100 protein-coding genes, 1 other RNA gene and 5 pseudogenes (2 of these 106 running past the window's edge) are annotated in these 115,343 nt (G+C 46.7%); 47 read left to right on the forward strand and 59 right to left on the reverse strand.

Annotated elements, in window-relative coordinates; translation table 11 throughout:
- The 16 genes from mobC to E7747_RS12430 all read right to left on the reverse strand — a co-directional run.
- A protein-coding gene (gene mobC, locus E7747_RS12355; RefSeq protein WP_136416266.1) for a plasmid mobilization relaxosome protein MobC crosses the window boundary here: on the reverse strand, positions 1-302 show its 5' portion. The gene continues 76 nt to the left of window position 1, outside the view; the window shows 302 of its 378 coding nt (coding positions 1-302); it begins with the start codon at positions 300-302; its stop codon lies beyond the left edge, outside the window.
- Between the two features lie 357 nt (positions 303-659).
- Entirely contained in the window at positions 660-1,925 is a 1,266-nt protein-coding gene (locus tag E7747_RS12360; protein WP_168185337.1) for a DUF3987 domain-containing protein, read from the reverse strand.
- Positions 1,926-2,053: 128 nt separating this feature from the next.
- Entirely contained in the window at positions 2,054-2,416 is a 363-nt protein-coding gene (locus tag E7747_RS12365) for a helix-turn-helix domain-containing protein (RefSeq protein WP_136416270.1), read from the reverse strand.
- A 100-nt stretch (positions 2,417-2,516) separates the two neighbouring features.
- The gene (locus tag E7747_RS12370) at positions 2,517-3,206 is read right to left on the reverse strand and encodes a hypothetical protein (RefSeq protein WP_136416271.1); all 690 of its coding nucleotides are present in this window, start codon (positions 3,204-3,206) and stop codon (positions 2,517-2,519) included.
- Between the two features lie 244 nt (positions 3,207-3,450).
- Entirely contained in the window at positions 3,451-4,560 is a 1,110-nt protein-coding gene (locus E7747_RS12375; RefSeq protein WP_123407290.1) for a site-specific integrase, read from the reverse strand.
- 100 nt (positions 4,561-4,660) lie between these two features.
- Positions 4,661-5,563 (reverse strand): helix-turn-helix domain-containing protein, encoded by a 903-nt coding sequence (locus E7747_RS12380; protein ID WP_136416273.1) that lies wholly within the window; start codon positions 5,561-5,563, stop codon positions 4,661-4,663.
- Between the two features lie 249 nt (positions 5,564-5,812).
- A complete protein-coding gene (mnmE, locus tag E7747_RS12385; RefSeq protein ID WP_136416275.1) occupies positions 5,813-7,351 on the reverse strand; it encodes a tRNA uridine-5-carboxymethylaminomethyl(34) synthesis GTPase MnmE in 1,539 nt (512 codons plus the stop codon).
- 126 nt (positions 7,352-7,477) lie between these two features.
- Positions 7,478-7,831 carry a GNAT family N-acetyltransferase gene (locus E7747_RS12390; protein ID WP_228449152.1) on the reverse strand — a complete coding sequence of 118 codons (354 nt, stop codon included), beginning with the start codon at positions 7,829-7,831 and terminating at the stop codon, positions 7,478-7,480.
- A 154-nt stretch (positions 7,832-7,985) separates the two neighbouring features.
- Positions 7,986-8,462: a DUF6194 family protein gene (locus tag E7747_RS12395; RefSeq protein WP_228449153.1), complete on the reverse strand. Its 477-nt coding sequence runs from the start codon at positions 8,460-8,462 to the stop codon at positions 7,986-7,988.
- A gap of 7 nt (positions 8,463-8,469) precedes the next feature.
- Positions 8,470-9,069: a uracil-DNA glycosylase family protein gene (locus tag E7747_RS12400; protein WP_136416278.1), complete on the reverse strand. Its 600-nt coding sequence runs from the start codon at positions 9,067-9,069 to the stop codon at positions 8,470-8,472.
- A gap of 3 nt (positions 9,070-9,072) precedes the next feature.
- Entirely contained in the window at positions 9,073-10,056 is a 984-nt protein-coding gene (locus E7747_RS12405; RefSeq protein WP_136416280.1) for a GNAT family N-acetyltransferase, read from the reverse strand.
- Positions 10,022-10,252, reverse strand: a complete 231-nt coding sequence (gene dmpI, locus E7747_RS12410; protein WP_123614619.1) for a 4-oxalocrotonate tautomerase DmpI — start codon at positions 10,250-10,252, stop codon at positions 10,022-10,024. Before dmpI ends, E7747_RS12405 begins: the two co-directional genes overlap by 35 nt.
- The gene (locus E7747_RS12415; protein WP_136416282.1) at positions 10,212-10,775 is read right to left on the reverse strand and encodes a GNAT family N-acetyltransferase; all 564 of its coding nucleotides are present in this window, start codon (positions 10,773-10,775) and stop codon (positions 10,212-10,214) included. Before E7747_RS12415 ends, dmpI begins: the two co-directional genes overlap by 41 nt.
- Positions 10,775-11,065: a YciI family protein gene (locus tag E7747_RS12420; RefSeq protein WP_136416284.1), complete on the reverse strand. Its 291-nt coding sequence runs from the start codon at positions 11,063-11,065 to the stop codon at positions 10,775-10,777. Before E7747_RS12420 ends, E7747_RS12415 begins: the two co-directional genes overlap by 1 nt.
- A gap of 6 nt (positions 11,066-11,071) precedes the next feature.
- On the reverse strand, positions 11,072-11,341 hold the full coding sequence (locus E7747_RS12425; RefSeq protein WP_136416286.1) for a zinc ribbon domain-containing protein: 270 nt from the start codon (positions 11,339-11,341) through the stop codon (positions 11,072-11,074).
- A gap of 4 nt (positions 11,342-11,345) precedes the next feature.
- Positions 11,346-11,696: a winged helix-turn-helix transcriptional regulator gene (locus tag E7747_RS12430; protein ID WP_136416288.1), complete on the reverse strand. Its 351-nt coding sequence runs from the start codon at positions 11,694-11,696 to the stop codon at positions 11,346-11,348.
- 135 nt (positions 11,697-11,831) lie between these two features.
- Here E7747_RS12430 and E7747_RS12435 point away from each other — a divergent pair, with 135 nt between their 5' ends.
- Positions 11,832-12,725 carry a radical SAM protein gene (locus E7747_RS12435; RefSeq protein ID WP_136416290.1) on the forward strand — a complete coding sequence of 298 codons (894 nt, stop codon included), beginning with the start codon at positions 11,832-11,834 and terminating at the stop codon, positions 12,723-12,725.
- 352 nt (positions 12,726-13,077) lie between these two features.
- Positions 13,078-13,623, forward strand: coding sequence for an NAD(+) diphosphatase (locus E7747_RS12440; RefSeq protein ID WP_136416292.1), 546 nt, complete (start codon positions 13,078-13,080; stop codon positions 13,621-13,623).
- On the opposite strand, the gene E7747_RS12445 is transcribed toward E7747_RS12440, so the two are convergent.
- Both E7747_RS12445 and E7747_RS17280 read right to left on the reverse strand, forming a co-directional pair.
- Positions 13,610-13,873 (reverse strand): VOC family protein, encoded by a 264-nt coding sequence (locus tag E7747_RS12445; protein WP_228449154.1) that lies wholly within the window; start codon positions 13,871-13,873, stop codon positions 13,610-13,612. The two genes, E7747_RS12440 and E7747_RS12445, sit on opposite strands and share 14 nt — an antisense overlap.
- 129 nt (positions 13,874-14,002) lie before the next feature.
- Positions 14,003-14,131: a hypothetical protein gene (locus E7747_RS17280; protein WP_262710043.1), complete on the reverse strand. Its 129-nt coding sequence runs from the start codon at positions 14,129-14,131 to the stop codon at positions 14,003-14,005.
- Between the two features lie 370 nt (positions 14,132-14,501).
- Between E7747_RS17280 and E7747_RS17035 the strand changes: the two genes are divergently transcribed.
- From E7747_RS17035 to E7747_RS12460, 4 genes are all read left to right on the forward strand, one after another.
- Complete coding sequence (locus tag E7747_RS17035; RefSeq protein ID WP_228449155.1) at positions 14,502-14,888, forward strand: hypothetical protein; 387 nt, start codon at positions 14,502-14,504, stop codon at positions 14,886-14,888.
- A complete protein-coding gene (locus tag E7747_RS12450) occupies positions 14,855-16,294 on the forward strand; it encodes a thrombospondin type 3 repeat-containing protein (protein ID WP_228449156.1) in 1,440 nt (479 codons plus the stop codon). The genes E7747_RS17035 and E7747_RS12450 overlap by 34 nt, the downstream gene beginning before the upstream one ends.
- Positions 16,295-16,447: 153 nt before the next feature.
- Positions 16,448-18,730, forward strand: a complete 2,283-nt coding sequence (locus E7747_RS12455; protein WP_136416293.1) for a glycosyl hydrolase family 28 protein — start codon at positions 16,448-16,450, stop codon at positions 18,728-18,730.
- A 313-nt stretch (positions 18,731-19,043) separates the two neighbouring features.
- Positions 19,044-20,300 (forward strand): phosphoglycerate kinase, encoded by a 1,257-nt coding sequence (locus E7747_RS12460; protein WP_136416295.1) that lies wholly within the window; start codon positions 19,044-19,046, stop codon positions 20,298-20,300.
- Positions 20,301-20,384: 84 nt separating this feature from the next.
- Here the strand turns inward: E7747_RS12460 and E7747_RS12465 are convergent, their stop codons facing one another.
- Both E7747_RS12465 and E7747_RS12470 read right to left on the reverse strand, forming a co-directional pair.
- The gene (locus tag E7747_RS12465) at positions 20,385-20,951 is read right to left on the reverse strand and encodes a hypothetical protein (protein WP_136416297.1); all 567 of its coding nucleotides are present in this window, start codon (positions 20,949-20,951) and stop codon (positions 20,385-20,387) included.
- Between the two features lie 14 nt (positions 20,952-20,965).
- Complete coding sequence (locus tag E7747_RS12470; protein ID WP_123614630.1) at positions 20,966-21,766, reverse strand: M48 family metallopeptidase; 801 nt, start codon at positions 21,764-21,766, stop codon at positions 20,966-20,968.
- Between the two features lie 504 nt (positions 21,767-22,270).
- Here E7747_RS12470 and nusG point away from each other — a divergent pair.
- From nusG to E7747_RS12540, 14 genes are all read left to right on the forward strand, one after another.
- On the forward strand, positions 22,271-23,293 hold the full coding sequence (gene nusG, locus E7747_RS12475) for a transcription termination/antitermination protein NusG (protein ID WP_136416299.1): 1,023 nt from the start codon (positions 22,271-22,273) through the stop codon (positions 23,291-23,293).
- A gap of 20 nt (positions 23,294-23,313) precedes the next feature.
- Positions 23,314-24,090 carry a hypothetical protein gene (locus E7747_RS12480; RefSeq protein ID WP_136416301.1) on the forward strand — a complete coding sequence of 259 codons (777 nt, stop codon included), beginning with the start codon at positions 23,314-23,316 and terminating at the stop codon, positions 24,088-24,090.
- A 55-nt stretch (positions 24,091-24,145) separates the two neighbouring features.
- Positions 24,146-25,549, forward strand: a complete 1,404-nt coding sequence (locus E7747_RS12485) for a nucleotide sugar dehydrogenase (protein WP_136416303.1) — start codon at positions 24,146-24,148, stop codon at positions 25,547-25,549.
- A gap of 6 nt (positions 25,550-25,555) precedes the next feature.
- A complete protein-coding gene (locus tag E7747_RS12490; RefSeq protein WP_136416305.1) occupies positions 25,556-27,007 on the forward strand; it encodes a lipopolysaccharide biosynthesis protein in 1,452 nt (483 codons plus the stop codon).
- A 218-nt stretch (positions 27,008-27,225) separates the two neighbouring features.
- Positions 27,226-27,714, forward strand: a complete 489-nt coding sequence (locus E7747_RS12495; protein WP_168185338.1) for an acyltransferase — start codon at positions 27,226-27,228, stop codon at positions 27,712-27,714.
- A gap of 6 nt (positions 27,715-27,720) precedes the next feature.
- Positions 27,721-28,848: a glycosyltransferase family 4 protein gene (locus E7747_RS12500; RefSeq protein ID WP_136416307.1), complete on the forward strand. Its 1,128-nt coding sequence runs from the start codon at positions 27,721-27,723 to the stop codon at positions 28,846-28,848.
- Positions 28,849-28,911: 63 nt separating this feature from the next.
- Positions 28,912-30,108, forward strand: a complete 1,197-nt coding sequence (locus tag E7747_RS12505) for a hypothetical protein (protein WP_136416308.1) — start codon at positions 28,912-28,914, stop codon at positions 30,106-30,108.
- Positions 30,109-30,192: 84 nt separating this feature from the next.
- Positions 30,193-31,263: a glycosyltransferase gene (locus E7747_RS12510; RefSeq protein ID WP_168185340.1), complete on the forward strand. Its 1,071-nt coding sequence runs from the start codon at positions 30,193-30,195 to the stop codon at positions 31,261-31,263.
- A gap of 133 nt (positions 31,264-31,396) precedes the next feature.
- A complete protein-coding gene (locus E7747_RS12515; RefSeq protein WP_136416312.1) occupies positions 31,397-31,801 on the forward strand; it encodes an LbetaH domain-containing protein in 405 nt (134 codons plus the stop codon).
- 5 nt (positions 31,802-31,806) lie between these two features.
- The gene (locus E7747_RS12520) at positions 31,807-33,003 is read left to right on the forward strand and encodes a glycosyltransferase (RefSeq protein WP_136416314.1); all 1,197 of its coding nucleotides are present in this window, start codon (positions 31,807-31,809) and stop codon (positions 33,001-33,003) included.
- A 148-nt stretch (positions 33,004-33,151) separates the two neighbouring features.
- The gene (locus E7747_RS17360) at positions 33,152-33,550 is read left to right on the forward strand and encodes an acyltransferase (protein ID WP_168185341.1); all 399 of its coding nucleotides are present in this window, start codon (positions 33,152-33,154) and stop codon (positions 33,548-33,550) included.
- Between the two features lie 17 nt (positions 33,551-33,567).
- Entirely contained in the window at positions 33,568-34,344 is a 777-nt protein-coding gene (locus E7747_RS12530; protein ID WP_136416316.1) for a glycosyltransferase family 2 protein, read from the forward strand.
- A 12-nt stretch (positions 34,345-34,356) separates the two neighbouring features.
- Positions 34,357-35,448 carry a GDP-mannose 4,6-dehydratase gene (gene gmd / locus E7747_RS12535; protein WP_136416317.1) on the forward strand — a complete coding sequence of 364 codons (1,092 nt, stop codon included), beginning with the start codon at positions 34,357-34,359 and terminating at the stop codon, positions 35,446-35,448.
- A gap of 186 nt (positions 35,449-35,634) precedes the next feature.
- Complete coding sequence (locus E7747_RS12540) at positions 35,635-36,576, forward strand: GDP-L-fucose synthase family protein (protein WP_136416319.1); 942 nt, start codon at positions 35,635-35,637, stop codon at positions 36,574-36,576.
- Positions 36,577-36,799: 223 nt separating this feature from the next.
- On the opposite strand, the gene E7747_RS12545 is transcribed toward E7747_RS12540, so the two are convergent.
- From E7747_RS12545 to E7747_RS12560, 4 genes are all read right to left on the reverse strand, one after another.
- The gene (locus E7747_RS12545; RefSeq protein ID WP_136416321.1) at positions 36,800-38,569 is read right to left on the reverse strand and encodes a RagB/SusD family nutrient uptake outer membrane protein; all 1,770 of its coding nucleotides are present in this window, start codon (positions 38,567-38,569) and stop codon (positions 36,800-36,802) included.
- Between the two features lie 24 nt (positions 38,570-38,593).
- On the reverse strand, positions 38,594-41,428 hold the full coding sequence (locus tag E7747_RS12550) for a SusC/RagA family TonB-linked outer membrane protein (protein ID WP_228449157.1): 2,835 nt from the start codon (positions 41,426-41,428) through the stop codon (positions 38,594-38,596).
- A 62-nt stretch (positions 41,429-41,490) separates the two neighbouring features.
- A complete protein-coding gene (locus E7747_RS12555) occupies positions 41,491-41,781 on the reverse strand; it encodes a carboxypeptidase-like regulatory domain-containing protein (protein WP_136416325.1) in 291 nt (96 codons plus the stop codon).
- Between the two features lie 266 nt (positions 41,782-42,047).
- A complete protein-coding gene (locus E7747_RS12560; protein ID WP_136416327.1) occupies positions 42,048-44,780 on the reverse strand; it encodes a hybrid sensor histidine kinase/response regulator transcription factor in 2,733 nt (910 codons plus the stop codon).
- Between the two features lie 207 nt (positions 44,781-44,987).
- On the opposite strand from E7747_RS12560, the gene E7747_RS12565 reads away from it, so the two are divergent.
- Genes E7747_RS12565 through E7747_RS12575 form a run of 3 tightly spaced genes read left to right on the forward strand, consistent with a single transcriptional unit; the run spans position 44,988 to position 48,947 of the window.
- Positions 44,988-46,829, forward strand: a complete 1,842-nt coding sequence (locus tag E7747_RS12565; RefSeq protein ID WP_228449158.1) for a DUF4980 domain-containing protein — start codon at positions 44,988-44,990, stop codon at positions 46,827-46,829.
- Between the two features lie 40 nt (positions 46,830-46,869).
- Positions 46,870-48,057, forward strand: a complete 1,188-nt coding sequence (locus tag E7747_RS12570) for an MFS transporter (protein WP_228449159.1) — start codon at positions 46,870-46,872, stop codon at positions 48,055-48,057.
- Positions 48,058-48,068: 11 nt separating this feature from the next.
- On the forward strand, positions 48,069-48,947 hold the full coding sequence (locus tag E7747_RS12575; RefSeq protein ID WP_136416329.1) for a carbohydrate kinase family protein: 879 nt from the start codon (positions 48,069-48,071) through the stop codon (positions 48,945-48,947).
- A 398-nt stretch (positions 48,948-49,345) separates the two neighbouring features.
- On the opposite strand, the gene E7747_RS12580 is transcribed toward E7747_RS12575, so the two are convergent.
- The 5 genes and pseudogenes from E7747_RS12580 to asnA all read right to left on the reverse strand — a co-directional run bounded on the left by E7747_RS12580 (position 49,346) and on the right by asnA (position 53,761).
- Entirely contained in the window at positions 49,346-49,807 is a 462-nt protein-coding gene (locus tag E7747_RS12580; protein WP_317130198.1) for an AAA family ATPase, read from the reverse strand.
- Positions 49,785-49,949: a zeta toxin family protein gene (locus E7747_RS17365; RefSeq protein ID WP_290396254.1), complete on the reverse strand. Its 165-nt coding sequence runs from the start codon at positions 49,947-49,949 to the stop codon at positions 49,785-49,787. The genes E7747_RS12580 and E7747_RS17365 overlap by 23 nt, the downstream gene beginning before the upstream one ends.
- Positions 49,936-50,136 carry a hypothetical protein gene (locus E7747_RS16655; protein ID WP_228449160.1) on the reverse strand — a complete coding sequence of 67 codons (201 nt, stop codon included), beginning with the start codon at positions 50,134-50,136 and terminating at the stop codon, positions 49,936-49,938. Before E7747_RS16655 ends, E7747_RS17365 begins: the two co-directional genes overlap by 14 nt.
- A gap of 282 nt (positions 50,137-50,418) precedes the next feature.
- Positions 50,419-52,319, reverse strand: a pseudogene (gene dnaK, locus E7747_RS12590) (molecular chaperone DnaK).
- 407 nt (positions 52,320-52,726) lie between these two features.
- Positions 52,727-53,761 carry an aspartate--ammonia ligase gene (gene asnA / locus E7747_RS12595; RefSeq protein ID WP_136416333.1) on the reverse strand — a complete coding sequence of 345 codons (1,035 nt, stop codon included), beginning with the start codon at positions 53,759-53,761 and terminating at the stop codon, positions 52,727-52,729.
- 258 nt (positions 53,762-54,019) lie between these two features.
- Between asnA and E7747_RS12600 the strand changes: the two genes are divergently transcribed.
- From E7747_RS12600 to E7747_RS12610, 3 genes are read left to right on the forward strand one after another with little or no spacing between them, the layout of a single operon-like run.
- A complete protein-coding gene (locus tag E7747_RS12600) occupies positions 54,020-54,589 on the forward strand; it encodes an L-threonylcarbamoyladenylate synthase (protein ID WP_136416335.1) in 570 nt (189 codons plus the stop codon).
- 15 nt (positions 54,590-54,604) lie between these two features.
- Positions 54,605-55,999 carry a sugar transferase gene (locus tag E7747_RS12605; protein WP_136416337.1) on the forward strand — a complete coding sequence of 465 codons (1,395 nt, stop codon included), beginning with the start codon at positions 54,605-54,607 and terminating at the stop codon, positions 55,997-55,999.
- A 26-nt stretch (positions 56,000-56,025) separates the two neighbouring features.
- On the forward strand, positions 56,026-57,828 hold the full coding sequence (locus tag E7747_RS12610) for a chloride channel protein (protein WP_123614805.1): 1,803 nt from the start codon (positions 56,026-56,028) through the stop codon (positions 57,826-57,828).
- A 272-nt stretch (positions 57,829-58,100) separates the two neighbouring features.
- Here the strand turns inward: E7747_RS12610 and E7747_RS12615 are convergent.
- Positions 58,101-60,118: pseudogene (locus E7747_RS12615) on the reverse strand (fructose-1,6-bisphosphatase).
- A gap of 274 nt (positions 60,119-60,392) precedes the next feature.
- Between E7747_RS12615 and E7747_RS12620 the strand changes: the two are divergent.
- The 4 genes from E7747_RS12620 to E7747_RS12635 all read left to right on the forward strand — a co-directional run bounded on the left by E7747_RS12620 (position 60,393) and on the right by E7747_RS12635 (position 64,728).
- Positions 60,393-61,187, forward strand: coding sequence for a gluconate 5-dehydrogenase (locus tag E7747_RS12620; protein WP_136416339.1), 795 nt, complete (start codon positions 60,393-60,395; stop codon positions 61,185-61,187).
- Between the two features lie 136 nt (positions 61,188-61,323).
- Complete coding sequence (locus E7747_RS12625) at positions 61,324-62,745, forward strand: PTS galactitol transporter subunit IIC (protein WP_136416342.1); 1,422 nt, start codon at positions 61,324-61,326, stop codon at positions 62,743-62,745.
- 8 nt (positions 62,746-62,753) lie between these two features.
- Positions 62,754-63,674 (forward strand): 5-dehydro-4-deoxy-D-glucuronate isomerase, encoded by a 921-nt coding sequence (gene kduI, locus E7747_RS12630; RefSeq protein WP_136416344.1) that lies wholly within the window; start codon positions 62,754-62,756, stop codon positions 63,672-63,674.
- Between the two features lie 34 nt (positions 63,675-63,708).
- Positions 63,709-64,728 (forward strand): PfkB family carbohydrate kinase, encoded by a 1,020-nt coding sequence (locus E7747_RS12635; protein ID WP_370275902.1) that lies wholly within the window; start codon positions 63,709-63,711, stop codon positions 64,726-64,728.
- Positions 64,729-64,813: 85 nt separating this feature from the next.
- Here E7747_RS12635 and E7747_RS12640 read toward each other — a convergent pair whose 3' ends face one another.
- Positions 64,814-65,851: a galactofuranosyltransferase gene (locus E7747_RS12640; RefSeq protein ID WP_136416346.1), complete on the reverse strand. Its 1,038-nt coding sequence runs from the start codon at positions 65,849-65,851 to the stop codon at positions 64,814-64,816.
- A gap of 270 nt (positions 65,852-66,121) precedes the next feature.
- Entirely contained in the window at positions 66,122-67,387 is a 1,266-nt protein-coding gene (locus E7747_RS12645; RefSeq protein WP_136416348.1) for a histidine-type phosphatase, read from the reverse strand.
- Between the two features lie 67 nt (positions 67,388-67,454).
- Here E7747_RS12645 and E7747_RS12650 point away from each other — a divergent pair, with 67 nt between their 5' ends.
- A complete protein-coding gene (locus tag E7747_RS12650) occupies positions 67,455-67,727 on the forward strand; it encodes a hypothetical protein (protein WP_136416350.1) in 273 nt (90 codons plus the stop codon).
- A 149-nt stretch (positions 67,728-67,876) separates the two neighbouring features.
- Here E7747_RS12650 and E7747_RS12655 read toward each other — a convergent pair.
- The 8 genes and pseudogenes from E7747_RS12655 to E7747_RS12690 form a co-directional block, all read right to left on the reverse strand.
- A pseudogene (locus E7747_RS12655) lies at positions 67,877-69,674 on the reverse strand (ABC-F family ATP-binding cassette domain-containing protein).
- Positions 69,675-69,697: 23 nt separating this feature from the next.
- Positions 69,698-71,002: a GTP-binding protein gene (locus E7747_RS12660; protein WP_136416352.1), complete on the reverse strand. Its 1,305-nt coding sequence runs from the start codon at positions 71,000-71,002 to the stop codon at positions 69,698-69,700.
- 91 nt (positions 71,003-71,093) lie between these two features.
- Complete coding sequence (gene folB, locus E7747_RS12665) at positions 71,094-71,447, reverse strand: dihydroneopterin aldolase (protein WP_123614806.1); 354 nt, start codon at positions 71,445-71,447, stop codon at positions 71,094-71,096.
- 14 nt (positions 71,448-71,461) lie between these two features.
- The gene (locus tag E7747_RS12670) at positions 71,462-72,640 is read right to left on the reverse strand and encodes a glycosyltransferase (RefSeq protein ID WP_136416354.1); all 1,179 of its coding nucleotides are present in this window, start codon (positions 72,638-72,640) and stop codon (positions 71,462-71,464) included.
- A gap of 154 nt (positions 72,641-72,794) precedes the next feature.
- On the reverse strand, positions 72,795-73,448 hold the full coding sequence (locus E7747_RS12675; RefSeq protein WP_136416356.1) for a DKNYY domain-containing protein: 654 nt from the start codon (positions 73,446-73,448) through the stop codon (positions 72,795-72,797).
- Between the two features lie 128 nt (positions 73,449-73,576).
- A complete protein-coding gene (locus tag E7747_RS12680) occupies positions 73,577-74,263 on the reverse strand; it encodes a M16 family metallopeptidase (RefSeq protein ID WP_136416358.1) in 687 nt (228 codons plus the stop codon).
- Positions 74,236-74,856 (reverse strand): M16 family metallopeptidase, encoded by a 621-nt coding sequence (locus tag E7747_RS12685; RefSeq protein ID WP_168185342.1) that lies wholly within the window; start codon positions 74,854-74,856, stop codon positions 74,236-74,238. The genes E7747_RS12680 and E7747_RS12685 overlap by 28 nt, the downstream gene beginning before the upstream one ends.
- Positions 74,857-74,897: 41 nt before the next feature.
- On the reverse strand, positions 74,898-75,917 hold the full coding sequence (locus E7747_RS12690; RefSeq protein ID WP_136416362.1) for a C40 family peptidase: 1,020 nt from the start codon (positions 75,915-75,917) through the stop codon (positions 74,898-74,900).
- A gap of 272 nt (positions 75,918-76,189) precedes the next feature.
- Between E7747_RS12690 and E7747_RS12695 the strand changes: the two genes are divergently transcribed.
- Positions 76,190-77,743, forward strand: coding sequence for a Do family serine endopeptidase (locus E7747_RS12695; RefSeq protein ID WP_136416364.1), 1,554 nt, complete (start codon positions 76,190-76,192; stop codon positions 77,741-77,743).
- A gap of 236 nt (positions 77,744-77,979) precedes the next feature.
- Here the strand turns inward: E7747_RS12695 and E7747_RS12700 are convergent, their stop codons facing one another.
- From E7747_RS12700 to murB, 6 genes are all read right to left on the reverse strand, one after another.
- The gene (locus E7747_RS12700; RefSeq protein ID WP_123614681.1) at positions 77,980-78,357 is read right to left on the reverse strand and encodes a RidA family protein; all 378 of its coding nucleotides are present in this window, start codon (positions 78,355-78,357) and stop codon (positions 77,980-77,982) included.
- Between the two features lie 78 nt (positions 78,358-78,435).
- Complete coding sequence (locus tag E7747_RS12705) at positions 78,436-79,833, reverse strand: YihY/virulence factor BrkB family protein (protein ID WP_136416365.1); 1,398 nt, start codon at positions 79,831-79,833, stop codon at positions 78,436-78,438.
- A gap of 18 nt (positions 79,834-79,851) precedes the next feature.
- Positions 79,852-80,706, reverse strand: coding sequence for an outer membrane protein assembly factor BamD (locus E7747_RS12710; protein WP_123614683.1), 855 nt, complete (start codon positions 80,704-80,706; stop codon positions 79,852-79,854).
- Positions 80,687-82,894, reverse strand: a complete 2,208-nt coding sequence (locus tag E7747_RS12715; RefSeq protein WP_136416367.1) for a RelA/SpoT family protein — start codon at positions 82,892-82,894, stop codon at positions 80,687-80,689. Before E7747_RS12715 ends, E7747_RS12710 begins: the two co-directional genes overlap by 20 nt.
- Before the next feature lie 105 nt (positions 82,895-82,999).
- Entirely contained in the window at positions 83,000-84,310 is a 1,311-nt protein-coding gene (gene murA, locus E7747_RS12720) for a UDP-N-acetylglucosamine 1-carboxyvinyltransferase (protein ID WP_123614685.1), read from the reverse strand.
- 80 nt (positions 84,311-84,390) lie between these two features.
- The gene (gene murB, locus E7747_RS12725; RefSeq protein WP_168185343.1) at positions 84,391-85,416 is read right to left on the reverse strand and encodes a UDP-N-acetylmuramate dehydrogenase; all 1,026 of its coding nucleotides are present in this window, start codon (positions 85,414-85,416) and stop codon (positions 84,391-84,393) included.
- Positions 85,417-85,610: 194 nt separating this feature from the next.
- On the opposite strand from murB, the gene E7747_RS12730 reads away from it, so the two are divergent.
- From E7747_RS12730 to nrdG, 4 genes are all read left to right on the forward strand, one after another.
- Positions 85,611-85,907, forward strand: coding sequence for a Dabb family protein (locus E7747_RS12730; RefSeq protein ID WP_123614687.1), 297 nt, complete (start codon positions 85,611-85,613; stop codon positions 85,905-85,907).
- A gap of 18 nt (positions 85,908-85,925) precedes the next feature.
- A complete protein-coding gene (locus E7747_RS12735; RefSeq protein WP_136416371.1) occupies positions 85,926-86,564 on the forward strand; it encodes an HAD family hydrolase in 639 nt (212 codons plus the stop codon).
- Between the two features lie 244 nt (positions 86,565-86,808).
- Positions 86,809-89,016, forward strand: a complete 2,208-nt coding sequence (locus tag E7747_RS12740) for an anaerobic ribonucleoside triphosphate reductase (protein ID WP_123614689.1) — start codon at positions 86,809-86,811, stop codon at positions 89,014-89,016.
- A gap of 71 nt (positions 89,017-89,087) precedes the next feature.
- Complete coding sequence (gene nrdG, locus E7747_RS12745) at positions 89,088-89,564, forward strand: anaerobic ribonucleoside-triphosphate reductase activating protein (protein ID WP_136416373.1); 477 nt, start codon at positions 89,088-89,090, stop codon at positions 89,562-89,564.
- 22 nt (positions 89,565-89,586) lie between these two features.
- Here nrdG and E7747_RS12750 read toward each other — a convergent pair whose 3' ends face one another.
- The 3 genes from E7747_RS12750 to hisS form a co-directional block, all read right to left on the reverse strand.
- Positions 89,587-90,366: an ABC transporter ATP-binding protein gene (locus E7747_RS12750; RefSeq protein WP_123614691.1), complete on the reverse strand. Its 780-nt coding sequence runs from the start codon at positions 90,364-90,366 to the stop codon at positions 89,587-89,589.
- Positions 90,363-91,112 carry an MlaE family ABC transporter permease gene (locus E7747_RS12755; protein WP_123614692.1) on the reverse strand — a complete coding sequence of 250 codons (750 nt, stop codon included), beginning with the start codon at positions 91,110-91,112 and terminating at the stop codon, positions 90,363-90,365. The genes E7747_RS12750 and E7747_RS12755 overlap by 4 nt, the downstream gene beginning before the upstream one ends.
- A 136-nt stretch (positions 91,113-91,248) precedes the next feature.
- Positions 91,249-92,610: a histidine--tRNA ligase gene (gene hisS / locus E7747_RS12760; RefSeq protein WP_136416375.1), complete on the reverse strand. Its 1,362-nt coding sequence runs from the start codon at positions 92,608-92,610 to the stop codon at positions 91,249-91,251.
- 107 nt (positions 92,611-92,717) lie between these two features.
- Here hisS and nfo point away from each other — a divergent pair, with 107 nt between their 5' ends.
- Together nfo and E7747_RS12770 are read left to right on the forward strand one after the other, a co-directional pair.
- Positions 92,718-93,563 carry a deoxyribonuclease IV gene (gene nfo / locus E7747_RS12765; protein ID WP_136416377.1) on the forward strand — a complete coding sequence of 282 codons (846 nt, stop codon included), beginning with the start codon at positions 92,718-92,720 and terminating at the stop codon, positions 93,561-93,563.
- Between the two features lie 88 nt (positions 93,564-93,651).
- Positions 93,652-94,983: an SLC45 family MFS transporter gene (locus tag E7747_RS12770; protein WP_136417120.1), complete on the forward strand. Its 1,332-nt coding sequence runs from the start codon at positions 93,652-93,654 to the stop codon at positions 94,981-94,983.
- An 85-nt stretch (positions 94,984-95,068) separates the two neighbouring features.
- On the opposite strand, the gene E7747_RS12775 is transcribed toward E7747_RS12770, so the two are convergent.
- The 6 genes from E7747_RS12775 to E7747_RS12800 form a co-directional block, all read right to left on the reverse strand.
- The gene (locus E7747_RS12775; protein ID WP_168185344.1) at positions 95,069-95,644 is read right to left on the reverse strand and encodes an MATE family efflux transporter; all 576 of its coding nucleotides are present in this window, start codon (positions 95,642-95,644) and stop codon (positions 95,069-95,071) included.
- 41 nt (positions 95,645-95,685) lie between these two features.
- Positions 95,686-96,363, reverse strand: a complete 678-nt coding sequence (locus E7747_RS12780; RefSeq protein WP_136416381.1) for an MATE family efflux transporter — start codon at positions 96,361-96,363, stop codon at positions 95,686-95,688.
- 16 nt (positions 96,364-96,379) lie between these two features.
- Positions 96,380-98,374 (reverse strand): OPT family oligopeptide transporter, encoded by a 1,995-nt coding sequence (locus tag E7747_RS12785; RefSeq protein WP_228449162.1) that lies wholly within the window; start codon positions 98,372-98,374, stop codon positions 96,380-96,382.
- 30 nt (positions 98,375-98,404) lie between these two features.
- Complete coding sequence (lysA, locus tag E7747_RS12790) at positions 98,405-99,556, reverse strand: diaminopimelate decarboxylase (RefSeq protein WP_136416383.1); 1,152 nt, start codon at positions 99,554-99,556, stop codon at positions 98,405-98,407.
- Positions 99,553-100,875, reverse strand: a complete 1,323-nt coding sequence (locus E7747_RS12795) for an aspartate kinase (protein WP_123614698.1) — start codon at positions 100,873-100,875, stop codon at positions 99,553-99,555. The genes lysA and E7747_RS12795 overlap by 4 nt, the downstream gene beginning before the upstream one ends.
- A gap of 247 nt (positions 100,876-101,122) precedes the next feature.
- Positions 101,123-103,159 carry a tetratricopeptide repeat protein gene (locus E7747_RS12800; RefSeq protein WP_136416385.1) on the reverse strand — a complete coding sequence of 679 codons (2,037 nt, stop codon included), beginning with the start codon at positions 103,157-103,159 and terminating at the stop codon, positions 101,123-101,125.
- A 288-nt stretch (positions 103,160-103,447) separates the two neighbouring features.
- Here E7747_RS12800 and E7747_RS12805 point away from each other — a divergent pair, with 288 nt between their 5' ends.
- From E7747_RS12805 to E7747_RS12825, 5 genes and pseudogenes are all read left to right on the forward strand, one after another.
- Entirely contained in the window at positions 103,448-104,077 is a 630-nt protein-coding gene (locus E7747_RS12805; protein WP_228449163.1) for a M15 family metallopeptidase, read from the forward strand.
- A gap of 147 nt (positions 104,078-104,224) precedes the next feature.
- Positions 104,225-105,801 (forward strand): annotated as a pseudogene (locus E7747_RS12810) (peptide chain release factor 3).
- A gap of 309 nt (positions 105,802-106,110) precedes the next feature.
- The gene (locus E7747_RS12815; protein WP_228449164.1) at positions 106,111-107,625 is read left to right on the forward strand and encodes a glutamine synthetase family protein; all 1,515 of its coding nucleotides are present in this window, start codon (positions 106,111-106,113) and stop codon (positions 107,623-107,625) included.
- Between the two features lie 56 nt (positions 107,626-107,681).
- Positions 107,682-109,700 carry an NAD-dependent DNA ligase LigA gene (ligA, locus tag E7747_RS12820; RefSeq protein ID WP_136416391.1) on the forward strand — a complete coding sequence of 673 codons (2,019 nt, stop codon included), beginning with the start codon at positions 107,682-107,684 and terminating at the stop codon, positions 109,698-109,700.
- 80 nt (positions 109,701-109,780) lie between these two features.
- Positions 109,781-110,560 carry a YaaA family protein gene (locus E7747_RS12825; protein WP_228449321.1) on the forward strand — a complete coding sequence of 260 codons (780 nt, stop codon included), beginning with the start codon at positions 109,781-109,783 and terminating at the stop codon, positions 110,558-110,560.
- Here the strand turns inward: E7747_RS12825 and E7747_RS12830 are convergent, their stop codons facing one another.
- Complete coding sequence (locus tag E7747_RS12830; protein ID WP_228449165.1) at positions 110,561-111,412, reverse strand: SGNH/GDSL hydrolase family protein; 852 nt, start codon at positions 111,410-111,412, stop codon at positions 110,561-110,563.
- Positions 111,413-111,448: 36 nt separating this feature from the next.
- Positions 111,449-111,903, reverse strand: an RNA gene (gene rnpB / locus E7747_RS12835) — RNase P RNA component class A.
- A gap of 398 nt (positions 111,904-112,301) precedes the next feature.
- On the opposite strand from rnpB, the pseudogene E7747_RS12840 reads away from it, so the two are divergent.
- Both E7747_RS12840 and E7747_RS12845 read left to right on the forward strand, forming a co-directional pair.
- Positions 112,302-113,536 (forward strand): annotated as a pseudogene (locus tag E7747_RS12840) (site-specific integrase).
- A gap of 12 nt (positions 113,537-113,548) precedes the next feature.
- Positions 113,549-113,911, forward strand: a complete 363-nt coding sequence (locus tag E7747_RS12845; protein WP_120467382.1) for a RhuM protein — start codon at positions 113,549-113,551, stop codon at positions 113,909-113,911.
- A gap of 80 nt (positions 113,912-113,991) precedes the next feature.
- Here the strand turns inward: E7747_RS12845 and E7747_RS12850 are convergent, their stop codons facing one another.
- On the reverse strand, positions 113,992-114,297 hold the full coding sequence (locus E7747_RS12850) for a helix-turn-helix domain-containing protein (RefSeq protein WP_120467380.1): 306 nt from the start codon (positions 114,295-114,297) through the stop codon (positions 113,992-113,994).
- Positions 114,298-114,336: 39 nt separating this feature from the next.
- Positions 114,337-114,630, reverse strand: coding sequence for a helix-turn-helix domain-containing protein (locus E7747_RS12855; RefSeq protein ID WP_120467378.1), 294 nt, complete (start codon positions 114,628-114,630; stop codon positions 114,337-114,339).
- 208 nt (positions 114,631-114,838) lie between these two features.
- On the opposite strand from E7747_RS12855, the gene E7747_RS12860 reads away from it, so the two are divergent.
- Both E7747_RS12860 and E7747_RS12865 read left to right on the forward strand, forming a co-directional pair.
- The gene (locus E7747_RS12860; protein ID WP_417010937.1) at positions 114,839-115,198 is read left to right on the forward strand and encodes a helix-turn-helix domain-containing protein; all 360 of its coding nucleotides are present in this window, start codon (positions 114,839-114,841) and stop codon (positions 115,196-115,198) included.
- 3 nt (positions 115,199-115,201) lie between these two features.
- Positions 115,202-115,343 carry the start of a helix-turn-helix domain-containing protein gene (locus E7747_RS12865; RefSeq protein WP_121737173.1) on the forward strand. 209 nt of this gene lie beyond the right edge of the window, so the window shows 142 of its 351 coding nt (coding positions 1-142); the start codon lies at positions 115,202-115,204; its stop codon lies off the right edge, out of view.

Raw genomic sequence — 115,343 nt, forward strand, 5'->3', positions numbered from 1 at the left:
GGTTGGATATCCGAGGCGGACAATCCGTAGGGCGACACCTTCATGCGCTCGTTAATCTGATGGGTGGTCTGATTGACATTCGTCCCGATTTTCTTCAACTGACGCAGAATAGCGGTAAGTAACGCTGGTATCTCGGAATTGGCTGATGATGGCGTAGCCTCTCCGTCATATTGCAGAGTGGCGCAACGGATACAGGCACTGATGTTGCCGTTGAAATGGCTGTTGGCTTTGGTGCGGATTGCTTTGGCGGTTGCTTCATCAACGCGAAGACGTATTATTATGGTCTTATTATTTGATGACATGATGTTACTATGCTTTGATGCTCTGATGCTTTAATGTTATGATGATATTATGCTTTGAGGCTCTGATACTCTGATATTTTGATGTCATGATGATATGCTTGGAAGTCATAATGCCATAAAGACTATGTGTCTTGATGATTGTATCTCTTGATTTCATGGTCACATGATATTTTATCCTTACAAAAGACTGCGAGTTTCGAGCGGGATTGACCCAACTCTGCGAGGTGGCAGGATTGCCGTTGTGGGAACAATCGGCATATCTTGCACAGCAAGATTTATACACCTAAGAAGTCTGACAGACTCGTTCTCACACCCCACTTGAATGGCCTCGTGAAAAATGTCAAAGTGTCGAAAATTTCAAGGGTCACATGACATTTTCGTGTAGCGTCCATGCTCCTCTTTTCTGAAAAGGGCTGAGTTTTTCAGGAACCGTTTTACCGTGGATTCAGACATCCCGAGTGACCGTCCGAGGTCGATGGCATCCGATGTCCGGAAGTCGTAAGGCAAAGCGTCCAACAATTCTAATTGCCGTTTGTCAAGATTGCCGGATAATGACACGCGGATTACACGGTTTTCCATCTCACGGAAATACTCGACCAACTCAATAGCCGCCTCCGCGCTTTCGGTATCTATCATTGTTGCCGACTCTCCGGCGCAGATATTCTTCATTATCCGGATTATTAGACAGAAGCGTATGAGATAGGTCTCGAGTTTTCCGCACACGGCTTTCTCCGCTTCCGATTCGGTGGCAGAGTATATCGCGTTGTTAACATTATCTTTCCATTCGCACAGTCTCCTATGGGCTTCATGGGAGAAAGTCAATTCTGTTGGCTGTTCTTTTCCCTTGAAGTCAAAAGTAACGACTTTGCGGATTATCTGCTCCCATTTCTCCATGATTCCATCAGGCATACGGTCAGTGCCCCATGTAGGCATATCGATAATGTCGGGATAGACTTTCAGAAAGCGGGATGAAAAGCCATTGACAACACGCTCACCGCCGAATTGCTTTGCGAGACGTCCCGGTTGGGTACTGCCGATTATGGAGCAATACGGGTTCGGCAGAAATATATGCTCATCAGCAGATTTTCGGATATACTTGAATGGTGTGCCGCTGAACGCGCTGAGAAAATAGCTCTCATCCGAACTGTTGTAACGGTTGAAGTTGGCGAACAGGCTTTCAAGTTCATCGCTGTAAAGGATCACGCCCTGCGGATTGTCGCGCATGGCACCGATCAACGCCTCGATGGTCGCATCGACAACCACATGACACCTGCGCCTCGGTCGCTCCATATCCTCCGGCAAAGACAGTGCTGTACGTTCTTTCTGAGATTTGGACTCCCATTTCTTGTAGGCTTTGAGTTTAACGCAATACTCCCGGTCATACTCATGGTCGAGGTTGAGCAGAGGCGACAGGGCAAGCCTGAGCGGAGGAGTCTTGCCGCAACTCGGATAACCGACAAGTGCCACATACATAATAGGTCGCTCAACCCATGTCGCCGAAAAGCGCACCGTCCAGCGGTTACCCATTGCAGCAGCGAAAGTAGTGAACATGGACGCAGATATGAAATTGACATTGAAATGCTCATACTCAACCAATGCCTCCACGATATTACGTATAGCCATAGGAAATACACTTAGAGGGAAAGAGGGCACCTCCTTTTGCGGCTTACGTTGAGGTTCTATCGGATCATCCTCATGCAACCCACAAGCCGGACGCAGTGGCATCCTGCGGTTTTGATAATAAGAAGCCATCACCATCCGGATTTGGGTTTGCGGCGCATGGTTGATTTCATCTCGGCAAGAATCTCGCCTGATGATTTGGAACCATCGCAGGCGTGCTGTTCCTGCCAAGCGATAAGTTCCGAAGGGCGGAATTCCAGCATCTTGCCTACTTTGTAGTGAGGCAGTATGCCATCGCGCACCATGTGATACACCGTCGATTTCTTACGTCGGAGAATCTTGCAAGCCTCGTCGATGCCAACAAGACGGTTGTCATGCTCGGACGGTTTCATGCCGATTGCCTCTTTCACGAGGGATTTCAGTCCCTCGATCTCATTAATCAGACTGCCTACCAGATGCGGGAGCGAGTCAAATGAAGGATTTGTATTTTCCATATTTTACGTTTTAGAATTTGTCGCAAAATTATGGGTATCGGCAATGGTGAACCGGTGAGGGAAACGGTTATTTTGCTGATTGGCAGAGTTTCACCGAAATTTAACAGATACTGAGTTTCTTGGCGAGAGGAAAAGGTGCCAGAGGCAGACGTGGCTCGACTTTAGGGAGAGTGAATGCACCCTCATCCGAAGAAAGTTTTTTGGCGATGGTACTTATCTCGACATCAGCGAGTTGCCACGGAAATTGTGATTTCAGAAATTCGGCCATCATGGTATTGGGTATTTTAAGCCGTTTGGCGATATTCCATCCGAAATGATACACGTCATGTGTGCGAAATTTTGAGATGCGGCGATTTACTGAGATTTGCGTTGTCGGCTCTCCGAGAATAAAGGCTTTCAGATTATTGTCAAGAGACATCAGTTCCTCATTGGTCAATACTCCGGCAAATGTTCCCAGAGTATAGGCTATCACTTCCTGCGCTTTGGGAGTGTCGAGCGGTGACACTCCCTCGGCTAAATTAATTACCGTTCCTTCTAATTGTTCGACTGCTTTATCCTTTCTGCGCTTGAATGATATAACACCCAATGGCTCACGTACAAGAGGGATGATAAAGAATTGTATGCCATACTCTACGGAAAGATAACATAGTGTGAACATAAGAAAAGTGGTGATTGAGGCGTTTACGGAAGTCGCCAGGGATGCTTCCTCCGATGAGAAACCTACAGATACAGCCTTACCCGCGATGCAGACAAGGGCTATTGTACGGATTGAATTCAAATGTGTATTCATGTGGATAAAATCTATTGTTTTATCCTGCAAAAGTATAATATGCCGATTGCTAAATACGAAATTTTGGACACAAATTTTATCCTGTAATGTCCTTTTTTAACAGTCGTATTGCTAACATGAACTAAAATGGAATAATATGGAAACCAATGGTTTATTATCGGGTAACTGTGTCACCGGATATAAGTCACAAGATGAGGAAACAGCAACCGTGGTCCACACTGAACCACGGTTGCCATTGATGATTTTATGTAAGTTTTATGCGACCAACTGTGTCGCGTTTGGTGGAGTCAACCAATCGGGCGTAAATTTGCGTCGTGGTCACGTTGGCATGATCGAGCATCTTGCTTACCGTATATATGTCAGTCCCGGCAGCGAGTTGGAGAGTGGCGAACGTATCTCGGAAACGGTGGAATGTTATACGTTTTGTGATACCCGCCGCTTTCAGCCATTTCTTCAGCGGTTCCTGCGTCATAGAGCGGTTGAATCCCTTGAAGACAATCCCCTTGTCCCGTTCGCCGCACAATGCCAGCATCTCCGGACTGAGAGGGTGGATTGATTCTTTCTGCGTCTTCTGAATACGGATGAACATAGCCATCTCTCCATCGGCATCCGGACGTATATCCTCCCACCGCAATTTGAGTATGTCGCTTATTCGCAATCCTGTCAGTATAGAGAACAGTGAGGCCGCTTTCAGTATAGGCTTCTCGCAGGGTGTGGCGGCAAGCAACTTCACTTCATCAGCCGTGAGAAAATTTTTCTTGACCTCCTCATATTCGATATCCTCAATGAAGTCGTTGAGATTTTCTTTAAGCAACCGTTCTTTGTATGCCTCTTTCAGCAGAGCGCGGAATGTTGACCAATATCCGGCGGCAGAATTGCGTGTGATGGTCAGTTTAGGGTGACGGAGCTGTTTGGCTGTCAGCAGATATTCACGGAATTTGTTGCACAACTCTATGGTGACATCGCCGAATGAGCATTTACCGTTGACAAATCTCTCGAAGTGGCGATAGACGATGATCCACTTGTCATAATGTTTTTTCGCTTTCTCCTCAAAATACAGCAGAAAGTCGGCTTTCGGCTGTTCGCGGTCGAGGAAACCGAACTCATTGTTAATGACCGCCTCCTGACGGCGGCAGCGTATTATCTCGGCACGCATCAGTATCGAGTCGTTGTATTCACGCTGATATTTGTTGCGCGGATTTGCGAATATGTAGAATCCCAGGTACTCACGACGCGACATCTTCATTGTTCTTGGATTGCGTATCGCCGGGTAGTAGTCGAGGTACAGCGACAGGCGGTCGTTCTTTATCGGACGCTGGCGCAGGCTGACTTTGGAACAGGTTGATGGTAACATGGTTGTATTTCTTGTTTGTTGATTAATCGTTATACAAAACTATATAAAAGACTGATGGTGAAATGGTGATGATAGAATCACCTGTACCGCTCACCGATTTTTAACCAATCTTCGGCGGGGCGAACAGAGCATCAAGAGCCTTGCGGTCGATTCTCACATATCTGCCCTCATAACTTCTTGGAATGTCATGTGTCCGGACGTAATGAGAAATCTGGTCACGGGTCATGTTATACCGTGCCATAGCTTCCGGCATGGTGTAGTATTCCGGCTTCAACTCAGACTCAATACCCATAGCCTTGTCAAACTGACGGCGCGAGTAAAACACCTTGCACTTGTCCTTACGCTTGCCAATCTTCCGCTCCGACACAAAACGATAGACAGCCTCCTTCGACATGTTGAACTTGGCACATACCTCCTCGACGGAATACCATTCTCCGGCTACCGTCTCAGTAGGCTGCTTATCGGCAAGATTATTGTCGATATGTTTACGGCTCCATAGAGTCTTTCCACGGACAACGGTTTTCGGAATATTTCGCTCCTTTGCCATCTTAAAAAGCCACGAATTGCTGATACCGAACTTTTCAAGAATCTGCTTGGTCGTGTAAAACTCCTCGATAGGCTCAGCCACCTTCTTCTCCCTCTTGATATATTCCGGTGGATTCTCAAACATCTTGTCAATGCTTGCTCGGCTGATAAGCGTCTTACCTTTCAGGCGTATGCATGGTATAAGACCATCAGCGAGACAGCGGTACACGGAGGACTTACCAATCCCCAATAAAACGGCACATTGTCGTGGTGAAAAGTAGTTACCAGCTGGAATACATCTTTGTTTTTTGCTCTCGGAAGTCGCATGGTTCTCCTGCTCAACATGGGCTTGCCTGCGCAAAGCCTTGTAAGAATGTTCGCTACATCGCTTTGAACAGAAGCGGGTAGAGCATTTGTGAGCGATAAATTCCTTACCGCACCACTCGCAGATTTTGTTGATGTCGATTGTACTGCTCATCGGTTATTTCTGTTAAAATCCATTCAAAAGTGTCCTAGCGCGTCCCACTGTGTCCCAGAGTGTCCCAACACTCCACAACCTCGGAAGAGGCGCAACTGAAACCACGGAAACGGTACAATCGCGGTACAGGAAATCGCTAAAATCGACCAAAATGTGCAAAAATCGGATATTTTGACCAATAAAAAACGCCCCTGAAAAGAGGCGTTTCGTATTATTTATTAGCTAATTATGTGATTATCAAGTGTATACCTATTTACCGATGCAAAACCGTTCAAATATAGTTTTAAGCAGATCGTCGGTGGTTATTGTGCCGGTGATGGATGAAAGGTGGTGGATTGTTTCGCGGAGGTCTTGGGCTATGAAGTCGCCGGAGAGACCTGTGTTAATGCCATCGATTACGCGGATTAATGATAATTTGGCGTGGGTAAGGGCTTCATAATGGCGGGCATTTGTTACTATTAAATCAGCATTACCGCTTTCATCCGCGCCGGAATATCTGTGGAGCTGTTTTAACAATGAAGAGATGTTCAGTCCTGTCGAGGCGGATATATAGAGTAGGGGAGTATCGGTGGTACTGGTTGATTCGGTAAACAGAGCGAATGATGGATTCATGCTACTTACGCCAAACGTTTTGGTGGTGAAATTTTCATTGACATGTTTTTCATCTTTCATCGCATCATCTGTAGAATCGATGCCTACGGAATCGCCATTCACTAAATTGATAGGCCTATTGCAGACAGAGGAATGCAATGTGTCTATCTTGTTGACAGCGACAATCAGATTTGAACCTTCCGGCAGATGTGCTGCTATCGACTTGCGGAATGTCTGAAATCGTTCTTGTGGCATGTCGGGTGTAACGAGCCAGATGACTATGCGTGCTTTGGAGATAGCTGTGTAAGAACGCTCGATTCCGAGATTTTCAACAGCATCAGCGGTTTCACGGATACCGGCAGTGTCAATAAACCTATAAAGCACGCCGTCAATCTCCATCGTATCTTCGATTGTGTCACGTGTTGTTCCCGGAATATCACTTACGATGGCACGATTGTCATTCAGTAACAGATTGAGCAGAGTGGATTTTCCGGCGTTTGGCTCGCCAATGATTGCCACCGGAACCCCCTCTTTAAGCGCCGATCCGGTAGAAAACGACGATACGAGGGAGGATATTCTTGTCAGGAGTTGTTCGGCAAGATTTTTTAAATGCTGGCGTGAGGCGAATTCAACATCTTCTTCCGAGAAATCGAGTTCGAGTTCAAGCAGCGATGCAATCTCAATCAGCTGATCACGCAACTCTGAAATATGTTTTGAGAAATCGCCTCTCATCTGTGAGGCGGCAAGGCGGTGGGCGCTGCGCGACGAAGCTGCGATTACGTCGGCAACGGCTTCGGCCTGTGCAAGATCAAGACGGCCGTTGGCAAATGCACGTCTGGTAAATTCTCCTGCTTCCGCCATGCGACATCCGCGACGAATCAGAAGATTGAGCAATTCACGTTGAATCCATTTTGAGCCGTGGACAGAGATTTCAACGACGTTTTCTCCTGTAAAAGAGCGTGGGGCTCGGAATACCGTAGCGACGGCTGTGTCGAGTGGTTCCTCCTCGTTTTCAGGGTCGATTATGTCTCCGAGGTGTGCTGTGTGGCTCGTGACCTCTGATAATTTGCGGCCACGCCAGATGGTGTCTACGATGTTGAATGCTTCCGGTCCGCTCACGCGAATTATGGCAATGCCTCCCACTCCTGAAGGAGTGGAAATGGCGCAGATGGTGTCTGAATCAAGTTGCTGGTACATGTTCGCAAATTTACAACAAAAAATGCGAGATACCTACTTCGCCGTGATAAAAATGTCGGGATTGTGATAGTTTGTATGCTGTTTACATTGTTTATTCGTCGGTTTGTGCCATTGTTCAAAAATTAGTCATAAATTCCTATGGGCTAATACCACGGTGTAGCTTCCGGCGTTATATGTAATCCCGGTTTCCTGAAAGCCGTTCTTATGCCAGAAATGCTCAGCGTGTAAGTTGCCTTTAGCCCAGCCGAGTCGAAGGCCGGTAATTCCTGATTTTTTCATATATTGGCATAGCTCATCAATAATACAGCTCCCGATTCCTGTATTCTGAATTAACAGAGATGTCATAAAGAAACCGATAAAAGCATTTTGCTCTTTCGGATACGACATTATTAAGTCCATCACAGCTATTAATTCTTTTCCGTTATAGTAGCCTATATAGTATTTGTCGGATATGTCTTTTCCGTCAGGCAAAGCTTTCATATCATTAAGAATACTATGTTTCGTGACAAATGGCGGACAATATCTGTAATAAGACTCGTTTCTAATACACAACGAGTATATGTCTTGAACATCTGCGATATTCAACCGGCGGACATTGTAATTGGAGGAAAGCAAAGCAATGTTCATTGTGATTTTATATTTTTATCTCCGCAGCCCTTGTCTTTCTTTTACCGAATTTCTCTTTCGCGTATTCGTAAGATTCAAGGATGTAAGGCTTCAATGATTCAAATGTCGTTTCAGATGGAGTCAAAGCGCAAATCCACCCCATCCACGCATAGACCGGATGTGGCATAATGACATCCTTTGCAGTAAAGTCATACGGCATATCCACAATACAGCCCTTGTTCGGGCGTTGTGGCAATTCTGCGAATAAAGTGCGGAATGTCTGTTTTCTGACTCCAATATTCACACGCCACACACCATCGCGGTCAAGGCGGGAAGCCCGGTCATTGTCGCCATCCTTTTCTTTGATTGTCAATACATACACGCCACGTTTCAACACACCGCCGGGATTGTAGAAGACCCCACGCTCGCCCCAGCTGTTTACCTCGACAAGCCCGTCAAAGTTGTCAAGGCAATATTTCATAATGTCATCAGGTGTAATAGCCATATTTCAATCAAGATTCGTTTATCAACCGATACATCAAGGCAATATCCTCCGATGCCATTTGGAATTTTGATTTCTCAATCAGAATGTTCTGTCCGGTCATAATGTAAGAGGGTATAATGCGTATTCCTTTATGGAAAATCTCAGTGTTACGCAATTTGTAGGTAGATATACTTGGAACTGCATTTTTCCCGGTTGCCTTTTTGATTATCATATTAAAGGCTTTTTTCGCCACATCACCCATCAGCATGACAACCTGAAGATTAGGCAACAGATCAAGCTCCTTTTCAAGATACGGCAGACTTTCTTCAATACTATCCTTTGAAACTGTGTATTCCGATTTGGGTGTCTTGACGGCATTGGTGATGTAGATGTTGAGGTTCAATATATCCTGAATACCACTTACCTCTATCCCCGCCTTTCGGAACAGCGGGATTGTAGTCGACATATATGCGGAGTCAGACTTTCCATAGAAATCATCGTCAGAATCAACCGGGACAACTTCGTTTATCAAGATAGCCCGTATCTTTTCCGGCTCAATATTTACGTCATTAAGCCGCAGAAATTCTGTATCACCACAGAGTTGTTGCAGTTGCGATTTTATATTCATGATTCATCTACGATTCAAATGGTTGACCATTAAATAATCATGCTCTCGCTCTACGATAGTCTCAAACCCGAATTTGCGGTATATACTTACGGCATAATTGGTCTTATCGACTGACAGTGAAACCTTTTTATATCCATTCTCGCAAAGCGTGTTCAATAAGGATTCCAATAGTCGGCTGCCTATACCTCTTCCACGATATTCCGGATATAGCGAAATTGCCAATTCCGGAATGGAGGCATCGACTTTGCCGTATGAACACCCAAGTCTTGACCATGCCGCACCGACAATGGCACCGCCGATTATTGCCACACGGCAGAAATCGCCGGTGCGCGATCCGAATCCATTCACATAAGCCCATATCATCGGTTCCTGAAGAACTATTCTCGAAACTTTCGGTGCGTCCTGCGGTTGGAATATCGCCTCATAAAGAAACTCGGTAAGCAGAGGTATCTCGTCTGACTTAATATCGCGAATTATGGCATCTGCATATTGTCCCATTTCAATGCAGTTCCACGTTTCACCAAGACATGGGTAGCTCTCAGTGTCCTGCCGTGAAACACGATGAAATCCAGCCGCCTCATAGCAATGGATGGCTGCGGGGTTATTGTCAAATACCCCAAGTGACACTCTCGTGGCTCCAAGCGTTTCAAAAGCATATTTTACAGCCATTGAGACAAGAGCTTTCCCTAAACCGATGCCGCGCTTTGAATCATCGACAATGACAAAGCCCAATCGTTGTTCAGTCGTATCTTCGGCAGGAGTGCGCAATGTGATGTATCCTACAATCTCATCGTCATCTGTCATTGTCAGGGCATGCGAGCGTTGGCCGTCAATATACCGCTCGTGATATGAATTCATATCTTCGGGCGTTACGGGATAATGCTCATACCTGTCGGCGCACCATTGGCGCATAAGGTATTCGCTTTTCAGCCATGATGTGATTATCACAGCATCAGCAGGCTGATATGGGCGTAATGTGAGGTTCATGGCTGTAGTCACGTTTTATCTCGCCGATTGATTTGCCTCCGATGCCAAAGTTTTCGTCGGGCAGTTCTTTGATGGTAACGGTGAAGAACTGCTCCGGGATATGGGTTATCTCGGAGGCCGTGGCAGTAAGCCTCTCAATCAACTGTTTCTTCTGTTCAGCGGTCAACCGTCCGCTTTCTATTGATATGTAGGGCATTGTAGTCTTCTTTTGTCATGCGATAAAAGTGTTCGGTGCGCTTGTCTCCAAGAGGTGAAACGGTTTCGTGATTGGTATGATGGTACTTGAATCCGCATTTCTCAATGACGCGTTTCGATTTGACGTTGCCATCGTAGTGACCACACCACACAGCGTCAAGACCAAGTTCATTGAAGCATCGTGAAAGCAATGCTTCAACTGCTTCGGGAATAAGACCTTGCCCCCAATAAGGCTTGCCAATCCAGTAGCCGATCTCCGCTTCATCCTGCGTCATGTCTGCTGAGTGAAGGCCGTTGGAAAACATTATTCCACAACTGCCAACTGGCTCATTGGTGTTTTTTAATACAACCGCATAGACTTCAGGAGCGGCAAAAACGGTGCGTATGATTTCAAGGCTATTACCGACACTGGTGTGCGGAGGCCATCCGGCAATTGGTCCGATGTCAGGGTCACTCGCATATCTGTAAAGTGATTCGGCATCGGATTCCTGCCAGGGTCTCAATATCAATCTGTCAGTCTGCATTATTCGAGGATATTTTTCAAGTTGTCATTTAGAAACATTGTCGGTGTAAACTCTACAATCTGATAGTCGGCAATGCCATTGATGTTGAACGGATCTTGAACAATGATGGAATCCACGGCCTCACGATTGTCGGCCTTTATCATTATCACACCGCCAATGCGTGGAGTCTGCGGTCCTGAGACAATAAAATCGCCTGCGGCATAATGCTCGGCAAGATAGTCGCAATGTGTCTGAAGGAAGCGGTCAACTTCTTCAATCGGTTTCTTGTATGTAAGGATTGCGATAAACATGGCTGTTCAATTTTTCCAGCGTTTGAGATGCGGGAAAAACTGACGCATCTGCTCCTTCATCTGTTCGACCGTGAGATTCTGACCTGAGTTCTTGTTTATCTCATCGGTGAACTGAGCGCAGTGGTCAATCATCTGCTCCATTGTCATATCCTGCGTGAACTTGCCGTCTTTGTAGCAGTAAATGCAGAAATCCTCGTTTGGTGTGCCGTCGGCATTCGTGCCGAGTACTTCATTTGTGAGCGGCATTTCGCAGCTCTGACAGAATTTCATTTCCATATCGTTAGTAATGTTTTTGTCGGTTTTTTATTATCTGTTCAAAATTCTCGCGCCCCCAGTTGAGCAGAGCCTCGACATGTGGCAGCAATGTCTTGCCGAACTCCGTCACCGAGTATTCCGTGCGCGGAGGGACATCCGGGAAAAGTTCGCGGCGGATTATGCCGTCGGTGGTTAACTGCCTTAAGACCTGCGACAGCACCTTCTCCGATACCGACGGGATGGTGCGGTACAGCTCGTTAAAGCGCACCGGCCCGTTCTCGGAAATCTTCATGAGAACCACCAGAGCCCACTTGTTGCCGAGCCATTCAAGCATCGGAGCCGCTTTGCAATATTCGTAGTCAAGTTTTTTAGCCATAACCGGGGTTGCAAAAAAGACTGATTATGAGCAACACAAACTTTCCGGTAAGGGTCAAACCCGTAGGTAAGTTATTGCTCCCGCTCTGATAATCATCTAATTTTGCACCACGAAGTTACAAAAAATAATCGAGATATGATGTATCCGCAACTACATTTCACCAGGCAGGTGTGGCGTCCGCCATACGAGGCCGGTTCCCAGCTTCTTCAGATTACATCCGGCTGCACATGGCACAAGTGCAAATTCTGTAGTCTTTATCATGGAACTCCGTTCCGTATGTCACCGCTGTCGGAGGTGGAGGAAGACCTTAAAGTCATCCGTCAATGGCAACCGCGAGCCCGACGTGTCTATCTCACCGGAGCAAATCCTTTTGCATTGAGTTACAACCGACTGATGGATGTGGCTCTTCTACTAAGGAAATACCTTCCTAACATAGCATCGTTCGGAATGTTCGCACGTGTGACAGACATTGCACCAAAATCGGTGGAGGAACTGAAAAATCTCCGTCACATGAAGCTCGACAGTATCAATATCGGTATCGAGACAGCTCACGACGAGACACTCGAAAGAATGAACAAGGGTTATCACGCATCGGACATTCTTGAGCAATTGTCGAAACTCGACGAGGCCGGTATCCGTTACAACGTGTTCTATCTTAACGGGCTCGGAGGAAAAGGAAAAGGAGTGGAAAGTGCCGTGGCAACAGCCGACATCCTCAATCAGCTCCATCCCTGCATCATCAACATCGTATCGCTCACGATATTTCCTGAATCACAGCTGTATCAGGAAGTGCTCAACGGCACTTATGAGGAAGAACCTGAAATCGAGAGGCTCATGGAGATGCGCACACTGATTGACCGACTGAAAATAAAGGTCAATCTGCTTGGCCATCACGTTTCCAATACGGTGCCGGTAACCGGAGCTTTACCTTACGATAGACTCGCGTTGCTCCGTGAATTTGACAAAGCGATAGCCGAATTTCCTGAAAAGGAGCTAAAGGCATATCGCAATCGGATATGGCATCTTTGAAACTTCTGTTTTCATTATTTTAGACTTACCTTCTAAAGAATGACAATTTATGATGGAGAGGATATCAATTAAAATATGTAAATTTGCAGTCTGACACAAATCATATTACACAAATGAAATTCAGTGCTACAGTAAAGAAAACACTTTCAGCATTTTTGATCTTATTGCTGATGGCTGGAGTGTATGGAGCGGTTATATCTCTCTGCAATCAGTATCTTCGTAAACATGAAATGCTCGCAAAACCAAGTCAATTTATTCTTGGCGCATTTATGTTTATCGGATTCTATCTAATTTACAGATGGTTCTCAAAGCGAATAGATTCAATATCCAAGCTTGATAATAAGAACTGACGATGAGATATAAATATTGTCCTGAATGTGGTTTTTGTCTTTTTGACAAAGAGGCCGGTGATGATGGCGCTGTCCCGTATTGCGATAGATGTAAGCGATATTGGTTCGACTCTTTTTCTTGTTGTGTGATTGTCATGGTTGTCAATGAATTCAATGAAATCGCATTATTGCGTCAGTCATATATTTCTGATGAATATCAGACTTTTGTAGCCGGATTCATGACTCCCGGAGAGACAGCAGAGCAAGCTGCTGTCAGGGAGGTCAAGGAAGAGCTTGGTCTTGATGTCGGGAAACTGGTATATGCCGGTACCCATTGGTTTGCAAAACGAGAGCAGCTTATGCACGCTTTTATCGGTCATGTCAGGCGATCTGATTTCCGTCTCTCGACTGAGGTAGACAGTGCTTCATGGGTAAGTCTGGAAGATGCTCCGTCAAAAATGTTCCCGGACCGACCCGGCAATACACAGCACATCATCTATAGGCAGTATCTTGATTCGCTATCAGATCGGAAATTCAGAGGTACACGCATTGGATTTAGCCTTTGGTGAAAGAGTGGATTTCAATCAGATTTCCCTCGGGATCTGAAATGTAGCAGGTGCGTTGTCCCCAAGGCATGGTTTGAGGGGCAAATATCGATCTCGCTCCAAGAGCGGTCACCCTCGCATACTCTTCATCAACATCGTTAAATGTCGGTACGTGAAAAGCCAGTTCGACCGTACCGTTCAGCCCTTTCGGATAAGAATATTCATGTCCTGTCATTTGCTCAAAGGCTATGCGCGGAAACAAAATTAGCCACATGCTCCCAAGACGCATCGTGACATTTGGCTCTTCACCGTTCCAATCGGTTTCAAACCCATAATGTCGCGATAAAATGCCACCATGCGGGCATTGTCTGTCGTAAACAGTCCGATGGTATTGAAATTAAATTTAGTCGCCATAGATATCTGCTTTCTTTTTACGGTTTTCCATTATCTGTTCAAAATCCTCGCGCCCCAGTTGAGCAGAGCCTCGACATGAGGCAGCCTTGCAATATTCATAGTCAAGTCTTTTAGCCATAACCGGGGGGAAGAGTGATTATCGTCTGATTTTGAATCACAAAGTTACAAAAAATAATCAAGATATGATGTGTCCATAACTACATTTCACATGACATATGTGGCATCCGTAGGTCAACGTCGCAAATGTGGTCCGCGAATATTATCCGTTGCTGTCCATTGCTCTGCTAAAATGCTCTCTGACCGACATTTTAGGCTGTAGAGCAAAATTTCTTATAAATCGGATTTTTCGGTCTTTCCACCAAAGAAAACCGATTTTTTTAATTCCGGCTATGTTGAAATCATGATTTTTTTCATAATTTTGCCACCATTATACCATGATATATCAATAAAATATAAATACTCTTTTCAATTCACCTAATCATTAATCAATGAAAAAACTGTTAATTTCAGTCTCATCACTGTTGCTTGCATTCGGGCTTTCGGCTTCTGAATCCGCTCCTGCTTTTCCCGGGGCGGAAGGACATGGCCGTTACGTGACCGGCGGACGTGGCGGAGAGGTACGCCATGTGACAAATCTTAACGATAGCGGACCCGGATCACTCCGTCAGGCACTGTCAGGAACGACCCCGAAAATTATTGTTTTTGATGTGAGTGGCTACATTGATCTGCGTTCGCAGTTGAATGTGACTTCCAATACCACCATTGCAGGACAGACCGCTCCAGATGGAGGCATAACGCTGCGTTACTATACCCTTTATTTTGCAACTGTGACAATGTCATTGTGCGTTTTATCCGTTCACGTCGTTCTCAGGTGAAGGATGTCAATGACGGTGCCGATGCGACATGGGGGCGTAAGCGCAAAAATATCATAATAGACCATTGTTCATTCTCATGGAGTATTGATGAAGTGGCGTCGTTCTATGACAACCGAAACTTTACTCTGCAATGGTCAACCATTGCAGAGGGTCTTGCCAATCCGGGGCATACCAAAGGCGCACACAGCTATGGTGGCATATGGGGTGGAAAAAACGCGTCATTTCACCACAATTTTGTAGCCCATATCCAGAATCGTGCCCCTCGTTTCAATGGCGCACGGTATGCTTGGGACGGCTATGACAAGACTGTCTATTCTTCCACGGTGGATGCTGAGCGAGTGGATTTCCGCAACTGTCTGATGTATAACTGGGGAAACGGCAACGGTTGTTACGGTGGCCCGGGCGGAGGATATGTAAATATGGTAAATAACTACTATAAGGCTGGTCCCGGTACTAGAAACAAGACCCGTGTCACTCAGGTGAGTGTCGCTTCCGATGGAAATGCGGAGGGATCAAGTCTTAAAGGATATGCTTCCAGATATTATATAAACGGTAACTATGTGACAGCTGCTTCAAACCCCGAGGATTACGATTGGTCTGGTGTGATTTATGACGGAGGTCTGTTGACTCTGAACGGAGAACGATATATAGCCGATGCAGCCCATTTATACGGTGAAAATGTATCATATGTCAATATAAACGATACAGACTGTGTGTCTCTCAAACTTGACGAGCAAATCGATCCCGGAGAAGTCACGACACATTCGGCTACTGATGTGTATGATAAGATTCTTGACTATTGCGGGGCATCGCTTTATAGAGATGATGCAGACATCCGTTATATGGAGGAAACCCGTACAGGGACTACCACATATAAAGGAAATGTGGCATATGTCGATGCGAATGGCAAATCGTATCCAACATCAAACACTTCAGGAATACTTGATTTTATAAATGCTCCCGATGGAGAGCAGAATCCTAAAACAGCCAGCTTCCCTGAGCTTCCATCCAATACGCGTCAGGATGATTATGACAGTGACGGCGACGGAATACCCGATGTCTGGGAGGTTGCTCAGGGGTTAAATCCAAATGACGGGACTGACGGTAAACTTTATACGCTTGACCCTCGCGGATGGTATACTAATGTGGAGGTTTACATAAATTCGCTTGTCGAACCTATAATGAAAGCCGGTAATATGGATGCAATCAGCGCGGTTGATGAATATTATCCAAAAATCAATCTCGTTGAGTCCGGAATCAAGGATACGTTTGTGTCCGGACAGATTGAACGCATAGAATATTATAACCTTCAGGGTATGCGCCTTGCAGAACCCGCTCAGGGTGTCAGCATACGTCGTACGGTCTATACCGACGGAAAGATTGTGACTGATAAGGTCGTTAAATAATATCTCACGATAATTCATGGAGTGTGTGGAAATTTCAAGATGTCCGCACACTCTATGTTATATAATTGAGGATGTTGAAAATACTATATATGCCAATTGGTGTCAACGACGGTATATAAAACAGCCTTTAACCAATTTATCAACCGATTAACCATGAAAATACATGTAATGTCAGCCCTTGTGGCCATAATGTGCTGCTTTATGGCTGATGCCGCCATACCGGCAGTCCCTCGTGACACATCGTTTACCGTATGGTCTACAGATAAAAAAATTAGAAAAAATCACCCCGAAGCTGTGGTTGCCAAGCCCTCTCTGCCAGATGGCGTGAGAGCATATAATGATGTAGTTTATACTACGATTAAAAAGACCCGTTTCGGAGACAGGGATCTTCATGTCGATATTTTTCGCCCTGACGATAACAAGACCTACCCGGCGCTCATCATGATTCACGGCGGTGGGTGGAATTCCGGTGACAAGTCATTGCAAATACCGATGGCGCAGCAGATAGCTTTGCGAGGATATGTCACCATCCCGGTTGAATACCGCCTGATACCCGAGGCGCTCTATCCGGCCGGCCTTCATGACATAAAAACTGCCGTGCGATGGGTTCGCGCGAACGCAGCTCAATATGGCATCGATCCTGAACGCATCGCGGTTTCCGGATGTTCGGCCGGTGCTCAGCTTGCCACACTCGTCGGTGTGACAAACGGCTCGAAGACACATGAAGGCAAAGGTGACTGGAGAAAAGTTTCGAGTGATGTGCAGGCTGTTATTAATATGGACGGGATAGCGACTTTTGTGTCGGAGTCAAATATTGCTGATGCACGCGATCGATTCAATAAAAAAGGAGTGTTGCCGGTCAATGCCCAATGGCTGGGAGGGCTTTATGAAGACTCTCCTAATAACTGGAAAGAAGCCTCGTCACTTTTATGGATTACACCGAAGTCAGCGCCGGTATGCTTTATCAGTAGTGGGCTGCCTCGCTATAGCGACGGTCGTGACTCGCTCGTGGCAATCTATGATTCTCTGGGAATCTACAGCGAGCGTCACAGAATCCCGGTCGATGTCCATCCGTTCTGGTTCTTTCATCCTTGGGTTGATACGACCGTCGACTATGCCACTTCATTCCTTGACAGGATGTTTAAACCGGATTCAGCCAAACTGCCTAAACGTTACCGCTTGACGGATTACGGAGTCATTAATGACAGTACGCTTCTTCAGACATCTGCCATTCAGTCGGTTATTGACCGTGCTGAGGCAGAGGGCGGGGGAGAAGTGGTAGTTCCTGCCGGAACATATCTGACAGGTGCTTTATTTTTCAAGCCGGGAACGTCATTGACGCTCTATGAGGGAGCGGTTATAAAAGGTTCGGATGATATAAACGATTATCCGTTGATTCCCTCGCGCATGGAGGGGCGTAGCATCTACTATCATGCCGCGCTTATAAATGTCTACCATGTCGACAGTTTTGAGATATCAGGACCGGGAACGATTAATGGGAACGGATATAAGTTCTGGGTTGAGTTCTGGGATAACGTTGAGCGGGCAAATAAATCCGGCCGGCCTTGGACCAATCTTGAGGTGCGTCGTCCTCGTCTCGTTTTTCTGTGGGGATGTGATAATGCCTGTCTGAGTGGAGTCCGTCTGATCAATTCTGCATTCTGGACTTCACATTTCTATCGTTGTAATGACCTTGTGATTGAAAACTGCGAGGTTCAGGCTCCGCGTGAGCCGGTACGAGCCCCAAGCAGTGATGCAATAGATCTCGACGGCTGTCATAGAGTGATCGTGCGTGGATGCTATCTGAACTGTGATGATGATGGAGTATGTCTGAAGGGTGGTAAAGGTGTATATGCCGACCGTTCGTATGAAAACGACAGTGTGACCGATATTCTTGTCGATGGCTGTGTGTTTGGCCCGAACCTGCATGGCACACTGACTCTTGGCAGTGAGTGTATTCATGCGGATAATGTGGTTATGCGTAACTGTCGCGTTGATAATGATTGTTCGGTGCTTAGATTGAAAATGCGACCGGACACATATCAGACCTATGAGAATATACGGGTCGAGAACATAACCGGTCGTTTCGGCACTCTTGTCGAAATTTTGCCTTGGAAGCAATTTTTCACTCTTGAAGGAAGTAATGAACATCCTGTCGGTCTAATCCGCAACGTCTGCATCAGCAATGTCAGCGGAAGTTGTGAGAGTCTGGGCGTTATAGCTGCCAACGCTGACGATACGGTAATTGATTTTACCATATCGGATATTGATGTCAGGGCCAAGACTTGCATATTCCGTTGTAACTATCCTGAAGTCCGGCTTGATAATGTGAAGGTGAACGGAAAATCTCCTGACATTCTGCCTGCGGATGATGAAATGAAAGATTCGCTTAACTTTGATGCCGTAGATCTTCAGCAAGGAAAAAATAAAATGTAGTTGATTGGTTGACTGATAAACGAAACGATGCGCTCCGTAGATTGCTTTTGCATTTCGGAGCTCATCGTTTTAGATGTGTGTATAATACCAGTATATATTATTCAGTATATATTATAGGTGTTATATTTGTTGAATGACTTTTAATAACACCATCTCAATGGGATTGTCAAGCTCATTAGCCGGATTGTCAGTATTCAGTAATTCATCCAAGAATAAGATTGAAAAATTATTGGTATTAATGAAATATTTCCTTAAATTTGCAACGTTGAAAAGATTTAGGAAAAACAACACTTCTATAAAATACATATTAGAAATGACTATCGATCAGTACAATTTCAACGGCAAAAAAGCCATCGTCCGCGTAGACTTTAACGTACCTTTGGACGAAAACGGTAAGATAACCGACGATACCCGTATTCGCGGCGCTCTCCCGACCCTCAAGAAAATCCTTGCAGACGGAGGCAGTCTCATCATCATGAGCCACATGGGCAAGCCCAAAGGAAAGGTTAATCCCAAGATGTCTCTTTCTCAGATTAAAGATACAGTGGCAAAATATCTTGGCACAGAAGTTGAATTCGCTGAAGATTGCGCCAAGGCAGCCCAGCAGGCCGCTGAACTTAAGCCCGGTCAGGTTCTTCTCCTTGAAAACCTCCGTTTCCACCCTGAAGAAGAAGGCAAGCCTGTAGGTATTGACAAGGAAGATCCCGCTTATGATGCAGCCAAGAAAGAAATGAAGGAGCGTCAGAAGGAATTTGCAAAGACTCTCGCTTCATATGCTGATGTCTATGTGAATGATGCGTTTGGTACTGCTCACCGTCGCCATGCTTCGACTGCTGTCATCGCTGATTACTTTGACAAGGATTCAAAGATGCTCGGCTATCTTATGGAGAAAGAGGTCAACGCTGTCGATGCTATCCTGAAGGATATCAAGCGTCCTTTTACCGCGATCATGGGTGGCTCGAAGGTTTCTACCAAGATTGGCATCATCGAAAATCTTATGGACAAGGTGGACAATCTTATCCTCTGCGGTGGTATGACCTATACATTCGCTGCAGCCAAGGGCGGAAAGGTCGGAAAGTCGATCTGTGAGACAGATAAGTTTGATCTTGCACTCGATATCATCAAGAAGGCAGAGGAAAAGGGTGTAAATCTCGTGCTTGGCACAGACTGTATCGCCGCCGATGATTTCAGCAACGATGCCAATACAATGGTAGTTTCATGTATGGATGTTCCTGCCGAATGGGAAGGCGTTGATGCTGGCCCTGTTACCCGTGAAATGTTTGCCGATGCAATCAGAGATGCCAAGACTATCCTTTGGAACGGTCCTGCCGGAGTATTCGAGTTCGATAATTTCGCAGGCGGTTCACGTGCGATTGCCGATGCGATTGTAGAAGCTACTGAAAAGGGTGCGTTCTCTCTCGTAGGTGGCGGTGATTCTGTGGCTTGTATCAACAAGTTCGGTCTCGCAGACAAAGTTAGCTATGTGTCTACCGGTGGTGGTGCGCTCCTAGAAGCTATCGAAGGTAAGGAGCTCCCGGGTATCGCTGCAATCCGTGGTTCTGAAAAATAAGATAGTATCTTATATCTGAGATAATAATAAAAATATCGTCCGGATCTGCCTTAAGATTCCGGACGATATTTTTTACTACGTCTGTTAGTTCCACGAATGTCTGACGATTGTCATGCCCAGTGCACCGGGTGTCATCTTTAGTATGGTCGTTCTCGTTTTCTGAGCTTTTAGTCTATTGTAGCTTTGCAATGAAATCTGGAGGTTCTTTAACGTGTCGTCCGGTAGTCTGACTTCCATGAAATAGACTTTGTAGGGTTCGCCACGAGTGTAAACCTTGCGTGAAATACGTTTACGGTGATAACGTGTTTCAGTGTAAATGCGTTCGACAGGAGCGGTTTCACTGCGCGTAAGTTCCTCGTTGCGCAGAAAGTAATTGGTACTTAGGATGATAGCTGCGGACATGGCAGTTGCTGCAACCACGTGGCATAGAAAATTTATCGCTTTGTAACGACAGAGTGTAAGCCTGTGCCATTTAGAGGACATAGGAATGCCTGTTGCGAAAGCTATCACTATGGATATGGATGCGATTTTCCCAAGGCCAACCATAGTCATTGAAAACAGAGCCATTGCCAGACCATAAAGCATAACCACGGTCAGTGCGACCGTGATTATGCCGATAATTCGCCAAGTGTCGGATTTAGTGCCAGTCATGGCGTGTCGAATTGTTATTTTGTTGTGGAAGGACGCTCGAATCCGTCAGCTTTTGCACGTTCAGACATGCGTTTTATGCGATCAACCGTCTCAGGATGCGACGAGAACATCTTTGTAATGTAGCTGGATTTGGCATTGTTTTGGCCTTCCATTTCAAGAAATTTCTCGAAAGCCATCACCATGCCCCACGGATTGCGCCCGTTTGCCTTTAGGAAATCATAGCCGCAATCGTCAGCTTCTTTTTCCTGTTTCTGTGAGAATTTCGCGTCGATGAGTGAAGAACCGAGAGCTCCGAGTTGCGACTCGGTGAGTGCGGCTGCCTTGCTGCCGGTAGATGCTATGGCATCTTTCATTGCATCTGATAGAAGTTGTGTTCGGAACGCTTTTTTTGAATGATGTTTCATCACGTGTCCGATTTCATGGCCGATGATTCCGAGAAGTTCGTCATCGTTCATTATGTCCATCAGAGATGAGAATACGCGTACGCTTCCGTCCGGGCATGCGAAAGCATTGACATCAATTACTTCGTAGACCTTGAAATTCAATGGTATGCCATCGGCATCATTGAGATTTTCAGTCAATTTTTTAAGTCGGATTGTATACGGACTGTCATCTGCGCTGACAGGATTGTTCTTGTCCATCCATTCAACTGATTCTTTGACGTATTCCGCCATTTGCTGATCAGTAAGAGTGACGGCCTGTAGGGTTTTGGTAGCAGATCCGGCTACTTTCTTTAAATTAAACTGGGCATATACCGGGGTGGAAAAACAAAGGACTCCGAGTATTGCCAATGCTTTGATAGATGATTTCAGCATACTTCTAAGAATTAATGTGATTTATGTATATTTACAAGACCCCATATGACGATAATCACATAGCGGTCCATTGCGACAGCTTCGTGATGTCGGATGTAAAATTATATAAAAGTTAAGAAATATGCAAGTATATTATTAAATGTAAATCCGCATTGACGTTCTTCAAAATCTCTATGCAAGAGATTTGTATTGGAATGAAAAACGGTGAATATGAGTGCGTTAATTTAACGCAAGCAACAATTTAACTTGATATTTGCTTTTGAAATTGGAATATATTCTGCAAAAAGTTGCAGAAAACGCACAGTGATTGAGGAAAATTCCGTATCTTTGCACTCATAATATTATCTCTTGCATAGAGATGTATGGCTTCCGCGATACGAAAAACGCGGATAGTTTTCGGAAGTGCTATGGTTGGCTGATTTTATGCATTTGAAAATCAGTGCAATACGAATTGTAGCGCTAAGTAAAAGAATTGCCTGAACTTTTTCTGTTGCATATATCCTGATGGATGATAACAATCGCTTCTGGTTTGTGCTGAATTATATTTCACCCTCGTTTAATCGGAGAGAAAGAGTCGAGAGAGTGATTGAAAAATTCAATACATCTGTAAAAAGCGATCTTGACGTTTTTGCTCCCACCTTTGTAGAGATGTCGCAGGATGCGGAAAATGGTAAACCCGTAGAGCGTCCGTTGCTGTATCACTACGTATTTGTGCGTGGTTGCCTCGACGATGTAAGAATGCTTTGCCGGACAGTTACGGGATTTTCGTTCGTGCTAAACTATGCCGGTGAAAATCGTTATATGACAGTGACGCCAGCAAGTCTGGAGGCTTTCCGCATAATAGCAAGACTTTATGAATATAAACTGCCATGTTTCTCGGTTGATAATGTCACATTGGAACAAGGTGATGAGGTAGAGGTTATGGTAGGTCCGTTTGCAGGTCTTACAGGGACATATATCTCTCGTAAAGGTGCATCGCAAGGAAATATTCTTATATCTGTCACTCAAAGTCTTGCGGCTGTGGCCTATGACATCAGGGCGGATTATGTGCGCGTCATCCGTTTTGCGAAGGATTCAAAAAGAGCATACGACCAGATTGAAGCGTTCATCCCGCGTCTGTTGATGGCTCTAAGGTGTTATCACGATGGGACAAAGATGGATTCATTGTTGATTTCGCATCTTGTTGTCTTTTGCCGGCGCATGGAGGATGTGAGACTCAACAATGACAAGGTCGATTCAAAGTTGCAGCTTCTCTTGATGACAGCCAACATGATTCTTGGAAACATGGATGATTATTTTAAGGCTAAAACGAGGTTCGACCGACTGGCGCGGCAGATTACAAACCAGCTTACGCAGGCGCTCGTCATCTTGCTCACGTCGGTTGTTTCTCATGATTATTCCGGTCTTGAAAATGGCTTGTCGCTGATTGAAAGCAAAGAAGGAAAACCGTCCAAGTTCCAGTCTATGCTGGCTTCTGAATACAAATATTATCTCTCTGTCGATTCTTCATGCCTGCTCAAAGCTTAGAAAATTTTAGCGGTGCTGTGATGCCCGTCACGGACTCTACCGATCTGACGGCTACGATGGCCTATGGCTACTATCTGCTGGCGCGTTATCAATGTGGAGTGGCTGATAGCTTGGCTGTTGGGCTTGATACGCATGGCGATGTGAGGGAACTTCGCCGCTTTGTACGACTGCTTGACCGTAGGCTCGACTCAGCCGTCCCGGCTGAGTTGTGTAGTCTTGTCCCGCTCTATGAGCTGATTTATAGGGTAGGGCATGGGTGTGCGCCATCTACTAAAATCAGAATGGGAAGCCGTCAGAAATGCTTTCATGCGTGGCTTCATGGTGATATGGCTATCACCGAGACGCAGTTGGCAGGAATGATTCGGACTGATCTCAGGCGGAATCCGGCCGACGTTGATGCGAGACATCTGTCATGGTATGCCGGTGTAATCGACGGATGGTGTAGGGCGCTGAGGCGCACTCCTCGTTTTGCACAATTGTCCTTCGCCGAAAATTTTGCCCGGCTATCGATACTTCTTAAAGAAAATCTTCGTGCATTTTATCCTGCAAGTGAAACCCGCGTGAAACAAGGCTGGGTTAAAGCCAACCTGATTGACAATCTCACAGATTGCGACACATTGTCGCTCAAGGAATACCGCTCATTTCTCAGCAGCGCTGTCTCTCACGGTATTACTACCTCGGAATATATAGCGCATGATACCGCTGCCCTTTCAGAGCTCGGCAGCCGGACTGACATTCATCCCTTTGAACGTGAGGCATACCGTCTGCTCAGGAATAGTCGGCAGTTTACCGCGTGACCTCTATTCATCACATATAAGCAAAACCAACTCCCAAATAATCACTATAACAACGATGGAAAAATTTAATATAGCCGTGGCCGGGACTGGCTACGTCGGGCTTAGCATTGCCACTCTTCTTGCTCAGCACAACCATGTTACAGCTGTCGATGTCATCCCTGCGAAGGTCGATCTCATTAATGACCGCCGTTCACCGATTCAGGACGAGTATATCGAGAAATACCTTGCCGAAAAGCCTCTCGACCTCACTGCCACGCTCGACGGTGCTGCAGCCTACAGCAATGCAGATTTCGTTGTCATCGCAGCCCCGACAAACTACGACCCGGTCAAGAACTATTTCGACACCACCCATGTCGAGGAAGTCATCGACCTCGTGCTTGAAGTGAATCCCGAAGCTGTCATGGTGATCAAATCGACAATTCCTGTGGGCTACTGCCGTTCGTTGTACATGAAATACGCAGCCAAAGGTGTCAAGCGTTTCAACCTTCTTTTCTCGCCTGAGTTCCTACGCGAGTCAAAGGCGCTCTACGACAATCTCTATCCCTCGCGTATCATTGTCGGCATACCAAAAATCATCGCTGACGAGCGTTTTGCCGACGAAAACGCTGCAATCCTCGCGGTTGCCGACCTCGAAAAACTCGACCGTGCGGCCCGCACATTCGCATCGCTTCTTCAGCAGGGCGCGATCAAGCAGGACATCCCCACGCTGTTCATGGGCATGAAGGAGGCCGAAGCCGTGAAGCTCTTCGCCAACACCTACCTCGCCTTGCGCGTCAGCTATTTCAACGAGCTCGACACCTACGCCGAGGTCAAGGGACTCGACTCGCAGGCAATAATCGAGGGAATCGGTCTCGATCCGCGAATCGGTACTCACTACAATAACCCGTCGTTCGGCTACGGCGGCTACTGTCTGCCCAAGGATACCAAACAGCTGCTTGCCAACTACGCGGATGTGCCTCAGAACATGATGACGGCCATTGTCGAGTCAAACCGTACCCGTAAGGATTTCATAGCCGACCAAGTGTTGAAAATGGCCGGATGGTATGACTACTACGACAATAACACCTTCCGTCCGGCATCTAAAGACTCACAGCTTAATCCCCCAAGTGAATCTGAAGGAAAAGAACTTAATACTTCATCCTTAAACCTTGATACTTCACGCAATTCCGAAGGAAATTGCGTGATTGGCGTCTACCGCCTGACGATGAAATCGAACTCCGACAACTTCCGCCAGTCGTCGATCCAAGGTGTGATGAAGCGTATCAAGGCCAAGGGCGCGACCGTCATCATCTACGAACCGACCCTTGAAGACGGCTCAACCTTCTTCGGATCGCGCGTGGTCAACGACCTTGCCGAATTCAAACGCCTCTCCCACGCCATCCTTGCCAACCGCACCTCCCCCGACCTCACCGACGTCGAGGAGAGAGTCTATACACGTGATTTGTTTTCAAGAGATTAATAAATAATGGCTGAATCTCTAAAAAACCGCACTGTAAATGGTGTAGTTTGGAGTGCGATAGACAGGTTCTCTGCCTTAGGTATTCAGATAGTATGTTCTCTAATTATTGCTCATCTGTTAACTCCCGAGGATTTCGGTATTCTTGGAATGATTACTGTGTTTTCTGCAATCGGACTGGTAATTATAGACAGTGGTTTTGGATTAGCCCTTATTCGACGTAATGATGTGACAGAATTGGATTACTCATCTGTCTTCTATTTAAATTTATTTCTTGCGATAATATGTTACTCGGTTCTTTATTGCTTATCTCCCTTAATAGCTGATTTCTACAATCTTGAACCTTTGACTCAGATATGTAGAGTTACTTTTTGGGTACTGCCTATCAATGCCTTCGGCCTTATTCAAAATACAATACTTCTAAAAAAAATTGATTTCAAAACAATTGCGATTGCTTCACTTGCTTCCTCATTGTTTTCTGGTATTATAGGTATTATCCTTGCCTATAACATACGAAATGTCTGGGCATTGGTTATCCAAAATATATCTATGTATGGTCTTCGTTCCATTATTCTATGGTGTGTAGGCCATTGGAAACCAATGCTGCGCTTTTCCATAACTTCTATTAAATCAATGTGGAGCTACTCCATGAATTTATTGGGTTTTGGCTTAATATCCAGCCTTACTCAAAATATATATCCGTTAGTAATAGGAAAGTTTTACAATGCTACGCAGTTGGGATTTTATTCCCAAGCAGATCGATTGCAAAAGTTACCGGCAACAAGCATTACAGAAGTTATACAACGTGTTTGTTTTCCAGTATTATCAGAGGTCAAGGAAGATATTCCTCGAATGCGCGAAGCTTATCGGAAAATCATAATGACAACTTTCTTCATCGTTTTTCCAATGATGATACTCCTGATAGGGATTGCGAATGAACTTATAATGCTTTTACTTGGCCCTCAATGGAGCGAATCGATTTTATACTTTCAGATTCTATGTATTGTCGGTGCTCTCTACCCACTACATTCCATTAATCTCAACATTCTTAATGTCGTCGGTAAAAGCCGGCTCTCACTTGTATTAGAAGTAGCAAGAAAGGTCATCCTTATTTTATTAATAATTATCGCTATCAAGTATGATATGATTATACTTGTTCTTGCACAAGTAGTTTACAGCATAATAGTCCTGTTTCTAAATATGTATTATAGTGGCAGAGAAATTGATTATGGAATTATACAACAATTTAGAGATATTTCTCCAACAATTCTCTTGTCTCTTATTTCATTGGGGCTGATTTCATTATTCATATATATCCCATATCAGCATGAATTTGTCTTACTTGTAATAAAGTGTTTGACTTTCATTATATCATTTTTTATGCTTAATCGAATATTCAAAACTCAATCATATTCATTTGCTATACCTATATTGGCCAATCTGATAAAACAAATACGATGAATCGATTCAGTAATATCATAACGTTTCTAAAGACAACCTCTATTATAAAAACTTTATATTTCAACTTTAAATCATTCAAATTCACTAAGGCATTACATCTTCCTGTATTAGTCGGAAAGAAAGTATCCTTAAAATCTATCGGGAATGTAGTTCTGAACTATGATGGCCCTAAAAAAATTCATATAGGGTCTGCGAATCTATTCAACACCACAACCTCTATGCCAACAATTTGGAATAATTTAGGCAATGTGGCTTTTAATGGACCGGTAACATTCTATCCCGGCACAACGATATATGTCACGTCTAATGCCACAATTGAATTTGGAGGAAATAACAGGTTTGGGAAAAACACATCATTATTATGTACGAAATACATTAAGATAGGACATACGACAGGATTTTCATGGGATTGTCAGATTGCAGATTCTGATTTTCATTTTATTGAAAATATGGAATCCGGAGACATTAAACCACGTTCTGCTTCGATACTCATCGGAAACAATGTTTGGTGTGGAAATAGAGTTGTAATCGGAAAAGGAGTTACTATCGCTGACAATTGTATTTGTGGAATGAATACACTTGTTAATAAATCATGTGAGATACCATACTCACTACTTCTCGGAATCCCTGCAAAGATACGTTCTGGCAAATTTAGGCGTGTCTTTGATTTGGATAAGGAAAACTATCTTATTTCTAAATTTGGATAACATCAAATGGCGACTCTTATATTTGACAATACCCTTTCAGGCCATCATTTGGAATATCTCAATCACATCTACAAGGGTGCAATTCAACGCACCGACGAAAAATTTGTGTTTGCAGTTCCAAGACAAGAATGGAATAATGTCAGAGAAAAATGTGAATGGCCACAAGCCGACAATATTCGCTGGGTGATGCTTGACGACTATGAATGTCAGGACGTGTCCAAAGGCTCGATGTTAGTCCGATGCTTTAAACTCTCAAGATTGGTTAAACGGGTGGCGTTAAATGAGAACGTCAGTAAGATTAAATTGATATCCCTTGCCGGAGTCATACCATTTCTTCCTTTAATGCTCCCGAGCGAGGTCAAACTGTCTGGAATTATATATAAAATTTATCTCCGTGCGCCTAAAAAGGGATTTCGTGGTTTAATCGACAAGTTTAGATATACGATAATGGCAAGGAGCAGGTTAATGGATAAAGTTTTTATTCTAAACGATCCGCGCAGTGCCGAAAGACTTAATAAGATTTATGACTCACGACGTTTCATATCTCTTGCAGATCCCGTCCCCCAACCAGATATGAATGAGGTGAGAAATCTTCGGCCTATATTGAATATACCATCTTCAGCCACTGTATTTCTTCATTTCGGGTCAATGGATAAGCGTAAAGGGACGCTTGAAATACTCCGAGCACTGAATGTCATGCCAAAACAAGAGCATTTTAATCGTTATTTCATATTTGCCGGACGTGTGGGTGATAATCTAAAAGATCAATTTTATTCTTTGGCAAAAGACGCTGAGTCGAAAGGTGCTCACATAATAATAAGAGACGAATTCTGCTCTTATGAATTACTTCATTCATTGTGTCATACATCTGATGTCATATTGATTCCTTATCTATTGACTGATTTGTCAAGTGGTGCTTTGGGATATGCGGCGCTGCATCATAAACCGGTTATAGGACCGGCGAGCGGACTTATTGGAGAACTGATAAATGATAATAATTTGGGGCTTACGCTTTCATGTATAAATCAGGAAATGCTTGCAAAGTCCTTTTCGGTAGATATACCGTATGAAGAATCCATGTATGCAGAAAAGAACTCCATTTATTTATTTACAAAAACAATTCTTGATTCATAAATGAATTTAAGGTTTAACATTCCGTCATATTCAGAGATTCGGCATGAGTCCCGTCCTTTAGCTATGGGGTTAATAATTGTTGGGGCTGCTTTAGGAATGTATATGAATTTCTATTTTGGCAACATCGGATGGAATAATGTCCTTATGTTAGGCTCTTTGATGCTTTTACCCAATTGGAGAAATTTATCTTGTTTCCGATTGCCGTTTGTAAATCGAACGTTTAAAACCATATTACTTTTCCAAGTGATATGTATAGTCTACATGGTTATTGGAGGATTAATTGACATTTCACTTATGACATATCTTCTTTTCACCATATTTATGATGATAGGTATTATGTCTCAGACACCATCGGATATGTCAATTCCAAAAGTTGCGTTTTATTCATGGCTATTTGGGTGGATTTGCATTGCGTTTTGCACAACAACGATGGCTACGGGAGCATTCTTTATCGAATATGCTCGTCTTCATGACGGATCTGGTTATCAAAGCATCTTGATTGATTTAACAATGGCAGGTAACATTTACACGTTTATTGTATGTTGTCTGTATTATCTCAAGAGTTCGAAGACAAAATCAAATCTTTCAATATTGGGTATTATTATAGGATTGATTTTAATGGTTATTCTTGGAAAGAGGACCCCGCTTCTTATTTCAATTATTTCGATATGTTTTTATCTATCCCGTTTTCATCCGATATCAAGAACTGTCAATAAAAAAGCGATTGGTTACAGCTTGCTGTTTTTAGGATTGATTGTATTGTTATTAAAAATATCAGATTTTGGTGAGATATTTATAACTGTAATAAAACGTTCCATTGATGGTGTTTTTGATATGATACATGGAACCTCAAGTACAGGTGCCGCTGCGATGGAACGTTATCGGCTACGCGATTGGGCTTTTACATATATTGAAAATAAATTTACGCCGTTTAATTATCTTTTTGGAGCCGGATTTATGACAAAATGGCTCGATGCTCCCTTGCTTCAAGCTTATCTTGACATGGGAATAATCGGGTTTTCAGTATATTTTTACTACGTTATTGTAAAGCCACTTAAATTGACATTTTCAAGGTTATCACGCAATCGAATCGTATTTTGGGGTTGCGCACTAAATTTTTATAATATTTTCTCCGCATTGAATTCTGGTGTTCCATATACTCATCTTCGCTGGATACCACTAATTGTTTTGATTCTTACAATTAACAGTTTAAGAGATGGAAGCAACAGAACTGAAATCAAGCTATGTTACGAGTCGTAAATATCCCATATTTTATCATTATAAATTATAACTGCCATTAATCAATCATTGTACGATATGTCAAAACTCTGTGTAATTTATAATATGGCTGCCAAATATCGCGCCCCTATTTTCCAGTTGATGGATAAAGAAATGGACGTTGACTGGTACTTCGGCAATCCTATTGGTGATATAAAGGGATTAGAACCTGAATTATTGAAAAATGCAACTATCGTAAACCGTAAGATTTGGAAGGGACTTACGTGGCAAAAAGGTATCTTGAAGCATCTTGTTAATAAAAATTATGACAGATATCTAATGCTTGGCGAACCATTCACGCTGTCGACTTGGGCTTTTATGCTATTAAAAAAAATAGTTGTCCCAGAGAAAAAAGTTTATTTATGGAGTCATGGTTGGTATGGTCGTGAGAATTTTACAAAGAAATGGATTAAACGTGCTTTCTTCGGGCTTGCTGATGGGAATTTTCTATATGGTAATTATGCACGCAAAGTAGCAATTGAACAGGGAAACAATCCTGATAAATTATGGGTAATACATAACTCTCTTAATTATTCGAAGCACATAGAGTTACGCAGATTGATTAAACCGTCAGCCATCTATAAGGAATATTTTGGGGATGACAATCCGGTCTTGATATTCATCGGGCGTTTGACAAAAATAAAAAAACTTAATCAGATATTTGAAGCAGTTGCTTTTTTGAAAAAACAAGGCTCGAATTATAATGTGGTTTTAGTTGGCGACGGTGAAGAACGGTCTATGCTTGAAATAGAAGCTATAAAATTAAAAATTCCAGTATGGTTTTATGGAAGTTGCTATGATGAAATCAAGAATGCTGAGCTGATATACAACGCAGATTTATGTGTATCACCCGGTAACGTCGGTCTGACAGCAATACATGCAATGACATTTGGGACTCCTGTCATAACGCATTCTAATTTTTCCAATCAAATGCCAGAATTTGAGGCTATAATTCCCAATAAAACAGGTAATTTCTTTACGGAGAATTCTATTCAAAATCTTGTTGAATCAATCTCAAAGTGGTTTTCAGATAAAAATTATTCACGAGAACGGATTCGACAATATTGTTATAAAGAAATTGATAATTTCTGGACGCCTAAATATCAACTCGATATAATAAAAAAACATCTTTCATGAAATCTGTAGATGCATTTCAAGATATTCGTAAGAATTATAATAATGTAAACCTGTTTTCTCATATATATCGATGTTTAAATTCTCCATCATATCGTATCATCTGGTTATTTAGAGTTTTAGGGGGGGTAATAGCTTGATTAGCAAGTTGCTCTCCTTATATTACCATAGATATTCACGTAAATATCTTATTGAACTTGAACCTGAGACAAGAATTGGTGCTGGCATACATTTCCCACACAATGGGCCAATTGTAATTAATCCTAAAACTAAAATAGGAGAAAATTGCATAATACATCCATGTGTATTATTAGGTGGAGATCGTAAAACTGGAGCCCCTGTAATCGGTAATAATGTTTTTATAGGACATGGCTGTAAGCTTATAGGAAAGGTTGTAATTGGGGACTACGTTTTCATTGCTCCTGGGGCAATTGTTACAAAAGATGTATATTCGGACTATATAATAGGTGCTGGCATAAATAATATAATCAGGACTACGGGTGGACGACAAGAAGTCGAACGCTATTCAATAAAATTATAAATATCATGCCTATCCTTCTTCAAATCAACGTCACAGCCAACTGGGGTTCTACCGGCAAAATAGCCGAGGATATAGGAAAACTGGCAATCGAGGCCGGATGGGAGAGCTGGATTGCATATGGACGTGGAAATCCTACAAGCGCTTCCAACCTTATCCGTATTGGCAACGATTTTGATATGAAATTCCATGCGCTTCAAACACGGCTTTTTGACAATCATGCTCTTGCATCAAGTAAGGTGACAGAGGGATTTATCAGGAAAATAAAGGAAATAAAGCCTGACATCATCCATCTTCACAATATACATGGCTATTATCTTAACTATCAGATTCTCTTCAGATTCCTAAAAGAGTATGATGCACCGATAATCTGGACGCTCCATGATTGCTGGCCGTTTACAGGCCATTGCGCCTACTACGATTTTGCAAAATGCTCACGGTGGCAGACTGAATGTCATGACTGTCCGCAACTTAAAAGCTATCCAGCCTCATTATGGCATGACCGCAGCACAAAGAATTTCTTTACAAAGAAGGAATCGTTTCTCGGATGTCGGAATCTGACTTTTGTCCCTGTCTCCGACTGGCTGAACGGGGAGCTTAAAAAATCATTTCTGTCGGGCTATCCGGCCGTCACAATTCACAACGGCATAGATCTTTCGGTCTTCACCCCGGCTGAGACGGTTAAAGAAGACTCGACTCAAAAAATAATCCTTGGGGTTGCAAGCGTATGGGACAAGCGTAAAGGACTGGATGAGTTTGTAAAACTGCGTAAATTATTACCTGAAAACTATCATATTACTCTTGTCGGTCTCTCGAATGACCAGATAGCAACCCTTCCTGATGGAATAACAGGCATAAGAAGAACCGAGAATGTCCGTCAGCTCGCCGATTTGTATTCGATGGCGGATGTATTTGTAAATCCAACCCTTGAAGACAATTTCCCGACAACCAACCTTGAGGCGCTTGCTTGCGGTACACCGGTGATAACATATCGGACCGGAGGATCGCCCGAAGCTATTGATGACGCTACGGGCTTCATCGTAGACTATCAGGATGTAGAAGCCTTGGCAAGACAGATTGTGACTGTTTGCGAGACCAATGCGATTTCTGCAAATGTATGCCGTAAACGGGCTGAAAATTTTTACAACAAAAAAATAGTATTCCAACAATACATCACTCTCTACAATAATTGTCTAAAACAATGATCCGTTCTTTAGCTTTCCATCTGATTTATTGGAAAAACAAACTTTTTATGCGCAATGTCAGGATGAAAGGCTATTGCGTAATATTCTCATTTCCAGGGAGTAATATTAAATTAGGGGGGGTAATATAAACTCCTCATTCACAAGTAATATGCTTGGGCTATGGCAACGTACCATCATGGTGGCACGCTATGGCGGAAGTATTGAAATCGGGGATGGCTTCGGCATTTCCGGAACGACAATCTATTCTACATCATCCATTGTAATCGGCAAGAATGCGACAATAGGTGCTAACTGTAAAATCATCGACAATGATTTCCATCCTCTTGACCCGGAGCAGCGCCGACTGAATCTTAACGAGGAGCATACAGCCCGTAAGCCTATCAGAATAGGAGACAACTGTTTCATTGGCATGAACAGTATCATACTCAAAGGAACGACAATTGGAAATAATGTCGTAGTCGGTGCTGGCAGTGTTGTTCACGGAACTTTTCCTGACAACTGCATCATAGCCGGTAACCCTGCCAGAATAATAAGGCAAATCAGATAATAATCAACTTACATTTTATGAAAATCTCCATCATCACCGCTACCTACAATAGCGGTGTGACTCTTCGCGACACTATGGAGAGCGTGCTCGCGCAGGATTTCGATGATTTCGAGCATATCATTGTCGACGGTTGCTCAAAGGACCATACCCTTGATATAGTCCGCGAACTTGAACCGCGCTACAACGGACGGCTAAAATGGATTTCCGAACCCGACAATGGAATCTACGACGCGATGAACAAGGGGATAATGATGGCGACCGGCGATGTGGTCGGCCTCCTGAATTCCGACGATTTCTACAGCGCGTCGGATATCCTCTCGACCGTCGACCGTGAAATCCGCGAATTCGATGCCGTGTATGGAGATGTCCACTATGTCGACCCCAAGGATACGGCCACGCCTGTCCGTTTCTACTCGTCGGCGGCATTCCGGCGCTGGAAAATGAGACTCGGATTCATGCCGGCGCATCCGTCGTTCTACTGTCGCCGTACAGTCTACACCCGCTACGGACTTTTCGATCCCGGGTTTAAGGTCGCAGCCGATTTCGAACAGCTCCTGCGTCTGATTTATGTCAACAGTATATTCACAAGATATATAAGGAAAGACTTTGTGACAATGCGCACCGGCGGGGCATCCTCGTCGGGGCTTCAGAGCCACCGGCGCATCATCAGTGACCACCTGCGTGCCTACCGTAAGAACGGCGTGTCATCAAACATTCTTCTCGAATCACTCCGATATGCCTACCGTATAGGCGAACTTCTAAAATTCAGACTTTCATCAATAAAACTAAGGTAACTTAATTCAATTATGAAAAAAGCATTAATCACAGGCATCACCGGTCAGGATGGTTCGTTTCTGGCCGAGTTTCTTCTCGAAAAAGGCTATGACGTGCACGGCACGATCCGCCGCTCGTCGGTAGACTTCCGCGAGCGCATCGCCCACCTCGAGGGACACCCCAACTTCCACCTCCATTACGCCGACCTCGGCGACTCGATGTCGATCATGCAGGTCGTCTCAAAGGTGCGCCCCGACGAGATCTACAACCTCGCCGCACAGAGCCACGTGCAGGTGTCGTTCGACTCCCCCGAGTTCACAGCCGATGTCGACGCAACAGGCGTCCTCCGCATCCTTGAGGCCGTACGCCTCTGCGGACTCGCCGCGACCTGCCGCATCTATCAGGCATCTACCTCAGAGCTCTACGGCAAGGTCGAGGAAGTGCCCCAGAACGAAAAGACACCCTTCCACCCATATTCGCCATACGCCGTCGCCAAGCTCTACGGCTTCTGGATCGTGAAGGAATACCGCGAGGCATACGGCATGTACTGCTGCTCCGGCATCCTCTTCAACCACGAGTCAGAGCGCCGCGGCGAGACATTCGTCACCCGCAAGATAACCCTCGCCGCCGCACGCATCGCTCAGGGCAAGCAGGAGAAGCTCTGCCTTGGCAATCTCTCGTCGCTCCGCGACTGGGGCTACGCACGCGACTACGTGGAGTGCATGTGGCTCATCCTCCAGCAGCCCGAGCCCGAGGACTACGTGATCGCCACCGGCGAGCAGCACTCCGTCCGCGAGTTCTGCCAGCTCGCATTCCGCCGCGCCGGCATCGAGCTGCGCTTCGAGGGCGAGGGCGAGAACGAGAAGGGCATCGATGTCAACACCGGCAAGGTGCTGATCGAGGTGTCGCCCGACTTCTACCGCCCGACCGACGTGGTCAACCTCTGGGGCGACCCCACGAAGGCGAAGCAGAAACTCGGCTGGGACCCCACGAAGAAGACATCGTTCGAGCAGCTCGTCAACCTCATGGTCGACGCAGACATGGCCAAGGTCGCCGTCGAGCGCGCCGGGGAGCAGGTCAAGCTCAACCTCGCCGAATACCTCGAGAAAGGAATCGTGAAGTAAAGCGTCTCTGAAATTGAGGGGTACAGAAATTCATAAATAACATAAGTAACAAAATATTGGAGGGGTTAATTCCTGAAGACGGAAGGATTAGAACAAGCCCTCTATGAATTATCATTAAAATAATCTGTTATTCGTGTTACTTCTGAATTTCTGTACCTTACCCACATAATATTCAAACCAGACAGAATGGAAAAAAATTCCAAGATCTACGTTGCCGGTCACCGCGGCATGGTCGGGTCGGCCATCGTCCGCGAGCTGCAGCGTCAGGGATACACCAATATCATAACACGCACCCACGCCGAACTCGACCTCATCAGCCAGCAGGCGGTCAACGACTTCTTCGCCGCAGAGAAGCCCGACTACGTGTTCCTCGCCGCCGCCAAGGTAGGGGGCATCGAGGCGAACTCATCGGCGCTCGCCGACTTCATGTACGACAACATGATGCTCGAGATGAACGTCATCCACGCCGCATGGCGGAACGGATGCAAAAAACTCGAATTCCTCGGCTCGTCGTGCATCTACCCCCGCATGGCCCCGCAGCCCATGCCCGAGTCATGCCTGCTCACCTCCGGGCTGGAGAAGACCAACGAGGCGTATGCGCTCGCAAAGATCTCCGGCCTGAAATACTGCGAGTTCCTCAACCGGCAGTACGGCACGGACTACATCTCCGTCATGCCCACCAACCTCTACGGCCCGAACGACAACTACCACCCCACGCACTCCCATGTCCTCCCCGCGCTCATCCGCCGCTTCCACGAGGCGAAGGAGGCCGGCGAACCCGTGGTGACATGCTGGGGCGACGGCTCGCCGCTGCGCGAGTTCCTCTATGTCGACGACCTCGCCGAGCTTTGCGTGTTCCTCATGAACAGCTACTCCGGCAACGAGACCGTCAACGCCGGCACGGGCAAGGAGCTCACCATACGCGAGCTGGCCGAGCTTGTCGCGTCGACCGTCGGCTACGAAGGCCGCATCGAATGGGACACCACCAAGCCCAACGGCACACCCCGCAAGCTCCTCGACGTGAGCAAGGCCACCCGCCTCGGCTGGACCGCCTCGACCCCTCTCGCCGAAGGCATCCGCCTCGCCTACGAAGACTTCCTCAACAACCCGATGCGCGCCGAGCGCTGACCTCTTCCCCTCAGACTTCAACTAACAGATAATACAGATTACACAGAAAAATGCCCATGATTCCCGGACTGAGAATCATGGGCATTTTCATATAACTTGGTCACCAATTAAAATCAGTGGAGAAACAGCCTCCGAGGCTGCCTCTCCACTTCCAAAATTACCTCCTGAATCTTTTTTACCTTAAATAAATTACCTTACGTATCAATTGCGTATATCTTTAGTATTAGAATGATGGATAACCGGGGTTCTGTACATATATACCGCCTGAGAAGTTGTATTGAGCTACGGGAACAGGGAAATATTCCTCGCCAGTCTCGAATGACGCATTCTGATAATAGATGCGGTTGTCTTTTTCTGCGGCAAAATAGTTATTCATCGTCTCTTTGGCGATACCCCATCTTACGAGATCGAAGAATCGTTCGCCTTCCATTGCTTTTTCAAGACGCATTTCAGTGCGCAGTGCCTGTCGTGCGTAGTCCTGATTCCAGACGGATGCCGGATAAAGGCCGATTTTATAGTTGGCGGCATCTTTGGTCTGGTCATAGAAATCCTTTACGTAGTCACTGTTCATCGCACGCGTACGAACTCTGTTGATAAGTGTCCGGGCCTTTTCGAGACCGCTGCCTCCGATTTCAATCAGCGCCTCGGCTTTGTAGAGCAGCAGGTCGGCATATCGTATAAGCTGCCAGTTGAGAGCCGATGCACCCCAAGGCCAGCCCTGTGTGGCATCCGGCGATTCAGGTGAGAGCCAGAAGCGTTTGGTGTTGTTATATCCATAAGTATCGCTGTTGCGCACCCATAGACCGCATGGACGTTCGGAGTAAGTCTTGTATCTGATGGTCGGACGGCCAATCACGAAGTCGAGACGCGGATCGACATTGCCATCGACATTTCCCAGTGTATAACCGCCGTTTGAGTCGAATACCACGTTTCCATAGTCGGGACGGTTCTGATAATCAAAGAGTGGCAATCCGTTTTCATCAGTTTGATATGCGTTGATGAGATCCTGTGAAGGGAGGAAGAATCCGTCACCCTGCCAAGGGCAACCCGGGCCGGTCATAGAGTTCAAAAGCATGCTCCAGTTGATTCGTCCCACACCGCTTGAGCCGTCGTCTTTTGAAAACTGTATGGCAAACACGGATTCAGGTCCGTTTTCATATTCGAGAAGGTCGAGTTGCTGGAAATCAGTAAGAAGATCGTAGCCTTGCACTTGGTCAATTAGATTGACAACTTCCTGAAGAAGCGATTTGTTGATATTGATCACTGCGTTGGTCTGCGGATCTTGTTCGTATGCCTGATAGAGTTTTACTTTCGCAGCATATGCGAGAGCAATCCGGCGGTTGACGCGTCCGATTTCGGTCTGTGCTTCCGGAAGGACTTCGGCTGCCTCAAGCAGTTCTCCTGCGATGCGTGCGAGGTGTTGCTCACGTGTGAACTCATCGTTTCTGACCGACTGATATTCGTTTTCAGGAAGATTAATATCCATGTACGGAATGCGGTTGAAAAGACGGACAAGTTCGAAATACCAGTGAGAACGTATAACTTTCACCTCTGCGATACGGATATTCTTTTCAGGGATTAGATTCTCGTCGACTTTATTGAGTGCGCGTATTGCTGAATTGCAACGAGAGATCCCACAGTAGACGTTAAACCATTTTCCGTCAAGGAATCCGTTGTTAGGCTGAATCTTTGCAGTCTCCATATCATGGATTTCCCAAGCGTCAGTCTCTCCGCCGCCACCTTTATATGCGTTGTCGGCTCGTACTTCGCCATAGCTCCAGTTGGTGACAGGATACCAGTGCGGATCGTTTGAATCAGCATATCGGCATCCGAATGTCGCATACGCACCGCTGACAAGAAGATCCACGGCCTGAGGGTCATTCATATTGCCTTCCGAGAGAGGTCCTTGAGGCTTGTTTTCAAGAAAATCGTCGCTGCAAGCTGTAAATGTAAGGCAGACAAGCGCAGCAGTCATTATATTTTTAAGTGTCATTTTGGTCAGTATTTAAGATTAATTTTAGAAACCGAACTGTACGCCGAAAGTATATTGGCGGGGGAGGGCATAAGGGTAGCCGAGACCTTCGGGATCAGCTCCGGTGTAGTTTGTTATTGTGAAGAGATTTTGGGCCTGAAAATAGATACGGGCATTTTTCAGACTGAGTTTGCTTTGTACGCTTTTGGGGAGTGTGTAACCGAGAGAAAGTGTTTTCAGACGTACAAACGAACCGTCTTCGATGAAATATTCCGAGCCTTCGTTTTCATTATTGCTGTTGTCGACAGCTGGAGCCGGAATGTTTGATGCGTAGTAGCCGGTCTGAAGGTATCTTTCATAGGCATTAGCTGCATCAAGGAGTTGTGTGCCGTGGTTGCCGGTCCAGAGAGGGAAGAAGTCGGTATAGAATTTGGAATTGTTCCATGCGTCACGGATGATACTGTTAAAGAAGAGGCTGAGATCGAATCCTTTCCAGTTTGCCCCGAGAGTCAGACCGAACTGGGCTTTCGGAAGGTCTGTTCCGAGCCATGTGCGGTCACGGTCATTGATTTCTCCGTCTCCGTTTGTGTCGACGTAGCGCACGCGACCTACCGCCGGATTGCCGAAGCTGACTTTATATTTCGCTTTGTAGGCATCAACTTCTTCCTGTGTACGGAAAACACCGTCGGTCTTGTAGCCCATCCATGAGCCGAGTGCCTGTCCGACAATACTCTTGTCAATGCCGTTGCCTCCACCCCATGTGTAGTAGATGTCTTTCATGAGGTCGGTTACTTCGTTTTTCATTGCAGTTACGTTGATGCCGACGTTATAGCTGAAATCTTTGTTGAGCGACTGGCGCCATTCAGCAGTGATTTCAACGCCTTTGTTGATCATCGAACCGCCGTTATACCAGCAGTAGCCACCTTCACCGATAGTTGCGATATATGGTTTTTCTACAAGCATGTCGTTGGTCTTTTTGTAGAAATAATCAAACGAGAAGTTCAGCTTGCTGTTGAGAAGCGATGCGTCCAAACCGACATTTGTCTGGTAGGTCTTTTCCCATGTGAGATCAGGATTGGTGCTGCGTGAACGGAGCGCTCCGGGAGTGAGGGTGTTGCCGCCTCCGATGGCATACGCCGCACGGTCGAGATCCATTGCATATTTTGCATAGAAAGCGTCGTTTGCTATAATGTCGTTACCATTGACTCCGTAAGCGCCACGGATTTTCAGGTCGCTGAGCCACTTGCGGGTGCTCTCCATGAATTTTTCCTGAGATATGCGCCAGCCGGCAGAGACAGATGGGAACCAGTCATAGTTGTGGCTGTTGGAAAGGCGTGAAGAGGCATCGCGGCGCAGAGTGAATGATAAGAGATATTTATTGTCCCATGTGTAATTGATTTTTCCGAATACGGAGAACATCGAGTAGTTCGATGCGCCTGACCCAGTATTCTTATTCGCAGTCACGTTGCCGAGATAAAGATAATTGGGGTCTTCGATTTCAAGGCCCTTGCCTTCGCCGAACATGTCTTCAAAATGGTTGCGCTTTGCCTCTACGCCAATCAGAGCCATAAGAGAGTTCTTGCCGAAATCCACATTGTATTGAGCAGTATTTGTCCATACCCAATCCGTGGTCTTGCTTGAATATTGATAAAGATTGTTGGTCTTGTCGCGGAGATTGGCAGGAGTGAATATTTTGTCATTCCCGTTATGGTAGTTCAGACCGAAGTTGGTCTTGACGATAAGATTCTTGATAGGTTCGATTGAGAGATAGGCATTGCCGAACACTCTCCAGTATTCGCGCTTGTTGGTCGCTTCTTCTTCAATCTGGCGCATAAGGTTCGGAGTGTCATTCAACCCGAATGCGACCTGATCGTTGAAGTTGCCTTCCGAGTCATAGACTGTACGGGCCGGGTGCATTTTGATGGCATTTTCCTCGATTCCACCGGGGGCGTTGTGCTGACGCCACCAGTTGACGGTGACATTACCTCCTGCACGTAGACGGTTATTGATGAAACCATAGTCAGAGCTGAAACGCGCGTTGGCCTTCTGGAAGTCAGAACCCTTAATGATACCGTCGTGGTCAAGCCAGCTGAGCGACATGGATGAGGTGCCGTACTCGTCGCCTTTTGAAAGGCCTACGCTATATGTCTGCATCAGGGCTGTGCGGTGAATTTCCTTTTCCCAGTCTGTGTTCTGAGGTGTGACCATGACTCCATTGAGATTGGCGTATGGCTGGAGTTTCGGTGTCGCACCGTTTCCATATAGCTCGGATGTCGGGGTGGTGCCGTAGGAATATTTGTAGGCTGACCAGTAGACCTCGCCCCATTGGTCGGCGTTTAGCATATCGAGTCCACTTTGATAGGTCTGGAGTGTCAGTGTTGCGTCAAATTTCACACGGCATTCGCCTTTTTTTGCGCGTTTGGTCGTGATGATTATAACACCGTTGGCAGCCTGAGCACCGTAGATTGATGCAGATGCGGCATCCTTGAGCACCTGGATTGACTCCACGTCGTTGCTGTTGAGGATCGTACCGGGATTCTCACGGGTCATGACGCCGTCGATTACATAGAGAGGCCCGTTGGCTTCGCTCCGGAATGAGGATGTGCCACGGATTGAAGTGCCTGTGCTTAGACCACCCGGTGTGCCGTCAGTCGTGATATTCATACCGGCTACACGTCCCTGAAGAGCCTGAATAACATTGCCGGTAGGAGTGTCGGACACATCTTTCATCTTGACTACGGATACCGAACCGGTAAGATCGGATTTTTTTTCGGAAGAATAACCGACAACGACTACTTCGTCAAGAATTTCGCTGTCTTCTGTAAGATCAACAGTTCGGTAATTTTTGAGCAGGCATAGCTGTATCGCACTGATACACAATAGTTTGCATCGATATTGAATTGTTGTTGTATCTTATTGATATTCAATTGAATATGCAAATTTTACCGAACTATTGTAAGATGAATTGTCATTTCCGCCTGAGCTTCGACTGTTGCGGTGACATAGCCGACGTATGAAATGGTTAGTTTGCTGCCTTTGGGAACTGAAATTGTAAACTGGCCGTCAATGTCTGTGGCCGCTCCGGATTTAAGGGTTTCAGAGAATACGGATGCTCCGATCAATGGTTCGTCGTCAGTCTTTGAAAGAACTGTTCCATGCACCGTGATGTTTTGTGCTTGTGCGCCTATCGCAGCTAATAGCAGAAAGAACGCAAACAGGATTGATTTTTTCATGTCTATTATGATTGGTAAAAATTTCTGACGCAAAGTTATTGATAGAGTAGCGTTTGCGTCTTTCACTCATGTTGCATCGGATATTAAAAATCGGTCATGGCTGAATTTTTAATATATAACGCAACATTATTACTATTGTGTCGCACACGTATGTAGTGAGCTCTATGATACATTATTACTATGTCATCATGCAGGAACAGTGCGAACTGCATGTCCCTGCATGATATGTCAAGTCTGCTATGTTGACAGACTTGGCTTAAACAATCCTATTTCGCAGCTATGCGGTCGCGAAGTTCCGATGGGGTTTCGCCAAAAGCCTCTTTGTAGCAGCGTGTGAAATAGGCTGGAGTCGAAAATCCGACTTCGTAGGCGATTTCACTGATTGATTTCTGAGTGGTGGTCAGCATTTCGCGTGAGCGTTTGAGACGGATGTTACGCAGAAGTTCTACCGGAGTATAATTGGTGAGAGCCTTTATCTTGCGGTATAATTGTGAGCGTCCAAGCCCCATGTCTGACGCAAGCCGGTCGATATTAAGGTCTGGATTACCCATTTCAGCCGACACGATTTCAAGGAAACGTGCATAGAATTCGTTTTCGGTATCGGGATTTACCTTAGGTTTAGGTGTCTCGGCCGTCTTTACAGACATAGGAGATGGATTTCCCCATACATTTTTGATACGTCTGCGGTTCTCGATCAGATTCCGGCAGCGTGATTTCAGCACAGTGGTGTTGAACGGTTTTGCCACATAACCGTCAGCTCCGCTCTCATAGCCTTGGGCTCTTTGCTCGTCCATAGAGCATGCTGTCAGAAGCAGTACGGGGATATGTGAAGTGGATATCTCATCCTTGATTTTCCTGCAACATTCAAGTCCGTCCATGACAGGCATCATCACGTCGCAGACAATCAGATCCGGCACATATTTCGCTGCCAGTCGCAGGCCTTCTCTTCCGTTTGATGCAAAAATGACGGTATATTCATCGGAAAGGAGTTGTCCGAGCATATTGCGGATATCTTCATTGTCGTCGATTACGAGCAGAAGCGGTTTGTCAGTGTCAGTTTGCTGCCGATTCGTATCTATTTCTCCAAGTTCCGTTTCCACATCGGTTCCAGAAATCGCTTTTTTCGTCGTAAAGTTTCTTGTCTCAGCCACATGTCTTACGGGGAGTTTTACCGTGAACCGCGACCCTTCGTTCAGACGGCTTTCTACTTCAATGCTGCCTTCATGCAGTTCGACAAAAGCTTTTGCGAGAGACAGACCAATGCCTGAGCCGTTTGGATGGATTTTGTCTACCTGATAGAATCGGTCGAAGATATTGTCGATGTCTTCGGCAGCTATTCCCCGGCCGGTGTCGGCTACTGACAAAACGAGCTTTTCACTGCCGTCGCAATTGGCGGAAAATTTAATCTTTCCGTTATCAGGAGTATATTTGAACGCGTTGGACATCAGATTAAAGAACACACGCTCGATTTTTTCGACATCGATGGCTATCGAAAAGTTGTCGGGGAGATGGATGTCAATATTCAGTTTGATATCTCTTTTACGGGCAATTGCAAGAAACGAATCGGCCCAGTCTGCCAAAAGCGGCTTGAGACTTACTTCCTCAAGGTTTATATCCAGTTTGCCGTTTTCATATTTTCTGAAATCGAGTATCTGATTGATGAGCCTGTGAAGAATTCTGACGTTCTTGTGGGCTATCTTTACCAATGTATGTTGCTGTGGAGTAAGGTTATCGGCTTTGACAAGTTGCTCAACCGGTTCTGCAATTAGAGTGAGAGGAGTTCGCAGGTCGTGGGATACATTAGTGAAAAATATCAGTTTTGATTGTGTGGCTGCATTGAGTTGTTCGTTGAGCGCTTTTTGCGTATCACGTTGTTCCTCAAGTAGTCGATTCTGCTCCATAAGTTCTTTCTGGTGGCGCTGACGTTGCCAGAATATTCTCAGGAACAGGAATAATACTCCCAACAGCAGAACCACGATGGCAATCGCCGCATAGAACAGAGAGGTCTGTGCTGAATGCTTGTTCCAGAAATCATCAACCTGACTTTTAAGCGTCTTTATTTTTGCAGAATCTTCTTTGAGTGATTCATTCTGCAGCAGAAGTATGTCAGCATTGCTTATATCCACAGGCGATGATATCGGGAAAGTCGAGACTCTTTCGTATGGTTCTCCTTTGAGTATTGCCAATGCAGTCCTTATGACCCGATAGCCTTCAGTCGGATAGAGAAATGTTGCATCAATCACACTGTCGGCCACAGCTTTTATGCCTATTTCCGGGGCTGCGTCGATACCGATGACCTTAATGTCGAGTCCATGTTTTTTTGCCATTTCGGATGCCGCGATAGCCATGCGGTCGTTATGGGCATAGATAAGATCGATATCTTTACAGACAGTAAACATTGAATCGCATACGCTTGCCGCATCATCGTAATTCCAATTGCCGTATGCTGATGCGATTACACTGATGCCTTCCTCTGTAGCCCCTTCGATGAATCCGTCGTGACGCTCTTTGGCCGGTGTTGAGCCTGCAAGTCCGTAGATTTCTATCACTTTCCCGCCTTTGCCTATAAGATGACGGCCATAATGTGCGGCTGATTTACCGATGCCGAAATTATCAACACCCAAGTATGCGGTATAACTGTCGCCGTTGATGTTGCGGTCAAAAATAATAACCGGCGTCCCGGACTCATACACCTCTTTTATTATAGGGGTTATGGCATCTGCTTCATTGGGTGCGGCGATGATTATGTCGAAGCCATTGTCTTTGAAATAGCGTATGTCGGATATCTGCTTTTCGTTGCTGTCGTCTGCGGAGCGTATTTCTACTGTCGCTTCGGGATGGAACATTATCTCTCGGTTGATTTCGTCGTTCATTTTTGCACGCCAGTCATCCTGACTGCATTGCGACACACCGATCCGATAAGTCTTTTTCTCATGGCATGAGGACAAGAGTGCAGAGAAGGATATGATTGTCAGAAATAATAAATAAATCCTTTTCATGTGGTTTCAGATTATTAGGCATGGGGTAGGTTTCTTTCGATGTGTGCAAAGATAATGATAATAATATGAAAAACAGAGCCTTCACTTATAAATTTTGTGCGATGCAACATTTGTTGCACCTTATGCACGATTTTTAATACTTGCTGTCTGGGATAGTTAGTAGATTTGCATTGTCAAAACAAACAACGACAAAACCTTATTATAAATATGAAAAAAATTTCCAATATCATGATGACTCTGGTTACTGTGGCAACCGCCATGACCGGGAACCAGAATGCAATTGCAGGAAACGGAGTGGAAGTCGAGCATCTCGGCACAAACAATACTTTGGTACGGGTTACATCCGATGGAAAGTATCTTATACTTCCTGTTCAGGAATCCAACGAAGAAGCTGCTGTCAATGTACTCGTAGATGGCCGGCTCGATAAAACACTGAGTGTCCGTCTTGCAAAATCAAAGGTGGATTATACTGTTCCTCTGAATATTGAAAAGTACAAAGGAAAGGAACTCCTTTTAAATGTAGTGACTTCTCAGAACCGTTCGTCTGTCCGTGAAGCGAAGGAAGACGCATGCTGGAGCAATTTTGTAGTCTCCGATACTTTTGATGTCTCAAATCGTGAGAAATTTCGTCCGGCATATCATCACACTCCTATATACGGCTGGATGAACGATCCTAACGGAATGTTTTACAAAGATGGCGTGTGGCATCTGTGCTACCAGTGGAATCCCTATGGTTCAAAATGGCAGAATCTTTCGTGGGGACATTCGACAAGCCCTGACCTGATTCATTGGACCCGGATGGACGATGCAGTTATCGAGCCTGACGGCCTCGGCCTGATTTTCAGCGGTAGTTCCGCTATTGACAAGGAAAACAGTGCCGGATTCGGTAAAGATGCCATAGTAGCCATGTATACCTCGGCTGCCGCCAGTCAGATTCAAAGTCTTGCATGGAGCGATGACGATGGCATGACATTCAATAAATATCCGGGCAATCCTGTCCTTACGCTCAATAGCGAGGCTCGTGACCCGAATATGTTCTGGAATCCCGACACGAAAGAATGGACTTTAGTGCTCGCACATGCGCTTGACCATGAAATGCTGATTTTTACATCTCCCGACATGAAAGAATGGACTTTGCAGAGTCGCTTTGGACGTGGACTTGGTGCGCAGGACGGTGTATGGGAATGTCCCGACCTGTTTGAACTTCCGGTAGAGGGTACAGATGAGAAGAAATGGGTGTTGCTCTGCAACCTTAATCCCGGCGGTCCCTTCGGCGGAAGTGCCACACAGTACTTTATCGGTGATTTTGACGGCAAAACATTTGTATCTGATACGGATGCGTCGGGCAATGTACCTACAAAATGGCTCGATTTCGGCAAGGATCACTATGCTACTGTAAGCTTTAGCGATGCTCCCGATGGCCGTCGGACAGTGATAGGCTGGATGAGCAACTGGCAGTATGCCCCCGAAGTACCTACCATGCAGTTCAGAAGTGCGAATACCCTCCCGCGCGAAATCGGACTTTTTCGTGGAGCTGATGGCGAGATTTATGCCTCTTCAACACCTTCGCCCGAACTTGAGGCGCTTCGCGACAGACTTACACTTGATGTAAAGTCAAAAAAGATAGGGAAGAAGCCTGTATCGTTCCGTTTGCCTTCAGAGAATGATGGCGTCTGCGAAATATTGGCGGATGTCAATCCGGGCAACGCAGCTAAAGTCAATCTCGAACTCTCGAACAGCAAGGGTGAAAAAGTGGATATGATTTATGATGTCAATGCTCGGACATTGTCGTTTGACCGTCGTGAAAGCGGAATCGTTGATTTCAGTCAGGATTTTCCTTCTGTTACGGTGTCGCCCACTTTTGGTGACGGCAAAAAGATAAGCCTCCGTATTTTCATTGACCGTTCAAGTATTGAAGTCTTTGGCAACAACGGACGTTTCGTGATGACGAACCTTGTTTTCCCTAATGAACCATATTCCGCCTTATCTGTAAAGTCGGAAAACGGTACAGCTAAACTATCCGATTTGCGGATTTATTCAATTAAGTAAGCCAGTTTTTGTAAATTCATTGAAAAATAAAATCTGAAATATGGAAGTTACTCAACCTTTAGCTACCGATAAAAAAAGCACTCTGTTGCAGATTGCCCCTGTGATGTTATGCTTTTTCGCGATGGGATTTGTGGATCTTGTCGGAACTGCCTCAAACTACGTGCAGAAAGACCTCGGACTTACTGATTCGCAAGCCAACCTGTTTCCCTCGCTTGTATTTTTCTGGTTCCTGATATTCTCTGTGCCGACCGGCATGCTGATGAATAGGATCGGACGTAAGAAGACCGTGCTGTTGAGCCTCGTTGTTACTGCGGCATCTCTGATAGTCCCCATTGCGGATGACGGTTATATGACAATGCTTATCTCGTTCTCTCTGCTCGGCATCGGTAATGCCATCATGCAGACTTCTCTGAATCCCCTCGTCACCAACCTGATCAGTGGCGATAAACTTGCTTCGACTTTGACTTTCGGACAGTTCGTAAAGGCTATCGCGTCGTTTCTTGCCCCGATACTTGCCGCATGGGGCGCTACGACTTTCCTTCCGACTTTCGGCCTTGGATGGCGCGCGCTGTTTGTGATTTACGCAGTGATTTGTTTCCTCTCCATTTCGGCTCTCGGAGCTACTCCTATCGAGGAGGAGCGTCCCGACAAGGCTTCCGGTGTAGGGGAGTGTCTGAGACTTCTTGGCCGTCCATTTGTGTTGCTGTGTTTCCTTGGCATAATATGCCATGTCGGAATTGATGTCGGCACCAATACAACTGCTCCGAAGATTATCATGGAGCGCATGGGGCTTCCTCTGGAAGAAGCCGGTTTTGCAACAGGTATCTATTTCATATTCCGTACTGTCGGTTCGTTTGCCGGCGCATTCATCCTTCGTTCGGTCTCATCGAAACTTTTCTTCGGCCTAAGTGTTGTAATGATGCTTGTGGCAATGGTGATGCTTGCCGTCTGTGATACTATTACCCCGATTTATGTGGCTCTTGCTCTTATCGGATTTGGTAATTCCAATATTTTCCCGATAGTATTTTCTCAAGCTCTTATAAGTTCTCCCAAAGAGAAGAATGAGGTTTCCGGACTTATGATTATGGGCCTTTTCGGTGGCACTGTGTTCCCTCTTGCTATGGGATATGCTGCAGATGCTGTCGGCCAGATCGGTGCTGTAGCTGTCATGGCTGTCGGTGTAATCTACCTGCTTTACTATACAATTAAGATTAAAACCATTAAATAATAGAAAGAATCATGAAAGACTATGTAGTCGGAATGGGAGAGGCTCTGTGGGATGTTCTCCCCGAGGGAAAGAAGATCGGTGGCGCTCCTGCCAATTTTGCATATCACGTGTCGCAGTTCGGGCTTCCCAGCTGTGTGGTAAGTGCGGTCGGCGATGACGCTCTTGGAAAAGAAATCCTTGAAAATTTCACTTCAAAAGGTCTGAATCAGTTGATAGAGACAGTCCCTTATCCGACAGGTACTGTACAGGTTGAAATCGATCAGGCCGGAATACCCCAGTATGAGATAAAAGAAAACGTGGCATGGGATAATATTCCTTATACCAACCGCCTCGAAGAACTTGCAAAAAAGACAAAGGCTGTATGCTTCGGTTCTCTTGCTCAGCGCAATGTAGTATCGCGCAACACGATAAACCGTTTCCTTGACGTAATGCCGAAGACGGATGACAGTCTTGTCGTGTTTGATGTCAATCTTCGTCAGGGTTTCTACAACAAAGAAATTCTGTGCAGTTCGATGGAGCGATGCAATATTCTCAAGATAAATGATGAGGAACTTGTGACAGTCAGCCGAATGTTCGGATATCCCGGAATCGACCTTCAGGATAAATGCTGGATTCTGCTTGGAAAATATAATCTCAAGATGCTGATTCTTACCTGTGGCATAAACGGAAGCTATGTTTTCACTCCGGGAAATGTATCGTTTCAGCCGACCCCTAAAGTGGAAGTCGCTGATACGGTCGGAGCAGGCGACTCCTTCACTGCGGCCTTTATCTCAAGCATCCTTAAAGGCAAATCCGTCGCTGATGCACACGCTCTTGCCGTCCAGACCTCCGCATTCGTGTGTACACGACAAGGTGCTATGCCAATCCTCCCCGCTGAATTTACTGCATGATCTAGATACAGATGTATTGAATGCAATCAGCCTCTGAGATAATTCCGTCTCGGAGGCTGATTATTTTGTATGACGGGTATGTCATAAAAATATAGAGTGTAACATTTAAGCTACACTCCATTTATATGTATTTAGATTGTTCTAAATTGATGGATTACTTCTCTTCCTCAAATCTAACCATATATGATTACAATAGTTCGGTAAAATTTGCATATTCAATTGAATATCAATAAGATACAACAACAATTCAATATCAATGCAAACTATTGTGTATCAGTGCGATACAGCTATGCCTGCTCAAAAATTACCGAACTGTTGATTACCAATATATTGGTATTGCATGGTACAAATATGGATATTCAAATTCGTAGGAATGACATCGGTTACTTTGCCGTTTTCTATCTCGGAAGGATAGTTGAAGCCCAGTCGGGAAGCTCCTCAACATAGCGTTTCACAAGCTCTCCTTCGCTCAGTCGGAAGAGAAGCCTCGCTTCCGCATCCTCAATTGAATTGTCATAGACATATAGCCTATCGACATATGGAGCCAAGGCTATACAGTTTGCGATGGACTTTTCGTAGCGGGATATGATTTTGGGAATAGGCACATCATGACCGCCATTTAGCACGCGGTTAGCGACTCGCTTAGCATTTATAGAGGGGGATTCGGTGGAGACAAAGAAGAGACGGATGAAGAATCCGGCTTGCTTCGTTCTGAGAATATAATCGATTTTGTCGGTGGCTGACATCACAGTCTCAAAGATATGGCTCTTGCGTTCAGCAAGACATTTTTCCCTCCATTCGTTGCAATAGTTTGCGGCTTTCAGAATAGACTCCTGATTATTCCAATACGCCGAACACATCGCGGGCAACATTGTCGGGATTGATGTATTCCGAATCTTCTATCCATTCATGGTGGAGAATTTTGGAGGTCACAGATGTTTTACCCGACCCGTTGGGTCCGGCAATAACAATAAGAACAGGACGATGTTTACTTGCAGCCATTGCGGAGTCGATTAAGCGTTTCTTCTACTCTTGCACGGGCTTCTTGAGTAGCTGCCTCAATCCCGGCAGCCACGCGTTCGGCCGCGCGGCTGGTGCTTTCGCGCGCATCTTCGGCAACCTCACGCATAATCTGAGCCATGCGCTCGTCACCCGGCTCCTCCATCGACGTGAGTCGATAGCTGTTCATCTGCTCTTCCGACATAATATAATCTTTTCTTAATTCAACGCCAAATATACGAAAAAAGTCTGAAACGACCTTTCTTTTTAACAATGCTCTATTACTCATGGTTATATGAATATAGCCGTTTTGGCGTTTCCTCCACAAAGGAATATCAACGTCAAAATGAGTATCAGTACAAATATAAGCTAAAATCCATAAAAACAAGTATCTGGAGCGAAGAGTAGAAATAAAAATGGAGTGTGACTCGCTGAGCCACACTCCATTTTATTATCGTTGATTTGGTGTCTCTTATTTCACCTCTTCGAATTCTACGTCATCAACGTGGCCTTCGCCGGGGTTGTTGGGCTGTGATGCACCGGGATTAGCTCCGGGCTGTGCGCCGGCTGCCTGCTGTGCGTTGAGAATTTCCTGCTGGATAGCACCGAATGTATTCTGGATTTCGGTGATTGCAGAGTCGATAGCTGCGATATCCTGAGCCTTGTGAGCTTCTTTAAGCTTATTGAGGGCATTGTCAATCTGAGCTTTCTTGTCGGCAGGAATCTTATCGCCAAGTTCCTGAAGCTGCTTTTCTGTCTGGAAAATTACAGTATCGGCGTGGTTGAGTTTGTCGATCTTTTCCTTTTCCTTGGCATCAGCTGCAGCATTGGCCTCAGCTTCTTTCTTCATACGTTCGATTTCAGCGTCTGTAAGACCGCTTGAAGCTTCGATTCGGATGCTCTGTTCCTTGCCTGTTGCTTTATCCTTGGCTGATACGTTGAGGATACCGTTGGCATCGACTTCGAAAGTAACTTCAATCTGAGGAATACCACGGGGTGCGGGTGCGATTCCGTCAAGGTGGAATTTACCAAGGGTCTTGTCATCCTTAGCCATAGGACGTTCGCCCTGAAGCACATGGATTTCGACAGAAGGCTGGTTATCGGCAGCGGTCGAGAATGTCTCGCTCTTACGGGTCGGAATAGTTGTGTTTGCCTCGATCATCTTGGTCATCACGCCACCGAGTGTCTCGATACCGATTGACAGAGGAACAACGTCGAGAAGAAGCACGTCTTTCACATCGCCTGAGAGGACTCCACCCTGAATTGCTGCGCCAACGGCCACAACTTCGTCAGGGTTAACACCCTTGGAAGGAGCTTTACCGAAGAATTTCTCAACAACCTGCTGGATAGCCGGAATACGGGTAGAACCACCTACGAGGATTACTTCGTCGATATCCTTGGCTGTCATGCCGGCATCCTTCAACGCCTGTTCGCAAGGCTTGATGGTTGCCTGAATGAGCTTATCGGCGAGCTGTTCGAACTGTGCGCGGGTGAGAGTCTTTACAAGGTGCTTGGGTCCTGTGGCGGTTGCAGTGATGTAAGGAAGGTTGATTTCAGTCGATGTGGTCGATGAAAGTTCAATCTTAGCCTTTTCTGCAGCTTCTTTAAGACGCTGAAGTGCCATAGCATCCTTGCGGAGATCAATGCCTTCTTCCTTTTCAAACTCGTTGGCAAGCCAGTCGATGATTACGTGGTCGAAGTCGTCACCGCCGAGGTGAGTGTCACCGTTGGTCGATTTTACTTCAAACACACCGTCGCCGAGTTCAAGGATTGAGATATCGAATGTACCGCCACCGAGGTCAAACACGGCAATCTTCTGATCCTTGTCTGACTTGTCGAGGCCATAGGCAAGCGCTGCGGCTGTAGGTTCGTTTACGATACGCTTTACTGTAAGACCTGCGATTTCGCCGGCTTCCTTGGTCGCCTGACGCTGAGAGTCGTTAAAGTAAGCGGGGACGGTGATGACTGCTTCGGTCACTGACTGGCCGAGATAGTCTTCAGCTGTCTTCTTCATTTTCTGAAGAATCATGGCTGAGATTTCCTGCGGAGTATATTCGCGGCCGTCAATGTCGACACGGGAGTATTATTGTCGCTGCGAACCACCTTGTAAGGTACGCGTTCGATTTCTTTTTCTACCTGATTGTAAGTCTCGCCCATAAAGCGCTTGATAGAGTTGATTGTGCGCTTGGGGTTTGTGATAGCCTGACGCTTGGCAGGGTCACCTACTTTACGTTCGCCACCGTCGACGAATGCTACGATTGAAGGTGTAGTGTTGCGGCCTTCGCTGTTAGGAATAACGACTGGGTCGTTACCTTCGAGGACTGAAACGCATGAATTGGTTGTTCCAAGGTCAATACCGATAATTTTTCCCATAATGAGTAGATTTATTTTTGTTTGTTCAATTATTTAATGTCTAATGTTGCCGGTGTAGGACGTTTCCCGTCGGGGAATCCTTTTTCCGACATTCAATAATGTAACAAATTTTATGCCAAAAATGTTGATTGAAATCTAACTCTCTTTTTATCAAATTTTTGTAAAAAGCGACAATCTGACAAAATTACTGACACGACATGTCAAGACGGCAGTTTGGCAGTAGTGGAACAAGCTGGCTTCGGTAAAATTCGTAGCGGTTATGGCTTGTAGAATAAGAAAAGTATAAAGATAGGAGAGGGAGAATGAGGTGGGCTTTGGATAGAATTAGGCTATTTAGGTTTTAATGTATAATCGTTAGGTCAATAAAATAATTATAAAAGAAATTATGCAACTTAGGGTTACAGTGCTCATAACAATTCGATTCCTGCTTCCGCACACTTCCTGATCTGGTCCTCCGGCCATATTGAAGCTTGTACTTCTCCGATATGGGCTTTGTGGAGAAGGAACATACAGAGACGGCTCTGGCCGATACCTCCGCCGATGGAGTAGGGCAGTTTGTCTTCAAGTAGCATTCGGTGGAAAGGGAGTTCGGCGCGTTCGGCACAACCTCTTATTTCGAGCTGTTCGACGAGTGATTCAGGACTTACGCGGATACCCATTGACGAAATTTCAAACGGAATTTCAAGCACGGGATTCCAGAGGATGATGTCGCCGTTGAGTCCGTGATAGCCTTCTTCGTTGAGTGAGATCCAGTCGTCATAGTCGGGAGAGCGTCCGTCGTGTGGCTCGCCTCCGTCGATTGGCGCGCCTATACCTATAATAAATATAGCGCCGTGTTCCTTTGCTGTTATTGCTTCGCGCTCGCGAGGTGTTTTGTCGGGATAGCGTTTGGCGAGTTCTTCGGCATGGACAAATGTGATTTCCTGAGGAAGTACTGGGGTGATGTGTGGAAAGCGTTCAAACACCATTTGCTCAACTTCGAGCAGGGTGCGGTAGATGGTGCGTACAGTCTCCTTCAGATAGGATAGTGTGCGGTCTTCCTTGCGGATACTTTTTTCCCAGTCCCACTGGTCGACATAGAGCGAGTGGATGTTGTCGAGGTCTTCGAACGTCCGGATCGCATTCATGTCGGTATATAGTCCGTAGCCTGGAGCGATGTCGTATGCGCCGAGTTTGTAGCGTTTCCATTTGGCAAGCGAGTGGACTACCTCGGCTGTTTTCCCGCCCATTGCATCAATGGTGAATGACACGGCTTGTTCAACTCCGTTGAGATTGTCGTTAAGACCAGTCCCTGTCAAAAGGAAGAGCGGGGCGGTGACACGACGCAGCTTAAGCTCTCTGGCAAGAGTTGTCTGAAATGCGTCTTTGACCATCTTGATTGCAACCTCGGTTGTTTCAGGGAGGAGTTTGCGGTGATATTTCTTGGGAAGAATAAGGGGCATGATAGAGTCGTTTGATGAATAATTTTATTGTTTTTGGCAAAGGTAAATATAAAAGATTGTTTTTGCAAGCAGAATGTAAATATATTTAGTGTTTTAATTGCAAAATGTCAGTAAAATGTTTCGTTAGCCCTCATGCTGTCATTTACTGGGCGCACTTTTGCGGTTAAATTTCAACCTTATTAAAATTTAGATATTGATGAATTTTGAAGAGTTGCTTAAATCGCTTAAATTTGCAGTAAGAAAATTAGCCTCCCTAAAATGACATTTGAGCAAGATATAAACAATGCGGTAGCCGCTTTAAGAAGGGGCGGTGTGATTCTCTATCCGACAGATACGGTGTGGGGCATCGGGTGCGATGCGACTGATCCGACTGCTGTAAGGCGAGTGTTTGAAATTAAGCGCCGTGCTGATTCCAAGGCATTGATCACGCTTGTGGCTGATGTGGCCGATATCGGACGTTATTCAGCAGTCTCCCCGTCAACGGTCTTGGCCATAATAGGTCGATCGGAAAGACCGACGACCGTAGTCTATCCCGGAGGATGCGGCCTTGCACCTGAGCTCCTCGCAGAAGATGGCAGTGTCGGGATGCGTGTCACCGGAGAACTGGTGTCGGCTTCGATATGCCGGGCATTAGGCAAGCCTCTTGTGTCGACTTCGGCAAATATAAGCGGTCAGCCGGCCACAGGGATCTATTGCGAAATATCAAAAGAAATAATTGATGCGGTGGACTATGTGGTTGAAGCTCGCCGCGATGACTGTTCCCGCTCAATGCCATCGCGGGTAATTAAAATTAATGCTGACGGAAGCGTCATCACGCTTCGCCCATAAAAATATTTTGTTTGTATGAACGAGCGGAAAATGCGTCTGGTCTATATTTTCGCTGACTATATCTCCACGCTTGTGGGAGTGATGGTCTTCACGTTCGTGCGCTTTATGCTTGTCTCCGACATAAGGGCTTGTTATGCCGAGATGTCGGCTTTTTTCGGTTCATACGGACTCAAGCTTACCATGTCGCTGTTCCCGCTGTTCATGCTTGGGCTTTATTATCTGTCGGGATTTTATGTCAACGTTACAAACAAGTCGCGTGTCAAGGAATTTCTTTCGACTGGAATGAGTGTGGCCATAGGCGCGTTTATCTTTTTTATGGTCGTACTGCTCAACGATGTGCTGCCGCGACGGGTGATGAACTATGAGATTCTGCTTGTGTTTTTCGTCTGCCTGTTTGTCCCCGTCTATATCACACGTCTGGTGCTGACATCATTATGGATTTCGCGTTGGCGAGGCTCTAAGCTTGAAAATGTAGTGGTCATATCAGGCAGTGACACATGTCCTGCCAATATCGCGGATATAATTGAAAGGAGCAACAAGTGCATAAGGTCGGTGATAAGCGTTGACGGGCAAAATTCCGATCTACAAGCCGGACTGTCTGTCCGCAGGCTCGTCACTGAACTGCGCGACACCGGAGCTACGGCTTTCGTCGTGGCGCTTCCTTCTGATGATCCGGGGCTCAGTCTGCGTGTGCTCGGATGTCTCTATCCGCTTGACCGCGCCATCTATGTGAGTCCTGACGATTATATGCTCCTTGTCTCCAAAGTGCCATACGACAATCTTCTATCAGAGCCTTTGGTTGATATATCGCGTTCGTCTCTCTCAGATTCCATCGTGTCGATGAAGCGGGCGAGCGATGTTGCCGGAGCGCTGGTCGGTCTGCTGTTGGCAGCACCGGTGATTGGAGTGCTCGCGTTGGCTATAAAATTTAAATCTCCCGGTCCGGTATTCTATTCGCAGGAACGGATTGGCTATCACAGAAAGCCGTTTAAAATATATAAATTACGGACAATGACGGTCAATGCCGAAAGCAGCGGCCCGGCGCTTTCGAGCGACAATGACCCGCGAGTGACAAACGTAGGACGGTTCATGCGCAAATATCGTCTTGACGAGCTTCCAAACCTGTGGAATGTTCTGCGTGGCGACATGTCGCTTGTCGGACCGCGTCCTGAACGGGAGTATTTTCTCGGTCAGCTTCGACTTCGTGCGCCACACTGTGCGCTCCTCCATCAAGTCAGACCGGGGCTGACATCGCTCGGCATGGTGAAATTTGGCTATGCGTCGACAGTCGATGACATGTTGGCGCGTATGAAATACGATTTGCTTTACATTCAAAACATATCGGTCTCGCTTGACCTCAAGGTGATTTTCTATACCGTCCGGACCATTTTTCGCGGTGAGGGCAAGTAGGGCGCGATTAACTCATTGATATGCTTATGACAAAAGTGATTGGTAACATAGGAAATAATCTGCATGATGCTTTCATGGCGCTGCTCGTTTGGCGCGAGCGTCATATAAAAGAGAAGACATTCGTTATAATTCTTGCTCTTCTGGTCGGAATCGTCGCCGGAATTGCGGCGCTTGTGCTGAAAACCCTTATCCATCTCATCAGCACAACGCTGACCGCGCGCATCAATATCGATGAAGGGAGTTTTCTCTATCTCATATATCCGTTGATAGGTATTCTCCTGACGATGCTGTATGTGAAATACATCGTCCGCGACAATATCTCGCATGGTGTCACGCGTGTGCTTTACGCGATTTCCCAAAACAAGTCGCGTCTGAAGAAGCATAACATGTACACTTCCGTCATAGCCAGTTCCATCACCATCGGTTTTGGTGGATCGGTCGGAGCGGAAGGCCCGATAGTCTACACCGGTGCGGCCATCGGGTCTAATCTTGGACGTGTGTTCCGCATGTCGCCGCGAATACTGATGATTCTTGTCGGATGCGGGGCTGCTGCAGGTATTGCAGGCATATTCAAAGCCCCGATTGCCGGAATGCTCTTCACTCTTGAGGTGCTGATGCTCGACCTGACTACTGTTTCTGTCATGCCATTGCTTATAGCATCGATTACAGCTGCGACTGTGGCATATGTGTTCACGGGCTATGACGTTGAGTTTTTCTTTGTGCAGAGCGAGCCGTTTGTGACAGCCAGAATCCCGTTTGTGATTCTTCTTGGTCTGTTTCTTGGCTTTGTGTCGCTTTATTTCACCCGTTCGATGAACATGATGGAGGGTGTGTTCCGTCGTCTTGGCAAGCCTTGGAAAAAAGTAATTGTAGGTGGCTCGATTGTGGCTCTCCTTGTATTCCTTTTCCCGCCTCTCTATGGGGAAGGCTATACTTCGATTATCGACCTTCTGAGCGGCAATCCTGAGTCAATTGTCAACAGTTCGATTTTCTATAAGGACAGAGAGTCGGTGTGGTGGATTCTCGGATTCATAGCCGCATTGGTGTTGCTGAAATCATTTGCTACGGCATCGACCAACGGTGGCGGTGGCTGTGGCGGCACATTCGCTCCATCGCTCTATGTCGGGTGTATGGCCGGATTTTTCTTTGCCTATTTTATCAATACAGTTTTTGACCTTGATCTTTCGACCAAGAATTTCGCACTTATGGGCATGGCCGGAGTGATGTCGGGTGTGATGCACGCGCCATTGATGGGAATCTTCCTCACGGCTGAACTGACCGGCGGATACGATCTCTTCCTGCCGTTGCTGATTGTCTCGGCCATTTCATATGGCACGATAAAATTCTTCGAGCCTTACAGTATTTATACCATGCGTCTCGCCCATGAGGGAAAACTTATTACCCATCACAAAGATAAGGCAGTGTTGACGCTGTTGAAAATCAACAACGTCATAGAGACCGACTTTGTATCGGTGCAGCCTGAAATGAATCTTAAGGAGATGGTCAATGCCATATCCCGTTCGTCGCGCAATCTGTTTCCTGTGGTTGATGCCGGAGGAAGTCTGCTTGGGGTGGTGCTTCTCGACGAGATACGAAATATAATGTTCCGGCCGGACTTGTATAAGCGTATGTATGTCAATCAGTTCATGTCACTGCCGCCGGCGGTCATAGATGTCAGCCAGAGCATGGAAAGCGTGATGAATGCTTTTGACGATACGGGCGCGTGGAATCTGCCTGTGGTTGAAAACGGGAAATATGTCGGTTTCGTTTCGAAATCGAAGATCTTTAATTCCTATCGTCGCGTCCTGCGTCACTATTCTGAGGATTAGAGGCACAGAATAGTTGCCGGAGGGACACTATCTCAGCTCCCACAGATTTCAAGGCTTAATTTTGTTTCCAGCAACAAAATTAAGCCTTGAGTTATGAAAAAAGATCATCGTTATTCAGTGATTCGGTATCGAAATCGAATTTGACTGTCCGAACTGTCGGGCGGTTAAACGTAGCTTATGGCTGTCGCGCGGCCTGCCACGAAACGGTATAAACCCCTTGTGTCTGCGTGATAGTCGCTTGATGTATATCGGCACCCTGCATTGGCATTCAATCAGATGATAATGGTCTTCCCTGTGGTTCGCTCTTTTATTATCCCGTGGCGGAAGGCATAGAGCAGTTCTGTCAGCTCGTCTATCTGACTCTGAAGTATTTTGCCCTTGTCGGTATCGCGCACACGGATGCGCTGCGTAGTCTGCTCGACCATTTTGGTCGAGCGCACGATGTCTGTTCCGCTTCTGATGGCTTCTTCTTCAGATATAAATGGTTCGTGCTCGACAAGCTCAAAGTTGCTGCTGTGGTAAATCAGCGTGTATCCGGCTATGCCCGTTGTCTTGTGATAGGCTTTTGCAAAACCACCGTCGATTACCATAAGTTTGCCGTTGGCGCGTATCGGACTTTCTCCTTTCTGGGTTCTGACGGGGACATGGCCGTTGATAATGTGGCGCTGCGAGCCGTCCACTCCGAATTCGTCAAGAATCATGTCGCATATTTCCTCGTTCTGGCGCAGGGTGTAGTAGTAACCTTTCTCTTCCTTGTGAGCTTCAGGGTCTTTTATGAAATACCGTTCGAAAGTTGTCATCTTGCTCTTGTCGAACAATGGAGAGTCCGGGCCACACCACAGATACCAGTAGTAATCGCGTGCATAAGCCTTTTCTTCGGGAGGAGTGTCATCATTAAAGGCTGAACGCAGCAACATGCCGATTCTGTGGAAGAGTTCACGCCCGCGATATTTCTCTCCATATACTATCACGTCTTTGAGCGAGCCGTCGGCATTGAGAGGCATTGAAGCATGGAAAAGCAGATTGGAGTTGTAGATTCCATACATGCAGCCGTGGCTGAAAAGAAGCGCGATATGGTGCTTTAGTCCGGTGCTTACCGAGAATGAATGGCGTAGTTTTGCCATTAGCTCTTTTTCCTCTTCGGTGAGTTCATAGGGATTGGCCGGATCTATGGTGGGGAAGTTGGTGTCGCAGATGTCGTATGTCTTGCCGTCGATTTCGACAGTTCCTTTGGCATAGTCGATTTTGTGGAGCAGATTTCGGCCGGTCATTTCCCATTCGGTATGTTTGAGCGTCATTGCGCCTTCAAGTTTGAACTGGATGATTGCAATGGCCTTGTGCATCTGAGCCATCAGGCGGAGTGTCTTTTCAGGATGCTCGTTGTTCTCCTTGTCGACTCGGGGTGCGAATTCCGTGCAGGGGTCGTCGGCGTATGTTTCCATTGCCATTGTCGCCAGAGGTAAGAGGTTGATGCCATAGCCGTCCTCAAGGGTGGTGAGATTGCGTAGCGTAGCGACACACGCACGACGTTGGCTATGCAGCATTCGTTGCCTGCGGCTGCACCCATCCAGAGCATGTCGTGATTGCCCCACTGGATGTCCCAGTTGCCGTAGTGACACAGAGTGTCCATTATAAGATGTGCGCCCGGCCCTCGGTCATAGACATCGCCGAGTATGTGCAGCTGGTCGATGCTGAGTTTCTGGATGACCTTGCACATGGCGACGATAAAGGCATCGGCCTGTCCGGTGGAAATGATTGTCTCGATAATGCGGTTGAAATAGTCCTGCTTGTCATATTCGCCGCGTTCCTCGTGGAGGAGTTCCTCGATTATATATGCAAATTCTTTCGGGAGGGCTTTGCGGACTTTTGAGCGTGTGTATTTCGACGATACGCTTTGGCAGACCTTTATTAGCTGATGCAGAGTGATGTTATAGAAATCCTCCATGTTGTCCTCTGTCGAGCGGACTATCTGCATTTTTTCTTCCGGATAATATATGAGCGAGCAGAGCTGGCGGATTTCGTTTTCACGCATCGACGTGCCGTAGATATCGGTTACCTTACGTTTGATATTGCCGGAGGCGTTTTTTAATATGTGGCGGAATGCCTCATGCTCGCCGTGGAGGTCGGCGACGAAATGCTCAGTGCCTTTAGGCAGGTTGAGTATGGCTTCAAGATTGATGATTTCAGTGCTTGCCGAACTGATGTCGGGGTAAGTCTGGGCAAGCAGCTCAAGGATTCGGCGGTCGTTTTCTGCTTGTTGGGTTGTGACCTTTGTGTCGATAGGAGACATGGCGGTTAGATTATCGTTGATTTAACAAGGACATTGTTGTTTGGTCCCTCGATTTTGTCTTTGGAAGCAAATTTACAAAGAATTCCTATATTTGCGTCGAAAAGTATAAATAAAATTCAAATGACAGTCGGCTATGTGCAAATAGAGCTAATTTTCACAAGTTTTAAGTGGCTAAATTTGGGCGTGAATGTTAAAATTATTAATTTTACCACCGATTTGTGAAACATTTAGCTTCTCTACCTTAAACCATTGAAACTTATTAAACTACGCTTATATGGTAAATTTTTCACTTGAAGGCAAGGTCGCTCTTGTGACCGGTGCCGCTTATGGAATCGGACTCGCCATCGCTCAGGCATACGCTGAGGCCGGTGCAAAAATCGTGTTTAACTGCTCTCGTCAGGAAACGGTCGACCGCGGTCTCAAGGCATACAAGGAACTTGGCATAGAGGCCAAAGGTTATCTATGTGATGTCACTGATGAAGAGGCTGTAAAGGCTATGGTGGCTGATATCGAAGCGACTGTCGGAACAATTGATATCCTTGTCAATAATGCAGGTATCATCAAGCGCATCCCTATGGAACAGATGAGTGTGGAAGATTTCCGTCGCGTAGTCGATGTCGATCTCATCGCTCCTTATATCTGTGCCAAGGCTGTAATCCCCGGGATGATTAAGAAAGGTCACGGAAAAATCATCAATATCTGTTCTATGATGAGTGAGCTGGGGCGTGAGACTGTCAGCGCTTATGCTGCAGCAAAAGGCGGCTTGAAGATGCTCACACGCAACATTTGCTCGGAATACGGCGAACACAATATCCAGTGTAACGGTATCGGCCCGGGTTACATCGCAACAGAGCAGACCGCGCCCCTCCGCGAGCGTCAGGCTGACGGTAGCCGTCATCCTTTCGATCAGTTCATAATTTCCAAGACTCCTGCCGCACGCTGGGGCACCCCCGAGGATCTTATGGGGCCGGCTGTCTTCCTCGCATCTGATGCGTCGGATTTTGTCAATGGCCATGTCCTCTACGTGGACGGCGGTATCCTTGCATACATCGGAAAGCAGCCTAAATAACAAAAGCTGATGTTTCTGGCTCGGGTTTTGGAATGCCGGCTATATCATACATATGTCTATACGCATTGAATGTCCGGTGTCTGTCAATCCTGACTTTGAAACAAAGGGTCTATTCTACTCTATTAAACCATAAAAATTGGAACAGGTTTTTTCTTATATCATAGGACTGGGCGCGGCAGTGATGATGCCAATCATCTTTACCGTGCTCGGCCTTTGCATTGACCTCAGCTTCGGCAACTCGCTGAAATCCGGTTTGAAGGTAGGTGTCGGTTTCATCGGACTTTCGATAGTGACAGCCCTTCTTACTTCTGCTCTTGGCCCTGCGCTCGACGAGGTTGTTAAGATTTATGACCTTCAGCTCAAGGTGTTCGACATGGGATGGCCGGCTGCCGCTGCCGTCGCATATAATACCGCTGTCGGTGCATTTATCATCCCTGTTTGTCTTGGCGTGAACCTTCTGATGCTTCTCACAAAGACAACACGTACCGTCAATATCGACCTTTGGAACTACTGGCACTTTGCTTTTATCGGTGCTGTGATTTACTTTGCGAGCGAATCACTCGCATGGGGATTTTTCGGAGCAATCATCTGCTACATAATCACCTTGATTATAGCCGATATGACAGCCAAAAAATTTCAGGGCTTCTATAAGGATATGGACGGAATTTCGATTCCACAGCCTTTCTGTGGCGGTTTTGTGCCTTTCGCATGGGCTATCAACAAAGGTCTCGACATGATTCCCGGCATTGAGAAGCTTGAAATTGATGCTGAGGGAATGAAGAAGAAATTCGGACTCCTTGGCGAGCCTCTTTTCCTCGGTGTTGTGGTAGGTTTCGGCATCGGTTGCCTTACCTGCAACTCAGGTTCAGAGATTGTCGACAAAATTCCTTATATCCTCGGTCTCGGTATCAAAATGGGTGCCGTCATGGAGCTTATCCCCCGTGTAACAGTGTTGTTCATCGAAGGTCTTAAGCCTATCAGCGACGCTACACGCAGTCTGATTGCCCGTAAATTCAAGGGGGCTGACGGTCTGAATATCGGCATGAGCCCTGCGCTTGTGATCGGCCATCCGACCACTCTCGTGGTTTCGCTTCTGCTCATTCCCGTGACGCTTCTCCTTGCCGTCATTCTTCCGGGCAACCAGTTCCTGCCGCTCGCTTCGCTTGCCGGTATGTTCTATGTATTCCCTCTCGTGTTGCCTTTCACGAAGGGCAACGTGGTCAAGACTTTTATTATCGGTCTTGTGGTAATAGTGATGGGACTTTATATGGTGACAAATCTTGCCGGAGCGTTCACGCTTGCTGCCAAGGACGTCTACGCAGCTACAGGCGACGCTGCGGTTTCAATCCCGGCTGGTTTTCAGGGTGGCAGCCTTGATTTCGCATCAAGCCCTCTCGCATGGATTATCTATCAGTGCACTGAAAATCTTAAATGGATCGGGTCAGGTCTTCTTGTTATTGCGACAATGGGACTTATGATATGGAACCGTATTCTTATTGTACGCAACCAGAAAGCGATGGTTGCCAAGAACTCAGATGAAATTCAGAAAACAGAATAAATAGACTTATGAAGAAAATATTAACGGCTATCGCACTTATGAGCATTTCACTCTCAGGCATGGCACAGACTGAATATTCTGTGCTTCGTGCCTGTCACCCCGATGACGTGAAGCATTATGACACAAAGCAGCTCCGCTCGCGCTTCATGATGCCCAAGGTCATGGAACAGAACAAAATAAATCTTACATATTCCATGTATGACCGCCTTATCTACGGAGGTGTAAGTCCCGTAGGCAAGGAAATCGTTCTTGAAACCATCGATCCGCTCAAGTCAAAATATTTTCTTGAGCGTCGCGAGCTTGGTGTCATCAACACCGGTGGCGACGGCATCGTGACTGTCGACGGCAAAGAATATGAGCTTCATTTCAAAGATGCTCTTTATGTCGGCCGTGGCAAGCAGAATGTGACTTTCCGCAGCAAAGATGACTCAAATCCTGCGAAATTCTATATCAATTCAACTCCTGCCCACAAGGAATACAAGACACAGCTCATCACAATCGACGGACGCAAGGGTTCGATCAAGGCAAACTGCATCAAGGCCGGTTCGCTCGAAGAGTCAAATGACCGTGTGATCAACCAGCTCATTGTGTCAAATGTGCTTGAGGAAGGCCCCTGCCAGCTTCAGATGGGTCTTACCGAACTGAAGCCCGGTAGCGTATGGAACACAATGCCGGCTCACACCCATGACCGCCGTGTAGAGGCTTACTATTATTTCAATGTACCCGAAGGCAATGCTATCTGCCATATCATGGGTGAGCCTCAGGAAAACCGTCTCATCTGGCTTCACAACGAGCAGGCGGTGATGTCGCCCGAATGGTCAGTCCACGCAGCAGCCGGAACATCAAACTATATGTTCATCTGGGGCATGGGAGGCGAGAACCTTGATTATGGCGACATGGACAAGGTAACCTATCTTGAAATGGAATAATGTTTTTTAATCCCAATATAAATCATTAATTATCATGAAAGTCGTAACTTTAGGCGAAATCATGCTTCGCCTTTCTCCCGAAGGAAACCATCGTTTTGTTCAAGTAGATAATTTCGATGTCATCTGGGGTGGCGGTGAGGCCAATGTGGCTGTCAGCTGCGCAAACTATGGCCTTGACGCATACTTTGTGTCTAAGCTTCCCAAGCACGAAATCGGGCAGGCTGCTGTCAATGCGCTCCGTCGCTATGGCGTACACACCGAACACATTGCCCGTGGCGGCGACCGTGTAGGTATCTACTATTGCGAGACCGGTGCTTCAATGCGTCCTTCAAAGGTGATCTACGACCGTGCTAATTCAGCTATTGCTGAGGCCGATCCCGAAGATTTTGATTTCGATGCAATCATGGAAGGTGCCGACTGGTTCCACTGGAGCGGTATCACTCCCGCTATCAGTGACAAGGCTGCTGAGCTTACCCGTCTCGCCTGCGAGGCTGCAAAGCGTCACGGCGTGACTGTTTCTGTGGACCTTAACTTCCGTAAGAAACTCTGGACAAAGGAAAAGGCTCAGTCAATCATGCGTCCTCTTATGCAGTATGTCGATGTCTGCATCGGCAATGAGGAAGACGCTGAACTTTGCCTCGGCTTCAAGCCTGATGCTGACGTTGAAGGTGGCGAAACCAACGCTGAAGGCTACAAGGGCATCTTCAAGGCTATGGCCAAGGAATTTGACTTCAAGTATGTGATTTCTACCCTCCGTGAATCATTCTCTGCTACCCACAACGGCTGGAAGGCTATGATCTACAACGGTGAAGAATTCTATGAGTCAAAGCGCTACGACATCAACCCGATTATCGACCGTGTAGGTGGTGGTGACTCATTCTCAGGTGGTGTTATCTATGGCCTTCTCACCATGCCCACTCAGGGTGAGGCTCTCGAATTTGCAGTTGCTGCTTCTGCTCTTAAGCACACTATCCCCGGTGACTTCAACCTCGTTACTGTTGACGAAGTGAAGGCTCTCGCAGGCGGTAACGCAAACGGCCGTGTACAGCGCTAATCGAATTTATATAATTCACATAAAATTAACCACCCGCAATTCATGGTCAGCATGGTTGCGGGTGGTGCTGTTTTGTTTATACGACTTACGATTTGTTGAGGTGGTCAATCGCTTGGCTGAGGGCTTTGTCAAGATAATAGCCCGATTTTAGTTTTGCATTTATTCTTCTTGCATTGTCGGTGAGCAGCCTATATTCTTTGTCATCAATCTCTTTTAACCTATCGTCGAGTGTTGTCAGTGAATCGATGGTAATGCCTACTTTTTCTTTGTTGATGAATTCTGCGCGTCCTGCTCCGGACCACACGATTACAGGTGAATTACACCGAAGGTAGAGGGAGACTTTATGTGGATTATTATATGCCATGTACTCGCCGATGCGTCCTTCTCCGCTGTCAAGCGATTCGCCATACCATGAGAGACCGAAGTCTCCCATGTGGGATTTTATTATCTGACGGTCAGAGACTATGCCCATATAGTGCAGATTGGGATATTTCGCTATTTCTTCCAATTCCGGGTGCGTCCCGTAGAGATATATGTCGCGGTCGGGCATTATTTCTGCAAGTTTCCTCAGATAAGGATGGGTTTTGAAAGAGACATTCCCGACATAGTACAATGAATAGTTTCGGTCAACAGGTTCATGTGGGGCGCCTGATTCTCCATGAATATAGTCCATGATTTCATAATCAATCATTTTTACCTTGCATCCATGTTCAGAAAGCCATTCGCGCATGCGATGATTATGTGTGAGGAGTACATCGGTGGCATTCAGCCGCATTATTTCCTCGTCGGGCGTGAGTGATTTGTTTCTGAAAGATGACAGGTCGTGAATCAGGCAGATGATTTTTGCTCCGCGTTGGTGGGCTTTCTTACAGATTCTGTCGAATCCAATCTTCATCGGATATTGAAGGACTATGGCATCGTTTCTATGGATTGACATCATGGCTTTTTGCAGTCCGATGAAATTGCGGATACCATGAACGAGATTGTTGTGATAGAAAGACCGTCTGAGCCCTATGTTTTGATAACCTAAGTTTTCCAATGTGATGTCTATATCGCTTTTGGCTATTCCACCTCCATTGTCAAGATGCTTGTAGTTCCGAGATATGAATTTCCGATTTAACATTGCCGTTCATTGTTTTATTGCAAAATAAGATTCCCCTTAGATTTTTTCGGGCGTATGTAATATTCGACAAAATTACAATAAATGTAGGCAAACAGGCTAAATTTTTATGACTAAAATTAATTAATAATAAAATTTTAACATTGTCCGGATACGTTTGAAGTATTGTCGTCAGGGCTTGTCAGGGAGATGTCTTTTTCACATGAAAAAGCAGACCTGTGAAGACTTCTTACGCTATCACAGGTCTGTTTTGATTTGTTTCTATAAGACGTTTTAAATTTGCATGCTGAGAGGAAGGCAGCGATTAAGGTATTCGCGTGTGGTTGACCACGGAATATAGATGTCGCTCCGGCCGGGAATCAGAGGAACAGGAACTTCATTAAGGTCGACTCTTACATAATATTTCCCGCTCTCGGCACGGAAGACAATCATCTGAAGATTTGATGCCATTGGCACTACGTAGAAGTCGCGCCAATGAAGTCCTACGGTGTCGAAATAGTTGGTCATGTAGTAGCAGCCGGGTATGTGTATGAGCGCAAGTAGCGGCATCATTGTTTCCGCATGTCCGAAACGCAGCATCACACTGTATTGGTTCTTTCCGTCTATATAGTCATCAACGGTGCTTATGAGTTCAGCCAAAAGCCGGCTTGCGAGCTCCGGGGCTGCATTGGAGAGGGTGGAGGCTGAGTGGGTGAGATAGTGATGTAGGTTCTCGACACTCCAGAGAGCGTTGATTTCAGCTTTGGTAAAATACTTCTGTAGGTCAAGTTCGATTGACATTGCCGAACATCCGGCGAGCACCTTGTAGATGGCCATACTTACGTCTTTGGCTTCGTCGCCGTCAAACGGGTAGCTTTTCCCAAGTGTGCGTTCAGCCAATGATGGCGGGACTTGCTGGCTGAAATAATCGTCATAGACTTTGTGCCATGCTTCACCGGCCATGTATTCCTTATAGGCTTCATCGTCCTGCCACGGGCGCACGAGCGGTGAGTTCTGGCGTCCTGACGACATATAGATTTCAACTTTGTTGTTGAGTCGTGTAAGCTGATGGGTGAATTCGTCCATTGACATCACACAGCGTGGAACGTATGACGAGATTGCATTGATTTTTGTATTGTCAAACAGCGGTCGGAAAGCCATAAATGCCCGAGAGGCTATGGCACGTTGCTCAGCCATTCCGAGCGAGTCGAGTGCGCCCCATCGTCCGGCTGTGCGTTCGACAACCAGATTGCATATATTGATAAGTTCGCGTCCCATCGGGGTGATGGTGCGCAGACTGTCGGCCTTATGGAGAGAGCGGAGCAGCGATGTCGTGTACTTCGACGATGACAGAAACCTTGCGCCGTGACGGCCGACATGGTTCAGATAGACTGGTTTAAGGGAGTCGGGATAGGCAAGTCCGTCAACAGTGCGTTCAGGGTAGGGAATTGCAGAACCCTGACATTCGATAAATGTATAGTCGGTTGCAGTCGGGTCGAGTGCGTTGGCCGATAGGGCAGAACCGATGGCGAATGCAAGTAAAAAGTGTAGTTTCTTCATTGTGGATGACAATTCTTTTTAGTAGCTTTGCGGAAACGTAAGACCGTAGTAAAATAACACAGAGAAAATGGGTGTAGTTGAAACATATAGGCAATTGATTTCTGAAAACCGATTGCATGAGGCTATCAAGGAGCTTGACCGGCTCATAGAGGCGACGCCTGATGACGATGCGCTGCTCTTTGCCCGAGGAAAAGCTAAATGGCGTGTCGGCGACCATGCCGGCGCTACCGGCGACTATGCCAAAGCTTCGTTGATCAATCCGGAGAGTCCGGCTGTGAAAGCGCTTGAAAACGCCCGTGACATCGCTGACTTCTTTAATCCGGATCTATACAATCCGTAGAGAGATATAGCATAGCCGGTTTGGTGAAGAATCCGGCTATATTTGTTATATCAGTGTGTACACTTGGCCAAGTGTACACACTGATATAACGTTTGCTATTACGGTTTCGTTTAGTGCAAGCCGTTTAATGATTGTCCATTAACCGTCTTTTATTCTTTTTCCGATAGTTCAAGCCAACGGAGCTCCTTTTCATCAAGGATCTCCTTTAGCTCGCTGTATCGGCGCGCTTTGTCTGCTATGTCGGCTATTTCAGCTCCCGAATTAAAGAGCGCTTCAAGAGAATTTTTTTCTTCAGTCAGTTCATAGATCTCTTTTGTGAGCGTTTCCAGTTCCTTTCGTTCTTTAAAAGAGAGTTTTTTGCGGCCTGGCTGTCTCGCGTCGCTGTGGCTGTGACATCTGTGATGCCGAAGCGGTCGTTCTGGCAGCATCCTGTGTCGCTTTTTGCTGTTCTTTGAGATAATTACGGTAGTCAGTATAGTTTCCGGGGAAATCTTTGATGACACCTCCTCCTTCCATGACAAAAAGGTGGTCGACTATAGAATCGAGGAAGAAACGGTCGTGGGAGATGACGATGACACAGCCTTTGAACTCTCTTAGATATTCCTCAAGTATGCCGAGCGTCATGATGTCAAGGTCATTTGTCGGCTCGTCGAGAATAAGGAAATTTGGCTGGGTTATGAGAACGGCTGCGAGATGAAACCTGCGCATCTCTCCGCCGCTTAGAGTCGAGATATACTTCTGTTGGTCAGCCGGAGAGAATAGAAACCGTGTGAGGAACTGCATCGGCGAATAGTGCGTAGTTCCGTTTATGACCACATCTTCAGTGATATCGGTTATGGCATCGATCACTTTTTTGCCTGGAGGAAGCTGAAGTCCGTCCTGCGAATAATATCCGAAACGGACTGTCTCGCCCACGTTCCACTCTCCGCTGTCAGGAGCGACGAGCCCTTGGAGCATCTTGACGAAAGTTGATTTCCCTACGCCGTTGCCACCGATTATGCCGAGTTTTTCGTAGCGGGCGAAGGTGTATGTGAAATCATCGAGAATCACCTTCTCCCCGAAACGTTTGGATATGTTCTCGGCTTCAAAAATTTTAGATCCGATATATGATGATTTTATCTCTGTCGGGTCTATCTGTTTCTCGTCATAGTTGGCTCGTGAACGTTCCTTGAGGTCATAGAACGCATTTATACGGTAGCGGGCTTTCCCTGCGCGTGCCTGAGGCTGTCGTCTCATCCACTCCTGTTCCTTCCGTAGTGTATTTTTTACCTTTGCCAACTCACCTGTAAGGGCTTCGATGCGCTCCGCACGTCGGCGGAGATAAAGATCGAAATTGCCCTCGTAGGTGAAAATCTGCTTCATGTCGATTTCGATAATCTTGTTGCAGACACGGTCAAGGAAATAACGGTCATGCGTGACCATTAGAAGAGTGACACGCATGCGGGTAAGATAGTTTTCCAGCCATTCGACCGACTGGAGGTCAAGATGGTTGGTAGGCTCGTCGAGAATAAGCAGGTCGGGATTTCCAAGCAAAACCTGAGCGAGCGCGACACGCTTTATCTGTCCGCCGGAAAGGTGGTCGACATCTTGTCCCGGATTTTCTATGCCGAGCTGGGAAAGCATCTGGCGTATGCGGTCTTCATGACCCCATTCCTCATGCTCCTCCGGCTTTACTGTGGCAAGAAGATTGTCCATTATCGACATCCCCTTCTCGAATTCCGGCATTTGTGCGAGGAATCCGACACGAAGTCCGTTGCGGAATGTGACATTGCCACTGTCGGGGGCTTCTGCCCCGGACAGAATACGTAGAAGTGTTGATTTTCCTGTGCCGTTCTTGGCTATCAACCCTATTTTGTCACCCTCGTTTACCCCGAAAGTTACCGAGTCGAAGAGCATGCGGTCGCCGTAGCTCTTGGTGAGATTTTCAACTTGCAGATATGGTTTCATTGGTCAAGGCGGTCTTCAGGAGCTTATACGTCCAGACAGGCGTCAAGTGATTCTGTGATTGCTTTACGGTCAAGATTCTGCCCGATAAATACTATTTTAATCATACGGTCTCCATAGTCCGGATCCCAGTCGCGCAATATAGAGGGGTCTTGCTCGGCCATTTCGCGCAGTTCGTCTTCGGGTGCTGTGGCAAACCACATTCCGGCTTCTTTTAATTGTTTCTGACGGCCGGCGCTCTCGAATAGATACGACATGTCGGGGTTGTTGCCGAAATAGCAGATGCCTTTTGAGCGGATGATGCTCTTCGGCCATTTGTTTGCTGCGAGGTAGTCGAATTTGTTGAGATCGAAACCGGGACGGCGGAAATAGACAAACGAGCTTATGCCATACTCTTCGGCTTCTCCTTCACCATGATGATGGTGGTGATGACATCCGCATGTGCATTCAGAGCCATGCTCATGATGGTGTTCATGATGATGTCCGCACTCACATTCGTCGTCGTGGTCGTGATGATGACCGTGTTCATCATGCTCATCTTCATGGTGATGATGTCCGTGGTGCTCGTGGTGATGACGTTCCTCCTCCTCGATTTGCTCGATTGGTTTCTCGATTTCCTTGACCCATGCTGCGGAGGTGGCTACTTCAGTGAAATCAAACAGATGGGTATTGATTATGCTTTCGATGTCAACGTCGGCATAGTTACACTCGATGATCCGTGCCCCCGGATTGATAGTCTTGATGATTGCACGGATTCTGCCTCGCTCTTCGGCTGTGACTTCTGAAATCTTGTTGAGTATGACGATGTTGCAGAATTCAATCTGTTGGATTACGAGGTTCGCGATATCCTCCTCGTCGTGTTTTTCGGCGGTGAGAGCCTCGCCGCAGGAGAATTCATCCTGCATGCGGAGTGCATCGACCACAGTCACGATGCAGTCGAGACGAGGGACACCGTTTTTAAGAAATTCCTCGCCCATGCGCGGTATCGAGCAGATGGTCTGTGCAATGGGTGCGGGTTCACAGATTCCGCTTGCTTCAATGACGATATAGTCGAATTTACCCATCGCGAGTATTTCGTCGATCTGTTTTACAAGATCCATCTTTAATGTGCAGCAGATGCAGCCGTTCTGGAGGGCTACAAGAGAGTCGTCCTTCGAGCCGACTATTCCGCCGCGCTGAATCAGGTCGGCATCAATATTTACTTCGCCGATGTCATTGACGATGACTGCAAATTTGATTCCACGTTCGTTAGTGAGAATATGATTGACAAGTGTTGTTTTTCCGCTTCCGAGATAGCCGGTAAGCAAGAGGATTGGAGTTGATGCTGACATATATGTTTAAAGTAAAACTTTAATATGGTTAAACTGATAGTTGAATTGTGTGCTGTATATATCTGTTTTGCAGTCGCATTTTCAGCGTGGCTTACCACTCGATTCGTACTGCCGTCCCGTCAATGTCGGCATGAATCGGCGGATTGAGCTTTGTCAGCTTGATCGAGCCTGATATGATAGCCGGATAGGCTGCAAGCAAAGCCGAATGGATGCGTCCGACAACATGTTCGAGTAGCCGGGAAGGAATTTCCATCTCTTTGCGTATGATTTCGATGGCTTCCGCGTAATTTAGCGTGTCGGCTACATTGTCCGATTGCATGGCATTTTCAATCGGATAACAGAGGTGGACGGTCAACTCAAACGTGTTGCCGTTGATTCGTTCCTCCTCGAATACACCGTGACGCGCGAAGAGTCGTAGACCGTTGATTTCAATAATGCCTTTCATTTTTTTTGCGGTTTTTAGTTCCATGAAAGATTGCCGGCTCTCTTGAAGAAGCCTTTGATGCGGTAATAGAAGTTATAGATCGGCTCATAGGTCATGAACCACGGAACTGTCACAAACAACGGACGGGAGCCGAGCGCGCGTGATGTCTTTCGCCATGTAAACATCAGGATTATGGCTGTTGTGAGCAGTATGACGCAGGAAGCGATAAGGGGAATCAGTGAGGGGAATCCGACAATTGAAATTGCTATGGTTGATCCAAGCAATGCCCACCAAGCGAGTGAACATGAGCCGAAGAAGCGGCGGGCGGATGTCCTCAGTGATTTTGCTGTGTAATTATAGCGTATCTTTGCATTCCTGTGGGCAATCTGCGGATATGGGTCGTGAACCTCTACAATAGAGGCTGTGGATAGTTCGATGGCTGTATTGGCGGAATTGGACACTTCGTTGATGAACACATCGTCATCGCCATATTTTAGATGTAATGCGCGTGAAAAACCTTTGTTTTTGAAGAAAACGGAGCGGCGGTAGGCGAGATTGTAGCAGTTGCCCCTGTAGGGATGTCCTGCGATGGCCCATGAAAGATATTCAACGGCAGTTCGTACTTGGTCGAAAGCATGGAGGCGTTTCCACGGGTTCGGAGCGCCTTCGGGAATCAGGGATGTGGCGTAGCCGATGACAATCTCCTTGCCTTGGATAAAGTGACGGGTCATGCTTTTGAGCCATGTCTTTGATTCTATGCAGCAGTTGCCGGATGTCAGGATCACTGTCTCATAGCGGGATGCCTTTATTCCAAGTGTGATCGCGAGTTTCTTGCGCGAAAGCGAGCGCGACTGCAGTGGAGTGAATGTCATGTAGAGATTAGGATAGGTCCGATCGAGCTTCGCTATTACATCCTTGGTCGCAGAAACAGCACCGTCGTTGACAACGATGACTTCAAACTGGCTCTTATAGTCCTGCTCGAAAATCTGGTGAATAAGTGGTTCCAGATTTTCAGCATCGTCTTCGGAATAGATTATAATTGATACTGAAGGATAGTCAGATTCGTCAGACGGGAGAGAAGTGCCATCGTCAATGGTGACACGTTTGCTGACAGAAGAAACGTAGTGGCGGAAACCTGTCAGAAGATAGATTGTAGATATTACGATGATTGAGAAGAGTGTTATTATGGCCGGTGTGATTACAATTTCGAACATCGTGAGTGCATATAATGTAAATGTATGGACGTTGGAAAGACGTGATGCTTTCAATGTTAAATTTAGCTGCAAATTTACAAAATCCCTGCAAAAAAGCCTTGTCTGACTGCAAATTTATAGCTAAATGAAACTGATTTGTCATTTCTTACGGAATTCAGTTGACTTTCCTGCCCATGTAGTATGTATTCCATGTATCTTTGGCATAGCCATCTCTCATTACTTTAAATTTTCCGGCGGTAGCACCTGAAATTTTTATTCCGTCGAAGTATGCGTTCCACGTATCTTTGGCATATCCGTCGGAAAGTACATGGAAGCTGCCGGACGAGGCTTCCTTTACTTTCTTCCCCTTGAAATATACGAGCCATGAATCTTTGGCGTAGCCGTCTTTCAGTGTCTTAAAACCGTTTGGGGATGCGCCGGGAACTTTATGCCCGAAGAAATATACATTCCATGCGTCTTTTGCATAACCGTCGCCGATTACACGGAATGAATTGCTTGTCGCCCCTTGAATTTTCTCTCCGCGCCAGTACACGTTCCACGTATCCTTTGCATAATAGCCGTCGAGTACCTTAAAACTTGAAGGTGAAGCATCTTTGACGGGACGGCCATTGAAATATACACCTTTGCTGTCGACAAAATAGGTCTGACGGTGATGTCTGCGATGATTCTTCTCTTTGTCGGCATGGCGCATCCGTTCGTCGTGGCAGTATTCCATTTTGTCGTGGCGGTGTCCACGGTTCTGGGCTGTCAAATCCGCACCGGCTACAAATGAAAGGGAAAGAATAAGAATGAGATGAAGTTTGCGCATAATGTAGGAATTTAAGAGTTCATAGCGTGAATATGAAGTCGGTTGAGAAATTTCTGTGGATACTATACCTATATAGACGCTATGAATTCTTAAAAGTTTAGCGGTACGGACAGAAATGGCATATTTTTTCAGTTGCCCGCGGTGACGACTATCATTTTTGACAGATCGAAATATCTGCGCGCCATTCCGGCAAGTATCTCCGGGGTTAGTCTGCGGGCAAGAGATTCCTGTTGTTCGAAATAGTCTTCCGGCGTGTCGGCATAGATATGGGTCTGTGTGTAATCCATACGGCTGAACGGCGTGTCGAGCGTAGTGGCAAGATTTGAAAGGATGAATTTGGACAGACGTCTGATTTCATCATCGTTGTAAGAGCTTTCATCTTTCATTTTCTCGATTTCGTCGCAGATCAGACGTATCACCTCGTCTTTGGTCGAGCCGTCGGTCTGGGTGCTGACAGTGATGAAACTGCGGTCTGTGTAGCCGAACAGCGATGCCGATATGCCGTATGTCAAACCTTTGTCTTCACGGATGTTGAGCATAAGACGGCTTCCGAAATATCCTCCTAAGGCGATTACGGCCGCACGCAGTGGCACGAAGTCAGAGTCTGTACGGCCTACTGCCGGAATCATAAGCTTTACGGCGCTTTGCTGTGCGTGCTCCACAGGGATGTCCACTCTGCGTGGTTCGCCTGAGGTCGGAGTGGGAAACGACAGTCGGTTGAGCTGCGGCCCTGCATGGCGAGGGATACGGGTAAATATCATGTCGACTGTACGGATCATATCGTCGGTTATGTTACCGGCGAGAAAGATGTGCATGTTTGACGGATCAAGACGTGAGAAATGGAAGTCAGACAGTTCCTTTGGGTAAAGGACTTTACTTCATCGGGAGTCTCGCTTCTGGCAAGAGGGTTATCCTGGCCGTAGGCAAGCGGTCTTATCGTGGCGTCGGCTATGAACGAGACTTTTTTATGTTCGATCTCCAAGCGCGCCGCCTGTCGCTGGAGCAGACGAGAGGTGGCAGCTTCCGGGAAAGCCGGACATATTATCATGTCTGCGATGATGGGCAGGACATCTGCGAATTTGTCGTTGAGTGTCGACAGTATGATAGATGTATAATGGGTCGAAACGGTAGTGTTCACCCATGCACCGTTGTATTCAAATGTATTTGCGATTTCTTCACCGTTCATCCTTGCTGTTCCCTCGACCAGCATCATGGCTGCGCAACCTGCAAGTCCCGGTTTGGGAGATTCGGCTTCTCCGGCCGGAAGGGCTATCGTCAGACGGCTGACATCGATTTCGCTGCCGCTTTCAATATGGACACTGATGCCGTTTGGCAATATATGGGTCGATGCCGGAGAGAGGGTCAAAGGTCCGAAATTGTATACCTTAGGGGCTTCGTTACGGTTCATTGTGGTAATATTCTGTGATTTTGATAAGAGTTTCCTGCCTCTCATGGCTTGAGAATCGAATCAATTTTCTGTTCGATTATTGAATTGAGCACTGATTTGCGGGCTTGGTCGACACTCGGTTCTGGTTTTCCGTCGGTCTTGGAAGTCGTCACCGGCATAACCTTTGGAGTTGCGGCAGTCATGGATGTAGTGTCTTTTTTCACCGATGTGCCTTCAGCTTTCTGCGGATTCTGGCGTTCGATTTTCTTAGGCAATGATGTGACAGGAGTATATGTGATAGACTCTTCGTTAACGATAGTCGTAGTCGTTTCAATAGGTGAATCGGGCGATGTGACGGGTGTCGCCTTGATTATAGCGCCGACAGCAGTCTCAGTATCGTTTTTTATGACAGGGGATGTTGTTGGCGCTGAAATGCGGTCCTCGGATTTTTGTGGCTTCGGATTTTTTTTACCTGAAGTCGCCGCGATGGGTCGTGTTTCAGGCTTGACAGTCGGTGTCGGTTCGGTGTACTTCCCGGAAACCATTGCCCGGTATTTATCGACAGATCCTGCACCTGCATAAGTCCTTACATAGTAGTCCGCAGAGATATCGCTTACGATGACACCTTTTGACGATGAAGAATGTACCATCTTGCCGTCTCCGACATAAATTCCTACATGCGAGACTTTTTTTCTGGAACCTGACGTGGCAAAAAAGATCAGGTCGCCCGGCATGAGCTGATTTTTTTGTAACGGTGAACAATATCCGGCCTGTTCGGCGGAATTGCGTGGCAACTTGATATCAAGCGCGCTTTTGTAGACCTTAAGGACGAACCCCGAACAATCGACACCACGCTTGTCGTCACCACCATATCTATAAGGTGTGCCTATCCAGCTCTTGGCTTCTGTCAGGAGTGCATGTGACTGAGGCGGGAGTGACTTTGGAATCTCGAACGTGCGCGAGTCGCCGCTCCCGCCATGTCTGTAGGAGTGGCGCCCTGTATTCTTTGAACTGCCACATGACACAAGAAGTGACGCAATGGCAGCCACAAACAGCAATATGTACGATTTCTTTGACATCATAGGGCAAAATTAAGGAAAAAAACTGACAATCTTATTTTAACAAAACAACATATATCGGAGCATCGTGGGTAAATATATCTTAAATAGGGCGAAAATGGTCTTAATTTATTTTAAACCCATGACAATGGCATGTAACATTGCATGGTTTTTGCCGTCTAATAAACAAAAAGCATGAAACACGGCGCAATCTCTACGGATGGGATGCCGACATAAAAGAGTGCTTTAATTCATCAAAAAATAATTAACAACAATTTCATAATCATTCACAACTAATGAAATTATCCGGAAAAATCATCATGTTAGCTGCCGGTACGGCTGTCCTCAGTTCGGCAGTAACCGCCGTTGCAATGAAACGGGCTCTTTTTAACGATGGAGAAGTTCAGAGCTACAGTGAGTTGTTCGATCAGGGTGGTGCAACGTCAGGACATCTGACAAAGGTTGCCCAGTTGCCGGCCAATCATTCCGATTTCACGACGGCTGCTGAAAGTACAATCAACGGCGTTGTGTCAATTAAAAGTTATGCAACCCCGCGCGGATATAGCCAGAACAGTGGCAACGGCGGATTCTTCGGCGATCCTTTTTTCGAATATTTCTTCGGAAATCCCGGAGGGAACCGTCGCAGTCAGCCTCGTCAGGAACATCAGCCTCGTCAGCAGCAGCCGTCAGGTCTCGGATCGGGTGTGATCATAAGTGCCGACGGCTATATAGTCACGAACAACCATGTCATTGATGAGGCAGACCGTCTTGAGGTGACATTGAATGACAACCGCACATTTGACGCGACGGTTGTCGGTTCGGATGCGTCAACCGACCTTGCATTGATAAAAATTGAGGCAAAAGACCTTCCTGTCATCCCGATGGGCGACAGCGAGGCTCTTAAAGTCGGCGAATGGGTGCTTGCCGTCGGAAATCCGTTTGGTTTCACATCGACAGTGACTACAGGCATTGTATCGGCTAAAGGTCGCAGTATCGGTTCGCAGAGTCATGGCGGCCGTATGGGTATTGAATCGTATATTCAGACTGATGCTGCCGTCAACCCCGGAAATTCCGGTGGCGCTCTTGTGAATCTTGCAGGTGAGCTTATCGGGATAAACACCGCAATCTATAGCCAGACCGGAAACTATGCCGGATATTCGTTTGCGATTCCTACGACAATTGTTAAGAAGATTGTCAGCGATCTGCGTCAGTTCGGGACAGTACAACGTGCGGTGCTTGGCATCTCGATTATGGATCTCAGCAATGAAATCGCTAAAGAAAACAATATCACCGCTGTCACCAAAGGTGTTTTTGTCGGTGATGTCAGTGACCGCAGCTCTGCAAAAGAAGCCGGTCTGCAGAAAGGCGATGTCATAGTCAAGATTAATGACATCAATACGGATAATGTGGCACAGCTTCAGGAACAGGTTGCAAAACACCGCCCGGGCGATAAGATCAAAGTCACTTATATCCGTGACAACAACACTAAATCGGTTGATGTCACATTGCGAAATCCTCAGGGGAATATGCAGATAACTAAAGCTGGTGACATCACTGACCTTGGATGTGCGTTCAAGAAAGTCGACGAATCTGTGCTTCGTCAGCTTGGTCTTAGCAATGGCGTTCAGGTAGCCGGTCTGTCCGATGGCCGTTTCCGCGATTCGGGTGTCAAGAACGGTTTCATCATCTATTCAATCAATGACAGCCGTGTAAGTTCGCCTGAAGATGTCGAAAAAATTCACAAGGCTATCATGAAGGGTAGCGGTGATGAGAAAGTAATGATTCTCCGAGGTGTCTATCCTACCGGCAAACGCGGTATCTATGCCGTTGATCTCTCTGGAACTGAATAATGTTTAGTGCATTCTCCTCTCTTCCCTCTCTCTTCTGTGTATAAAAATGATTGGTAACATCCTTTCTCCTCTTTTAGGTTAGTTCTCCTCGCTCCTCGTTCATTTTTTTGTCCATTACAATTGTGAGGCTGTGTCAAAATAGGCGCAGCCTCTTTTCATAATCTATTATAAAACAAAGAGGCTGCGCCGTAAAACAGAATTACGACACAGCCTCACTGTTTTTTTGAGCTGATAGCTTATCCGAGGATTGCAATAACCTCAATTTCGACGAGCACCTGCTTGGGGAGTTCGCGGACTGCCACAGCCGAGCGGGCGGGGAATGGCTCGGTGAAGTTCTGGGCATATACTTCGTTCATTTCGCCGAAAAGGCTCATGTCGGCAAGGAAAACTGTAGTCTTCACGACGTTCTCAATGCTTGCACCTGCTGCGGCGAGAATAGCCTTGACGTTTGCAAGAGACTGGGCGGTCTGAGCCTTGATGCCTTCAGGGATTGTACCAGTAGCAGGGTCAACAGGTATCTGTCCTGAACAGTAGAGCATATTTCCTACTTTGATTGCCTGGCTGTAAGGGCCGATTGCGCCGGGAGCGGCGTTGGTTGAAATTACTTCTTTCATGATAAGACGTATGTTAATGATTTATTAAGAATGAGGAGGGTATGACCTGTAGGATGACGGATTGTGCATCCTGTTGTTTCATTTGTTCTTGCTGTCCTGTCTGCTGACGAGAGGGAGATGTATCTCGGACAAAAGTACTGATGAAGCTTTCTGTCGGAAGTCAATGTCGAGTTTGTCGCAGAGATCAAGCAATGGTTTGAAGTCGGTGTCAAATGTCGGGAGGAATGAATCCTCACCATGATTAGAAAGCACTTCCATGACATGCCCAAGCGTGTAGTGCTCAGGGCTCGTCGATGGCACTAATGGAGCATCGGTTAGAGGATCTTCTCCGTTTTTCGGCCCAAGTTTTGAGATGAGATTACAGTCGAGGAGGAAATTTACGACTTTGGCTGTCAGCCGAGGCGGGATGGCAAACCGCGTTGAGATTCCTGCAATGTTTAGAGGGGCTTCATCATTTTTGAACCGTTTGATTATTATCGTAAGTACGGCAAGGGTGACCTTGCGTCTGTATGCGCCGGAGATTTTGTTGGTCTGACGTTCAAATGAAAACAGGAATATATCCTGAGAAGAGCGACAGATGAGCGCTCCGGCGAGTGTTATGAGCCATGAAAATTGCATCCATATCAACATTAATGGCAGGAAAGAGAAACTACCGTAGATTGCATTGTATTTTGCAACGTAAATCTGACCCGTAAGGAAAAGCCATTGAAGCACCTGAAAGGCAATGCCCGCGATTGTACCGGTAATGAGTGCATTGCGGAAGTTGACTTTCGTGTTCGGAATTAGCATGTAGGCTCCGGCAAAGAACAGACATCCGAGAAGTACTGATACAAGGTCAAGGATGTCGCCGACAACAGGACCGATGAAATCAAATGGCAGGAGTTTCTGGATAGTGGTAGACATCAGGATGCGTAGGCCACCCGAACAAATCATAAGCACAGGGAGTATGATGCAGATAGCGAGATAGTCGGTGACTTTGCGTGCGAACGGACGGTCGACCTTTACCCCCCAGATGTTGTTGAATGAATTTTCGACGGAATCAAGGAGTGATATGAGTGTCCATAATAGGAAAACAATGCCGACCCCGACAAATATCCCTTCAGAAGCTTGTGCGAGACAGGAGTCTACGAAAGAGAATGCCATTTCCAATGCGCGGTGTTGCGATGGAAAATACTGGTAGAGTTGTGTCTGGAGGAGATTCTGAAACCCGAAGCCCCTTCCGATTGCAAAAAGCAATGCCAGCGCCGGGACTACGGCGAGCATTGTGCGATAGGTGAGGGCGCATGCCGATGACTGAAGGTCGCTGTCCATGAATGAACGCACGGTGAGATTGAGGGTCTTGACGATGTTGACTTTTGCAGTGTCGCGCTGGTCTTCCCATACTCCTTCGGCACAATACTCCCATATGGAGATTGCGCGGATTTTAGTGCGTTCGATCCAAGAGGCGAATTTGCCGGGTTTCTTTTCTTCAGTCATGACAGGAAAGGATTAGGGTTATTGTTCGTTGTCCTTCTCAACAAATGTGCGCGCTGCCTGATTTCTTGCAATCTCAACAGCGCGGCTCAGACGCTCTTTTTCAAGTGTCGCTACTTTGAAGCGTCGGAGGGTGGTCGCATAATCATAGAGCAGGGCTATTTCATTAGCTTGTTTTTCAGGCAGAGGCATGGAATAGGTGGTTGATCCGACAAATGTAAGAGTCATCGGTTGTCCGGCATGAGTGCTGACAAATTTGCCGAGACTGTCACATTCGACTCCCATAAATGTAATGACTTCTGCTCCCATCGACCGGTCATTACGCTCGCCGTCATGTGCGACTGTCGATGTCGCGGCCTTTTCTCCTCCGGCGCTCACTTCAACCGAAGTGCTTTTCACACTTTTGGCTTTGAGCGACGACATGATGTAGAAATCTCCATCAGGACTTACACGCGCCTGAAGGCCATTTGTACCGAAAAATTTTGATGGTTCTGTAGTTGCAGCCACATAGTAGCCTTCGATAGGATTTTTGACGAACTTCATTAACCGCTGGAGTGAATCGCCTCTGACGGCAAGTACTGCAGACAACGAATCGGCTTGCTGCAGACGTTGTACAGTCAGACCTTCGGTTGCCCGGGTTGACAGATGGAGTGCTTCACGACGCACGTCAATTTCCTTGGGATATGTGTTTTTGATTGAATCAGTGAGGGCAATTGCGGTCTCATAGTTCTTGGAATCGTATGCTCTTTGGGCCTGTTCGAGCAACTCGGTGGCCTTCTGGGTGTCACCATTCCCTCCGCAGGAGCATGCGATTGCAATCCCCGCGATAGCGGAGAGTCTGAGAATTCCGTTTTTATTAGTTACTACGTTCAACATCTTTTACGCCTTTTACGGTTTTGATTTTCTTTATAAGGTTGTTTAGTGAGGAAGTGTCGCTGATACCTACGACAATGAATCCGGAGAAGATGCCGTCGGAAGAGTCGATTGTTATATTTCTCAGTGTGACATCTTTCTCCTTGTTAATAATAGAGGTTATGTTGGTGACGATTTCGATATCGTCATTTCCGACTATGCGGAGCGTGGCGGCAAAGCGGCTGCCGACTTTTCCTGACCAGCGGGTGCGGATGACACGGTAGGGGTATTTGTAACGTATGTGTTCGGCATTCGGACAGTCATGGCGGTGGATTTTGATTACGCCTTCGGCTGATACAAAACCGAACACATCGTCACCGAAAATCGGGTTGCAACATTTTGAAAGCTTGTAGTTGATACCTTTTATGTTATCGCCGATAATCAGAATGTCGTCGGACAGATTGTTGGCACGCTCGTTGTTTTCAAGAAGCTCGAATTCTTCCGCGCTGCGACGTTCGGTTTCCGCGCGTTTGTCGGCATTCTCGATGAGTTCGTATTGGGTGATGACATCGTTGACATCAATGACTTCGTCGCCGATTGCCTTATAGAAGTCCGTGACCGTGCGGTAGCCCATTTTCTTGATGGTGCGCATCAGTGTGCCTTCTTCAAGTTCGACTTTGCGGTTTTTGCATCGACGCTGCAGAAGTTCCTTGCCGAGTTCGGCAGAACGGTTTGCCCGCTCGTTGATTGTCTGGCGTATCTTGTTACGGGCCTTGGATGTCACGACAAATGATAGCCAGTCCTGCTTGGGGACTTGGCCGGGAGCTGTGGTGATTTCGACCGTGTCGCCGGAATGCAGTTTATAGTTGAGTTTGCGGTTACGTCCGTTGACCTTGCCCCCGACGCATGTGCAGCCGAGTTTGGAATGGATGTTGAACGCAAAATCAAGCACAGTCGCACCAAGAGGAAGCCGGTAGAGGTCGCCACGCGGAGTAAAGACGAAGACTTCTTTGTCGTAAAGGTCCATCTTGAAATTTTTCATCAACTCCATCGGGCCGTCGGCCGTCTCAAGGATGTCGCGGATATTGTTCATCCACGTGTCAAGGTCGCCTTCGCTTTTAATCCCCTTATATTTCCAGTGTGCTGCAAGTCCCTTTTCAGCCACGAGATCCATGCGTTTGGTGCGGATTTGTACTTCCACCCATTTGTTGTCAGGGCCTTTGACCGTCGTATGAAGCGATTCGTAGCCGTTGCTTTTGGGAATGGACAGCCAGTCCTTCATTCGCGCGGGATTTGGTGTATACATGTCGGCGACAATCGAGTAGACGTTCCAGCAGTCGGCTTTCTCTCTTTCCAGCGGAACATCGAGAATTACGCGGATGGCAAAAAGGTCATATATGCCGGATAGCTCCACCTGCTGTTTGCGCAGTTTGTTCCAGATTGAATAAATAGACTTGGTTCGTCCCTTGATTTCATACTTCAAGCCTGTCGCGTCAAGTTTTTCTTTAAGCGGGGCAATGAAATTGGCTATATAGGCATCACGTGCCACCTTTGTTTCGTTTAGCTCGCGTGCGATTTTAGTATACGTCTCACGTGCGCTGTACTTGAGCGACATGTCTTCAAGTTCGCTCTTGATTTTATAGAGACCGAGCCTGTGGGCAAGAGGCGCATAGAGATAATTTGCTTCAAAAGCCGTGTCGGTGACAAATTTTTCGTCCGAGTGATGGTTGATTGCCCGCATTAGGGTCAGGCGCTCGACAATCATTATTATGATAACGCGGATATCTTCGGCGAAGGTCATTAGCAGACGGCGGAAATTATCGGTCTTGACCACACCTTGTTTTCCATAAAGCGTGGAGACTTTCCGCAATCCGTTGACCATGCGCTCGACATCTTCGTCCCAGAGCGAACGTACGTTTTCAAGCGATAGTGCTTCATCGACACACAGTCCGTAGACGAGTGTGGCGATAATCATATTGCGGTCAGGCGACACCATGTCACATAAAGCTATAGATGTCTCCAAAGTGTGTGCCACTTTGTTTAGCCCGTGGCGATCCATGACGGACCGCCCGTCGGCATAGGCATTTTTGATGGCCTTTTTGACGATGGTAAAATCGTCGGCCTTGGCTACGTCTGAGCTTTCAACGAGCAACCGACGTACAAGATTCCTTATATATGCCCTCTCATCGGAGGGACGGGGCGTTTTTTCCATTCTGATTAAGAAGTGTGCAAGAGTGGTGAGAAAGAGGAGGCTGATTTCCAGCCCGGAGAAAGTATATTATTAAAACCCCGGTTTATGCCGATGTCAGCCGGACAATCAGTCTCTTCGGTAGATACATGCGCCGACAGAGTTCAGACGTGTGTCGATTGCCTGATACCCACGGTCAATCTGATCGATATTGTCAATCGTAGATACACCTTTGGCGCTCATCGCTGCGAGAAGCATTGCGATGCCGGCACGGATGTCGGGCGAGTGCATCTTGTTTGCGCGAAGAGGAATTTTATGGTCCAGACCAATGACCACGGCACGATGCGGGTCGCATAACATTATCTGAGCTCCCATGTCTATGAGTCGGTCGACAAAAAAGAGTCGGCTTTCAAACATCTTCTGATGTATGAGCACACTGCCTTTACATTGGGTGGCGGTGACAAGCATGACTGACAAAAGGTCGGGTGTAAGTCCGGGCCAAGGCGCATCGGCGATGGTTGGAATCGAGCCGTCAAGGTTGGTCTCGATCTCGTAGTGTTCCTGAGATGGGATATAGATGTCGTCTCCACGTCGTTCGATATTGATGCCGAGGCGACGGAACGAATCAGGGATGATGCCAAGATTATCGTAGCTGACATCCTTTATGGTAAGTTCGCTTCGGGTGATTGCAGCCATACCGATGAAACTGCCTACTTCAATCATGTCAGGCAGAATAGTGTGTCCGGCACCTGCAAGTTTTTCCACTCCTGTTATGCGTAGCAGGTTAGAGCCGATGCCTTCGATTGAAGCGCCCATGCCTACGAGCATTTTACACAGTTGCTGGATATATGGTTCGCAGGCCGCGTTGTAGATTGTTGTAGTTCCCTCGGCAAGTGTGGCTGCCATGATTATGTTGGCTGTGCCTGTCACAGATGCTTCATCAAGAAGCATATAGCATCCCTTGAGACCGTTGACAGTCACAAGATAGTAAGCCTGACGTTCTTCGTTATATGCAATCATTGCTCCGAGTTTCGACAGGCCGGTGATATGTGTGTCGACTTTCCGTCGTCCGATCTTGTCACCTCCCGGTTTTGCGAAATAAGCTTGTCCCAAACGAGCAAGCAGCGGCCCTACGACAAGAACCGATCCTCGGAGCGAAGCACATCGCGACACAAAATCAGCACTTGAAATATATTCTTCGTCAAGGTCGTCGGCTTGGAATCTGTATGTGTCATCGCTCAGTTTATCAACCTTTACCCTCATGGCTTTAAGAAGGTTGATAAGGTTGACCACATCAAGAATATTGGGCACATTGTGGATGGTGACCGGCTCTGAAGTTAGAAGAGTTGCGCAGATAACTTCAAGCGCTTCGTTTTTGGCTCCTTGAGGTCTGATGCTTCCGCTCAGCCTATGGCCGCCCTCAATAATGTAAGTGCTCATGTCGGGAGTGATGTAATTAATAATTGAAACGTAGATATATTCTAAATGCCTGAATGGCCATTTGTGTTCACGGGCCGCCTTCAGATATGTTCGACTTCGGGTGAGAGTTTTATGCCGAACTTATCACGCACAGAGTCGATTATTTTCTTTTCAAGGGCGATGACTTCGCATGGCGATGCCTTACGCTCAGGATTGACTATCACGAGGGGCTGAAGATGCCATACAGCCACATTCCCTTCGCTGTATCCTTTCCATCCACATTGGTCAATCAGCCATGCGGCAGGGATCTTGTAGCCGCTATCGACACGGAAATGAGGAACATCCGGGCCTGATTCTCCGGCTACGATGGCATTGAAGCATTCTTCACTTACAACAGGGTTTTTGAAAAAGCTTCCTGCACTTGGGACAGTTGCCGGATCCGGAAGTTTGGATGACCGGGTTGCGATTACTGCGTGGCGGACATCATTGGGAGATAGAGATGACAGTTCACATCCTTCAAATTTTTTCTGCAATGCAGGATAGGAGAGGTTCGGACCGGCGTCCGGCGACAGTTCATAGTCGACTGCATGGATGATGTAGCGCTTTCTGGCATCAGGCTTCTTGAAAATAGAGTCACGATAGGCATATCTGCACTCTTCTTTCGTAAAGGTGACAAACTCTTGTTCGACTTCATCATAAGCGTGGACGGCTACGATGGCATCGCATGCCTCTGTGCCGTATGCCCCGACATTCTGCACTGCCGATGCTCCGACTTCACCCGGAATACCAGAGAGGTTTTCAATGCCCCACAATTCACGGTCGCAAGCCCATTTGACAAGATCTTCCATTATCTCGCCTGCGCCAGCCCTGACAATCACGTTACCCATGTTTTCTCCAAGAATCTGTATGCCTTTTATGGCACTGTGCAGTACCACTCCGGGATAATCATCAGTGAATAGGATGTTGCTCCCGGCACCGATGTGCATCTTTCCGATGTCTTTACGGATTGATGAAAGAAGAAAAGGAATATCATCGGCTTTGGTGTATTCCATGAATATCCCGCACTTCACATTCATTGCAAATGTGTTGCGGGCAGAAAGGTCGTAATTGTCAATTGTCGTAATCATTTTCGGAGCGGGTTGGCTGCAACGGGCAAACATTGCGCCCGGATGCGATTTCTTCCACAAATTTATGAAATTTTCATCAGTCTCAGTTATAAAACAGAAATATTTTTTCAATGAAAGAACGTGTCCGTTCGGAATAAAAGCGTTAATTTTGATGCTGGAAAATTAGAAAATAATTTAACTGTAATCTAAAAAATATGGTCAAACATATAGTATGCTTCAAGTTAAAAGGTGATGCAGATGTGCGTCGCGAAGTCGCCGAGCGGTTCAAGCGTGCTCTTCTTGAGCTGCCGTCGCAGATTGATGTTCTTCAATCAATGGAAGTGGGAATCAATGAAAACTCCGCCGAAGACTGGGATGTGGTTCTGACGGCTGTAGTTCCTGAAATGGAGGATGTGGCTGTGTATGCCAATCATCCGGCTCATCTGGCCGCAGCGGCGATTGTCGGGCCTCATAAGGAAGCTCGCGCTTGCGTGGACTATTATTTCGCCTGAAAAAACGGCAACATTCGGATGACTGTAGTCTTTGATCTTGATGATACCCTGTATGCCGAAATGGAATTTGTCAGATCGGCATACAGAGCTATCGCCCGGCGCTATGGATTGCATTTGCTTGACCCTATGATGCGTGCTTCCTCGCCACGTGAGGCTTTTGATTCTACCGGGCTGCCGATTGCCGATCAGCTCAAAGTCTACAGAGAACATTTCCCTGACATACGTTTGCCGTGGCTGTCGCTGTATACATTGTCAATGCTTCGGAATCGGGGGCACAGGCTTGGCCTCGTTACCGACGGCCGAAGCGTCACGCAGCGTAACAAGATCAGGGCTCTCGGGCTGGAGCGTTTCATCGATCCTGAACTGATATTCATTTCGGAGGAAGTAGGTTCGGACAAACTCTCAGGACAGGCATTCGGGCGGATAATGGCATTGTGTGGAGAGAATGATAAATATGTTTATGTGGGCGATAATCCACATAAAGATTTTGTGGCAGGAAACCGCCTCGGATGGCTTACGGTGTGTCTGCTGGACGGAGCTTTTGGCGAAAATCTTTTTGATCAGAGCCTTGGTGGCTTGCCTATTGAAAATTTGCCAAGAAAAATTATTTGTGGATTGACGGAGTTGCTTGATTTTGATGGTTTTGCGAAATCGTAGCTGTTGAAAAGTTATCCAAAACGCAATTTTAACAGCTTAATAATGTGGATGTTATAATTTTGGTGCAAGCTTAAAGTTTTCCAAAAAGTAAAATTTTACCTTGAAATAATTCAACAAAAATATTGGATTATTGTTTTTATCTGTGTAACTTTGCCGTCGCATTTCAGACGATAAAAATGCAGAAAACAGAGTTCAAAAACATAACAATCTATATTTCAAGCCCCCTCACAAAAAACAAGCAATTATGATACTGACAGTGGTAAAGCGCGATGGCAGAATCGTCGGTTACAATGAAGAAAAAATCAAGGCTGCAATCCGCAAGGCTATGCTCACAACCGAAATGGGCGAGGATGAAGCTCTCATTGCGCGTATTACCGATCGTATAGGCATGACCGGCAGTGAACAGATGTCTGTTGAAGAAATTCAGGACAATGTCGAGCTTGAGCTCATGAATTCTCCGCGAAAGGAAGTCGCCAAACGTTACATCGCATATCGCGATCAGCGGTCGATAGCCCGCAGAGCCAAGACCCGCGACATGTTCCTTGAAATTATCGAGGCCAAAAGCAATGACATCACCCGTGAGAATGCCAATATGAACACGGATTCGCCCGCAGGTATGATGATGAAGTTTGCAAGCGAGACAACAAAACCGTTTGTTGACGATTATCTTCTTTCGGAGGAAGCCCGTGAAGCTGTCCAGAACGGTTATCTCCACATCCATGACAAGGATTACTATCCGACCAAGAGCCTTACGTGTGTCCAGCATCCTCTTGACAGAATTTTAAAATATGGATTTGTCGCAGGCCACGGTGAGTCGCGTCCGGCAAAGCGTATTGAAACTGCAAGTATCATAGGCTGTATATCGCTTGAAACCGCACAGAACGAAATGCACGGAGGACAGGCCATCCCGGCATTTGATTTTTATCTCGCACCTTTCGTCCGTTCATCATACATCGAGGAAATCAAGAAGCTTGAAGACCTCAACGGTGTGAATCTGTCGCATCTGCATGACGTAGAAATCGACGATTACCTGAAGAAACCGCTTGACGGTCTGCAGGGTGAGGCCCGTTGGCTTCAGCATGCTGTAAACCAGACAGTGAGCCGTGTGCATCAGGCTATGGAGGCTTTCATCCACAATATGAATACCATTCATTCGCGTGGTGGCAATCAGGTGGTATTCAGCTCTATAAATTATGGTACTGATACGTCGGCTGAAGGGCGTTGCATCATTCGCGAATTGCTAAACTCGACTTACGAAGGCGTAGGCAATGGTGCTACTGCGATTTTCCCGATTCAGATATGGAAGAAAAAGCGTGGCGTAAGCTATCTGCCTGAGGATCGTAACTATGATCTCTACCAGCTCGCATGTAAGGTCACTGCACGCAGATTCTTCCCGAATTTCGTGAATCTTGATGCTACTTTCAATCAGCATGAGAAATGGGATGCGAATGATCCTTTGCGATACAACTATGAAGTCGCTACTATGGGATGTCGCACGCGTGTGTTTGAGAACCGTTATGGCGAAAAAACTTCGATAGGCCGTGGCAACATCAGCTTCTCTACAATGAATATTGTGCGTATGGCTATCGAATGTATGGACGTCGAAGATAAAGAAGAGCGTATAGCATGCTTCTTCAAGAAACTTGATGAGGTGCTTGATATCACTGCGCGTCAGCTATGTGCACGTTATGACTTCCAGAAGACAGCTATGGTTAAGCAGTTCCCCTTGCTTATGTCACGTCTATGGAACGGGTCTGAGAAGCTCGGCCCGAATGATACGATTGAAAGTGTGATAAATCAGGGTACTCTCGGCATAGGTTTTATCGGTCTTGCCGAATGTCTTATCGCACTTGTCGGCAAGCATCATGGTGAAAGTGAAGAGGCTCAGCAACTCGGTCTGAAAATCGTGGAACACATGCGAGACCGCGCCAATGAGTACAGTGAGAAATATCAGCATAATTTCTCCGTACTTGCCACTCCTGCAGAGGGTCTGTCGGGAAAATTCACTTCGCGTGACCGAAAGACTTTTGGCGTGATTCCGGGAATTACTGATAAGATTTACTACACAAATTCAAATCATGTTCCTGTCTATTATCATTGCTCTCCTTGTCACAAGGCAAAAGTTGAAGCTCCATATCATGAGTTGACACGCGGAGGCCATATATTCTATGTGGAGGTCGATGGTGATGCCACCCACAACCCCAAGGCAATTTCCGATATTGTCGATTTGATGGACCGACATAATATCGGCTATGCTTCCGTCAACCATAACCGCAACCGCTGCATGGACTGCGGATATGAGGACGCGCAGGAGAATCTTGAAGAATGTCCGAATTGCCACAGTCACAACATCGACTGCCTCCAGCGTATAACCGGCTATCTTGTCGGTACGACTGACCGTTGGAACAATGCGAAGCTCGCCGAGCTTAAAGACCGCATCGTCCATAAGTGATAATGGTCGTTTTGTACTAAACGAAAAGTGTAAACAGTTTTATAGAAACAGTGTTAGGCTTCTCAAACGCTATGAGAATACTTGATATAGTTCCGGGGACGTCAGTTGACGGCCCCGGACTTCGTACATCCATATATTTTGCCGGATGTAGCCATCAGTGTCCCGGATGCCACAACCCACAGTCGTGGGACTTTGCCGGAGGCCGTGAAATGTCGATTGACGAAATTATGGATATAGTGGACGAAAACGGATTTGATGTGACACTGTCGGGTGGAGATCCGATGTATAATGCCGGAATGATATTGCCTCTTGCCAGAAAGATAAAAGAGTCGGGTAAGACCTTATGGTGCTATACGGGATTTCGATATGAAGCGGTCATGGAACATCCGGATATGCGTCGACTCCTTGATTACGTTGATGTGCTTGTCGATGGTCCGTTTGTGGAGACACTTCGCGACGTCCATCTGTTATTTCGTGGCTCGTCAAACCAACGTCTGGTAGACGTAAAAAAAAGCACTCCCGATTCGGTTGTCGAATGGGAGTGGTAGATTTATTCGTTTATTAATGATTTCAGGGCTTGCGTGTAGTTTCATTAGAAAGTACGTAGGCTCTTACTTTTTGAAACAGGTCGTTGGCAAATACGAATTCGTTGAGGGCTTCGTTGGAAGTCTGGTAGATCTCGTGCATATCGCCGACCCATTCGCGGTGTCCCTTGTTGAGGAAAATTATATTCTCGCCGATGCCAAGCACCGAGTTCATGTCATGGGTGTTTATTATCGTTGTGATATTATACTCATGTGTGATATCGCTGAGGAGTTCATCAATGAGTATTGAAGTCCTCGGATCGAGTCCGGAGTTTGGCTCGTCGCAAAAAAGATATTTCGGATTCAATGCGATGGCTCGGGCTATGGCCACTCGTTTTTGCATACCGCCCGAAATTTCAGAGGGATATTTTTTGTCGGCACCTTTCAGATTTACTCGTTCAAGGCAAAACTGCGCTCTGTCTTTGATTTCCCCATATGTCATGTTGGTGAACATGGTGAGGGGGAACATCACATTCCCAAGTACTGTCTCTGAGTCGAAAAGGGCTGATCCTTGAAACAGCATTCCGATTTCTTTGCGCAGTTCCTTCATCTGGTTCTGGTCCATCTTCAGAATGTCGCGGCCATCGTAGAGGATTTCCCCCTTTTCAGGACGCAGCAACCCTACGAGTGATTTGACAAGGACCGTCTTTCCTGAACCGCTCTGCCCGATAATCAGATTGGTCTTTCCTGTCTGGAAAGAGGCCGAGACATCGTGGAGGATGGTTTTGCCGTCAAAGGATTTCGTGATATTTCTAACTTCGATCATTGTAACAGGAGTTTTGTCAACACCACGTCGAGAAGAAGAATGAGAATGCTTGATGCGACAACTGCATTGGTAGACGCCTTGCCTACTTCAAGCGCCCCGCCTTTGACAAAGTAGCCGTAGAAGGCTGCGACGGAAGTGATGATGAATGAAAAAAACAATGATTTGATGAGTCCATACCATACATACCATTCCGAAAACATCGTCTGGAGTCCGTAGATGAATCTGTTAAGCGGGATGATAGCTGTAAAGACCGAGATCAATACGCCTCCGAGAAATGATGTGAAGATACAGAATACGACAAGAACCGGCATATAAATCAGAAAGCCGATGATTTTTGGGAGTACAAGGAAGTTGGCGGAGTTAACACCCATTATGTCGAGAGCGTCAATCTGCTCTGTGACACGCATTGTCCCGATTTCAGATGCGATATTAGAGCCGACTTTGCCGGCGAGAATAAGGCACAGGATGGAGTTGGAAAACTCCAGCAGGATGATTTCGCGTGTCGCAAGCCCTGTTGAGTAGGAGGGAACAAGCGGGGAGACGATGTTAAGCTGCATCTGTATGGTGATTACAGCTCCGATAAACAATGAAATGACTATTACAAGCGGTATTGAGTCGACACCGAGTTTGGTGATTTCAAAAAATGTACGCTTGAAGAAGGTCTTCCATTTATCAGGAATGGAGAAGACCTTGTTTATGAACAGGCAATATTTGCCGAATGTAGTCAGTGAGTCGGATATAAGCATACCGATGGTTATATGAAGTATTGATTCCTCTGACAAAATTAACCATTTCTTGCCAAAAGAAGTTCAAAAGTTGGCCATTTGGCCAACTTTTTGGTAATATCAGATAGCCTGCCGGCTATTTTGGGAATTCTTACGGTTAGGCGAGGGCTTTGATAAGCTCCTCGACGCTCATTCGGTTCTGTTCGCCGGATGTCATGTTTTTAAGTGTCACATATCCGTCAGCAAGTTCACTTTCTCCAATAATTGCAACGAAAGGAATTCCGAGCGCGTCGGCACGTCCCATCTGTTTTTTCATCTTGGCATTGTCAGGATAGATTTCCGCTGAAATGCCGTTGGCACGTAGTTGTTTGATAATTTCGAGAGATTTGGCGGCTTCTGCCGGCCCGAAATTGGTGAACATCACTTTTGCCGCACCTGCGATATCCTCGGGATAAAGATTGAGCGTGTTGAGAACATCATAAATTCGGTCTGCGCCGAATGAAATGCCGACACCTGATACACCCGGGAGTCCGAACACGCCTGTGAGGTTGTCGTAGCGTCCGCCGCCGGTGATACTTCCGATTTCCACGTCGCGTGCTTTCACTTCTATGATTGTTCCGGTGTAGTAGTTCAGACCTCGTGCAAGGCACACGTCAAGTTCAAGCTCTGAGCGAAGGCCGAGTGTTTTTGAACCCTCCATTACTTCGCGCAGTTCAGCGACGCCTTTGAGACCGGTCTCGCTGTCGGCAAGAAGCTGTGACAGTTGTGAGAGGCGTTCTTCATTTGTCCCTGAGAGTGTGATGATAGGAGTTATGCGGTCGATGGCTTCTGCGCTGAGGCCTCGTTCCGAAAGTTCTGCCTTCACGTTTTCAAGACCGATTTTGTCTATCTTGTCAATTGCGACCGTGATGTCGACTATTTTCTCCGGCTCGCCTACAAGTTCTGCGATTCCGGCAAGCACCTTTCGGTTGTTGAGCTTGATGGTGGTGCGGATGCCGAGACGGGCAAAAACTTCGTCGATCATCTGTATCAGTTCGATTTCATTCAGAAGTGAATCCGAACCCACGACATCGGCGTCACACTGGTAAAACTCACGGTAGCGTCCCTTCTGCGGGCGGTCAGCTCGCCAGACCGGCTGAATTTGAAAGCGCTTGAAGGGAAAAGAGAGGTCGTTGCGGTGCATGACGACAAAACGTGCGAATGGCACTGTGAGGTCATATCGGAGACCTTTTTCACAAAGTTTCGGCGCAAGTTTCGGACAATCGCCCGATGCGATCAGTCCGGGGTCTACTCCGCGTAGGAAATCTCCTGAATTCAGAATCTTAAACAGGAGCTTGTCGCCCTCTTCGCCATATTTACCCATGAGGGTCGATAGATTTTCCATTGCAGGAGTCTCTATCTGCTGGAATCCGAACAGATGGAACACACTTCTGATTGTATCGAAAATATAGTTGCGGCGAGCCATCTCGGCCGGAGTAAAGTCACGTGTACCTTTGGGTATTGAGGGTTTCTGAGCCATAATTTAGAATTATGAATTAGGATTATAAATGTTAGCCTAAAAATTTTTGCAAAGATAGCGAAATTTAGTAAATTTGCGAAAATTTAATGCGTAATCATACTTAACCAATGAAATACATCGGGGCTCATGTCTCGGTGGAGCAAGGTGTCAGCCGTGCTCCACTCAATGCACATCTTATCGGAGCAAAATCCTTTGCGCTTTTTACACGCAATCCATCCAGATGGACTTCCAAGGCTATTTCAGTCAAGGAAGCCGAAGCTTTTAAGGAGAATTGTGCCCGGTTTGGCTACACTCCGGATGTCATACTTCCCCATGACAGTTTCTTGATCAATCTTGGCTCTCCGAACAGCGAAAAACTTGCAAAGTCGCGCGTGGCATTTCTTGACGAAATGCGTCGGTGCGAGCAGCTTGGACTGGCTATGCTTAATTTCCATCCGGGGTCTCATTTGCGTGAAATTGATACGGATGCTTGTCTTGATCTGATTGCAGAATCGCTCAATCGCATACTTGACGAGACTTCAGGAGTGAAGGCGGTGATTGAAAATACTGCGGGACAGGGAAGCAATCTCGGATATACATTCGAGCAGATTGCCCATATAATCGACAAGGTTGAAGACAAGACTCGTGTCGGGGTCTGTATAGATACTTGTCATGCCTATACAGCTGGTTATGACCTTGTTGACGAAGAGTCTTATACCCGCACTTGGAATGATTTTGACAGGATTATCGGTATGGAATATCTCTGTGGAATGCACTTGAACGATACGATTAAGAAATTAGGCTCAAAAGTCGACAGACACGCTCCTATTCTTACCGGCAACCTTAACGAATGGTTCTGGCATCGCCTGATGAACGATTCGCGCATGGATAACATCCCTCTGATACTTGAAACTCCAAATGAAGATATTTGGATCCATGAAATAAAACAGCTTTATGCCATGATAGACGAATGATTGCCTGACTTACTATAAGGTTAAGACATAATAGTTAAAAATATTCAATAACAGATTATATCAATTACTTACAGACTTATTAATTATGGTGAAAAATAAACCAGATCAAAGTTTTATGAAACTCTGGAATCTGAGTTTCGGCTTTTTCGGCGTGCAGATTGCCTATGCGTTGCAAAGCGCCAATATATCGCGTATTTTTGCGACTCTCGGAGCAGACCCTCATTCGCTTAGCTTCTTCTGGATTCTCCCACCTCTGATGGGAATTCTTGTGCAGCCGCTTGTCGGGGCTGCGAGTGACCGCACATGGAATCGACTTGGACGACGCTTGCCTTACCTGCTTCTCGGAGCTGCCGTGGCGGTCGTTGTGATGTGTCTGCTTCCAAATGCCGGTAGTTTCGGCTTGTCAGTCGGTGGAGCGATGATTTTTGGCTTTATCGCACTTATGTTTCTCGATACATCCATCAATATGGCAATGCAGTCGTTCAAGATGCTTGTCGGTGATCAGGTCAACGAGCGTCAGAAGGGCCTTGCGTATTCTATTCAGAGCTTCCTTTGCAACGCCGGCAGCCTTGTCGGTTATCTTGCCCCGATTACATTGACTGCTATCGGCGTGAGCAATCTCGCTCCGATAGGTCAAGTGCCCGATGCGGTGACCTATTCATTTTATATTGGTGCGGCCGTGCTTATCCTGTGTGTAATCTACAGTTTCGCTACCATACGTGAAATGCCTCCAAAGGAATATGCTGAATATCACGGTATCACCGAGTCGCAGAAAGAAGAAAAAAGCGGCATGCTTTACCTTCTGCGTCATGCTCCGAAAACATTTTGGACAGTTGGTCTCGTTCAGTTCTTCTGCTGGGCAGCCTTCCTCTATATGTGGACTTACACTCCCGGTGCGATTGCCGATACTGTATGGGGTACAACTGATACTGAGACTGAAGCATATCAGACAGCCGGCAACTGGGTTGGCGTGTTGTTTGCCGTGCAGGCCGTTGGTTCTGTGCTCTGGGCTATTGTAATCCCGCGTTTCAAGAACCATAAAGTGATTTATGCACTTAGTCTGCTTCTCGGTGCTGTCGGTTTTATCTCGACATTGTTCATTACCGATAAATTTGTGCTTTTCATCTCGTTCCTCCTTGTAGGTTGTGCATGGGCTGCTATGCTTGCTCTTCCTTTCACTATTCTGACCAATTCTATTTCCGGCAAGAATATGGGTACTTATCTTGGCCTTTTCAATGGCACAATCTGTGTGCCTCAGATTTGCGCTGCGGCTTTAGGCGGAGTGATTCTTTCACTCCTCGGTGGCCGTCAGATCAGCATGCTTGTGCTGGCAGGAATATTCCTTGTTTTAGGTGCGATATGCGTGTCATTTGTAAAGGAAACTTACCCTGAAGTTCAGGATGAAACTGTAATGGAATAAGAGATATACACAATAAAAGGCAGAAAACCCATGCCGTCACAGAACTCATGACGGCATGGGTTTTCTGCCTTTTATTGTGCTTGAATTATTTTGCCTTGACCAACCTATGGCGCAAGAATGTGAGTATAAGCCCGCGAGACAAGAGGTAAGCAAGAAAAGCGACCCACAGCCCATGATTGCCAAGAGTCCCGAAAAGTGTTGAATAAAGGGCGAAATATACGAGCGTTGCGATAGCGATAGAAATCAGCATTTCGCGTGTGCGTGTAGCTCCAATGAAAATGCCGTCCCATGTGAATGCAGCAAATCCTACTGCCGGAATAGCGATTACCCATGCGAAAAATTCTTTTGACGACGATATGACATCCTTGTCATCACTCAGAAGGGTCATAATCCATTCTCCGGCAACAGCATACAGGACTGTAAATATAATAACCATTATGGCGCTCCATCGAAACAGAGCTTTAATTGTGCTGTTTAGCTCGTATATGTCTTGTTTCCCGATAGAATTACCGCATAAAGACTCTCCGGCAAATGCAAATCCATCCATGAAATAGGAGAACAATATAAAGAATTGCATGAGCAGAGTATTGACGGCAAGTATGACAGTCCCTTGTGTAGAGCCTACTCGTGTGAACCATACGGTTACAACAATCAGACACAAGGTGCGGAACAGAATGTCAATATTGACGGAGAAAAAGCGTTTTAATTCTGTGGGTTGACGAGCGAGTTTAAAGATGGAAATTCCGGATGGTATTTTAAGAATGCGATTGAAATCCCGACAATGAATCCTATCCACTGTGCACTGAGTGTGCCACAGGCCACACCTTTTACTTTCAGTCCGAGAACGAATACGAGAAACAGGCTGATTGCTATGTTCGACAGATTTATTATGAAAGATACCCACATCGGGGCTTTGGCATTTTTAAGCCCTAGAAACCAACCCGTAAGAACGAATGTCCCGAGATAGGCCGGTGCACCCCATATCAATATTGAAAAATATTCGCCGACAATCATTCCGATATCGCTTTTTACTTCGAGAATCCCGTTCGCAAACGTCAGAATTATATTTCTGCATAGAAGCATGATGACTGAAGCTGCAAATGTGACGAGAAGACCGCGTGCGAGCACAAGGTCGCACGAATTCTTGTTATTTGCCCCATTAGCCTGTGCGGTCAGTCCGCTTGAACCCATGCGCAGAAATGCAAACAGCCAGTATAACATATTGAAGATCGTCCCTCCGACAGCAATGGCTGCAATGTAGCCGGCACTCCCCATATGACCAACAATCACCACATCCATCAGCGCGAGCAGTGGAGTGGTGATGTTGGTGATTATCGAGGGTACTGCGATTGACAGTATTTCACGATTAATCCTTTTCATGACAATGTGTCGGGAATCAGTCTTTGAGGGTCTTGGCTTTCATTGATTCCCAGATGAGATAAATGATCAGCAGTGCATAGACAGCGAGTCCGGCCCATTGTGTGGCGATTACATCCATCGGATTCTGATATTCAAAACCGAGGAATCGAGTCAGTGCTGCGAATACACCGAAGAGCGCGCCACCGGCAATAAGACCCGATGAAATGAGAGTGCCACGGTCGCGACGGGCATCGTTGACGGCCTTGTCCTTTGAACGGCTACCCACGAACCATGCTATAGCGCCTCCTACCAGAAGCGGAGTGTTGAGCTGAAGCGGTATGAACATGCCAAGGCAGAATGCAAGCGCAGGAACGCCGAGCCAGTTCAACAGGAGGGCGAGTATCGCACCAACCATGTAGAGAATCCAAGGTGTGTCGCCACCCATCATAAGTGGTTCGATGACTTTAGCCATCGCGTTGGCCTGAGGCGCTACAAGTGCATTGTCGCCGGTGAATCCGTAAACCTGATTCAAAAGAAGAATCACACCGCCTACTGTGGCAGCCGACACGAGTGTGCCGAGGAACTTCCAGCTTTCCTGCTTTTTAGGTGTAGAGCCTAACCAGTAGCCGACTTTAAGGTCGGTGACAAAGCCGCCGGCCATTGAAAGCGCTGTGCAGACAACTCCACCGATGACCATTGAGGCTACTATGCCTGACGAACCACTGAGCCCTATGCCGACGAAGATGGCAGAAGCTATGATGAGGGTCATAAGGGTCATGCCCGACACGGGGTTTGAGCCTACGATTGCAATAGCGTTAGCGGCCACGGTGGTGAACAGGAATGCGATGAGTGTGACGACAAGCCATGCGACAAATGCCTGCCAGAATGTGTTGATGACACCGATCCAGAAGAATAATAGTACTGCGATCAAAGCGATGGAGACGAAGAATACGATATGTTTCATCGAAATATCGCTCTGCCAGCGCACGGTCGAAGAGCTGTCGGCTTTGCCTTTGAGTTCACGGCCGGCTAGACCTACAGCACTTTGAATTATACTCCATGATTTTACAATGCCGATGATACCGGCCATCGCGATACCGCCGATACCGATAAGACGGGCGTAGTCTGCAAAGATGGCTTCAGGTGACATTGCTGTAATCTCGGAGCTTCCGTATGTGCCGAGCATCGGGATGAGAACCCACCACACAAACACAGAACCTGCAAAGATTATGAATGCGTAGTTGAGCCCGATAATATAACCGAGTCCAAGCACGGCCGCGCCGGTGTTGCAGCTGACAACAAGCTTGGTCTTTTCTGCAAGAGTCTGTCCCCAGCTTGTCACAGCGGTATTAAGCACTCCGGCCCACCAGCCGAAAGTTTCCACGACATAGTCGTAGACACCACCGATAAGCGATGCAATGACAAGTGTTTTGGCTTGTCCGTCATTTTTAGCTGAAGCTTTGGCAATACCGCTTGCAAGCACCTGCGTAGTGGCTGTCGCTTCCGGAAAAGGATACTTTCCGTGCATATCCTTCACAAAATATTTTCGGAAAGGAATGAAGAAAAGTATTCCAAGTATGCCTCCGAGTAGTGAACTTAGGAAAATCTGAAGGAAGTTGACTGTGATTTCAGGATATTTAGCCTGAAGGATGTAGAGGGCGGGCAGGGTGAATATCGCTCCCGCGACAATCACGCCTGAACATGCTCCGATACTTTGGATGATTACATTCTGGCCAAGCGGATTCTGCTTTTTCAATGCGCCTGAAAGCCCGACCGCGATGATGGCGATTGGAATTGCGGCTTCAAACACCTGTCCGACCTTGAGTCCGAGATATGCGGCCGCGGCACTGAATATAACAGCGAGCACAAGACCCATTGTCACCGAGTAGGGGGTGACTTCGGCGTAATCGCGGGCAGGGTGCATGATAGGACGATATTCTTCATCATTCCCGAGTTCGCGGAATGCGTTTTCGGGAAGTTCAAGAGGATCGGCCTCCATGTATATTTCTTTAGCTTCTCTATGGTCTGCCATTATAAATAATGTGATTTAAATGAATGGTCTTTATTCTGAAAAATATGAAGGCGGGAATGGACGGCAGTTGTAGCGTGAGGCCATAATCTCGCCGTATGCTCCGGCTGATCTGAGAGCTAAAAGGTCGCCGCGTTTCAGTGCCGGGAGTGTCTCGTCCTGACCGAAACAGTCGGAAGACTCACAAATCGGGCCTACCACATCGTAGTGATGGAGTTCGCCGTTAGGATTGGTGATGTTCTCAATTTTATGGTGTGCGTTGTAGAGGGCGGGACGTATGAGGTCGCTCATGCCTGCATCGACGATTGCAAACTTTTTGGTAGTTCCTTCCTTGACATACAGCACACGTGTGATGAGCGAGCCACATTGGGCGACAACTGAACGGCCTAATTCGAAATGAACTTCTTGATCCGGTCGGATGTGCAGATGGTTGTGGAATGTCGTGAAATATCCTTCGAAATCCGGGATAGGATGACGTTCGGGATGTGCATAGTCTATTCCAAGTCCTCCGCCGAGATTTATTGATGAAAACGTGATTCCACGGCTTTCATATTCATCCTGAAGGCGGTTGATTGTCTCACAGAGCATGACGAACGGCTCGTTTTCTGTGATTTGTGAACCGATGTGGAAGTGAAGCCCTTTTAATTCGATGTTGGGGAGAGTGCAGGCAAGCGCTACCATTCCGGGAAGCATTTCAAGGTTTATGCCGAATTTGTTTTCGGCAAGACCTGTAGTGATGTAGGCGTGGGTATGGGCATCGATATTGGGATTCACACGGATGGCTATGCGCGCGGTTTTTCCCATCTCGGTGGCTATCTGACTTATGACACGCAGTTCCGGCTCTGATTCGACGTTGAAACATTCAATATCTTTTTCAAGTCCGAGACGGATCTCATTGTCGCTTTTGCCTACGCCCGCAAACACGATGCGGTCGCCACGGAACCCGGCCTCAATAGCAGTTTCTATTTCCCATCCGCTCACACAGTCGACACCGAAGCCGGCCGCCTGTATATATCGGAGTATGCCGGGGTTGGCATTGGCTTTTATAGCATAATGGACTTTGAAACGGGAATCGCGCGCTGTGCGCTTGATTTCTTTGAGTGTACGGTCAAGCAGCTTCAGGTCGTAGAAATAAAACGGGGTCTGAAGAGATGAAAATTCTTCTATTGGAAAACGTGTCATTATTTTTCGTTGAAAAGGGTTTCACTGAGACGACGCAGGGCTGTAATCTTGTCTTCCTTGCGGATGAGGAACGAAATGTTATAGTTTGAACCGCCATAGGAAATCATACGGACAGGAATATCAGCAAGTGCTTCCATCGCCTTTGCTTCATAACCAGTGTTGGTCCATTCCATGTTTCCCACCACACAGATGATCACCATGTCGCGGTCAATGGTCACAGTACCGAATTTTTTCAGCTCGTCGACTATCTCAGGCAGGAAGCGTTCTGAATCGATGGTGAGTGACACACCGACTTCGCTTGTTGCAATCATGTCTATCGGAGTGCGGTATTTCTCAAATGTCTCGAACACACGGGTCAGGTAGCCGTAGGCAAGAAGCATGCGTGAGCTCTTGATTTTGATAGCTACGATATTGTCTTTTGCTGCGACGGCTTTGATTGTCGGTTCAGTGATGTTGTTGTAGATGAGTGTTCCGTGAGCTTCCGGCTCAAGTGTGTTGAGGAGGCGTAGCGGGATGTTGTTGACCTTTGCCGGAAGTACGCATGTCGGATGAAGAATCTTGGCTCCGAAATAAGCGAGTTCAGAGGCTTCCTCATAGTGGAGTTCATTCACAGGACTGGTCTTGTCGACAAAACGCGGGTCGTTGTTGTGCATACCGTCGATGTCGGTCCAGATTTCTATTTCTTCAGCCTCGATGGCTGCACCGATGAGCGATGCCGTGTAGTCGCTTCCTCCACGCTGCAGGTTGTCGATTTCGCCTGTGGAGTTGCGGCAGATAAAGCCTTGGGTGACATAGATGTCGGCATCCACATATTTATCGAGCAGAGGCTGGAGATGGAGCGATATATGCTGCATGTCTGGCTCGCCGTTAGTGTCGGTCTTCATGAAATCGAGAGCGGGAAGTGCTTCCGCATAAAGTCCACGTTCGTTAAGTAATATAGTCATCATTGCCACGCTCATGATTTCGCCTTGGGCAAGGATGATTTTTTCTTCAACTTCGCTGAAAGTCTCGCGCTGGGTGAACGAACGGATATAGTTGAAACAGGCTTTTATCTCTTTGAGTGCTTTCTCGCGGCTCTCATGTTTGTCATAGAGTGCGGCAATTGTTTTGAGATATTTTGACTCAAGAAGGTTGATTGTTTCTTTAGCACCGTTGGTATTCTTTTTGTAGAGATAATCGGAAATCTCGACAAGCGAATTGGTAGTGCCTGACATTGCGGAAAGCACTATGATGTTTTTACCTCTCTCCGACACGAGATCGGCAACGTGACGGATGCGTTCTGCGGAACCGACCGAGGTTCCTCCAAACTTTAAAACTTTCATGTGTTAAACTGTATAATGAATGTGATATTTGTTAATCGGAAACTGTTTGCAAGAGTGACAATTTATGCGATTTTAGTAAATTATTCGCAAAATTACAACAAAATCTCTAAAAAGCGAACCAAATGACCGTTAAACCTTTCATTTTTACGGTCATTTGGTTCGAAAATTTAATAATTATATATGTGGCACTGTCTGCCGTCTTGTTTTAGTTTACAATGCCGTTATGGTTATCGTTGTTTCCAGTGTTTTAATGATCAGAGGTCATCCGCTTAAGCAGAGAGTAGGAGGGGACTATGCCAAGTTCGCCCGATCGGCTGAGGTCGGGGAATGCTTTTGCCTTGTCGCCCATTGTCAGATAGACAAATCCTCGGTTGTAGAAAGCCTCTCCGAAGTCACGTTTAAGCTCAATTGCTTTGGTAAAAGCCTTGACAGCATCGTCGAGACGGCCGGTTTCGGCAAGAATCACACCTTTATTATAATAGGCTACAGGCATGAATGGTGACAACCTGATAGCGTTGTCAATATCATGGAGAATTTCTTCGGTCTCATTTGCTGTCAGCAATGTCCTGCTTTCACGGTTCATTCCTCCTTTCATGCTGTAGCGGATCTGTGCTCTGAGCAGATAGGCGAGAGCAAAGTCAGGTGTAAGCTCAATCGCTTTGTCAAGGTCGGAAATTGCATTGGAATAATCTTCGATGGTGTACAGATCCATTGCACGACCGAAATAGTCAATGGCTCGCGGTGGATGATTGGCGATGTAGGAGTTATAGAAATTTATTGACGAGCGGTGGGTCTCGTCGGCTTCCGGCCCTTTGATGCTTGCCTCGCGATTCGTTACCTGAAGGATAAACCGTAGTAGCCCTGTGGCGTTGAGTTCGTTCACTTCGCGGATATACTCGCTGTTTAGCTTTATCTCGGTGGGCGAGGTATAATATGTCACGATAAAAATCGGTTCGAGTTCCACTCGGATATCCTGATCCTGTACCTTGCCACGGATTGTTGCGATTTCATTCTCGTTGGTTGCGCTGGCGGAGATTGTGGCAAGCGAAGAGAACCGTTTTTTCACCTGTTCCTGCGTCTCTGTCACCTGCGGGCGCTCATCATTGTCTCTGCCATTTTTGGCGCTTTCGTCGGTTGAAGAGCCTGCATTGCCCGCGAACTGACGGTCTGCCGGGACTTGTACGTTTGTTTTTGCAAGAGCGAGTGATTTGTTATAGTCCTTTTCGGCAGATGCCATATCCCCTTTGCGACGTTTGATGTCATAGCGCAGGAAGTATGCAGCCGCAAAATCGGGATAAGCTTCAATCACACGGTTGAGGTCGGCGAGAGCACTGTCGAAGTCGCCGATTTCGGCTAACAGTATAGAACGGTTATAAAGCGTCTTGTAATCGTCAGGGTTAAGATTGATGACAGATGAAAAGTCTTCAATAGCTTTGTTAGTGTCATGGACTTCTGCTCGGAGTAAACCTCGGTTGAATAGCGCCAAAGTGTTAAGCGGATTGAGTTTCAACGCATGTTCATAGTCATCGAATGCTCCGTAGATATCATCGGTCATATATCTGAGATATGCACGGTTGATATAGAATCCCGCATTCTCAGGCTGTAGTTTGATGGCCATATCCATGTCTCCGAGAGCACTTTTGTAGTCCTGTCCTGAGTGGATGGCGATGTCGGCCCGCATGAGATAGCCGTTGATGGCAGACGAGTTTATTGACAGGGCTTTTTCAATGTCGGCTTTCGCGGCTACAGTGTCCTTTTCTTCAAGTCGTATGCGGGCCCGACCAAGATAGCCGTTTTCAAAGCGGGGATATTTTTTGAGCAGTGATTCAAATGTATTCAAAGCTCCTTCGCGATCTTTGACCTCGTTCTGTGCCATCGCCTTGTTAAACATTACTCCCCTGCTTTCAGGAAGCATTTCAAGCACTTTGTTGTAGTCTTCGATGGCTTCTCGGTTTTTCCCTTGGTTCTGGCGTGCGACACCCCTGACTTCATAGGCATCGACAATGAACGGGTTGCGTTCGATAGCGAGCGTCGCATCTTCTTCTGCACCGGCGAAATCGTCAAGATTGAGTTTGGCAATAGCTCTGTAGAAATATGGCTTTGCCAGTTTCGGATTCACACTTATAACCTGATTAAAATATTGGATTGACAGTATGTAATCTTCGAAATAATGGGTGTTTGCACCAATTCTAAGCACCTGCTCGGTATTGATTTGTGCGCGGATGGAGATGAATGTGGAGAATAGCAATGTGATTACAATTGCAGACTGATATAATCGCGACATTTGCGTTGAATATGATGATTCTGATTTTTATTTAACGGCAAATGTAGTGTTTTATGAGAAAACGACGAAAAATTTAAGGAAATTTTGGAATTTTAGTGGACGCGATTGCGGTCCGAATGAATCAGGGAGTATATTTATAGCCGGAATGCCTTTATGATTTGTTCTTATGGGAAATAATTGATTAATTTTGCAATACTGTTTTCGGTATGATTAAAAATGGAATCTGATTGTGTTTATAACTATGCCATTAGCAGGTTCAGAATATTGCTTATGGCCTTATTTGTATGTATGGGAACTCATATTTATGCCGCCTCTCTTTCAGAGGTTTTGGAGGCGAGAGGTTTCGTGGCTGTCAATAGGATGGACACGACTATAAAGGTACGGCTTATGTATGCCGCACCTGACAACTTCACAGAAGTGACTCTTTATGATGATATCCGTGATGCCTATCTTCATCCCGATGCTGCCAAGGCGCTTCTGAAGGCTCAGGAAGAGCTTCACAAGCTTTTCCCTTCTTACAATCTGCTTGTGAAAGACGCGGCACGCCCTATGAGCGTCCAACGGAGAATGTTTTCAGCGGTTCAGGGCACACCGAAAACCAACTATGTCGCTAATCCGTCAAAAGGAGGAGGACTGCATAACTATGGCCTTGCAGTAGACATAACGATTGTTGATGAAAACGGAAATGAGCTTGCGATGGGAACTCCCGTAGACCACCTTGGCTCCGAAGCCAATATTGATAAGGAAGAACGGATGGTTCGTAATGGTGTCATATCGGAGACTGAACACCAGAACCGTCTTTTGCTCCGGCGTGTGATGACCGCTGCCGGATTCAAACCTCTGAGGACGGAGTGGTGGCATTTTAATTTTGTCAGCAAGCGTCAGGCACAAGCCGCATATAAATTGCTCGATTTCTGACAGGCGAGCATGTCGTCTATGTGTAAAATCATAAATTTTCACTAATTTTGCATCCGATTTCGGACGGAGATGTCTGTCCGGCATGATTGTCAGGGTATCTTGACAAAACCAATCTGTAAAAGAACGAAAAATAATAGCAATATTCCTATGGCATTGAAAGAAGAAATAGCGCGCCGGCGCACTTTTGCGATTATCTCGCATCCTGACGCGGGAAAGACCACCTTGACTGAAAAACTACTCCTTTTCGGAGGTGCAATTCACGTGGCGGGAGCTGTCAAGTCTAACAAGATTAAAAAGACTGCCACCTCCGACTGGATGGAGATTGAGAAACAGCGTGGTATTTCTGTCGCTACATCTGTGATGGGTTTCAATTATGGAGATTATAAAATAAATATTCTCGATACCCCGGGTCATCAGGATTTTGCAGAGGATACTTACCGCACGCTGACTGCGGTCGATAGCGTTATTATCGTTGTCGACGTTGCCAAGGGTGTCGAACAGCAGACCCGAAAGCTTATGGAGGTGTGTCGTATGCGAAACACGCCGGTTATTATTTTTGTCAACAAGCTTGACCGTGAGGGTCGTGATCCGTTTGATATTCTCGACGAGCTTGAGAGTGAACTGAAAATAAAGGTGCGTCCTCTGTCATGGCCTATTAATATAGGTGCCAAGTTCAAGGGTGTGTATAATATTTTCGAGCACTCTCTCGATTTGTTTACTCCTGACAAGCAACGTGTCAGCGAACGTGTGGAGATCGACTCTGTTGATGATCCACGTATTGACGAAAGTGTTGGCGAGACTGACGCGGCCAAACTTCGTGAGGACCTTGAACTTATTGAAGGCGTTTATCCCGAATTTAACGTTGAGGAATATCTTGAGGGAAAAGTTGCACCGGTGTTCTTTGGATCGGCACTCAATACGTTTGGTGTCAAGGAGCTGCTTGACTGTTTTGTACAGATAGCTCCCGCACCACGTCCGACAACTTCTGAAGAGCGTGAAATCAAGCCTGACGAGGAAGGTTTCTCGGGCTTTGTGTTCAAGATTCATGCCAATATGGATCCTAACCACCGCTCATGTATCGCCTTTGTGAAAGTCTGCTCAGGAAAGTTTGAGCGTAACGCTCCTTATCGTCACATCCGTTCGGGCAAGACCATGAAGTTTGCTGCTCCGACAGCATTTATGGCTCAGAAAAAAAATATTGTCGATGAGGCCTTCCCCGGTGATATAGTCGGTATTCCCGATACAGGTAACTTTAAGATCGGTGATACTCTGACTTCAGGTGAATCACTTCATTTTAAGGGGCTTCCGAGCTTCTCGCCGGAGATGTTCAAATATATTGAGAATTCCGACCCGATGAAGACGAAACAGCTTGATAAGGGTATACAGCAGCTTATGGACGAGGGCGTTGCTCAGCTGTTTGTCAACCAGTTCAACGGACGCAAGATTATCGGTACGGTCGGACAGCTTCAGTTTGAGGTGATTCAATATCGTCTGCTCCATGAATATGGTGCTCAGTGTCGCTGGGAACCAATTTCGCTCTATAAGGCGTGCTGGATTGAAAGTGACGATGCCGAGGCTCTTGCCGCGTTCAAAAAACGCAAATTCCAGTTCATGGCTGTTGACCGTGAAGGGCGTGATGTGTTCCTCGCGGATTCAAACTATGTGCTTCAGATGGCCCAGAGTGATTTTCCCAGATTCGCTTTCACTTTACCAGTGAATTTTAATAAATTTTGCGATAACATTCTGTCTGTATTTCTCCGTCATGCCTACAGTGGTGTGGCGGGGTTCTTTTAGATGGCTGGATGTTGTAATTATGAGGTGAGATGGACGTGTTATCTACATGTCGTTATTTTGTCATTAATGAATATGAGTCAAAAATTTATTATTCATGCAGATGAATTTGCGGTGATGTTAATTGTCTGGATTGATAGAGAAAAGATTGATTTTTTCAGATGAAAGGACATTATTATGATTAAAATAAGTGGTATATTTGCATTGTTAACTTTAATCATAAAAACCGAAAAATATTACCGATGGAAAGCAAAAATTCATTTGCCATGAGCCGTAACCATGTAGAGCGGACTCTTGGAAAATCATCAGCTGATTTTACGAGGCCTGACATCATTGACTATATCAGTCAGGAAGGAATTGAAATGGTCAATTTTATGTATGTCGCTGCCGACGGTCGGTTGAAGACTCTTAATTTTGTAATCAATTCGCTTGAATATCTCGAAACTATTCTTTCAACAGGGGAGCGTGTAGATGGTTCGAGTCTCTTTCCTTTCATTGAAGCAGGCCGAAGCGATCTGTATGTAATACCGCGTTATTCATCGGCTTTCCGTGACCCGTTTGCCGAAATTCCGACACTGACATTGCTGTGCAGCTATTTCGACAAAGACGGCTGTCCGCTTGATTCAGATCCGCGTCAGATTCTTGAACGTGCATGTAGGGAGTTTACTGAGGTGTCGGGGCTTGAATTCGAGTGCATGGGAGAATTGGAATTCTATGTCATAGGCACAGATCCCGGGACTTTCCCTGCAACCGATCAGAAAGGGTATCACGAATCCGGTCCGTTTGCCAAATTCAACGATTTTCGCACAAAAGCAATGTCGCTGATTGCATCGACGGGAGGACAGATAAAATACGGACATTCCGAAGTCGGAAACTTCAAACACAATTCGCTCATTTATGAGCAGAACGAGATTGAATTTCTTCCGAATCCGGCGCTCCGGGCGGCAGACCAGTTGTTGCTTGCCAAATGGATTATTCGTGAACTTGCCGCAAAGGAGGGACTTGATATAACATTTGCACCTAAAATCACGGTCGGCAAGGCCGGTTCGGGTTTCCATATCCACATGCGGCTCATGAAAGACGGTATGAATGTGACTCAGAATACTAAGCGGGAACTTAGTGATGAAGCACGCCGAGTGATTGCCGGTCTGATGATTCTCGCACCTTCAATCACAGCATTCGGCAATAAGAATCCGACAAGCTATATGCGCCTTGTCCCCCATCAGGAAGCCCCGACCAATATCTGCTGGGGTGACCGCAATCGCTCGGTACTGGTCAGAGTGCCGCTTGGTTGGACCTCCGGCAAAGATATGTGCGTGCAGGTTAATCCATCAGATCGTTGTGACATGGAAACTTATGCAAAGCAGACATTCGAGATGCGCTCTCCTGACTGCTCGGCGAATGTTTATGAACTTCTTGCTGCTCTCTGTGTGGGTGCGCGTCTCGGATTCGAAATGGACGAGAAAGAAGCTCTTGAGATTGCCAAGCGCACTTATGTCGATGTAAATATCCATGCAAAAGAAAATGCTTCAAGGCTTGCCGGACTTGAGACTCTGCCGACATGTTGCGTGGAGTCGGCCGAATGTCTTGAAAAACAACGTGCCATTTATGAGTCTCGCAATGTATTTGCAAAGGCAATGATTGACGATGTCATTCGTCAGCTTAGAAGTTTTGACGACAAGCATCTTGCCGAACGTCTGAAGTCTGACCCTGTCGAACTTCAGAAACTTGTCAGCCGTTATTTCTATTGCGGTTAGCATTTTATGATTTAAACAGATCTTATATTAAGTAACATTAATCCCTATTTTGACCAATGTCATCTGTCGAACAACGTATCTACGAGCTACGCGAACAGCTCGACCGACACAACCATGCCTACTATGTTAATAATGCCCCTGAGATTAGCGACTATGAATACGACATGCTGATGAAGGAGCTTGAAAAGCTTGAAACTGAGAATCCTGAATTTGACGACCCTCTGTCGCCAACTCATCGTGTCGGATCAGATATAACAAAGGGCTTCGAGCAGGTGGTGCACCAGCATCCCATGTTGTCGCTTGGCAATACATATAGTGTTGAAGAAGTCGATGACTGGGTCAGACGCTGCAATGATTTACTTGGAAATTCGTCAGGTTTGAAATCAGTTCCTATTGTTGGTGAAATGAAGTTTGACGGTACGAGTATCTCGCTGATTTATGAAAAAGGCAGACTTGTCCGTGCTGTCACCAGAGGAGACGGTGAAAAGGGCGATGATGTTACTGAAAACGTAAAAACAATCAGGAGTATCCCTCTCAAACTACGCGGAGAGGGATACCCTGATAAATTTGAAATAAGAGGCGAGATAGTCTTGCCTTGGAAAGCTTTCGACCGTCTCAACGAGGAACGTGCTTTCAACGAAGAGCCTCTGTTTGCCAATCCGCGCAATGCGGCGGCAGGAACTCTGAAGATGCAGAATTCTTCGATTGTCTCGCGTCGTGGTCTTGACGCATATTTCTACTATCTTATTTCCGATCAACTTCCGTGTGACAATCATTACGACAACATGTTGCGTGCAAAAGAATGGGGATTCAAGGTCAGTAGCCTGATGACGCTGATGAATTCAATCGAAGAGGTCGACGAATTTATCAGAAGGCTTGACATTGAGCGCAAAGAGCTGCCTGTTGCGACGGATGGACTTGTTTTTAAGGTCAACAATCTTCGCCAGCAGTTAAATCTTGGCTATACTTCAAAGTCGCCGCGCTGGGCTATCGCCTACAAGTTTGCTGCTGAAAGGGCTTTGACCCGACTCCGTTTTGTCTCGTTTGAGGTTGGTCGTATGGGCATAGTGACACCTGTGGCGAATCTTGAACCTGTATTGCTTTCAGGTACGATAGTGAAACGTGCTTCTCTTCACAATGAGGACATAGTGAAGACACTCGGTATACATGAACACGACATGCTCTATGTGGAAAAGGGCGGAGAGATTATTCCGAAGATAACAGGAGTCGACACTGCCGCGCGTGAGAATGATGCCGCGCCTGTCAGGTTTGTCACCCTTTGTCCGGATTGCGGAACAGCTCTGATTCGTATTCCCGGTGAAGCTGCTTGGCAGTGTCCCAACAAATATGGATGTCGTCCGCAGCTTATAGGACGGTTGGAACATTTTGTTGGCCGTCATGCTATGGATATTGAAGGTGTAGGAGAGGAGAATGCCGCACTTCTTTATGATGCCGGGCTTGTGAAGGATATCGCTGATTTCTATACGTTGAAAGCATCCGACCTTGAAGCTCTCGAAAGAGTCGGACCTCGTACTGCGCAGAGAATTCTCGAAGGAGTCGAAGCCTCCAAGTCTGTGCCTTTTGACAGAGTGGTCTATTCGCTTTCCATACCATTTGTCGGTGAGACGGTCGCACGAAAGCTTGCGCGTGGAGTGGGGGATATCGATACGCTTCTTGCCATGAGTCGTGAAGAATTGGTTGCTATCGACGATATTGGTCCGAAGATTGCGGATGCGGTTATAGAGTATTTCTGTGTCCATTCCAACAGGACTATAGTCGAGCGCTTGCGTGAAGCCGGTGTGCAGATGGAGATGCCGGAAGAGGATAAATCGGGCCATTCCGATATCCTTGCCGGTAAGACCATCGTAATCAGTGGAGTTTTTTCCCTCCATTCGCGGGAGGAATATAAGGAAATGATTGAGAAAAACGGAGGTAAGAATTCCGGTTCGATTTCAAAGAAGACATCATTTGTTCTCGCTGGCGACAATATGGGGCCGGCCAAACTTGAAAAAGCCCGTTCGCTTGGAGTGCCTGTCATAGATGAATCAGCCTTTTTGGAGATGATAGGAAAGTAAACAGAAGATAGGGATGGTCATTTCTGTGAATATCGGCAGAAATGACCATTTTGTCAAACATAAACCGGTTGCTTATGCTGATGCTTATTGCTGAATCAAAGACAATGACACCTTGCGACGGCATGATTAATGAATGTGATTACATGTCACACCGTCCGGCTCTTGAATCGGACGCTGCCGAAATTATGTCAAATTTGCGTAGTCTGAGTGTCGAGTCGCTTTGTGGATCAGTGAAACTCAGTCTGCCTATGGTCAGGAAGCTCCAGCAGATGATTTACGAGTTTCCAAACAAGGCATCAGGATCTAAAGCTATGAATGCTTTTATGGGAGTGGTCTTTAAAGCGTTTTCTTATCAGACTTTAGGCGAGGCATCAAGAGTTCGGACAAATGGGAGGGTGAGAATAATCTCATCTCTCTATGGATGGCTGAAACCTGATGACATAATCAAGAGTTATCGTTTTGATTTCACGACACCGCTTGCTCCTGACGGAAAGACATTTTCTTCATATTGGCGTGACAGTGTGACAAAACTCCTGTTGAAAGAAATCGAAAAGCAAGATTGTCATGATGTTTTAAATCTGCTGCCGGGTGATGCTGCACGTTGCATCGACTGGAAAGTTATAAATAGTCGGGTCAAAGTCTGGAAAGCAGATTTTAAAGAGGTTCATCCTGGCGCTGTCATGCGCACTCCAAATGCCGGACGGTTGAAAACTCTGCGAGGACGGCTTTTACGTCAGATTATTAACGAAGATATCATGTCGCCCGAACAATTGGTCTCAATAATCGGTGACGGCTATATTGGTCCTGATTCTATTGACGTATCGGGAAATATTTTATTCCATTCAATTGCGGATAATTGATTAGAATGTAGGTGAGATTGAGCTGAGCTTCGCCTGAATAGTGCGTGCTATCCGATAATGCCCATTGTCGTTCGGATGCAGACGGTCTGTCTCGGCATGATGGAAATATATGTCATGCTTGTGCTCCATAGGGAAAAGCCCGCTTTCAGAATATAGGTCTATCATTGGAACGGCCCACAATGTTGCTGCCTGTCGGAGAATGTCTATATAACTTTCGACATATAATCCTTGCCCGTTGGCATAATTTTCATTCGGCTGTACATTATTGTCGTTAAATTTAGCGTAACCACGATGGATCGGAGTCATGATTATTATCTGTTTTGTCGGATAGTTATGTTTAAGATATGACATCACACGGTTGATATTGCCTGTGAAAGTCGAGTCGTTCATTTCAAATGTCCTGTGCTTTCTCTGTTCGATATGACCGTTGACGTTTACACTATCGGTTGTCTCTGTGAAGAATTGTCCGACGGGAATGCTGTGGTTATAGTCGTTTGTCCCTGCCCATATAATAATCACGTCGATAGAATCTCCGACAGCAGTCTTCATCTCTTCAGCCTTTTTATAGATGCCGTCCCATTTATAGCCACTTCGGGCAAAAACACATGGCTTGATACCCATTAAGGTTTCAAGATATTTCCAATAATGTTTTTTGGTGGATTTGTTTTTGGGATCTGTCATAGAGTCACCGAGAAATGCCACTTTCTTACCGTTCCATGAAGTTGACAGATTGATGTCTTCGGCCGGAACATTGACTGTAGGAGCATGTGTATGTCCATCGTGAGAGTATGCGTTGATTGACGATAGCAGTAATGCGGTGGAGAGACATATAATAGATTTTGGCAGTTTCATGGTAAGACCTGTTTGACAAATTATGTAAAAAAGAAAAAAGGTAGCAGGACTATAAGCCGGGTTATGTCACTGTGGGACTTCTGTCAGGGGCTTACGGATTTCTGCCCTAAAGGTTGCCACAGCGCCCGTGTCATTTATCTAATCGGTGCTTCGCTTTGCTTCAGCACTCCAGCAGCCTACCCCCGGCAATGGACGAGCAACCCATTGTGACCAAATCCATTAAAGGATGTCACGCGCCGGTATACATGGCCTTGCAACCCATAAGACGTGCGGCATGCCGTGTCACCACGACATCCGGTGGGCTCTTACCCCACCTTTTCACCATTGCCCCGGTCACTCGAAAGTGGCTGAGGCTGTTATTTTCTGTCACGTTACTCTGCCGTCGCCGACAGCTCACTGTTAGAAAGTATGGTGCTCTGTGTTGCCCGGACTTTCCTCTTGCCGCTCCGGAGATCAACCTCCATCAGCAAGCGACACAAGCGTCCTGCTACCGTCGGCAAAGATACAAATAAAATTCAAAAACTTTGCCATTGATGAGGATTTATTGTATTTTTATGCCGCAAAGTTACTACAAAAAAGTGAAATGCGGAAAGATATAGTGATAGAATTGAGTTACAGGGGTTTCAGTCGTGCTTCCGATTATTCGTGAAGCCATCGCAATCACCGCTGAAGCCAAATCAGGACGCCGCTACGTTACTTGTCCGTAACCATGCCCGAAAGGGCGACAAACGGACACGGACAGCGAAACAAGACGTTAAGGATTAGTGAGTTATTGACAACTCACGCAACAAATCCGGTCACGAAAAAAGATTGCGCCGTTCCTCCCCGTTTTGCGTACCGACACCGGACTCTTCACCAACTAATTTTGAACCTAAAAAAATTAAGGACGATGAAGAGTACATTTTCAGTAATCTACTACCTCAAGCGTCAGGTAGTGAAAAAGGACGGGACAGTGCCCGTCATGGGACGCATAACGGTGGACGGCAGCCAGACGCAGTTCAGCTGCAAACTGACCGTCGATCCCAAGCTGTGGGACACCAAAGGGGGACGTGTCACGGGCAGAAGCACGGCGGCACTCGAAACGAACCGCATGCTTGACAAGATGCGGGTGCGCATCAACAAACATTATCAGGAAATCATGGAGCGTGACAACTTCGTCACGGCAGAAAAGGTCAAAAACGCTTTTCTCGGACTGGAACACCGCTACCACACGCTGATGCAGGTGTTCCGGCAGCACAACGAGGACTACGAGAAACAGGTGGAGGCCGGTATGAAAGCCAAAGGCACGCTCTTGAAGTACAAGACCGTTTACAAGCACCTGCAAGAGTTCCTCACCATCCGCTACCGTGTGAAGGACATCGCCCTGAAAGAGCTTACGCCCGCTTTCATCTCCGACTTCGAGATGTTCCTGCGCACTGACAAACACTGCTGCACCAATACCGTGTGGCTGTATGTCTGCCCTTGCGGACGATGGTGTTCATCGCCATCAACAACGAGTGGCTCACGCGCGACCCGTTCAGGGAGTATGAAATCAAGAAGGAAGAAACGACCCGCAGCTTCCTGACGAAAGAGGAAATCCGGCTGCTGATGGAGGGCAAACTGAAGAACGCCAAGCAGGAGCTATACCGTGATTTATACCTGTTCTGCGCATTCACGGGCCTGTCGTTCGCCGACATGCGCAACCTGACGGAAGATAATATCCGCACCTATTTCGACGAACACGAGTGGATAAACATCAACCGCCAGAAAACAGGTGTCGTTTCCAATATCCGGCTGCTTGACATAGCCAAGCGCATCATCGACAAATACCGGGGTCTGTGCGAGGACGGGAGGATATTCCCCGTGCCGCACTACATGACCTGCCTGTACGGAATCCGTGCCGTCGCCAAGCGTTGCGGCATCACCAAGCATATCACGTGGCATCAGAGCCGCCACACGGCAGCCACGACGGTGTTCCTCTCCAACGGAGTGCCTATCGAAACTGTGAGTTCCATGTTAGGGCACAAGAGCATAAAGACAACGCAGATATACGCGAAAATAACCAAAGAGAAGCTCAACCAAGACATGGAGAATCTTGCCGCGAGATTGAACACGATTGAGGAATTTGCAGGTTGCACCATCTAAAAAAGAAAAGCCATGAAACGTGACATAATCATCATAGAGGACAAGGCGGTCCGCGTAACCGGTAACGAGATATGGATGACCGCCGGAGAAATCGCCGGACTGTTCCATACGGGCGTCCCGGCAGTGAACGCCGCCATCAGGGCCGTTCTAAAGACGGACGTGCTGAGCGATTACGAAGTGTGCCGCTACATACAACTTGAAAACGGGCTGTACGCGGATGTTTACTCGCTTGAAATCATCATCCCCGTCGCCTTCCGGCTGAACACTTACTGCACACATGTGTTCCGCACGTGGCTGGTGGGCAAGGCACTCTCGAAGGAGAAGCGGCAGGCATACGTGATGTTCATACAGAACGGAAAAGCCGGGTATTGCTGAACACGCATACGTGCCAACAAAAAGGAAACGGACAGCCCAATTTGAGTTGTCCGTTTCCTTTTTTCGTTTTCAGGCTTCTTTTATTCCAGCGGCTTGCGGTAATTCGCTTCCAACAGTTCCCGCAGCCCCGATTCGGGGTAAAGCACCTTCCCGCCTAAAAGGATAAAGGGCAGCACCCTGTTGTTGCGGTACTCCTGCAAGGTGCGGCGGCTGACACGGAGCAGTACCGCCACCTCCCTGTCCGTCAGGTAACGCTCCCCGTCCAGCGGCGGGCGGTAACTTTCCAGAAAGGCGGAGAGCCATTTCGAGCCTTTGCGCATATTCTGCACCACGGTGGCAAGCGGCTCGTCCTCCATCGTAAACACTTCATTGTTCTCGTTCATCATAACTTCGGATTCAGTGGGTTGTGAATAATAAAAATCAAATCATCTTGCGCCGGGATAGAGCGTGCCGATAAGCGGAATGAGCCTTTTGACCTCCTCCGGCTTGTAATAGAACCTGCGGTTAATCTGCGAGTAGCCGATAAGCCGCCTGTCGCGCAACGTCTGCAACGTGCGCGGGCTGATCCTCAACTGCCCGCAGACCTCCTCGCCCGTGAGCCACCTTTCCAGCCGCCCTCCGTCGCTCTTGCGCTTCAAGGCGGCAACCTTCTCCGAGAGGGCGTTGAAGGACGCCACCATCATCTCGAAGGTACTTTTCTCGATAGATACTATTTCCATAAGCAAAACATTTCAGAGTTTGCCACAAAGGTAACGTCACAGCCGTGAACACGAGCCGTTTCCCGCTAAAAGGCTGTATGTTGCGCTGTCTGTCCGGGTTACGGAGCCATTTCCCATAAAAATCTTACGTGAGACACGTAGTGAGCTGTTAAAGCCCCTTTGGTTTATTGCCGAATTTTGCCACAGAAACCAAAAGAAAGGACTGAATATGAAAGTGATAACGATGGAAAGTTCCGCCTTCACCGCATTGACGGAACAGATAGCCGAAATAGCGGCACACGTGCGTGCCGTTTCGGGCGAAAGCAAGGGAGAATCCCCCGACAGGCTGCTCACCACCCGCGAGGCGGCGCACCTGCTGAACGTGAGTTGCCGCACCCTCCAGCGCATGCGCAGCGAACAGCGCATCGCCTATGTCGTGCTGCGCGGCAAGTGCCGCTACCGGCAGTCTGAAATCGACCGCCTGCTTGCGGACTGCACCGTGGTGGAGGACGCGGCGACACCGACGGAACTGAAACGCAACCACACGCTGCGCACGGGCGGCGGCAAACCCAGAGGAAGGAGGACGTGACGTATGGAACTGCTTACCCGAAACAATTTCGAGGACTGGATGCGGAAACTGACGGAACGGCTCGACCGTCAGGACGAACTGCTGCTTTCCTTGCAGCCGTCCGGCAAAGCCCCGGACCCGATGGACCGTATCAGGATGTTCGACA

This window comes from Duncaniella dubosii (assembly GCF_004803915.1).
Classification (GTDB): Bacteria; Bacteroidota; Bacteroidia; order Bacteroidales; family Muribaculaceae; genus Duncaniella; species Duncaniella dubosii.

Excerpts from the sequence above, each read along its gene's own strand:
- E7747_RS12360 (WP_168185337.1), bottom strand. The coding sequence starts at position 1,925 with ATGGCTATACGTAATATCGTGGAGGCATTGGTTGAGTATGAGCATTTC.
- E7747_RS12365 (WP_136416270.1), bottom strand. The coding sequence starts at position 2,416 with ATGGAAAATACAAATCCTTCATTTGACTCGCTCCCGCATCTGGTAGGC.
- E7747_RS12370 (WP_136416271.1), bottom strand. The coding sequence starts at position 3,206 with ATGAATACACATTTGAATTCAATCCGTACAATAGCCCTTGTCTGCATC.
- E7747_RS12375 (WP_123407290.1), bottom strand. The coding sequence starts at position 4,560 with ATGTTACCATCAACCTGTTCCAAAGTCAGCCTGCGCCAGCGTCCGATA.
- E7747_RS12380 (WP_136416273.1), bottom strand. The coding sequence starts at position 5,563 with ATGAGCAGTACAATCGACATCAACAAAATCTGCGAGTGGTGCGGTAAG.
- mnmE (WP_136416275.1), bottom strand. The coding sequence starts at position 7,351 with ATGTACCAGCAACTTGATTCAGACACCATCTGCGCCATTTCCACTCCT.
- E7747_RS12390 (WP_228449152.1), bottom strand. The coding sequence starts at position 7,831 with ATGAAAGCTTTGCCTGACGGAAAAGACATATCCGACAAATACTATATA.
- E7747_RS12395 (WP_228449153.1), bottom strand. The coding sequence starts at position 8,462 with ATGGCTATTACACCTGATGACATTATGAAATATTGCCTTGACAACTTT.
- E7747_RS12400 (WP_136416278.1), bottom strand. The coding sequence starts at position 9,069 with ATGAATATAAAATCGCAACTGCAACAACTCTGTGGTGATACAGAATTT.
- E7747_RS12405 (WP_136416280.1), bottom strand. The coding sequence starts at position 10,056 with ATGAACCTCACATTACGCCCATATCAGCCTGCTGATGCTGTGATAATC.
- dmpI (WP_123614619.1), bottom strand. The coding sequence starts at position 10,252 with ATGCCCTACATATCAATAGAAAGCGGACGGTTGACCGCTGAACAGAAG.
- E7747_RS12415 (WP_136416282.1), bottom strand. The coding sequence starts at position 10,775 with ATGCAGACTGACAGATTGATATTGAGACCCTGGCAGGAATCCGATGCC.
- E7747_RS12420 (WP_136416284.1), bottom strand. The coding sequence starts at position 11,065 with ATGTTTATCGCAATCCTTACATACAAGAAACCGATTGAAGAAGTTGAC.
- E7747_RS12425 (WP_136416286.1), bottom strand. The coding sequence starts at position 11,341 with ATGGAAATGAAATTCTGTCAGAGCTGCGAAATGCCGCTCACAAATGAA.
- E7747_RS12430 (WP_136416288.1), bottom strand. The coding sequence starts at position 11,696 with ATGGCTAAAAAACTTGACTACGAATATTGCAAAGCGGCTCCGATGCTT.
- E7747_RS12435 (WP_136416290.1), top strand. The coding sequence starts at position 11,832 with ATGATGTATCCGCAACTACATTTCACCAGGCAGGTGTGGCGTCCGCCA.
- E7747_RS12440 (WP_136416292.1), top strand. The coding sequence starts at position 13,078 with ATGAGATATAAATATTGTCCTGAATGTGGTTTTTGTCTTTTTGACAAA.
- E7747_RS12445 (WP_228449154.1), bottom strand. The coding sequence starts at position 13,873 with ATGTGGCTAATTTTGTTTCCGCGCATAGCCTTTGAGCAAATGACAGGA.
- E7747_RS17280 (WP_262710043.1), bottom strand. The coding sequence starts at position 14,131 with ATGGCTAAAAGACTTGACTATGAATATTGCAAGGCTGCCTCATGTCGA.
- E7747_RS17035 (WP_228449155.1), top strand. The coding sequence starts at position 14,502 with ATGAAAAAACTGTTAATTTCAGTCTCATCACTGTTGCTTGCATTCGGG.
- E7747_RS12455 (WP_136416293.1), top strand. The coding sequence starts at position 16,448 with ATGAAAATACATGTAATGTCAGCCCTTGTGGCCATAATGTGCTGCTTT.
- E7747_RS12460 (WP_136416295.1), top strand. The coding sequence starts at position 19,044 with ATGACTATCGATCAGTACAATTTCAACGGCAAAAAAGCCATCGTCCGC.
- E7747_RS12465 (WP_136416297.1), bottom strand. The coding sequence starts at position 20,951 with ATGACTGGCACTAAATCCGACACTTGGCGAATTATCGGCATAATCACG.
- E7747_RS12470 (WP_123614630.1), bottom strand. The coding sequence starts at position 21,766 with ATGCTGAAATCATCTATCAAAGCATTGGCAATACTCGGAGTCCTTTGT.
- nusG (WP_136416299.1), top strand. The coding sequence starts at position 22,271 with ATGGATGATAACAATCGCTTCTGGTTTGTGCTGAATTATATTTCACCC.
- E7747_RS12480 (WP_136416301.1), top strand. The coding sequence starts at position 23,314 with ATGCCCGTCACGGACTCTACCGATCTGACGGCTACGATGGCCTATGGC.
- E7747_RS12485 (WP_136416303.1), top strand. The coding sequence starts at position 24,146 with ATGGAAAAATTTAATATAGCCGTGGCCGGGACTGGCTACGTCGGGCTT.
- E7747_RS12490 (WP_136416305.1), top strand. The coding sequence starts at position 25,556 with ATGGCTGAATCTCTAAAAAACCGCACTGTAAATGGTGTAGTTTGGAGT.
- E7747_RS12495 (WP_168185338.1), top strand. The coding sequence starts at position 27,226 with ATGCCAACAATTTGGAATAATTTAGGCAATGTGGCTTTTAATGGACCG.
- E7747_RS12500 (WP_136416307.1), top strand. The coding sequence starts at position 27,721 with ATGGCGACTCTTATATTTGACAATACCCTTTCAGGCCATCATTTGGAA.
- E7747_RS12505 (WP_136416308.1), top strand. The coding sequence starts at position 28,912 with ATGGGGTTAATAATTGTTGGGGCTGCTTTAGGAATGTATATGAATTTC.
- E7747_RS12510 (WP_168185340.1), top strand. The coding sequence starts at position 30,193 with ATGGCTGCCAAATATCGCGCCCCTATTTTCCAGTTGATGGATAAAGAA.
- E7747_RS12520 (WP_136416314.1), top strand. The coding sequence starts at position 31,807 with ATGCCTATCCTTCTTCAAATCAACGTCACAGCCAACTGGGGTTCTACC.
- E7747_RS17360 (WP_168185341.1), top strand. The coding sequence starts at position 33,152 with ATGCTTGGGCTATGGCAACGTACCATCATGGTGGCACGCTATGGCGGA.
- E7747_RS12530 (WP_136416316.1), top strand. The coding sequence starts at position 33,568 with ATGAAAATCTCCATCATCACCGCTACCTACAATAGCGGTGTGACTCTT.
- gmd (WP_136416317.1), top strand. The coding sequence starts at position 34,357 with ATGAAAAAAGCATTAATCACAGGCATCACCGGTCAGGATGGTTCGTTT.
- E7747_RS12540 (WP_136416319.1), top strand. The coding sequence starts at position 35,635 with ATGGAAAAAAATTCCAAGATCTACGTTGCCGGTCACCGCGGCATGGTC.
- E7747_RS12545 (WP_136416321.1), bottom strand. The coding sequence starts at position 38,569 with ATGACACTTAAAAATATAATGACTGCTGCGCTTGTCTGCCTTACATTT.
- E7747_RS12555 (WP_136416325.1), bottom strand. The coding sequence starts at position 41,781 with ATGAAAAAATCAATCCTGTTTGCGTTCTTTCTGCTATTAGCTGCGATA.
- E7747_RS12560 (WP_136416327.1), bottom strand. The coding sequence starts at position 44,780 with ATGAAAAGGATTTATTTATTATTTCTGACAATCATATCCTTCTCTGCA.
- E7747_RS12565 (WP_228449158.1), top strand. The coding sequence starts at position 44,988 with ATGAAAAAAATTTCCAATATCATGATGACTCTGGTTACTGTGGCAACC.
- E7747_RS12570 (WP_228449159.1), top strand. The coding sequence starts at position 46,870 with ATGGAAGTTACTCAACCTTTAGCTACCGATAAAAAAAGCACTCTGTTG.
- E7747_RS12575 (WP_136416329.1), top strand. The coding sequence starts at position 48,069 with ATGAAAGACTATGTAGTCGGAATGGGAGAGGCTCTGTGGGATGTTCTC.
- E7747_RS12580 (WP_317130198.1), bottom strand. The coding sequence starts at position 49,807 with ATGTGTTCGGCGTATTGGAATAATCAGGAGTCTATTCTGAAAGCCGCA.
- E7747_RS17365 (WP_290396254.1), bottom strand. The coding sequence starts at position 49,949 with ATGGCTGCAAGTAAACATCGTCCTGTTCTTATTGTTATTGCCGGACCC.
- E7747_RS16655 (WP_228449160.1), bottom strand. The coding sequence starts at position 50,136 with ATGAACAGCTATCGACTCACGTCGATGGAGGAGCCGGGTGACGAGCGC.
- asnA (WP_136416333.1), bottom strand. The coding sequence starts at position 53,761 with ATGCCCCTTATTCTTCCCAAGAAATATCACCGCAAACTCCTCCCTGAA.
- E7747_RS12600 (WP_136416335.1), top strand. The coding sequence starts at position 54,020 with ATGACATTTGAGCAAGATATAAACAATGCGGTAGCCGCTTTAAGAAGG.
- E7747_RS12605 (WP_136416337.1), top strand. The coding sequence starts at position 54,605 with ATGAACGAGCGGAAAATGCGTCTGGTCTATATTTTCGCTGACTATATC.
- E7747_RS12610 (WP_123614805.1), top strand. The coding sequence starts at position 56,026 with ATGACAAAAGTGATTGGTAACATAGGAAATAATCTGCATGATGCTTTC.
- E7747_RS12620 (WP_136416339.1), top strand. The coding sequence starts at position 60,393 with ATGGTAAATTTTTCACTTGAAGGCAAGGTCGCTCTTGTGACCGGTGCC.
- kduI (WP_136416344.1), top strand. The coding sequence starts at position 62,754 with ATGAAGAAAATATTAACGGCTATCGCACTTATGAGCATTTCACTCTCA.
- E7747_RS12635 (WP_370275902.1), top strand. The coding sequence starts at position 63,709 with ATGAAAGTCGTAACTTTAGGCGAAATCATGCTTCGCCTTTCTCCCGAA.
- E7747_RS12640 (WP_136416346.1), bottom strand. The coding sequence starts at position 65,851 with ATGTTAAATCGGAAATTCATATCTCGGAACTACAAGCATCTTGACAAT.
- E7747_RS12645 (WP_136416348.1), bottom strand. The coding sequence starts at position 67,387 with ATGAAGAAACTACACTTTTTACTTGCATTCGCCATCGGTTCTGCCCTA.
- E7747_RS12650 (WP_136416350.1), top strand. The coding sequence starts at position 67,455 with ATGGGTGTAGTTGAAACATATAGGCAATTGATTTCTGAAAACCGATTG.
- E7747_RS12660 (WP_136416352.1), bottom strand. The coding sequence starts at position 71,002 with ATGTCAGCATCAACTCCAATCCTCTTGCTTACCGGCTATCTCGGAAGC.
- folB (WP_123614806.1), bottom strand. The coding sequence starts at position 71,447 with ATGAAAGGCATTATTGAAATCAACGGTCTACGACTCTTCGCGCGTCAC.
- E7747_RS12670 (WP_136416354.1), bottom strand. The coding sequence starts at position 72,640 with ATGTTCGAAATTGTAATCACACCGGCCATAATAACACTCTTCTCAATC.
- E7747_RS12675 (WP_136416356.1), bottom strand. The coding sequence starts at position 73,448 with ATGCGCAAACTTCATCTCATTCTTATTCTTTCCCTTTCATTTGTAGCC.
- E7747_RS12680 (WP_136416358.1), bottom strand. The coding sequence starts at position 74,263 with ATGCACATCTTTCTCGCCGGTAACATAACCGACGATATGATCCGTACA.
- E7747_RS12685 (WP_168185342.1), bottom strand. The coding sequence starts at position 74,856 with ATGAACCGTAACGAAGCCCCTAAGGTATACAATTTCGGACCTTTGACC.
- E7747_RS12690 (WP_136416362.1), bottom strand. The coding sequence starts at position 75,917 with ATGATGTCAAAGAAATCGTACATATTGCTGTTTGTGGCTGCCATTGCG.
- E7747_RS12695 (WP_136416364.1), top strand. The coding sequence starts at position 76,190 with ATGAAATTATCCGGAAAAATCATCATGTTAGCTGCCGGTACGGCTGTC.
- E7747_RS12700 (WP_123614681.1), bottom strand. The coding sequence starts at position 78,357 with ATGAAAGAAGTAATTTCAACCAACGCCGCTCCCGGCGCAATCGGCCCT.
- E7747_RS12705 (WP_136416365.1), bottom strand. The coding sequence starts at position 79,833 with ATGACTGAAGAAAAGAAACCCGGCAAATTCGCCTCTTGGATCGAACGC.
- E7747_RS12710 (WP_123614683.1), bottom strand. The coding sequence starts at position 80,706 with ATGTTGAACGTAGTAACTAATAAAAACGGAATTCTCAGACTCTCCGCT.
- E7747_RS12715 (WP_136416367.1), bottom strand. The coding sequence starts at position 82,894 with ATGGAAAAAACGCCCCGTCCCTCCGATGAGAGGGCATATATAAGGAAT.
- murA (WP_123614685.1), bottom strand. The coding sequence starts at position 84,310 with ATGAGCACTTACATTATTGAGGGCGGCCATAGGCTGAGCGGAAGCATC.
- murB (WP_168185343.1), bottom strand. The coding sequence starts at position 85,416 with ATGATTACGACAATTGACAATTACGACCTTTCTGCCCGCAACACATTT.
- E7747_RS12730 (WP_123614687.1), top strand. The coding sequence starts at position 85,611 with ATGGTCAAACATATAGTATGCTTCAAGTTAAAAGGTGATGCAGATGTG.
- E7747_RS12735 (WP_136416371.1), top strand. The coding sequence starts at position 85,926 with ATGACTGTAGTCTTTGATCTTGATGATACCCTGTATGCCGAAATGGAA.
- E7747_RS12740 (WP_123614689.1), top strand. The coding sequence starts at position 86,809 with ATGATACTGACAGTGGTAAAGCGCGATGGCAGAATCGTCGGTTACAAT.
- nrdG (WP_136416373.1), top strand. The coding sequence starts at position 89,088 with ATGAGAATACTTGATATAGTTCCGGGGACGTCAGTTGACGGCCCCGGA.
- E7747_RS12750 (WP_123614691.1), bottom strand. The coding sequence starts at position 90,366 with ATGATCGAAGTTAGAAATATCACGAAATCCTTTGACGGCAAAACCATC.
- E7747_RS12755 (WP_123614692.1), bottom strand. The coding sequence starts at position 91,112 with ATGCTTATATCCGACTCACTGACTACATTCGGCAAATATTGCCTGTTC.
- hisS (WP_136416375.1), bottom strand. The coding sequence starts at position 92,610 with ATGGCTCAGAAACCCTCAATACCCAAAGGTACACGTGACTTTACTCCG.
- nfo (WP_136416377.1), top strand. The coding sequence starts at position 92,718 with ATGAAATACATCGGGGCTCATGTCTCGGTGGAGCAAGGTGTCAGCCGT.
- E7747_RS12780 (WP_136416381.1), bottom strand. The coding sequence starts at position 96,363 with ATGAAAAGGATTAATCGTGAAATACTGTCAATCGCAGTACCCTCGATA.
- E7747_RS12785 (WP_228449162.1), bottom strand. The coding sequence starts at position 98,374 with ATGGCAGACCATAGAGAAGCTAAAGAAATATACATGGAGGCCGATCCT.
- E7747_RS12795 (WP_123614698.1), bottom strand. The coding sequence starts at position 100,875 with ATGAAAGTTTTAAAGTTTGGAGGAACCTCGGTCGGTTCCGCAGAACGC.
- E7747_RS12800 (WP_136416385.1), bottom strand. The coding sequence starts at position 103,159 with ATGTCGCGATTATATCAGTCTGCAATTGTAATCACATTGCTATTCTCC.
- E7747_RS12805 (WP_228449163.1), top strand. The coding sequence starts at position 103,448 with ATGGGAACTCATATTTATGCCGCCTCTCTTTCAGAGGTTTTGGAGGCG.
- E7747_RS12815 (WP_228449164.1), top strand. The coding sequence starts at position 106,111 with ATGGAAAGCAAAAATTCATTTGCCATGAGCCGTAACCATGTAGAGCGG.
- ligA (WP_136416391.1), top strand. The coding sequence starts at position 107,682 with ATGTCATCTGTCGAACAACGTATCTACGAGCTACGCGAACAGCTCGAC.
- E7747_RS12825 (WP_228449321.1), top strand. The coding sequence starts at position 109,781 with ATGCTTATTGCTGAATCAAAGACAATGACACCTTGCGACGGCATGATT.
- E7747_RS12830 (WP_228449165.1), bottom strand. The coding sequence starts at position 111,412 with ATGAAACTGCCAAAATCTATTATATGTCTCTCCACCGCATTACTGCTA.
- E7747_RS12845 (WP_120467382.1), top strand. The coding sequence starts at position 113,549 with ATGAAACGTGACATAATCATCATAGAGGACAAGGCGGTCCGCGTAACC.
- E7747_RS12850 (WP_120467380.1), bottom strand. The coding sequence starts at position 114,297 with ATGATGAACGAGAACAATGAAGTGTTTACGATGGAGGACGAGCCGCTT.
- E7747_RS12855 (WP_120467378.1), bottom strand. The coding sequence starts at position 114,630 with ATGGAAATAGTATCTATCGAGAAAAGTACCTTCGAGATGATGGTGGCG.
- E7747_RS12860 (WP_417010937.1), top strand. The coding sequence starts at position 114,839 with ATGAAAGTGATAACGATGGAAAGTTCCGCCTTCACCGCATTGACGGAA.